Annotated in this window: 99 protein-coding genes and 2 tRNA genes (2 of these 101 running past the window's edge); 52 read left to right on the top strand and 49 right to left on the bottom strand. The window is 63.9% G+C overall.

Annotation, left to right across the window (positions count from 1 at the left end):
* Positions 1–133, top strand: partial view of a phosphoserine phosphatase SerB gene (gene serB / locus AC1RMG_RS25670; RefSeq protein ID WP_011058924.1) — the 3' end only. 1,082 nt of this gene lie to the left of the window's left edge; only the last 133 of its 1,215 coding nucleotides appear in the window; its start codon lies off the left edge, out of view; the stop codon is at positions 131–133.
* Between the two features lie 71 nt (positions 134–204).
* On the opposite strand, the gene asd is transcribed toward serB, so the two are convergent.
* From asd to AC1RMG_RS25685, 3 genes are read right to left on the bottom strand one after another with little or no spacing between them, the layout of a single operon-like run.
* The gene (asd, locus tag AC1RMG_RS25675; RefSeq protein ID WP_015633932.1) at positions 205–1,065 is read right to left on the bottom strand and encodes an archaetidylserine decarboxylase; all 861 of its coding nucleotides are present in this window, start codon (positions 1,063–1,065) and stop codon (positions 205–207) included.
* Between the two features lie 18 nt (positions 1,066–1,083).
* Positions 1,084–1,899, bottom strand: coding sequence for a thiosulfate sulfurtransferase (rhdA, locus tag AC1RMG_RS25680; RefSeq protein WP_015633933.1), 816 nt, complete (start codon positions 1,897–1,899; stop codon positions 1,084–1,086).
* Positions 1,900–1,942: 43 nt separating this feature from the next.
* A complete protein-coding gene (locus AC1RMG_RS25685; protein WP_053156088.1) occupies positions 1,943–3,481 on the bottom strand; it encodes an HDOD domain-containing protein in 1,539 nt (512 codons plus the stop codon).
* 166 nt (positions 3,482–3,647) lie between these two features.
* Here AC1RMG_RS25685 and motA point away from each other — a divergent pair, with 166 nt between their 5' ends.
* Positions 3,648–4,499, top strand: coding sequence for a flagellar motor stator protein MotA (gene motA / locus AC1RMG_RS25690; RefSeq protein ID WP_011058928.1), 852 nt, complete (start codon positions 3,648–3,650; stop codon positions 4,497–4,499).
* Positions 4,500–4,502: 3 nt separating this feature from the next.
* Positions 4,503–5,603, top strand: a complete 1,101-nt coding sequence (motB, locus tag AC1RMG_RS25695; protein WP_077933263.1) for a flagellar motor protein MotB — start codon at positions 4,503–4,505, stop codon at positions 5,601–5,603.
* Between the two features lie 52 nt (positions 5,604–5,655).
* On the opposite strand, the gene rsgA is transcribed toward motB, so the two are convergent.
* Entirely contained in the window at positions 5,656–6,687 is a 1,032-nt protein-coding gene (gene rsgA / locus AC1RMG_RS25700) for a small ribosomal subunit biogenesis GTPase RsgA (RefSeq protein WP_011058930.1), read from the bottom strand.
* 108 nt (positions 6,688–6,795) lie between these two features.
* Here rsgA and orn point away from each other — a divergent pair, with 108 nt between their 5' ends.
* Together orn and AC1RMG_RS25710 are read left to right on the top strand one after the other, a co-directional pair.
* The gene (gene orn / locus AC1RMG_RS25705) at positions 6,796–7,338 is read left to right on the top strand and encodes an oligoribonuclease (RefSeq protein WP_011058931.1); all 543 of its coding nucleotides are present in this window, start codon (positions 6,796–6,798) and stop codon (positions 7,336–7,338) included.
* A 117-nt stretch (positions 7,339–7,455) separates the two neighbouring features.
* Positions 7,456–8,070, top strand: coding sequence for a trimeric intracellular cation channel family protein (locus AC1RMG_RS25710; protein WP_169893104.1), 615 nt, complete (start codon positions 7,456–7,458; stop codon positions 8,068–8,070).
* Here the strand turns inward: AC1RMG_RS25710 and queG are convergent.
* The gene (queG, locus tag AC1RMG_RS25715; protein WP_011058933.1) at positions 8,052–9,131 is read right to left on the bottom strand and encodes a tRNA epoxyqueuosine(34) reductase QueG; all 1,080 of its coding nucleotides are present in this window, start codon (positions 9,129–9,131) and stop codon (positions 8,052–8,054) included. The genes AC1RMG_RS25710 and queG overlap by 19 nt on opposite strands.
* Before the next feature lie 63 nt (positions 9,132–9,194).
* On the opposite strand from queG, the gene AC1RMG_RS25720 reads away from it, so the two are divergent.
* The 12 genes from AC1RMG_RS25720 to AC1RMG_RS25775 all read left to right on the top strand — a co-directional run bounded on the left by AC1RMG_RS25720 (position 9,195) and on the right by AC1RMG_RS25775 (position 23,534).
* Positions 9,195–10,055 (top strand): NAD(P)H-hydrate dehydratase, encoded by an 861-nt coding sequence (locus AC1RMG_RS25720; protein WP_401021128.1) that lies wholly within the window; start codon positions 9,195–9,197, stop codon positions 10,053–10,055.
* A complete protein-coding gene (gene tsaE / locus AC1RMG_RS25725; protein ID WP_015633937.1) occupies positions 10,043–10,513 on the top strand; it encodes a tRNA (adenosine(37)-N6)-threonylcarbamoyltransferase complex ATPase subunit type 1 TsaE in 471 nt (156 codons plus the stop codon). The genes AC1RMG_RS25720 and tsaE overlap by 13 nt, the downstream gene beginning before the upstream one ends.
* 3 nt (positions 10,514–10,516) lie before the next feature.
* Positions 10,517–11,944, top strand: a complete 1,428-nt coding sequence (locus tag AC1RMG_RS25730; protein ID WP_198409248.1) for an N-acetylmuramoyl-L-alanine amidase — start codon at positions 10,517–10,519, stop codon at positions 11,942–11,944.
* Complete coding sequence (mutL, locus tag AC1RMG_RS25735; protein ID WP_011058937.1) at positions 11,941–13,851, top strand: DNA mismatch repair endonuclease MutL; 1,911 nt, start codon at positions 11,941–11,943, stop codon at positions 13,849–13,851. Before AC1RMG_RS25730 ends, mutL begins: the two co-directional genes overlap by 4 nt.
* Positions 13,851–14,822: a tRNA (adenosine(37)-N6)-dimethylallyltransferase MiaA gene (gene miaA / locus AC1RMG_RS25740; RefSeq protein ID WP_053148774.1), complete on the top strand. Its 972-nt coding sequence runs from the start codon at positions 13,851–13,853 to the stop codon at positions 14,820–14,822. Before mutL ends, miaA begins: the two co-directional genes overlap by 1 nt.
* Positions 14,823–14,914: 92 nt before the next feature.
* A complete protein-coding gene (hfq, locus tag AC1RMG_RS25745) occupies positions 14,915–15,175 on the top strand; it encodes an RNA chaperone Hfq (protein WP_007921378.1) in 261 nt (86 codons plus the stop codon).
* A gap of 12 nt (positions 15,176–15,187) precedes the next feature.
* Complete coding sequence (gene hflX / locus AC1RMG_RS25750; RefSeq protein ID WP_011058939.1) at positions 15,188–16,489, top strand: ribosome rescue GTPase HflX; 1,302 nt, start codon at positions 15,188–15,190, stop codon at positions 16,487–16,489.
* Positions 16,490–16,585: 96 nt separating this feature from the next.
* Positions 16,586–17,764, top strand: coding sequence for an FtsH protease activity modulator HflK (gene hflK, locus AC1RMG_RS25755; RefSeq protein WP_011058940.1), 1,179 nt, complete (start codon positions 16,586–16,588; stop codon positions 17,762–17,764).
* Positions 17,764–18,633, top strand: coding sequence for a protease modulator HflC (hflC, locus tag AC1RMG_RS25760; RefSeq protein WP_011058941.1), 870 nt, complete (start codon positions 17,764–17,766; stop codon positions 18,631–18,633). Before hflK ends, hflC begins: the two co-directional genes overlap by 1 nt.
* A 292-nt stretch (positions 18,634–18,925) precedes the next feature.
* A complete protein-coding gene (locus tag AC1RMG_RS25765) occupies positions 18,926–20,113 on the top strand; it encodes an ATP phosphoribosyltransferase regulatory subunit (protein ID WP_011058942.1) in 1,188 nt (395 codons plus the stop codon).
* Between the two features lie 54 nt (positions 20,114–20,167).
* Complete coding sequence (locus AC1RMG_RS25770; RefSeq protein WP_011058943.1) at positions 20,168–21,460, top strand: adenylosuccinate synthase; 1,293 nt, start codon at positions 20,168–20,170, stop codon at positions 21,458–21,460.
* 139 nt (positions 21,461–21,599) lie between these two features.
* Positions 21,600–23,534 (top strand): methyl-accepting chemotaxis protein, encoded by a 1,935-nt coding sequence (locus AC1RMG_RS25775; RefSeq protein ID WP_093406886.1) that lies wholly within the window; start codon positions 21,600–21,602, stop codon positions 23,532–23,534.
* A gap of 66 nt (positions 23,535–23,600) precedes the next feature.
* On the opposite strand, the gene AC1RMG_RS25780 is transcribed toward AC1RMG_RS25775, so the two are convergent.
* The 4 genes from AC1RMG_RS25780 to AC1RMG_RS25795 form a co-directional block, all read right to left on the bottom strand.
* Positions 23,601–25,166 carry an ABC transporter permease gene (locus AC1RMG_RS25780; RefSeq protein ID WP_493170541.1) on the bottom strand — a complete coding sequence of 522 codons (1,566 nt, stop codon included), beginning with the start codon at positions 25,164–25,166 and terminating at the stop codon, positions 23,601–23,603.
* Positions 25,166–26,191, bottom strand: coding sequence for an extracellular solute-binding protein (locus AC1RMG_RS25785; protein ID WP_493170543.1), 1,026 nt, complete (start codon positions 26,189–26,191; stop codon positions 25,166–25,168). Before AC1RMG_RS25785 ends, AC1RMG_RS25780 begins: the two co-directional genes overlap by 1 nt.
* A gap of 185 nt (positions 26,192–26,376) precedes the next feature.
* Positions 26,377–26,463: transfer RNA gene (locus AC1RMG_RS25790), tRNA-Leu, on the bottom strand.
* 165 nt (positions 26,464–26,628) lie between these two features.
* Positions 26,629–26,715: transfer RNA gene (locus AC1RMG_RS25795), tRNA-Leu, on the bottom strand.
* Between the two features lie 226 nt (positions 26,716–26,941).
* Between AC1RMG_RS25795 and rnr the strand changes: the two genes are divergently transcribed.
* The 13 genes from rnr (at position 26,942) to AC1RMG_RS25860 (ending at position 45,143) form a co-directional block, all read left to right on the top strand.
* Positions 26,942–29,569: a ribonuclease R gene (gene rnr, locus AC1RMG_RS25800; RefSeq protein ID WP_065364886.1), complete on the top strand. Its 2,628-nt coding sequence runs from the start codon at positions 26,942–26,944 to the stop codon at positions 29,567–29,569.
* Entirely contained in the window at positions 29,566–30,333 is a 768-nt protein-coding gene (gene rlmB / locus AC1RMG_RS25805) for a 23S rRNA (guanosine(2251)-2'-O)-methyltransferase RlmB (protein WP_015633942.1), read from the top strand. Before rnr ends, rlmB begins: the two co-directional genes overlap by 4 nt.
* Before the next feature lie 250 nt (positions 30,334–30,583).
* Positions 30,584–31,009 carry a 30S ribosomal protein S6 gene (gene rpsF, locus AC1RMG_RS25810; protein ID WP_011058949.1) on the top strand — a complete coding sequence of 142 codons (426 nt, stop codon included), beginning with the start codon at positions 30,584–30,586 and terminating at the stop codon, positions 31,007–31,009.
* A gap of 28 nt (positions 31,010–31,037) precedes the next feature.
* Positions 31,038–31,268, top strand: a complete 231-nt coding sequence (rpsR, locus tag AC1RMG_RS25815; protein WP_002551829.1) for a 30S ribosomal protein S18 — start codon at positions 31,038–31,040, stop codon at positions 31,266–31,268.
* 36 nt (positions 31,269–31,304) lie between these two features.
* Complete coding sequence (locus tag AC1RMG_RS25820; protein ID WP_011058950.1) at positions 31,305–32,204, top strand: hypothetical protein; 900 nt, start codon at positions 31,305–31,307, stop codon at positions 32,202–32,204.
* 21 nt (positions 32,205–32,225) lie between these two features.
* Complete coding sequence (gene rplI, locus AC1RMG_RS25825; protein WP_007921484.1) at positions 32,226–32,672, top strand: 50S ribosomal protein L9; 447 nt, start codon at positions 32,226–32,228, stop codon at positions 32,670–32,672.
* 124 nt (positions 32,673–32,796) lie between these two features.
* Positions 32,797–34,194, top strand: a complete 1,398-nt coding sequence (gene dnaB / locus AC1RMG_RS25830) for a replicative DNA helicase (RefSeq protein ID WP_011058951.1) — start codon at positions 32,797–32,799, stop codon at positions 34,192–34,194.
* 180 nt (positions 34,195–34,374) lie between these two features.
* Positions 34,375–36,672, top strand: coding sequence for a YgiQ family radical SAM protein (locus AC1RMG_RS25835; protein WP_161466576.1), 2,298 nt, complete (start codon positions 34,375–34,377; stop codon positions 36,670–36,672).
* 172 nt (positions 36,673–36,844) lie between these two features.
* Positions 36,845–37,786 carry an Ssp4 family T6SS effector gene (gene ssp4, locus AC1RMG_RS25840; protein ID WP_186355319.1) on the top strand — a complete coding sequence of 314 codons (942 nt, stop codon included), beginning with the start codon at positions 36,845–36,847 and terminating at the stop codon, positions 37,784–37,786.
* The gene (locus AC1RMG_RS25845; RefSeq protein WP_011058954.1) at positions 37,783–38,232 is read left to right on the top strand and encodes a hypothetical protein; all 450 of its coding nucleotides are present in this window, start codon (positions 37,783–37,785) and stop codon (positions 38,230–38,232) included. Before ssp4 ends, AC1RMG_RS25845 begins: the two co-directional genes overlap by 4 nt.
* 171 nt (positions 38,233–38,403) lie before the next feature.
* Entirely contained in the window at positions 38,404–41,679 is a 3,276-nt protein-coding gene (locus AC1RMG_RS25850; RefSeq protein WP_493170546.1) for a transglutaminase family protein, read from the top strand.
* Between the two features lie 87 nt (positions 41,680–41,766).
* Positions 41,767–44,253: a circularly permuted type 2 ATP-grasp protein gene (locus AC1RMG_RS25855; protein WP_493170549.1), complete on the top strand. Its 2,487-nt coding sequence runs from the start codon at positions 41,767–41,769 to the stop codon at positions 44,251–44,253.
* The gene (locus AC1RMG_RS25860; protein ID WP_011058957.1) at positions 44,253–45,143 is read left to right on the top strand and encodes a transglutaminase family protein; all 891 of its coding nucleotides are present in this window, start codon (positions 44,253–44,255) and stop codon (positions 45,141–45,143) included. Before AC1RMG_RS25855 ends, AC1RMG_RS25860 begins: the two co-directional genes overlap by 1 nt.
* 109 nt (positions 45,144–45,252) lie before the next feature.
* On the opposite strand, the gene AC1RMG_RS25865 is transcribed toward AC1RMG_RS25860, so the two are convergent.
* Positions 45,253–45,429: a hypothetical protein gene (locus tag AC1RMG_RS25865; RefSeq protein WP_011058958.1), complete on the bottom strand. Its 177-nt coding sequence runs from the start codon at positions 45,427–45,429 to the stop codon at positions 45,253–45,255.
* A gap of 68 nt (positions 45,430–45,497) precedes the next feature.
* Positions 45,498–46,085: a cytokinin riboside 5'-monophosphate phosphoribohydrolase gene (locus tag AC1RMG_RS25870; protein ID WP_019096143.1), complete on the bottom strand. Its 588-nt coding sequence runs from the start codon at positions 46,083–46,085 to the stop codon at positions 45,498–45,500.
* 351 nt (positions 46,086–46,436) lie between these two features.
* Between AC1RMG_RS25870 and azu the strand changes: the two genes are divergently transcribed.
* Positions 46,437–46,883 (top strand): azurin, encoded by a 447-nt coding sequence (azu, locus tag AC1RMG_RS25875; RefSeq protein WP_011058960.1) that lies wholly within the window; start codon positions 46,437–46,439, stop codon positions 46,881–46,883.
* A gap of 153 nt (positions 46,884–47,036) precedes the next feature.
* Here the strand turns inward: azu and nadE are convergent, their stop codons facing one another.
* From nadE to AC1RMG_RS25890, 3 genes are all read right to left on the bottom strand, one after another.
* Positions 47,037–47,864: an NAD(+) synthase gene (nadE, locus tag AC1RMG_RS25880; protein WP_053148788.1), complete on the bottom strand. Its 828-nt coding sequence runs from the start codon at positions 47,862–47,864 to the stop codon at positions 47,037–47,039.
* A gap of 3 nt (positions 47,865–47,867) precedes the next feature.
* Positions 47,868–49,082, bottom strand: coding sequence for a nicotinate phosphoribosyltransferase (gene pncB / locus AC1RMG_RS25885; protein WP_011058962.1), 1,215 nt, complete (start codon positions 49,080–49,082; stop codon positions 47,868–47,870).
* Positions 49,083–49,284: 202 nt separating this feature from the next.
* Positions 49,285–50,187, bottom strand: a complete 903-nt coding sequence (locus tag AC1RMG_RS25890) for a LysR family transcriptional regulator (RefSeq protein WP_145713742.1) — start codon at positions 50,185–50,187, stop codon at positions 49,285–49,287.
* 170 nt (positions 50,188–50,357) lie between these two features.
* On the opposite strand from AC1RMG_RS25890, the gene amaB reads away from it, so the two are divergent.
* The 9 genes from amaB (at position 50,358) to AC1RMG_RS25935 (ending at position 61,495) form a co-directional block, all read left to right on the top strand.
* On the top strand, positions 50,358–51,848 hold the full coding sequence (gene amaB / locus AC1RMG_RS25895; RefSeq protein WP_011058964.1) for an L-piperidine-6-carboxylate dehydrogenase: 1,491 nt from the start codon (positions 50,358–50,360) through the stop codon (positions 51,846–51,848).
* A gap of 113 nt (positions 51,849–51,961) precedes the next feature.
* Positions 51,962–53,245 carry an L-pipecolate oxidase gene (gene amaA / locus AC1RMG_RS25900; protein WP_368994092.1) on the top strand — a complete coding sequence of 428 codons (1,284 nt, stop codon included), beginning with the start codon at positions 51,962–51,964 and terminating at the stop codon, positions 53,243–53,245.
* Between the two features lie 364 nt (positions 53,246–53,609).
* Positions 53,610–54,746, top strand: coding sequence for a branched-chain amino acid ABC transporter substrate-binding protein (locus tag AC1RMG_RS25905; RefSeq protein WP_011058966.1), 1,137 nt, complete (start codon positions 53,610–53,612; stop codon positions 54,744–54,746).
* Positions 54,747–54,907: 161 nt separating this feature from the next.
* Positions 54,908–55,822, top strand: a complete 915-nt coding sequence (locus tag AC1RMG_RS25910) for an ABC transporter permease subunit (RefSeq protein WP_011058967.1) — start codon at positions 54,908–54,910, stop codon at positions 55,820–55,822.
* A gap of 2 nt (positions 55,823–55,824) precedes the next feature.
* Positions 55,825–57,120 (top strand): high-affinity branched-chain amino acid ABC transporter permease LivM, encoded by a 1,296-nt coding sequence (gene livM / locus AC1RMG_RS25915; protein WP_065364890.1) that lies wholly within the window; start codon positions 55,825–55,827, stop codon positions 57,118–57,120.
* Positions 57,117–57,989 (top strand): ATP-binding cassette domain-containing protein, encoded by an 873-nt coding sequence (locus tag AC1RMG_RS25920; protein ID WP_493170554.1) that lies wholly within the window; start codon positions 57,117–57,119, stop codon positions 57,987–57,989. Before livM ends, AC1RMG_RS25920 begins: the two co-directional genes overlap by 4 nt.
* Positions 57,986–58,702, top strand: a complete 717-nt coding sequence (locus tag AC1RMG_RS25925; RefSeq protein ID WP_011058970.1) for an ABC transporter ATP-binding protein — start codon at positions 57,986–57,988, stop codon at positions 58,700–58,702. Before AC1RMG_RS25920 ends, AC1RMG_RS25925 begins: the two co-directional genes overlap by 4 nt.
* A gap of 872 nt (positions 58,703–59,574) precedes the next feature.
* The gene (locus tag AC1RMG_RS25930) at positions 59,575–60,342 is read left to right on the top strand and encodes an SDR family oxidoreductase (protein WP_041115482.1); all 768 of its coding nucleotides are present in this window, start codon (positions 59,575–59,577) and stop codon (positions 60,340–60,342) included.
* 247 nt (positions 60,343–60,589) lie between these two features.
* Complete coding sequence (locus tag AC1RMG_RS25935) at positions 60,590–61,495, top strand: cation diffusion facilitator family transporter (protein ID WP_011058972.1); 906 nt, start codon at positions 60,590–60,592, stop codon at positions 61,493–61,495.
* 73 nt (positions 61,496–61,568) lie between these two features.
* On the opposite strand, the gene AC1RMG_RS25940 is transcribed toward AC1RMG_RS25935, so the two are convergent.
* The 7 genes from AC1RMG_RS25940 to AC1RMG_RS25970 form a co-directional block, all read right to left on the bottom strand.
* Complete coding sequence (locus AC1RMG_RS25940; RefSeq protein WP_493170556.1) at positions 61,569–62,708, bottom strand: AGE family epimerase/isomerase; 1,140 nt, start codon at positions 62,706–62,708, stop codon at positions 61,569–61,571.
* Between the two features lie 217 nt (positions 62,709–62,925).
* Positions 62,926–63,498 carry a HupE/UreJ family protein gene (locus tag AC1RMG_RS25945; protein WP_015633953.1) on the bottom strand — a complete coding sequence of 191 codons (573 nt, stop codon included), beginning with the start codon at positions 63,496–63,498 and terminating at the stop codon, positions 62,926–62,928.
* Positions 63,499–63,536: 38 nt separating this feature from the next.
* Positions 63,537–64,151, bottom strand: coding sequence for an urease accessory protein UreG (ureG, locus tag AC1RMG_RS25950; protein WP_011058975.1), 615 nt, complete (start codon positions 64,149–64,151; stop codon positions 63,537–63,539).
* 9 nt (positions 64,152–64,160) lie between these two features.
* Positions 64,161–64,835, bottom strand: coding sequence for an urease accessory protein UreF (locus AC1RMG_RS25955; protein WP_236203988.1), 675 nt, complete (start codon positions 64,833–64,835; stop codon positions 64,161–64,163).
* The gene (gene ureE / locus AC1RMG_RS25960; protein WP_015633955.1) at positions 64,832–65,332 is read right to left on the bottom strand and encodes an urease accessory protein UreE; all 501 of its coding nucleotides are present in this window, start codon (positions 65,330–65,332) and stop codon (positions 64,832–64,834) included. Before ureE ends, AC1RMG_RS25955 begins: the two co-directional genes overlap by 4 nt.
* 280 nt (positions 65,333–65,612) lie before the next feature.
* Positions 65,613–66,245, bottom strand: coding sequence for a TetR family transcriptional regulator (locus AC1RMG_RS25965; RefSeq protein WP_011058978.1), 633 nt, complete (start codon positions 66,243–66,245; stop codon positions 65,613–65,615).
* Between the two features lie 168 nt (positions 66,246–66,413).
* Positions 66,414–66,839 carry a hypothetical protein gene (locus tag AC1RMG_RS25970; RefSeq protein ID WP_103290441.1) on the bottom strand — a complete coding sequence of 142 codons (426 nt, stop codon included), beginning with the start codon at positions 66,837–66,839 and terminating at the stop codon, positions 66,414–66,416.
* Positions 66,840–67,224: 385 nt separating this feature from the next.
* On the opposite strand from AC1RMG_RS25970, the gene AC1RMG_RS25975 reads away from it, so the two are divergent.
* Complete coding sequence (locus tag AC1RMG_RS25975) at positions 67,225–69,300, top strand: AsmA family protein (RefSeq protein ID WP_015633956.1); 2,076 nt, start codon at positions 67,225–67,227, stop codon at positions 69,298–69,300.
* A 66-nt stretch (positions 69,301–69,366) separates the two neighbouring features.
* Here the strand turns inward: AC1RMG_RS25975 and AC1RMG_RS25980 are convergent, their stop codons facing one another.
* A complete protein-coding gene (locus AC1RMG_RS25980; RefSeq protein WP_015633957.1) occupies positions 69,367–69,897 on the bottom strand; it encodes a ferritin-like domain-containing protein in 531 nt (176 codons plus the stop codon).
* Between the two features lie 110 nt (positions 69,898–70,007).
* Positions 70,008–70,931: a LysR substrate-binding domain-containing protein gene (locus tag AC1RMG_RS25985; protein WP_493170559.1), complete on the bottom strand. Its 924-nt coding sequence runs from the start codon at positions 70,929–70,931 to the stop codon at positions 70,008–70,010.
* Positions 70,932–71,056: 125 nt separating this feature from the next.
* Between AC1RMG_RS25985 and AC1RMG_RS25990 the strand changes: the two genes are divergently transcribed.
* The 3 genes from AC1RMG_RS25990 to AC1RMG_RS26000 all read left to right on the top strand — a co-directional run bounded on the left by AC1RMG_RS25990 (position 71,057) and on the right by AC1RMG_RS26000 (position 73,024).
* Positions 71,057–71,695 carry an FMN-dependent NADH-azoreductase gene (locus AC1RMG_RS25990; protein WP_053148805.1) on the top strand — a complete coding sequence of 213 codons (639 nt, stop codon included), beginning with the start codon at positions 71,057–71,059 and terminating at the stop codon, positions 71,693–71,695.
* A 12-nt stretch (positions 71,696–71,707) separates the two neighbouring features.
* On the top strand, positions 71,708–72,013 hold the full coding sequence (locus tag AC1RMG_RS25995; RefSeq protein ID WP_011058984.1) for a DMT family transporter: 306 nt from the start codon (positions 71,708–71,710) through the stop codon (positions 72,011–72,013).
* A 120-nt stretch (positions 72,014–72,133) separates the two neighbouring features.
* Entirely contained in the window at positions 72,134–73,024 is an 891-nt protein-coding gene (locus AC1RMG_RS26000) for an esterase/lipase family protein (protein WP_368994792.1), read from the top strand.
* 2 nt (positions 73,025–73,026) lie between these two features.
* Here the strand turns inward: AC1RMG_RS26000 and AC1RMG_RS26005 are convergent, their stop codons facing one another.
* A complete protein-coding gene (locus AC1RMG_RS26005; RefSeq protein ID WP_368994793.1) occupies positions 73,027–73,932 on the bottom strand; it encodes a DMT family transporter in 906 nt (301 codons plus the stop codon).
* Between the two features lie 96 nt (positions 73,933–74,028).
* On the opposite strand from AC1RMG_RS26005, the gene AC1RMG_RS26010 reads away from it, so the two are divergent.
* The 6 genes from AC1RMG_RS26010 to AC1RMG_RS26035 all read left to right on the top strand — a co-directional run bounded on the left by AC1RMG_RS26010 (position 74,029) and on the right by AC1RMG_RS26035 (position 88,780).
* A complete protein-coding gene (locus AC1RMG_RS26010; protein WP_053156114.1) occupies positions 74,029–74,817 on the top strand; it encodes an AraC family transcriptional regulator in 789 nt (262 codons plus the stop codon).
* Positions 74,818–74,888: 71 nt separating this feature from the next.
* The gene (locus AC1RMG_RS26015; RefSeq protein ID WP_011058988.1) at positions 74,889–75,188 is read left to right on the top strand and encodes a PsiF family protein; all 300 of its coding nucleotides are present in this window, start codon (positions 74,889–74,891) and stop codon (positions 75,186–75,188) included.
* 245 nt (positions 75,189–75,433) lie between these two features.
* The gene (locus tag AC1RMG_RS26020; protein ID WP_053156233.1) at positions 75,434–77,137 is read left to right on the top strand and encodes a ShlB/FhaC/HecB family hemolysin secretion/activation protein; all 1,704 of its coding nucleotides are present in this window, start codon (positions 75,434–75,436) and stop codon (positions 77,135–77,137) included.
* 35 nt (positions 77,138–77,172) lie between these two features.
* Positions 77,173–86,796, top strand: coding sequence for a hemagglutinin repeat-containing protein (locus tag AC1RMG_RS26025; protein WP_493170609.1), 9,624 nt, complete (start codon positions 77,173–77,175; stop codon positions 86,794–86,796).
* A complete protein-coding gene (locus AC1RMG_RS26030; RefSeq protein ID WP_185070170.1) occupies positions 86,793–87,644 on the top strand; it encodes a hypothetical protein in 852 nt (283 codons plus the stop codon). Before AC1RMG_RS26025 ends, AC1RMG_RS26030 begins: the two co-directional genes overlap by 4 nt.
* A gap of 125 nt (positions 87,645–87,769) precedes the next feature.
* Entirely contained in the window at positions 87,770–88,780 is a 1,011-nt protein-coding gene (locus tag AC1RMG_RS26035; protein ID WP_011058994.1) for an AI-2E family transporter, read from the top strand.
* Between the two features lie 66 nt (positions 88,781–88,846).
* On the opposite strand, the gene AC1RMG_RS26040 is transcribed toward AC1RMG_RS26035, so the two are convergent.
* Positions 88,847–90,112: an Hsp70 family protein gene (locus AC1RMG_RS26040; protein WP_493170563.1), complete on the bottom strand. Its 1,266-nt coding sequence runs from the start codon at positions 90,110–90,112 to the stop codon at positions 88,847–88,849.
* 297 nt (positions 90,113–90,409) lie between these two features.
* Here AC1RMG_RS26040 and AC1RMG_RS26045 point away from each other — a divergent pair, with 297 nt between their 5' ends.
* Complete coding sequence (locus AC1RMG_RS26045; RefSeq protein WP_011058996.1) at positions 90,410–91,351, top strand: DnaJ C-terminal domain-containing protein; 942 nt, start codon at positions 90,410–90,412, stop codon at positions 91,349–91,351.
* Positions 91,352–91,374: 23 nt separating this feature from the next.
* A complete protein-coding gene (locus AC1RMG_RS26050) occupies positions 91,375–91,677 on the top strand; it encodes a chaperone modulator CbpM (protein WP_011058997.1) in 303 nt (100 codons plus the stop codon).
* Positions 91,678–91,868: 191 nt separating this feature from the next.
* On the opposite strand, the gene AC1RMG_RS26055 is transcribed toward AC1RMG_RS26050, so the two are convergent.
* From AC1RMG_RS26055 to AC1RMG_RS26170, 24 genes are all read right to left on the bottom strand, one after another.
* Positions 91,869–93,002 carry a sensor histidine kinase gene (locus tag AC1RMG_RS26055; protein ID WP_011058998.1) on the bottom strand — a complete coding sequence of 378 codons (1,134 nt, stop codon included), beginning with the start codon at positions 93,000–93,002 and terminating at the stop codon, positions 91,869–91,871.
* Positions 93,003–93,100: 98 nt separating this feature from the next.
* Positions 93,101–94,801 carry an urease subunit alpha gene (gene ureC / locus AC1RMG_RS26060; protein WP_262213938.1) on the bottom strand — a complete coding sequence of 567 codons (1,701 nt, stop codon included), beginning with the start codon at positions 94,799–94,801 and terminating at the stop codon, positions 93,101–93,103.
* A gap of 108 nt (positions 94,802–94,909) precedes the next feature.
* A complete protein-coding gene (locus AC1RMG_RS26065; RefSeq protein ID WP_011059000.1) occupies positions 94,910–95,215 on the bottom strand; it encodes an urease subunit beta in 306 nt (101 codons plus the stop codon).
* The gene (locus AC1RMG_RS26070) at positions 95,212–95,745 is read right to left on the bottom strand and encodes a GNAT family N-acetyltransferase (protein ID WP_011059001.1); all 534 of its coding nucleotides are present in this window, start codon (positions 95,743–95,745) and stop codon (positions 95,212–95,214) included. Before AC1RMG_RS26070 ends, AC1RMG_RS26065 begins: the two co-directional genes overlap by 4 nt.
* 7 nt (positions 95,746–95,752) lie before the next feature.
* A complete protein-coding gene (locus AC1RMG_RS26075; protein ID WP_011059002.1) occupies positions 95,753–96,286 on the bottom strand; it encodes a GNAT family N-acetyltransferase in 534 nt (177 codons plus the stop codon).
* Between the two features lie 9 nt (positions 96,287–96,295).
* Positions 96,296–96,598 (bottom strand): urease subunit gamma, encoded by a 303-nt coding sequence (gene ureA, locus AC1RMG_RS26080; protein WP_011059003.1) that lies wholly within the window; start codon positions 96,596–96,598, stop codon positions 96,296–96,298.
* Positions 96,599–96,655: 57 nt separating this feature from the next.
* Positions 96,656–97,495 (bottom strand): urease accessory protein UreD, encoded by an 840-nt coding sequence (locus AC1RMG_RS26085; protein WP_015633968.1) that lies wholly within the window; start codon positions 97,493–97,495, stop codon positions 96,656–96,658.
* 30 nt (positions 97,496–97,525) lie between these two features.
* Positions 97,526–98,224: an urea ABC transporter ATP-binding subunit UrtE gene (gene urtE, locus AC1RMG_RS26090; protein WP_123397731.1), complete on the bottom strand. Its 699-nt coding sequence runs from the start codon at positions 98,222–98,224 to the stop codon at positions 97,526–97,528.
* Between the two features lie 103 nt (positions 98,225–98,327).
* Complete coding sequence (gene urtD / locus AC1RMG_RS26095; RefSeq protein ID WP_011059006.1) at positions 98,328–99,188, bottom strand: urea ABC transporter ATP-binding protein UrtD; 861 nt, start codon at positions 99,186–99,188, stop codon at positions 98,328–98,330.
* A complete protein-coding gene (gene urtC / locus AC1RMG_RS26100) occupies positions 99,185–100,264 on the bottom strand; it encodes an urea ABC transporter permease subunit UrtC (RefSeq protein ID WP_011059007.1) in 1,080 nt (359 codons plus the stop codon). The genes urtD and urtC overlap by 4 nt, the downstream gene beginning before the upstream one ends.
* Positions 100,264–101,766, bottom strand: coding sequence for an urea ABC transporter permease subunit UrtB (gene urtB / locus AC1RMG_RS26105; RefSeq protein ID WP_011059008.1), 1,503 nt, complete (start codon positions 101,764–101,766; stop codon positions 100,264–100,266). Before urtB ends, urtC begins: the two co-directional genes overlap by 1 nt.
* A 147-nt stretch (positions 101,767–101,913) precedes the next feature.
* Positions 101,914–103,179, bottom strand: coding sequence for an urea ABC transporter substrate-binding protein (gene urtA, locus AC1RMG_RS26110; protein ID WP_019094029.1), 1,266 nt, complete (start codon positions 103,177–103,179; stop codon positions 101,914–101,916).
* 225 nt (positions 103,180–103,404) lie between these two features.
* Positions 103,405–103,704 (bottom strand): 7(1) septoil knot domain-containing protein, encoded by a 300-nt coding sequence (locus tag AC1RMG_RS26115; protein WP_015633974.1) that lies wholly within the window; start codon positions 103,702–103,704, stop codon positions 103,405–103,407.
* 149 nt (positions 103,705–103,853) lie between these two features.
* Positions 103,854–104,864 carry a FecCD family ABC transporter permease gene (locus AC1RMG_RS26120; protein WP_011059011.1) on the bottom strand — a complete coding sequence of 337 codons (1,011 nt, stop codon included), beginning with the start codon at positions 104,862–104,864 and terminating at the stop codon, positions 103,854–103,856.
* Positions 104,861–105,820: an ABC transporter substrate-binding protein gene (locus tag AC1RMG_RS26125; RefSeq protein ID WP_015633976.1), complete on the bottom strand. Its 960-nt coding sequence runs from the start codon at positions 105,818–105,820 to the stop codon at positions 104,861–104,863. Before AC1RMG_RS26125 ends, AC1RMG_RS26120 begins: the two co-directional genes overlap by 4 nt.
* Entirely contained in the window at positions 105,817–106,605 is a 789-nt protein-coding gene (locus AC1RMG_RS26130; protein ID WP_053156130.1) for an ABC transporter ATP-binding protein, read from the bottom strand. The genes AC1RMG_RS26125 and AC1RMG_RS26130 overlap by 4 nt, the downstream gene beginning before the upstream one ends.
* 41 nt (positions 106,606–106,646) lie before the next feature.
* Positions 106,647–108,776 (bottom strand): TonB-dependent receptor, encoded by a 2,130-nt coding sequence (locus AC1RMG_RS26135; RefSeq protein ID WP_125062436.1) that lies wholly within the window; start codon positions 108,774–108,776, stop codon positions 106,647–106,649.
* A 155-nt stretch (positions 108,777–108,931) separates the two neighbouring features.
* Positions 108,932–110,314, bottom strand: coding sequence for a PepSY-associated TM helix domain-containing protein (locus AC1RMG_RS26140; protein WP_065364902.1), 1,383 nt, complete (start codon positions 110,312–110,314; stop codon positions 108,932–108,934).
* 99 nt (positions 110,315–110,413) lie between these two features.
* Complete coding sequence (locus AC1RMG_RS26145) at positions 110,414–112,546, bottom strand: TonB-dependent copper receptor (RefSeq protein WP_493170568.1); 2,133 nt, start codon at positions 112,544–112,546, stop codon at positions 110,414–110,416.
* An 88-nt stretch (positions 112,547–112,634) separates the two neighbouring features.
* The gene (locus tag AC1RMG_RS26150; RefSeq protein ID WP_065364904.1) at positions 112,635–113,045 is read right to left on the bottom strand and encodes a DUF2946 domain-containing protein; all 411 of its coding nucleotides are present in this window, start codon (positions 113,043–113,045) and stop codon (positions 112,635–112,637) included.
* A 55-nt stretch (positions 113,046–113,100) separates the two neighbouring features.
* Complete coding sequence (locus AC1RMG_RS26155; RefSeq protein ID WP_065364905.1) at positions 113,101–113,595, bottom strand: copper chaperone PCu(A)C; 495 nt, start codon at positions 113,593–113,595, stop codon at positions 113,101–113,103.
* Between the two features lie 49 nt (positions 113,596–113,644).
* Positions 113,645–114,043: a DUF2946 domain-containing protein gene (locus tag AC1RMG_RS26160; protein ID WP_161466589.1), complete on the bottom strand. Its 399-nt coding sequence runs from the start codon at positions 114,041–114,043 to the stop codon at positions 113,645–113,647.
* A 100-nt stretch (positions 114,044–114,143) separates the two neighbouring features.
* Positions 114,144–114,434, bottom strand: a complete 291-nt coding sequence (locus AC1RMG_RS26165) for an addiction module antidote protein (RefSeq protein WP_011059020.1) — start codon at positions 114,432–114,434, stop codon at positions 114,144–114,146.
* Between the two features lie 3 nt (positions 114,435–114,437).
* Positions 114,438–114,732 carry the 3' portion of a type II toxin-antitoxin system RelE/ParE family toxin gene (locus AC1RMG_RS26170; protein ID WP_011059021.1) on the bottom strand. 8 nt of this gene lie beyond the right edge of the window, so 295 of the gene's 303 nt are visible here — the last part of the coding sequence; the start codon falls outside the window, past its right edge; its stop codon occupies positions 114,438–114,440.

A 114,732-nucleotide genomic window follows, 5' to 3' on the forward strand; every position in this document is an offset into this window, starting at 1 on the left:
CATTGCCGGCCTGGGCGTGGCATTCCGCGCCAAGCCGCTGGTCAAGCAGTCGGCCAAGCAGGCGATCTCGACCCTGGGCCTGGATGGCGTGCTGTACCTGCTGGGGTTCCGTGACCGCGACGGGCAGCTCTGAGCCGCCGGAAAATCCCCGCCCATAAAAAACGCCGCTGATCAGCGGCGTTTTTTATGTCCGGCATTCAGGCCTCAAGCCTTGGGCAGGCCCAGGCCCTGGCCCATCCGCACGGGCGAGCCGGCAGCCAGCTCTTGGGCCCACTGCACCTGGTCCGGGCCAAACAGCACGATGGCCGTGGAGCCCAGCTTGAAGCGGCCCATTTCGGCGCCTTTCTCCAGGTGGATCGGAGCGCGGGCGGCTTCGTCGTAGCGCACGGTCTTGAGTTCGCGCTTGGGCGGCGTTACCAGGCCGGCCCAGACGGTTTCGATCGAAGCGACGATCATCGCGCCCACCAGCACCAGCGCCATCGGGCCGCGCTCGGTATCGAAGATGCACACCACGCGCTCGTTGCGTGCGAACAGCTCGGGTACGTTTTCAGCGGTAGTCTGGTTGACCGAGAAGATCCGGCCCGGCACATAGACCATTTCCCGCAGGGTGCCGGCCAGGGGCATGTGCACCCGGTGGTAGTCCTTGGGGGAGAGGTAGATGGTGGCAAAGTCGCCGCCCATGAACGGCTGTGCCAGGGCCGGGTCACCGCCCAGCAGTTCCAGCACGCTGTAGCTGTGGCCCTTGGCCTGGAACACTCGGCCGTGTTCGATCGGGCCCAGTTGGCTGACCGCGCCGTCGGCAGGGCTGAGCACCGCGCCCGGGGTCGGGTCCAGCGGCCGCGCGCCGTCTTTGAGGGCGCGGGTGAAGAAGGCGTTGAAATGCTCGTAGGCGGTCACGTCCTCGACCTGGGCCTCGGACATATCCACTTGATACTGCTTGGCGAACCAGCGGGTGAAGGCATTCTTGAACCAGCGCACGCGGCACTCGGCAATGCAGCCGGCCAGGCGCGACAGCAGGTGATGAGGCAGCAGGTACTGGCTGATGATGAACAAACGCTTTTTCATTGGGTGTCCTTAAAAACCTTAAATCTCTACGGGCGTATCGGGATGATTGCCCCATTCGCCCCAGGAGCCGGCGTAGCCCTTGACCCGTGGGTAGCCCAGCGCCTTGGCCACCAGATAGGTGAAGCCGGAGCGATGGTGGGTCTGGCAGTGGGTGATCACTTCTTTGTCTTTGCTGATGCCCAGGTCCGCAAGGATCTGTGGCATGTCGCGGCGGATGCGCAGGTGGCGTGCCTGATCCATGCCGGCGGTCCATTCGAAATTCACCGCGCCGGGGATATGCCCGCCCTTGGCTGCCAGGACTTTTTCGCCGGAGTACTCCAGCGGTCCGCGGGCGTCCCAGATCACCAGGTCCGCCGCGCCGAGACGGCTTTGCAGGTATTCGCGGGTGGCGGTGGGCTCGTCATGCAGGGCCAGCGCCACGGGGCCGCCGACCGCGGCCGGCACTTCGGTAGACACGGGCAGGCCTTCCGCCAGCCAGGCCGGCAGGCCGCCGTCGAGGTAGTGGTAGCGGTGGTGGCCGATCACGTCCAGCAGCCAGATGAAGCGCCCGGCCCAGCCACCGCCTTCATCGTCGTAGACCACATAGACCGCGTCCGGGTTGTGCCCGAGTTCGCCGAACAGCGTTTCAAGCGCCGCTTGCGGCGGCAGCAGCCCGGGAGCCGGCGCCTGGCCCAGCTGAGTGCGCTTGGGGTCGACGAAGCGCGCCCCGGGAATATGCCCGGTTGCATAGCGGGCAGCGCTGGTCAGGTCGACCAGGATCAGTTCGCGGGCGTTCAGGCGGGCGAGCAGGTCGCTCGGTTCAATGACCAGCGGCAAGCCAGAGAAGTCAGACATGTCAGGTCCCCAGGGCGCAAAGGGAAGGATTGTAGCGCAAGCGTCATTGGCTGCGGTTGGTAAAGCTGTGCAAGGCTTTTTCGATGCACTGGGCGGTCTTGCCGAAGGCCTGGACGCTGATTTCCGAGAACGGCACGCCGCCCTGGTCGGCGATCGCCAGCATCAGTACCCGGCCATTGCACGACAGTGAGCGGATCAGCAGGTGTTCGCCGCGAAACAGCTGGCGCAGCGAGCTTGGCAGGTGAGGGGCGAACTGGGCCCGGTTGGCCGGGGTCAGGCGGATCTGCGCGGATTTTTCCAGCAGGCGTTGCAACAGCGGGCTCTGCTTGGCCTGCAGGGTCAGGCTGGCCGCTTCCCTGGGCATGCCGTAAAGCTGTTGCACTCGCAGGTGGCTCAGGCTGCGATCGACCATCAGCAGCATGACCCGATGCATGCCGCACGCCGCCAGGGCATCCCGGGCAAAGCCGGTAAGGTGCACGGCGTTGGTAAAGGGGCTGGGGTCCAGCAACAGTTCGCCGCAGAGCTTGCGCCACTTGGCCAGTTCCAGTGCGGTGGGCGCCGGGGCTGGTTGTTCGCCGTGATGCAGGCGTCGGGCATCCCAGGGCCAGAGCAGGGCCTGGGCCGGGTGCCAGAGATCGGGCTGGGTGTCGTTGCGGGCGCTTTGTACGGCCTGTTGGTGCAACTGTTGCTGGACCTGGTCCAGGGGGATCTGCAGATAAAGAGCGGTAAGGTTCTGCCAGCGCCGGCCATGGGGGCTGTTCCAGGACTGTTGCGCCGCCAGCGCCAGGCCGTTGGCCAGCAACACAGTGTTGGCCGGCTGGTTCAGCCAGCGCCGCAGGTCCGGTTCAGCGTCCAGGCGTTGTTGCTGGCGCAGCGGGTTGTCGCTGTCGCGGGCAATCAGCATGACCTTGGCCAGCAGGTGCTGCTCCTGGGTCAGCAGGCGATAGCCCTGCTGGACCCAGATCGGCAGGTGCCAGGCCAGGACCAGGGCCTGGCACATTTCCATCAGTCGCACTCCGAACAGTTGCAGTTCAACGTCGTGTGCGGATTCGTGCTTGTAGATGACCCGCAGTTCCCACTCTTCCAGCAGCTTGGGATAGACCAGGGCCATGGCCCAGAGCGGCGAGAGAAACAGCAGGCTGCCCCAGTGGATGTCCTGCCAGAGTCGCGCCAGGCGTCCGGCAAAGAAGCCATTGGCTTGCTGGCTGGCGTGCTGGCTGATCAGCTGGAACTGGCGCAATGCCTGGGGGATCTGCTCTTCAGGCAGCGTCGGCAGTTGCTCGAGCAACTCCTCGGTACGCTTGAGGCCCAGGCGGTTGACCGCGATCTCCAGGTTTTCCGCCGGTTCGCTCATGCTGCCGTGGGAATGCCGGTTGGCTTCGCGGATCACGCTCAAGGCCAGTGCCGGGCTGTTTTGCATCAGATCGACAATCTCCCGCAGCGAGCTGCGGTTGTTGGCAATGGCGCGGCAGACCCGGTCATGGCTGGCCTGGGGCACCGGCAGGCGCACGCCATTGAGGAGCTTTACCCAGGCGTCGAGAGAGGCGGGCGGAGAATGTGGGACGCTGGTTTCATTAGACATGGTCGGGCGCAATCATCGTCTGCTGTGAACACGCCCAGAGCGGGCCAAACTGGCTTTTCGCCTTAACTGGCTATAGTCTGGCGCAGTTTTGCCGATAAGTAGAAGAAGAGTTTTAAGAACTTCCGAATATGACCTTGAACCCGACTCAATAAGTACTCCCCTACCTATGGCTAAAATTATCGGCATCATCGTCGTATTCGCGAGCGTGCTCGGCGGATACGTGCTTTCCCACGGCAAAATCGCGGCACTGATCCAGCCTTTCGAAGTGCTGATCATCGGCGGCGCAGCCTTTGGCGCATTCCTCCAGGCCAACCCGGGCTATATGACGATGCACGTCGTCAAGAAATCCCTGGGCATGTTCAGCTCGCGCTTCACCCACACCTTCTACCTGGAAGTGCTGGGCCTGATCTACGAGATCCTCAACAAGAGTCGTCGCGAAGGCATGATGGCCATCGAAGGCGATATCGAGGACGCCGCGGCCAGCCCGATTTTCGCCAAGTACCCGGCGGTGCTCAAAGATGAACGCATGACCGCCTTCGTCTGTGACTATCTGCGCATCATGTCCTCCGGCAACATGGCTCCCCACGAGCTGGAAGGCCTGTTCGACATGGAGCTGTTCAGCCTCAAGGAAGACCTCGAGCATCCATCCCATGCGGTCAACGGGATTGCCGACGGCATGCCCGGTTTCGGTATCGTCGCGGCGGTATTGGGGATCGTGGTGACCATGGCCTCCCTGGGCGATGGCGACCAGAAGTCCATCGGCCTGCACGTAGGCGCGGCGCTGGTGGGTACCTTCTTCGGTATTCTCGCGGCCTATGGTTTCTTCGGCCCGCTGGCCCACTCCCTGGCCCACGACGCCAAGGAAGAACTGAACGTCTACGAAGCCATCAAGGCGTCGCTGGTGGCCTCGGCTTCCGGCATGCCGCCGTCCCTGGCCGTGGAGTTCGGGCGCAAGGTTCTGTACCCGGCGCACCGTCCTAGCTTCGCCGAGCTGGAACAAGCGGTTCGCGGTCGCTAAGTCATGGAAAATAATCAGCCGATTATCATCAAGCGCGTCAAGCGCTTCGCTGGCGGACATCACGGGGGCGCCTGGAAAATCGCCTTCGCCGACTTCGCCACGGCGATGATGGCGTTCTTCCTGGTGTTGTGGCTGCTGTCCACGGCCACCCCGGAACAGAAGATCGCCATCGCCGGTTACTTCAAGGATCCGATCGGCTTCTCGGAAAGCGGTACGCCCTACATCATCGACCTGGGCGGCTCTCCTGAGCTGGCGCCGGACAACACCCTCAACCCCGAGATCAAGTCCCAGCCACAACCGGACAAGGTCACGGTGGATGCCGACCAGGTGGAGGGCATGGCCGAGCAGGTCGAGCGCGAGCGTCTCGAGTTGCTGTTGCAAGAGTTGCAGAACAAGGTTGAAGAAAACCCGCAACTGCAGAAGTTCAAGGACCAGATCCTCTTCGAGATCACCCCGGACGGCCTGCGGATCCAGATCATGGACGCCGAGAACCGGCCGATGTTCGACTCTGGCAGTGCACGTCTGAAGCCGTATTTCGAAGACATCCTGCTGGCCATGGCTGACACCATCAAGACCGTGCCGAACAAGATCAGCATCAGCGGTCACACCGACGCCAAGCCCTATTCGGGCACTGGCGACTTCGGCAACTGGGAACTGTCGGCCAACCGGGCCAACGCTGCGCGTCGGGCGCTGGTGGCGGGTGGTTATCCTGATCCGCAAGTTGCGCGTGTGGTGGGCTTTGCTTCGTCGGCTCTATTCGATCGCAAGGACCCTTTCAACCCGGTCAACCGGCGCATCGATATCGTCGTGCTGACCAAGAAGGCCCAGCGTGCCATCGAGGGTGAGCAGACCGATCCCAATGCTCCGGTACCGACCCAGGGTAGCGGTGCTCCCGGTGAAGTACCGGGGGCGGCAGCCGACCCGAATGCCTTGCCGCCCGGTAGCGAACCGCTGCCGGCGCACGAGGTGCGTCAACGTATGAATATCTTCGAGGACGGTGTGCTGAAGATGGACGAGCAGGGTGCGGCGGGCCAGTCTTCCGCTCCGGCTCCGGCTCCCACTGCTCCGGTGGCGCCGCCCGCTACGCCGGGCACGGCGAAGTGACAAACGACAAGGCCGCGAAGATCGCGGCCTTGTCGTATCTGGGTCAGGTCAATCAGTAACTGTTGTCTGGCAGGCTGGCGAGGATCGAGCGGTAGCTGTTCATCCGTTGCTGCTGGATCCGCCCGTCTTCCAGGGCCTTGAGCAAGGCACAGCCCGGCTCGCGATCGTGCTTGCAATCGCGGAAGCGGCAGGTGCCCAGCAAGTCATTGAACTCGATGAACCCGGCCTCGACATCGGCGCGGCTGACATGGCCGAGGCCGAACTCACGGATACCGGGGGAGTCGATCAGCTCACCGCCACCGGGGAAGTGGAACAGGCGCGCGGTCGTGGTGGTGTGAGTGCCCTGGCCGGAGAACTCCGACAGCGGGCCGACGCGGGTTTCGACTTCCGGCAGCAGGCTGTTGACCAGGGACGACTTGCCCACCCCCGACTGGCCGACGAATACACTGATGCGCCCGTCCAGCAGGGCTTGCAACTGCTCCATGCCGTCGCCGTGATGAGCCGAGACCTCCAGCAGCGGGTAGCCCAGCTGGCGGTAGACCGCGAGCAGGGCGTTGAGCGCAGGGGCGTTCTGCTCATCGATCAGGTCGGCCTTGTTCAGCAGCAGCAACGGCCGGATTCCAGCATGCTCGGCGGCTACCAGGTAGCGGTCGATCAGGTTGGCGTGGGGCTCTGGCATGGGCGCAAACACGATCACGATCATGTCGACGTTGGCGGCCACCGGCTTGAGTTGGCCGCGGCTGTCCGGGCGGCACAGCTCGGTGCTGCGCGGCAGTTGCGCGACGATCACCCCGATGCCCTGGTTGCCGGCGCGCCAGACCACCTGGTCGCCGGTCACCAGGGCCGGCAGGTTGGCCCGCAGGTAGCAGCGGAACACCTGGCCGGCCGTTTCGCCTTCGCGAGCCTCGACTTCGACCTGGACGCCGAAGTGGGCGATGACCAGGCCGGTCTGTTCCGGGCCCAGGTCGCCACCTTCCAGCGCCTCGACGGCAGAGGACTCGCGTTTGGCGGCGCGGGCGGCGCGCTCACCCTGGATCTTTTCGATGCGCCAGTTTTGGCGGCGATTGAGCTGGCGTTTGGCCATTGGTGTTCCGTGTCGATAATTACGGCGGATAGGTAAAACGGCGGCGAGTTTAGCACGCCGGGCAGGCCCTCTAGGCTAAACTGCGCAACTACGCCGAGGAGCCCACCCATGCAAAACCCGCAGAACCTGATTTGGATCGACCTGGAAATGACCGGTCTGAACCCTGACACCGACGTCATCATCGAGATGGCCACCATTGTCACTGACAGCAACCTCAACACCTTGGCTGAAGGACCGGTCATCGCCATCCACCAGAGCGACGAGATCCTCGCCGGCATGGATGAATGGAACACCCGCCAGCACGGCGGTTCCGGTCTGACCCAGCGGGTTCGCGAAAGCCGCATCAGCATGGCCGAAGCCGAAGCCCAGACCATTGCCTTCCTGGAACAGTGGGTGCCCAAGGGCAAATCGCCGATCTGCGGCAACAGCATCTGCCAGGACCGGCGCTTCCTGTACCGCCACATGAAGGCTCTGGAAAGCTACTTCCACTACCGCAATCTGGACGTCTCGACCCTCAAGGAACTGGCCGCCCGCTGGGCGCCGGACGTGCGCGACAGCTTCAAGAAAGGCAGCACCCACCTGGCCCTGGACGATATTCGCGAGTCCATTGCCGAGCTCCAGCACTACCGCAAGCACTTCATCAAGTTCTGACCCACAGGCGCCGACTTGCCGGCGAACGGGCGCCCGCTGCGACTCGGCGCCCGTACCCGCCCCCTTTTGGTGCCCGCTTCAACTGAGTAGACTGCGCGCCTTCCTGCAAGGACCGCCATCATGCTGTTGATGCTTTATCTGATTGCCATTACCGCCGAGGCCATGACCGGCGCCCTGTCTGCCGGCCGGCGCGGCATGGACTGGTTCGGTGTGGTGCTGATTGCCTGCGTCACCGCACTCGGCGGCGGTTCGGTGCGTGATGTGCTGCTGGGCCACTACCCGCTGACCTGGGTCAAGCACCCGGAATACCTGGTGCTGACCTCGGTGGCGGCGTTGGTGACGATCTTCATCGCGCCCTTGATGCGTCACCTGCGCTCGCTGTTTCTGGTGCTCGACGCCGTGGGCCTGGTGGCCTTTACCCTGATCGGCTGCATGACTGCCCTGGAAATGGGCCACGGCATGCTGGTGGCTTCAGTCAGTGGGGTGATCACCGGGGTCTTTGGCGGCATCCTCAGGGACATCTTCTGCAACGATATCCCGCTGATCTTTCGCCGCGAGCTGTACGCCAGCGTGTCCTTCGCCGCGGCCTGGTGCTACATGCTGTGCATCTACCTGCAACTGCCCAGCGAGCAGTCGATCCTGGTCACCCTGTTCGGCGGCTTTCTATTGCGCCTGCTGGCGATCCGTTTTCACTGGGAAATGCCCAAGTTCGTCTACAACGACGAACACTGACGGTTGGCGTGCTGGTCCAGGGCCCATTGCACATGTTCGCGAACCAGTTCCGAGGGGTAGTCCTGGCGGGCCTTGAGGGCTTCCAGCACCGGAATGCTAGAGGGTGCGTTGCCCAGGCCCACCGCCAGGTTGCGTAGCCAGCGCTCGTAGCCGGCGCGGCGCAAGGGTGAACCTTCGGTATTGCTGAGGAATTTGTCCTCGTCCCACATGAACAGCTCTGCCAGTTCGGCATTGTCCAGGTTGTGCCGGGGCTTGAAGTCGCCCTCGGCCGTTGAGCGGGCGAAGCGATTCCAGGGGCAGACGATCTGGCAGTCATCGCAGCCGAATACCCGGTTGCCGATCAGCGGGCGCAGGTCTTCGGGGATGGCGCTTTTGAGCTCGATGGTCAGGTAGGAAATGCAACGTCGGGCATCCAGCACATAGGGGCCGACGAAGGCGTTGGTCGGGCAGATGTCCAGGCAGGCGGTGCAGCGGCCGCAGTGCTCCGTGGCGTGGGGCGCGTCCACCGGCAGGGGCAGGTCGACGAACAGTTCGCTGAGGAAGAAGTAGCTGCCGGCTTTGCGATTCAGCACCAGGGTGTTCTTGCCGATCCAGCCGAGCCCGGCCTGTTCGGCGATGGCTTTTTCCAGCACCGGAGCGCTATCGACGAAGGCGCGGTAGCCAAAGGGGCCGATGGCTTGCTGGATGCGCTCGGCCAGTTGCTGTACGCGCTTGCGGATCAGCTTGTGATAATCGCGCCCCAGGGCATAGCGCGAAACGTAGGCCTTGGAAGGCTGGGCCAGGCGCTGGGCCATCTGGGTGTCGCCGGGCAGGTAGTCCATGCGCAGCGAAACCACCCGCAGGGTGCCAGGCACCAACTGGTCGGGATGGGAGCGTTTGCTGCCGTGGGCGCCCATGTATTCCATCTCGCCGTGGTAGCCGGCGGCGAGCCAGCGTTCCAGGTGCTGCTCATGCTCGGCCAGGTCCAGGCCGCTGATGCCGACTTGTTGAAAGCCCAGTTCGCGGCCCCAGTCCTTGATCGATTGGGCGAGAGCGGGAAGATCCTGGGTAATAGCGGGCATGAGGCGAGAGAAACCGGGGCTGAGGTGCGTATAATTCTGCCAGACATCGGAGCTCGAAGACGCATGCCGCAGACAAAACACCCGCTACCTGACGTTCAGTTGCTGACTTCTGGCTATTTGCCACATCTGAATGGACGACTTCGCGATGCCCACAAGGGCCAGTTCGGCCACCTGTTGCTGATTGGGGGCGATCGAGGTTTTGCCGGCGCCGCCTTGCTGAGTGCGGAAAGTGCCTTGCGCAGTGGCGCGGGGCTGGTGTCCCTGGCGACCCGCAGTGAGCATGTGGCTGCCGCTGCGGCGCGCTTACCGGAGGTCATGACCCAGGGCACTCATTCGGCCAACCAGTTGATGGGGTTGCTGGCTCGGGCCACGGTGCTGGTGGTCGGGCCGGGGTTGGGGCAGGGCGCCTGGGGGCGCAGTCTGCTGTCGGCGGCGGCCAATGCGCCGTTGCCCCAGGTGTGGGATGCCGATGCCTTGAACCTGCTGGCCGAGGGCGGGCTGCAACTGCCTGCCGCGAGTGTCATCACTCCCCATCCGGGAGAGGCGGCGCGGCTGCTGGGTATCTCCAGCGCCGAGGTGCAGGCGGATCGCCCTGCAGCGGCCCTGGCGTTGAGCAAAAAATACGCAGCGGTTGCGGTACTCAAGGGGGCCGGTAGCCTGATCGCCACTGCCGATGGGCGGCTGGCCCGCTGTGACGCCGGGCATCCGGCGATGGCCACGGCAGGCTTGGGTGATGTGCTGGCTGGCCTGATCGGCGCCTTGCTGGCGCAAGGCTTGTCGGCATTCGATGCCGCCTGCCTGGCGGTCTGGCTGCATGCCAGCGCGGGCGAGCAGCAAGGCAAATTGGGCCGAGGGCTGGCGGCCAGTGATCTGATTCCAGCCATTCGTCAGTTGTTGGAGGAACAATCACCGTGTCTGAGTTAACCCTTTTTCTGGCCGACGAACAGGCCATGGTGGAATTTGGTGCACGTATTGCCCAGGTGACCCAAGGCGTGGGGGTGATCTTCCTCGAGGGTGACCTGGGAGCGGGCAAAACCACCTTGTCGCGAGGGATCATCCGTGGCCTGGGGCACGCGGGGGCAGTGAAGAGCCCGACCTTTACCCTGGTCGAACCGTACGAGATCGGCTCGGTGCGGGCTTTCCACTTCGACCTGTACCGCCTGGTGGATCCTGAGGAGCTGGAGTTCCTGGGGATTCGCGACTACTTCGAGGGCGATGCTCTGTGCCTGCTGGAGTGGCCCCAGCGTGGTGCAGGCTTTTTGCCAAAGCCTGACCTGACCATTACCATTACCCCGCATAACAATGGGCGTTCTGTGCATCTGTTGTCTCAAGGCTCGCGTGGCGAGTCCTGGTGTGCCGCTTTGGCGTTGGAATTCAAATAATTGATGGGGTTAGGTATGCGCATTCGCGCGTTGGTTGCTGTCGTAGGACTGTTGCTTACGGCATTGGCCGTCGATGCTGTGGCCGCTACACAGGTTCGCAGCGTCCGCCTGTGGCGGGCACCGGATAACACGCGACTGGTATTCGACCTGTCCGGCCCGGTTCAGCACAGCGTCTTTACCCTGACGGCCCCGGATCGTCTGGTGATCGATATCAATGGCGCGACCCTTGGCGGTCCGCTGAACGTCGCCACGGCCAATACACCGATTACCGCCATGCGCTCGGCACAGCGCACGCCCAGTGACCTGCGGGTGGTCATCGACCTGAAAAAGGCCGTTACGCCGAAGAGTTTCACCCTGGCGCCCAACGCTCAGTACGGCAATCGCCTGGTGGTCGATCTGTTCGACAACCCGGCTGACGCCGCGCCACCTGCTGCGCCGCCACCTACTGTGGCCACTGTCCCAGCAGTGCCCGTCACTCCGGCGGAGCCGGCGATCAAGCTGCCGCCAGCCCCGGCGGGCAAGCGCGACATCATTGTGGTGATCGATGCCGGCCACGGCGGCGAAGACCCGGGTGCCTCCGGCTCCCGCGGGCAGCATGAAAAAGACGTGGTGCTGGCCATTGCTCGCGAATTGCAACGTCAGGTCAATGGCCTCAAGGGTTTCCGCGCCGAGCTGACCCGTACTGGCGACTACTTCATTCCATTGCGCGGTCGTACCGAGATCGCCCGCAAGAAGGGCGCCGACCTGTTCGTCTCGATCCATGCCGACGCTGCGCCTTCGGCCGCGGCCTTTGGCGCGTCGGTGTTTGCCTTGTCTGAACGTGGTGCCACGTCGGAAACCGCGCGCTGGCTGGCGGACAGCGAGAACCGTTCCGACCTGATCGGCGGGGCTGGCAACGTCAGCCTGGATGACAAGGACCGGATGCTGGCCGGGGTGCTGCTGGACCTGTCGATGACAGCGTCCCTGACCTCCAGTCTGAATGTCGGGCAGAAAGTCCTGAACAACATCGGCCGGGTGACTCCGTTGCACAAGCAGCGGGTGGAACAGGCCGGGTTCATGGTGCTCAAATCCCCGGATATTCCGTCGATCCTGGTGGAAACCGGCTTTATCTCCAACTCCAACGAGGCCTCGAAGCTGGCCACCGCCAGCCATCAGCAGGCCCTGGCGCGCTCCATCAGCAGCGGCGTGCGGCAGTTCTTCCAGCAGAACCCGCCACCGGGCACCTATATTGCCTGGCTGCGCGATTCCGGGAAGATCGCCCAGGGGCCGCGTGATCACCGGGTCAATCCGGGGGAAACCCTGGCCATGATCGCCGTGCGCTATCAGGTCTCCGCGGCCACGCTACGCAGTGCCAACAACCTGAAAAGCGATGAATTGAAAGTGGGGCAGGTGTTGACCATCCCCGGTACAGAACTGGCGGCCAAGGAATGAGTGAATCGGTAATCAGTAGCGCGCGCATCGAGCTGCTCAGCCCGCGCCTGGCCAACCAGATTGCCGCGGGCGAGGTGGTCGAGCGCCCGGCTTCGGTGATCAAGGAACTGTTGGAAAACAGCCTGGACTCCGGCGCCAAGCGCATCGATGTGGATGTGGAGCAGGCCGGGGTCAAACTGCTGCGGGTTCGTGACGACGGTAGCGGCATTTCCTCCGACGACTTGCCGCTGGCCCTGGCCCGGCACGCCACCAGCAAGATCCGTGACCTGGAAGACCTGGAGCGGGTGATGAGCCTGGGGTTTCGCGGCGAGGCCCTGGCTTCCATCAGCTCCGTGGCGCGCCTGACCCTCACGTCCCGTACCCGGGATGCCGAGCAGGCCTGGCAGGTGGAAACCGAAGGCCGGGACATGGCACCAAGGGTGCAGCCGGCGGCGCACCCGGTAGGCACTTCGGTGGAAGTCCGCGACCTGTTCTTCAATACGCCGGCACGACGCAAGTTCCTCAAGGCGGAAAAGACCGAGTTCGATCACCTGCAGGAAGTGATCAAGCGCCTGGCCCTGGCGCGTTTCGACGTGGCCTTCCACTTGCGGCACAACGGCAAGAGCATCCTCAGCCTGCACGAGGCCAAGGACGACGCCGCTCGTGCCCGTCGTGTGGCGGCGGTGTGCGGTTCGGGCTTCCTGGAGCAGGCGTTGCCCATCGAGGTCGAGCGCAACGGCTTGCATCTGTGGGGCTGGGTGGGCTTGCCGACCTTCTCCCGCAGCCAGGCGGACCTGCAGTACTTCTACGTCAACGGTCGCGCAGTACGGGACAAGCTGGTGGCTCACGCGGTACGCCAGGCTTATCGCGATGTTCTGTTCAACGGTCGACACCCGACCTTTGTTCTGTTTTTCGAAGTCGACCCGTCGGTGGTCGACGTCAACGTGCACCCGACCAAGCACGAAGTGCGTTTCCGTGACGGGCGCATGGTGCACGACTTCCTTTATGGCACCTTGCACCGGGCCCTGGGTGATGTGCGGCCCGAGGATCAGTTGGCGGCGCCGGCGGCGGTCGCCGGCATCGTGCGCCCGACAGGTATCGAGGCCGGTGAGTTCGGGCCTCAGGGTGAGATGCGCCTGGCCGCGAACCTGGCTCTGGAGCAGCCCCAATCCCAGCCGAGCTTCAATGCGCCGGGCGCGGGAGCCGGCAGTGGCTATCAATATCAGTACACGCCACGGCCACAGCCAGTGTTGCCGGCCGCCGAGAGCCAGGGCGTGTACCGCGAGTTCTTTGCCCCGTTGCCGGGGGCGCCGGCGGCGGCCTTGCCGGACGGCCAGGAGGACATTCCGCCCCTGGGCTATGCCCTGGCCCAGCTCAAGGGGATCTACATCCTGGCGGAAAACGCCCTGGGTCTGGTGCTGGTGGACATGCACGCGGCTCACGAGCGGATCATGTACGAGCGCTTGAAGGTGGCCATGGCCAGCGAAGGCCTGAGCGGCCAGCCGCTGCTGGTGCCGGAGTCGATTGCCGTCAGCCAGCGTGAGGCCGATTGCGCTGAAGAACACATGAGCTGGTTCCAGCGCCTGGGCTTCGAGCTGCAGCGCCTGGGCCCGGAATCCCTGGCGATCCGCCAGATCCCGGCATTGTTGAAGCAGGCGGAAGCCAATCGCCTGGTGCACGACGTACTGGCGGACCTGATGGAGTACGGCACCAGTGACCGGATTCAGGCTCACCTCAATGAGCTGCTCGGTACCATGGCCTGCCACGGCGCGATCCGTGCCAATCGACGCCTGGCCCTGCCGGAAATGAACGCCTTGCTGCGGGACATGGAAAACACCGAGCGTAGTGGCCAATGCAACCACGGTCGACCGACCTGGACCCAAATGGGCCTGGACGATCTGGACAAACTCTTTCTGCGCGGCCGTTGATGACCCAGCTTCCTCCAGCGATTTTCCTGATGGGCCCGACCGCTGCGGGCAAGACCGATCTGGCCATCGAGCTGACCAAGGTGCTGCCTTGCGAGCTGATCAGTGTCGACTCGGCGCTGGTCTACCGCGGCATGGACATTGGCACCGCGAAGCCTTCCAGGGAACTGCTGGCGCAGTTTCCCCATCGCCTGATCGATATTCTCGACCCTGCCGAGAGCTACTCGGCGGCGGATTTCCGTACCGATGCGCTGGCGGCCATGGCCGATATCACCGCCCGGGGCAAGATCCCGCTGTTGGTGGGCGGCACCATGCTGTATTACAAGGCGCTGCTTGAAGGCCTGGCGGACATGCCCGCGGCGGATCCGCAGGTACGTGCCGAGCTGGAGGACGAGGCTGCACGCCTTGGCTGGCAGGCCCTGCACGACCAGCTGGCGGCGGTGGACCCCGAGTCGGCGGCGCGGATCCACCCCAACGACCCCCAGCGTCTGACCCGGGCGCTTGAGGTCTATCGGGTCAGTGGCCTGACAATGACCGCCCATCGCCAGCGTCAATTGGCGCAAAGTACTGAAGCAGGCGCATCGGGACGCAGTCAATTGCCCTATACTGTCGCCAATCTGGCCATCGCTCCGGCGAATCGCCAGGTACTGCACCAGCGTATTGCACAAAGATTCACACAAATGTTGGAACAGGGATTCATTGACGAGGTCGTAGCTCTGCGTTCCAGAAGTGACCTGCATGCCGGGTTGCCGTCTATACGTGCAGTGGGCTACCGCCAAGTCTGGGATCATCTGGATGGCAAGCTGACGTCAGCCGAAATGCAGGAGCGGGGCATCATTGCCACGCGCCAATTGGCGAAACGCCAGTTCACCTGGTTACGTAGTTGGGCTGACCTGCAATGGTTGGACAGCCTGGATTGCGACAATCTGCCACGCGCCTTGAAATACTTGGGGACGATCTCCATATTGAGCTGAGTCCTTGCAATTGCCGTCTATCCTTGGGGGTGTGACGGCTTTGGCCATCTGTTTTCTGATTTTTATTATTGATCCTTAAAGGAGTGCGGCACATGTCAAAAGGGCATTCGCTACAAGACCCTTACTTGAATACATTGCGTAAAGAGAAGGTTGGGGTTTCCATCTATCTGGTCAACGGGATCAAGCTGCAAGGTACGATCGAGTCTTTCGACCAGTTCGTCATCCTGCTGAAGAACACCGTCAGCCAAATGGTTTACAAGCACGCTATCTCGACAGTGGTTCCAGTTCGCCCGATTCGCCTGCCTAGCGCTTCCGAATCCGAACAGGGTGACGCTGAGCCAGGTAACGCCTGATAGGAGTCTCCTTTGTTCTTTGAGCGCCACGGTGGTGGTGAACGGGCCATTCTCGTTCACTTGGATGGTCAGGACCCTGAGGCGCGCGAAGATCCGCAGGAGTTTCAGGAGCTGGCATTATCGGCCGGCGCCGAGACCGTCGCGTTTGTTAGCGTGCCGCGTCATCGGCCAACCGCCAAATACCTGGTTGGCAGCGGCAAGGTCGAGGAGTTACGCGACCTGGTCAAAGCCGAACAGGTAGACCTGGTGATTTTCAATCACATCCTCACACCCAGTCAGGAACGTAACCTCGAACGTGTATTCGAGTGTCGCGTGATCGACCGCACGGGTCTGATTCTCGATATCTTCGCTCAGCGCGCGCGCACCCATGAAGGCAAGCTCCAGGTTGAACTGGCCCAGCTTGAGCACATGAGCACCCGTCTGGTTCGTGGCTGGACTCACCTTGAACGGCAGAAAGGCGGTATCGGTCTGCGCGGGCCCGGTGAAACCCAGTTGGAAACCGACCGGCGCCTGTTGCGAGTGCGTCTGCGGCAGATCAAGGCGCGCCTGGAGAAGGTTCGCAGCCAGCGTGAGCAGGCCCGTCGTGGCCGCAAGCGTGCGGATATCCCTTCAGTGTCCCTGGTGGGCTACACCAACGCCGGCAAGTCCACGCTGTTCAATGCGGTCACTGCGTCCGATGTTTTCGCTGCCGACCAATTGTTCGCAACCCTCGACCCCACCCTGCGCCGGCTTGAGCTGGATGACCTGGGGCCGATTGTGCTGGCCGATACCGTGGGGTTCATCCGCCACCTGCCGCACAAGTTGGTCGAGGCGTTTCGGGCTACCCTCGAAGAATCGAGCAACTCCGATTTGCTGCTGCATGTGATCGATGCCCATGAGCCCGAGCGCATGGCGCAGATCGAGCAGGTGATGGTGGTGCTGGGGGAGATCGGGGCTCAAGACTTGCCGATCCTGGAGGTCTATAACAAACTCGATTTGCTTGAGGGTGTGGAGCCGCAGATCCAGCGCGACCCCGACGGCAAGCCGCAGCGGGTCTGGCTGTCGGCCCGTGATGGCCAGGGGCTGGATCTGCTCAAGCAGGCCATCGCCGAGCTGCTGGGTGAAGATTTGTTTGTAGGCACCTTGCGCTTGCCTCAGCGTTTTGCTCGACTGCGAGCACAGTTTTTCCAGTTGAACGCTGTGCAGAAAGAAGATCACGACGACGAAGGTGTCAGCCTGCTTGCTGTTCGCCTGCCACGGGCCGAGTTGAACCGGCTGGTCAGTCGCGAAGGCATGCAGCCGTCGGAATTCATCGAGCAACACACTTTGCAATAAAAGCCTGGGCAAGCGGTTGTGCCGCTGTAGCAGGCATTCTGTAGCATTGGTCGGCGCGCCGTGGGTGCGTCTTTGCTTTATCAGATGGAGAGCGCTATGGCTTGGAATGAGCCGGGTGGCAACTCGAATAATCAGGACCCTTGGGGTGGTAAGCGCCGCAATAATGGCGATCGCAAGGGGCCACCAGATCTCGACGAGGCCTTCCGTAAGCTGCAGGAAAGCCTGAATGGGTTGTTCGGTGGTGGTAAGAAACGTGGTGATGACGGCGGTAGTTCCGGCAAGGGCGGTGGTTTCGGCCTGCTGGGTATCGGTCTTGTCGTGCTGGCTGCCGTGTGGCTGTACAGCGCGGTGTATGTAGTAGACGAGCAGGAGCAGGCCGTAGTGCTGCGCTTCGGCAAATACTACGAAACCGTCGGCCCGGGTCTGAACATCTACTTCCCGCCGATCGATCGCAAGTACATGGAAAACGTCACGCGCGAGCGTGCCTACACCAAGCAGGGCCAGATGCTCACCGAGGACGAGAACATCGTCGAAGTGCCGCTGACCGTGCAGTACAAGATCAGCAACCTGCAGGATTTCGTGCTGAACGTCGATCAGCCGGAAATCAGCCTGCAGCATGCGACCGACAGCGCCCTGCGTCACGTGGTGGGTTCCACCGCCATGGACCAGGTGCTGACCGAAGGTCGTGAATTGATGGCCAGTGAGATCAAGGAGCGTCTGCAACGCTTCCTGGACAACTATCGCACCGGTATCACCGTGACCCAGGTGAACGTACAGAGCGCAGCGGCACCGCGTGAAGTACAGGAAGCCTTCGATGACGTGATCCGTGCCCGTGAAGATGAACAGCGTTCGCGCAACCAGGCTGAAACCTATGCCAACGGCGTCGTGCCGGAAGCCCGTGGTCAGGCCCAGCGCATCCTCGAGGATGCCAACGGTTACCGTGACGAAGTGGTATCCCGGGCCAAGGGTGAGGCAGATCGCTTCACCAAACTGGTTGCCGAGTACCGCAAGGCTCCTGAAGTCACCCGTCAGCGCCTGTACCTGGACACCATGCAGGAAGTCTTCAGCAACACCAGCAAGGTGTTGGTGACTGGCAGCAAGGGCGGGCAGAACAATCTGCTCTATCTGCCGCTGGACAAGATGATCGACAGTGGTCGTAGCGGCAGTGCTCCGGTAACGGGCGCAGCGTCGGCGGCCAGCAATGAAGCGAATGCGCGCGCCGCGGCTGACCATATGCAGCAACAGCAGCAGACGCGTTCTAGGGAGACTCGCTGATGAGCAATAAATCGCTGATCGCCCTGATCGTGGGCGTTGTCGTGGCGGTGGTTGCCTGGAACAGCTTCTACATCGTCGCTCAGACCGAGCGTGCGGTGTTGCTGCAGTTCGGTCGTGTGGTTCAGGCGGATGTCCAGCCTGGCCTGCATGTGAAAGTGCCCTACGTGAACCAGGTGCGTAAGTTCGACGCACGCCTGATGACCCTGGATGCACCGACGCAGCGCTTCCTGACCCTGGAAAAGAAAGCCGTGATGGTGGATGCCTACGCCAAGTGGCGGGTGAAGGATGCCGAGCGTTTCTACACCGCGACTTCCGGCCTCAAGCAGATTGCCGACGAGCGTCTTTCCCGTCGCCTGGAGTCGGGCCTGCGTGACCAGTTCGGTAAGCGCACCCTGCACGAAGTGGTTTCCGGTGAGCGTGACGCGCTGATGGCGGATATCACGGCGTCGCTGAACAAGATGGCGGAAAAGGAGCTGGGTATCGAAGTGGTCGATGTCCGGGTCAAGGCCATCGACCTGCCCAAGGAAGTGAACCGCAGCGTGTTCGAGCGCATGAGCACCGAGCGTGAGCGTGAGGCTCGCGAGCACCGGGCCAAGGGTAACGAACTGGCGGAAGGCATCCGTGCCGATGCCGATCGTCAGCGTCGCGTGCTGTTGGCTGAAGCCTATCGGGAGTCTGAAGAGGCTCGCGGTGACGGTGATGCCCAGGCAGCGGCGATCTATGCCAAGGCCTACGGCCAGGACCAGGAGTTCTACGCGTTCTACCGTAGCCTGCGTGCCTACCGTGAAAGCTTCGCGAACAAATCCGACGTCATGGTTCTGGACCCAAGCAGCGACTTCTTCCACTACCTGGAAAAGTCCAAGCCTTGATCAGGCCCTGACCCTGGAGCACCCCGCCGGGCGGCTAAAACGCCTCGCGGGGTGATCCTTTGGGAAAACGGGTGTATGATGCGGCAGCCGGGAAATTCCCGGCTTTTTTGCGTCTGCATCTTTGATTGGCCGTGGCTCGTTCAAGAGTCCGGCAAGATTTTTCGAGGAAAATGGTCTGTACAGCTGATTTCTGGCTGCCTGTCCGGCTGAGCTCGCGTCGGATGCGACTGTTTTCTGCTTCACTCTAAGGCTGGCCCCAGGCTTGCCGCCCGGACCATAGGGGAATGGCGTAATGGCAACGGTAGACCGCTGGCTGCTGCCAGATGGCATCGAAGAAGTATTGCCGCCGGAAGCGGCGCGCATCGAAGTGGCGCGTCGTCAGGTGTTGGATCTGTTTCAGAGTTGGGGTTACGAGTTCGTCGTCACTCCCCATATCGAATACCTGGAATCCCTGTTGACAGGTGCAGGCCAGGATCTGGATCTGCGTACCTTCAAGGTCATCGACCCGCAGTCGGGCCGGCAGATGGGGTTTCGGGCCGACATCACGCCGCAGGTGGCGCGTATTGATGCCCACACCCTGCGCCGCGAAGGGCCGAGCCGCCTGTGCTACGCCGGCAGTGTGCTGCATGCGCAGCCGCGTGCCTTGTCGTCCTCGCGCAGCCCGATCCAGCTGGGGGCCGAGTTGTATGGCGATGCCAGCCCGAGCAGCGACGTTGAAGTCATCAGCCTGATGCTGGCCATGCTGCAACTGGCCGACGTGCCCGATGTGCACATGGATCTGGGACATGTTGGCATCTACCGTGGCCTGGCACAGGCCGCCGGCTTGTCCGGTGCTGTTGAACAGCAACTGTTCGATGCCCTGCAACGCAAGGCGATCGACGAGGTCATCAGCCTGACGGAAGGCCTGCCGGCCGACTTGGCGGACATGCTGCGCTCCCTGGTGGACCTGTGCGGCAGCCGCGAAGTGCTGGGCGATGCCCGCCGTCGCCTGGCCGGTGCGCCGACGTCTGTGCTGCTGGCGCTGGATGAATTGCTGACCATTGCCGAGCGCCTGTCCGTGCGGTTCCCGGACTTGCCGCTGTATTTCGACCTTGGCGAGTTGCGCGGCTATCACTACCACACCGGTGTGGTGTTCGCGGTATTTGTTCCAGGCGTGGGCCAATCCATCGCCCAGGGCGGGCGCTACGATGACATCGGCGCGGATTTCGGGCGTGCCCGTCCCGCGACTGGTTTCTCCACCGATTTGAAAACCCTGGTGACCCTGGGGCGTGCTGAAGTCGAGCTACCGTCTGGCGGTATCTGGATGCCAGACAACACTGACGCGGCACTCTGGCAGACCGTCTGCCGCTTGCGCAGTGAGGGTCAGCGTGTGGTTCAGGCCTTGCCTGGGCAGCCTTTGGCCGCCGCCCGTGAAGCGGACTGCGACCGGCAATTGATTCAGCAGAATGGGCTTTGGCAAGTATTGCCGCTGGCTTCTTGAGTTTTCCTGCCGGCGGCTGCCGGCACCAAGTTTGCGCGAATGAGGACAAGTGTTATGGGTAAGAATGTCGTAGTCCTGGGCACCCAATGGGGTGATGAGGGCAAAGGCAAGATCGTTGATCTGCTGACCGAACATGCCGCCGCCGTAGTGCGCTACCAAGGTGGCCACAACGCTGGCCACACCCTGGTGATCGACGGTGAGAAGACCGTCCTGCACCTGATTCCGTCCGGTGTGCTGCGCGAAGGCGTGCAGTGCCTGATCGGTAACGGTGTGGTGGTAGCTCCGGATGCCTTGATGCGTGAAATCGTCAAGCTGGAAGAGAAGGGTGTACCGGTGCGCGAGCGCCTGCGTATCAGCCCGTCCTGCCCGCTGATCCTGTCCTATCACGTGGCCCTGGACCAGGCCCGCGAGAAAGCCCGTGGCGAGCAGAAGATCGGTACCACCGGCCGCGGCATAGGCCCGGCTTACGAAGACAAGGTTGCACGTCGTGGCCTGCGCATCGGCGATCTGTTCCACCGCGAGCGTTTCGCCGCCAAGCTGGGCGAGCTGCTGGACTACCACAACTTCGTTCTGGTGAATTACTACAAAGAGCCGGCCATCGACTTCCAGAAGACCCTGGACGAGTGCATGGAATACGCCGAACTGCTCAAGCCGATGATGCTCGACGTGACTGCCGAGCTGCACCAGTTGCGCCGCGCCGGCAAGGACATCATGTTCGAAGGCGCCCAGGGTTCGTTGCTGGACATCGACCACGGCACCTACCCGTACGTCACCAGCTCCAACACCACTGCTGGTGGTATCGCCACCGGTTCGGGCGTGGGGCCGATGTACCTGGACTACATCCTGGGCATCACCAAGGCCTATACCACTCGCGTAGGCTCGGGCCCGTTCCCGACCGAGCTGTTCGACGACATCGGCGCTTTCCTGGCCAAGCGTGGTCATGAGTTCGGCGCCACCACCGGCCGCGCTCGTCGCTGCGGCTGGTTCGATGCCGTGATCCTGCGTCGCGCCATCGACGTCAACAGCATCTCGGGCCTGTGCCTGACCAAGCTGGACGTTCTGGACGGCCTGGAAACCATCAATATCTGTGTCGGCTACAAGAACCAGGATGGTGCAGTCATCGACGCGCCAACCGACGCCGACAGCTACATCGGCCTGGAGCCGGTGTACGAGCAGATGCCGGGCTGGAGCGAGTCGACCCTGGGTGCCAAGACCCTGGAAGAGCTGCCTGCCGCCGCCCAGGCCTACATCAAGCGCATCGAAGAGTTGGTCGGCGCGCCGATCGACATTATTTCGACAGGCCCGGACCGCAACGAGACCATCGTTCTGCGTCATCCGTTCGCTTGATAAGTCGTTGATGTAAAAAACAAAGGGCCCTTAATCGGGCCCTTTGTCGTTTCTGCCTGCCACGCGGCACGACCCTTGCTGTGAAATCCACTTCTAGAGTGCCATCAGAATAATGGCGTCAAAAGTAGAGGGATTTCCTGTGTCGGCCGTTCTCTCACTGTTACAAAGCCGTTTACTACGGCCTGTGTTCGTTACTCTCGGTATCGCCCTTTTGGTGCAAGTGCTGGTAGCGGTTGCCCTGACTCGGAGCACAGTGACCGCACTCGAGGCGGATCTGGCTTCGCGCCTGGGCGGCGACAGCCAGAAATTGGCTGGCGAGCTCGAGCAGGCGGGCAAAGAAGTCACCTCCAGTCTGGAGAGTCTTTCAAGCAGTACCCGCCAACGCCTCACGGCCGGCCTGTCTTCGCGTCTCAAGGAAGAACAGGTACAGCTGCGTGCGGCGCTGGAGAAGGACCTGAAGGACTCTGCCAATGACATGGCTCAATTGCTGGCCTCCGTGGCGCCTCGCGCCATGTGGGACAGTGATGTGCCGACCTTGTCCGAGTTCGCCCGACGGGCTCAGCGCAACCCCAATGTGTTGTTCGTGGTTTATGACGATGCGGCGGGAGAGCACCTGACCCGTTACCTGAATCGTGAAAACCCGATCAACAAGGCGCTGCTGGAAAAGGGCAAGGGCGACCGGGCGCTGGACAAGGTCCTGGATGCAGCGAAGAACGATCCTTCGGTGTACTACCTTGAAGCCTCGATCAATCCCAATGGCGTGGAAATCGGCAAGGTGCTGATGGGAGTCTCCACTGCGTCGGTGGAGGCCGATATCGCCGCCCTGGATCAGCGCTTCAGTGCCTTGATTGCCAGCAGCGATCAGTTGGTTGGCGACAGCCTCAAGGGAGCTTCTGCCGACAGCTCGGCGGCCATGCGCTCGCGCTTGCAGTCGGCCCAGGGTACGGCGGCACAGATGCAGGCCAATACCGCGAGCACGGTGCAGGAGGCGGCGACTACCTTGCGCTGGCAGATCGGCGTCGGCCTGGCGCTGGTTGGCCTGGCCCTGCTGCTGTTGCTGGCAGTGGTGCTGGGGCGTCGCGTGGTGAGCAAGCTGCATTTGCTGATCGCTGCGCTCAATGACCTGGCAGCGGGCGAAGGTGATCTGACCAAGCGTGTGCCGCTCAACAGCAATGATGAGATTGGCGACATGGCCTCGGCGGTGAATCGCTTTGTGGATAAGTTGCAGCCCATCGTGCGGGAAGCGGGGGATGTGGCCCAGCGCACAGGTGTCGAGATCGGCGCCATGAGCCAGCGTAATGCTGGGGCTGATGCCGCAGCCGAAGCGCAGCGTGATGAAGTGGCAGAGAGCCTGCGGGCGTTGTCGCAGATGGCCGATGAAGCCCAGGCGGAAAGCCAGGCGATGCAGGCCGCACTGCAGCAGGTGGTGGAGATTCGTCAGGCGACGGACGAGACTACCCGCACCTCCGAGCAGGTCGGCAGCCTGATCGAGGCGCTGGCGGGGCAAGTGGATACCGGGGCCAAGGTGATCGAGCGCCTGGCCCAGCAGAGCGAGCAGATCGAGGTGGTGCTGACGGTGATCCATGGCATTGCCGAGCAAACCAACCTGCTGGCATTGAACGCTGCGATTGAGGCCGCGCGCGCCGGCGAGACCGGGCGCGGATTTGCCGTGGTGGCGGATGAGGTGCGGGCCCTGGCCAGCAAGACGCAAAGCTCCACTGGCGATATCCAGGCCCATATCGGTGCCCTGCAGCAGGGCGCGCGGGAGGCCGTAGCGGCTATCGGTCAGGCCGGGCGTCAGGCCAGCGAGGGCTTGCTGGTGCTGCGCGACAGTGCTCGCCTGCAACAATCGGTGCAGTCTTCGGTAGAGCAGGTGCACGCCGCGATTGGCCTGGCCACCCAGGCTGCGGCCCATCAGGCGCAGGGCGCGCAGGCGGTGCGTGGGCGGGTGGAAACCATCCATGCCCAGGCCGAGCGGGCGGCTCAGGCCGTGGTAGAAACCACCGCCAGCGGCAAGGTACTGGACAGCCTGGCGGCGCAGCTCAAGGCCAGCCTCGGTCAGTTCCGCGCCTGATGCCTGGCCGGCCCCTGCAGTAAGCTGGCTCCTGCCACCTTACTGCAGGGGCCGGCTTGCCACCTCTCAGCGACTCAAATACATCCGCGTTGTCAGCAGATAGACCGGTAGCCCTGACACCAGTATCAACAGCGCCGCATAAGGCGCCGCCGCTGCAAACTCCACATTCGCCGTATGCGCCCACACTTCTGTGGCCAGGGTGTTGAGCCCGGTTGGGCTGAGCAGCAGGGTCGCTGTCAGTTCCTTCATCGCATCCAGAAAGACCAGGGCGAAAGCCGCGCCCAGCGCCGGGAAGATGATCGGCAGGGTCACTCGGCAAAAGGCGCTGAACGACGATGCGCCGAGGGTTCTTGCTGCTTCTTCCAGCTGTGGCGCGGCCTTGTTCAGCGCGGTGCGGATCGGCGCCTGGGCCAGGGGCAGGAACAGCAGGGCATAGGCAATCAGCAGCAGCGCCGAGGTCTGGTACAGCACCGGCACATAGTGCAGCGCGAAATACACCAGGGTCAGGGCGATCACCAGCCCTGGCAGGGCATGCAGCAGATAGGGCAGGCGCTCTGCCCAGATGGCCAGGCGCCCCTTGTAGCGCACCACCAGCAGGCCCACCGGCACTGCCAGCACCAGGCACAGGCCGGCGCCGCCCAGGGACAGGGCCAGTGAAGACAGCAATGCTTCGCTGATTGCCGCGACGGGGAAGGCTGCCGATGAACCGACGGCCAGCCAATAGGCAAGCATGCCCAGGGGGACACCGCTGCCGATCAGCGCCAGCATCAGGCAGTAAAGCTGTCCGCCGATGCTCCAGCGCCCCAGGCGTACCTGTTCGGCGTGCCTGGCTGCGCCTTGGCCGGTGCGTACATGGCGGCCCTTGCCACGGACGCGCAGTTCCAGCCCCAGCAGCAGCAGGCACAGCGCCAGCAACACGGCCGACAGCATGGCGGCGTTGGCATTGCTGAACTCCAGCTCGAATTGCTGGTAGATGGCGGTGGTGAAGGTCTGCAGGCCGATGATCGACAGGGCGCCGAACTCCACCAGCATATGCAGGGCAATCAGCAGCGAGCCGGCCAGCAATGAAGGCCAGAGCAAGGGCAGGGTTATCTTGAAGAACACGCCCCAGCGATTTTGCCCCAGGGTCCGCGCCGACTCCTCCAGGGAGGGGTCGAGATTGCGCAGGGTGGCCGCCACCGGCAGGAACACCAGCGGGTATTTGGACAGGGTCATCACCAGGATCGCGCCGCCCAGTCCTTCGAACCCGGCGCTCAGGGATACCCAAGTGAAGCTGCTGACAAAGGCCGGTACGGCGAAGGGCAAGCACAGCACCACGCCCCAGATCCGCCTTCCCGGCAAATCGCTGCGTTCCAGCAGCCAGGCCAGGGACAGGCCGAGCACGGCGCAGGCAAGGGTCACACCGAGCATCAGCAGCAGGGTATTGCTCAGCAGGCGCAACACATAGGGGCGCCACAGCAGGTGCAGGGCTTCAGCCCAGCCGGCCTGCCAGGCCTTGAGGCCGACATATAACAGTGGCAACAGGCTCAGGCAGACCAGTAGCAGGACTGGCAGCAGTAGCCAGATCGAAGGCCGCTTGCGCCTCGGCACGAAGCTGGTGCGCAAGGCGGAAGCGGATGGCGATGGATTCATCAGTTCAGGCCGACGTCACGTTCCAGGTCCAGGGCTTCCTCGGCATTGCCGAGATCGGCCGGGGTCACCTTCGGGGCTTCCAGTTCATTGAAGGGCTTGAGTCCACGATCGGACTGCATGCCTTTATGCAGCGGGTACTCGGCCGTGGTCTGGGTAATCACCCGCTGGCCTTCTTCGCTGGCCATGTAGGCCAGAAGCTGCTGGGCCTCTTTCGGATGCTTGCTGGACTTGAGTACGGCTGCGCTGGACACGGTGATCAGGCCGCCGACGTCGCCGCCCGTGAAGTAGTGCAGTTTCGAGTCGAGCTGGCCTTTTTCCCGTTGCAGGGCAAACCAGTAGTAGTTGTTCACCAGGACCGTGGCCACTTCGCCGTTTTCCACGGCTTTGAGGGCCACCATGTTGTTGCTGTAGACCTTGCCGAAAGCCCGCAGGCCGGTCAGCCATTCTTCGGCAGCATCCCTGCCGTGCATCTTGATGATGGCCACGGCCTGTTCCTGGAAGGCGCCACTGGTGGGCACGAAGCCAACCTTGCCTTGCCACTGCGGCTGGGAGAATTCCATCACCGACTTGGGCAGGTCTTTTTCGTCGATCAGTTTCGGGTTGAAGGCGACGACTCGTACGCGCGCGGTGACACCGATCCAGGTGCCGTTGCCCGCAACATATTCCTTGGGCAGCACGGCCAGGGTCGTGGCGTCGGTCTGGGCCAGCAGGCCCTGCTCGCCGAGTTTGTTCAGGGGAGGGGATTCTTCGGTGTAGATCACATCAGCGGGGGAGCGGTCGCCTTCTTCGACAACCTGGCTGGCCAGTTGATTGCTGCTGCCCTTGCGGACATTCACATGGATGCCGGTCTTGGCTTCGAAAGCCTTGGCTAACGCGTCGCCGACTTCCTTGTGCTGACCGTTGTACAGGGTCAGGGAAACCGGATCGGCTGCCTGGGTGAAGGGGGATGCCAGGGTCAGCCCCAGCAAAGTGATGGTCAAGCCACGCAGAAGGGATGTTGGAAGGAGGGTATTTCTGAACATCATTCGCAGGTTTCCTCACTGTAGTGCCGCAAAAACTTGTAACAATCATAAACGATATCGTTTCTCATGTGCGCTTTGCGGATGCGGAGGAAGGCGATGGCGCGGGGAAATATCAGGGGGCAGAAACGCAAAAACCCGCTTTCGCGGGTTTTTGTGAGACTTGAAAGCGATGCTCTCAAGTTTTGAATTGGTGCCCAGAAGAAGACTCGAACTTCCACGACCTTGCGGTCACCAGCACCTGAAGCTGGCGTGTCTACCAATTTCACCATCTGGGCAGTATCGACGTCGTCGCCGTGTCGATGGAGCGCACTATACGGACAGCGTTTTGATCTGTAAACCCCTGTTTTGGTTTTATTAAATCAAATACTTAGAATGCAAAAACCCGCTTTCGCGGGTTTTTGTTCGAGCCTTGAAACTGATCTAATCTCAAGCTCTTGAATTGGTGCCCAGAAGAAGACTCGAACTTCCACGGCCTTGCGGCCACCAGCACCTGAAGCTGGCGTGTCTACCAATTTCACCATCTGGGCAGTATCGCTGACGTCTCCGTCGTCGATGGCGCGCACTATACGGAGGCTCTTTTGAGCTGTAAACCCCAGATTTCAAAAAAGATTGAAAAAAGTCTCCGGCGGTATGCGTGACGATGTTTCTGAGGCGATGGCGAGGATTAATCCCAGGTTGTCTGAGCCTGAAATTTCCCGTTTCAATACGCGTATGCCAAACTAACCCGCATATAGACAAGGTGAAATTTATCTAATGGCCGATTGGCAGTCCCTCGATCCCGAGGCCGCTCGTGAAGCGGAAAAATACGAAAACCCTATTCCTAGCCGCGAACTCATCCTTCAGCATCTTGCTGACCGGGGTTCGCCTGCTAGTCGCGAGCAGTTGGTAGAAGAGTTCGGTCTGACCACGGAAGACCAGCTGGAAGCCCTGCGCCGCCGCCTGCGCGCCATGGAGCGCGACGCTCAACTGATCTATACCCGCCGCGGCACCTATGCGCCGGTGGACAAGCTCGACCTGATTCTCGGCCGTATCAGCGGTCACCGCGACGGCTTCGGCTTCCTGGTGCCGGATGACGGCAGCGACGACCTGTTCATGAGCCCGGCGCAAATGCGTCTGGTATTCGATGGCGACCGCGCCCTGGCCCGGGTTTCCGGCCTGGATCGTCGCGGCCGTCGCGAAGGCGTGATCGTCGAAGTGGTGTCCCGTGCCCACGAAAGCATCGTCGGTCGCTACTTCGAAGAAGGTGGCATCGGTTTCGTGGTGGCAGACAACCCGAAGATCCAGCAGGAAGTGCTGGTAACGCCGGGGCGCAATGCCAATGCCAAGATCGGTCAGTTCGTCGAAGTGAAGATCACTCACTGGCCGACGCCGCGCTTCCAGCCGCAAGGCGATGTGGTGGAGGTGGTGGGCAACTACATGGCACCGGGCATGGAAATCGACGTTGCCCTGCGCACCTACGATATTCCTCATGTCTGGCCAGAGGCGGTGCTCAAGGAAGCCGGCAAGCTCAAGCCCGAAGTGGAAGAGAAGGACAAAGAGAAGCGCATCGATCTGCGTGATCTGCCTTTCGTCACCATCGACGGCGAAGACGCCCGCGACTTCGACGACGCTGTTTTCTGCGAAGCCAAGCCCGGCAAGCTGCGCCTGTTTGGTGGTGGCTGGAAGCTGTATGTGGCGATTGCCGACGTCTCCAGTTACGTGAAGATCGGTTCGGCTCTGGATGCCGAAGCCCAGGTGCGCGGCAACTCGGTGTACTTCCCCGAGCGGGTGATCCCGATGCTGCCCGAGCAACTGTCCAACGGCCTGTGCTCGCTGAACCCGAAAGTCGATCGCCTGGCCATGGTTTGCGAGATGACCATCTCCAAGTCCGGCGAGATGACCGATTACCAGTTCTACGAAGCGGTGATCCACTCCAAGGCGCGTCTGACCTACAACAAGGTCAGCACCATGCTCGAGCAGCCGAAAACCAGCGAAGCCAAGCAGTTGCGCGGTGAATACGGCGATGTCCTGCCGCACCTGAAGCAGCTGTATGCGCTGTACAAGGTCTTGCTGGGGGCTCGTCATACCCGGGGCGCCATCGACTTCGAGACCCAGGAAACCCGGATCATCTTCGGTTCCGAGCGCAAGATCGCCGAAATTCGTCCGACTACACGCAATGATGCGCACAAGCTGATCGAGGAATGCATGCTGGCGGCCAACGTGGCCACCGCCGAGTTCCTCAAGAAGCACGAGATTCCGGCCCTGTACCGGGTGCACGATGGTCCGCCGCCGGAACGTCTGGAAAAACTGCGCGCCTTCCTCGGCGAACTGGGCCTGTCCCTGCATAAAGGCAAGGATGGCCCGACGCCGAAGGACTACCAGGCATTGCTGGAAACCATCAAGGACCGTCCGGATTACCACCTGATCCAGACCGTGATGCTGCGCTCCCTGAGCCAGGCGGTGTACAGCGCTGATAACCAGGGCCACTTCGGCCTGAATTACGAAGCCTATACCCACTTCACTTCGCCGATCCGTCGCTACCCGGACCTGTTGACCCATCGGGCCATCCGCAGCGTCATCCACTCCAAGCAGGACACGCCGCACGTGCGCCGCGCCGGGGCGATGACCATTCCGAAGGCGCGTATCTATCCGTACGACGAAGCGACCCTGGAGCAGCTCGGCGAGCAGTGCTCGATGAGCGAGCGCCGTGCCGATGAGGCTACGCGGGACGTAGTGAACTGGCTCAAGTGCGAGTTCATGAAGGATCGTGTGGGCGAGTCCTTCCCGGGTGTGATCACCGCGGTGACCGGTTTCGGCCTGTTCGTCGAGTTGACCGACATCTACGTCGAGGGCCTGGTGCACGTCACCGCCTTGCCGGGGGACTACTACCACTTCGACCCTGTGCATCACCGCCTGGCGGGCGAGCGCACCGGTCGCAGCTTCCGCCTGGGCGATACTGTGGAAGTGCGTGTCATGCGCGTCGACCTGGACGAGCGCAAGATCGATTTCGAAATGGCCGAGAAGACCATCAACGCACCGATCGGCCGCAAGAAGCGTGGCGCCGCGGACGCACCTGCCAGCAAGGTCGTGGAAGAGCCGGCTCCAGCCAAGGCGGGGCGTCGCAGCTCCGCCAAGGAAAAGGCGGTCGAGGCTTATCGTCCAAGCGACGCTGCCGCGAAAAACGCCGAAGTGCGCAAAAGCCGCGAAATGAAGCGGGCGCTGCTGGCCGAAGCCAAGGGCGGTGGTAAAGCGGCGTCTGCGGGAAAGTCCGGTAAGCCGGCGCCTTCGCGCGCTGGCGAAAAGCCCGCCAAGCCGAGCAAACATCGTAAAGGTCCGCCCAAGGCGGGCTCCGCTTCCGGCGCTAAAAGCGGCGGGGCGCGCAAACCTAAGGCCAAGTCATGAGTCAGTTGGAAAAGATCTACGGCGTGCATGCCGTAGAAGCGTTGCTGCGTCACCATCCCAAGCGGGTCAAGCAGATCTGGTTGGCTGAAGGGCGCAGTGATCCACGGGTTCAGGTGCTGGTGGACCTGGCTGCGCAGAACCGTGTTTCGGTTGGCCAGGCCGAGCGTCGTGAGATGGACGCATGGGTTGAAGGCGTGCACCAGGGCGTAGTGGCGGAAGTCAGCCCGAGCCAGGTGTGGGGCGAGGCCATGCTCGACGAGCTGCTGGACCGTACCGAAGGCGCGCCGTTGCTGCTGGTGCTGGACGGTGTGACCGACCCGCATAACCTCGGGGCCTGCCTGCGTACTGCCGATGCGGCCGGTGCCCTGGCAGTGCTGGTGCCCAAGGACAAGTCGGCGACCCTGACTCCGACCGTGCGCAAAGTGGCCTGCGGCGCCGCCGAAGTGATTCCGCTGGTAGCCGTGACCAACCTGGCCCGCACCCTGGAGAAGCTCCAGCAGCGTGGGCTGTGGATCGTCGGCACCGCCGGCGAGGCCGAACAGGAACTGTACGACCAGGACCTGACCGGCCCGACCATCATCATCATGGGGGCCGAAGGCAAGGGCATGCGTCGCCTGACCCGCGAGCACTGCGACTACCTGGTACGCCTGCCGATGGCCGGCAGCGTCAGCAGCCTCAACGTCTCCGTGGCCACTGGCGTGTGCCTGTTCGAAGCCATGCGCCAGCGCGGTGCCAAGGCCAAGGCCGGCGCCAAGAAAGCCTGACCCGCAGTTGCAGGAGCCGGCTTGCCGGCGAGGCGCGTGCTGCCGTCCATCGTCGGCACGCCGGCTCCCGCAGGTGGTTGTTCAAATAATCACCAATTGCCTTGCGCCGCTGTTCCCCCTTCTCTACAATTGCGCCCCTTGCCGTGACGGCAGGCGCATATGTGCCTACTACCAGGCAAGACACACCAGTGTCATTCACTCCTTGTCTGACCGCTTATAGGCGGCAGGCTACAACCCGTAAGGAGCATTCATGCGTCATTACGAAATCATCTTTTTGGTCCACCCGGATCAAAGCGAGCAAGTCGGCGGCATGGTTGAGCGTTACACCAAGCTGATCGAAGAAGACGGCGGCAAAATCCACCGTCTGGAAGACTGGGGCCGTCGTCAACTGGCCTACGCAATCAACAATGTTCACAAGGCTCACTACGTGATGCTGAACGTTGAGTGCACCGGTAAAGCCCTGGCTGAGCTGGAAGACAACTTCCGTTACAACGATGCTGTGATCCGTAACCTGGTCATCCGTCGCGAAGAAGCCATCACTGGCCAATCCGAGATGCTCAAGGCTGAAGAAAACCGCAGTGAGCGCCGTGAGCGTCGTGACCGTCCTGAGCATGCTGACAGCGCCGATGGCGATGACAGCGACAACAGCGACGCCAGCGATAACGCTGACGAGTAATCCACGGACCTTTTGAGGAGCCAATTACATGGCACGTTTCTTCCGTCGTCGTAAATTCTGCCGCTTCACCGCTGAAGACGTGAAAGAGATCGATTACAAAGATCTCAACACTCTGAAAGCCTACGTATCCGAGACCGGCAAAATCGTTCCAAGCCGCATCACCGGTACCAAAGCTCGTTATCAGCGTCAGCTGGCCACCGCTATCAAGCGCGCCCGCTTCCTGGCCCTGCTGGCCTACACCGACAGCCACGGCCGCTGAGATCGGGCAGTCGACAAGTAGTAAGGGATTGAATGCATGCGCGCCTTAGCTGAGTTCATCATGCGCGGTCGTATGCAGGCCACTCTGGTAGTGGCTGGCTGTTCGGCATTGCCGTTGTTGTATTGGTTGGGTGCTGCCGCCGGGAGCCTGGTGCTTCTGCGGCGCGGATTGAAGGATGCCCTTGGCGTCCTCGCTCTGGGAGTGCTGCCAGCTTTGCTCTGGTGGCTGACGTTCGATGACCCGCGGGCACTTCTGGTGCTGCTGGGTTCTTCGAGTCTTGCGTTGGTTTTGCGCGCAAGCGAGTCCTGGAGCCGCGTGCTGCTGGTCAGCATAGCGATGGGGTTGGTGTTTGCTGGAGTCCTGGGTGCGGCTTTCCGCCCTCAGATCGAAGCGCTGTCACAGGAATTGATAAAAATCCTGCCGATGGCCTTGGGTGAGGTCTACCAGCAGCTATCGGTTGAAGAGCGAGCTCGTCTTGCCACACTGATTGCACCGATCCTGACCGGCCTGATAGCGGCCCTGTTGCAAGCCATCAGCGTGCTGAGCCTGATTCTTGGGCGTTACTGGCAGGCTGTGTTGTATAACCCGGGTGGTTTTGGTCGCGAGTTTCGCGCCATCAGAATCCCTCTTGGGCCAGCGATGTTGCTGCTGGCGTGCATGCTGGTGGGGCCGAACTTCGGACCCCAACTGGCCATGCTGACGCCGATGTGCAGTGTCCCGCTGGCTTTTGCCGGGCTGGCCCTGATTCACGGGCTGGTGGCACAAGGGCGACTGGCCAGGTTCTGGCTGGTGGGGTTGTACGTCACGCTGTTGCCGTTCATGCAGCTGATCTATCCGTTGCTCGTGGTCCTGGCCATTGTCGACAGTCTGGTTGATTTTCGCGGTCGTTTGGCGCCGAAAGACGCTGATAACGGCTCTGCGAACGGTGAAGGTTAAAAGTTAAGAGGTTATTACCAAATGGAACTGATCCTGCTGGAAAAAATCGCCAACCTGGGCAACCTGGGCGATAAGGTAAACGTTAAGGCTGGTTACGGCCGTAACTACCTGCTGCCTTTCGGCAAAGCCACCGCTGCTACCGCTGCCAACCTGGCTGCGTTCGAAGCGCGTCGTGCTGAGCTGGAAAAACTGGCTGCAGAGAAGAAGGCTTCTGCCGAAACTCGCGCTGCGCAACTGGCTGAGCTGGAAGTGACCATCACTGCCACCGCCGGTGACGAAGGCAAGCTGTTCGGTTCGATCGGCACCCACGACATCGCTGATGCACTGACCGCCTCGGGCGTTGAAGTGGCAAAAAGCGAAGTTCGTCTGCCGAACGGCACCATCCGCAACGTAGGTGAATTCGACGTAGCCGTGCACCTGCACGCTGAAGTTGAAGCAACCGTACGCGTTGTCGTGGTGGCTGCTTAAGCAGTACCAAATCGTCTGGCACCTTGTGTGGCTGACGGTTAACATCGGGCACGATCCTGTTTACAGGTCGTGCCCTTTGTCTTTCTGCTGATCCTGATTTTCATCCCCCGAATTCCAAGTGGCCATGAACGATATCTCCGCTCCCGAGCAATACGATCTGCAAACCGCTGCCCTGAAGGTGCCGCCGCACTCCATCGAGGCCGAACAGGCCGTGCTCGGTGGTCTGATGCTGGACAACAACGCCTGGGAACGCGTGTTGGATCAAGTGTCCGACGGCGATTTCTACCGGCATGACCACCGTTTGATCTTCCGCGCCATCGCCAAGCTGGCCGACCAGAACATGCCCATCGACGTGGTCACCCTGTCCGAGCAACTGGACAAGGAAGGCCAGACTTCGCAGGTCGGCGGCCTGGGCTACCTGGGTGAACTGGCGAAGAACACTCCGTCGGTGGCCAACATCAAGGCCTATGCGCAGATCGTTCGCCAGCGGGCAACCCTGCGCCAGCTGATCGGCATCAGCACCGAGATCGCCGACAGTGCCTTCAACCCGGAAGGGCGCACCGCCGAAGAGATTCTCGACGAGGCCGAGCGGCAGATCTTCCAGATCGCCGAAGCGCGGCCCAAGACCGGCGGCCCGGTGGGGGTCAACGAACTGCTGACCAAGGCCATCGACCGCATCGATACCCTGTTCAACACGGACAACGCCATCACCGGCCTGTCCACCGGCTATACCGATCTCGACGAGAAGACCAGCGGCCTGCAGCCGGCCGACTTGATCATCGTCGCCGGCCGTCCGTCCATGGGTAAGACCACCTTCGCCATGAACCTGGTGGAGAACGCGGTACTGCGCAGCGACAAGGCGGTGCTGGTGTACTCCCTGGAGATGCCAGGTGAATCGCTGATCATGCGTATGCTCTCCTCCCTGGGCCGCATCGACCAGACCAAGGTCCGTTCCGGCCAGCTGGAAGACGACGACTGGCCACGCCTGACCTCGGCGGTCAACCTGCTCAACGACCGCAAGCTGTTCATTGACGACACCGCGGGCATCAGCCCCTCGGAGATGCGTGCGCGGACCCGGCGCCTGGTGCGTGAGCACGGCGATATCGCCATGATCATGATCGACTACCTGCAGCTCATGCAGATTCCAGGCTCCAGCGGCGACAACCGGACCAACGAGATTTCCGAGATTTCCCGGTCCCTGAAGGCCCTGGCCAAGGAGTTCAACTGCCCGGTAGTGGCCCTGTCCCAGCTCAACCGCTCCCTGGAACAACGTCCCAACAAGCGCCCGGTGAACTCCGACTTGCGGGAATCCGGAGCGATCGAGCAGGACGCCGACGTGATCATGTTCGTCTACCGGGACGAGGTGTATCACCCGGAAACCGAGCACAAGGGCATTGCCGAGATCATCATCGGCAAGCAGCGGAACGGCCCCATCGGCTTTATCCGCCTGGCGTTCATCGGCAAGTACACCCGCTTCGAGAACCTCGCCCCGGGCAGCTACAACTTCGACGACGACGAATAACCCGCCCGTTCGCCGGCCATCCGCCTGCCGGCGCCTGTAGGAGCCGGCTCGCCGGCGAATCGGCTGCACCGAATTCCGACCATAACGGTCGGAATTGGTTATTTTTTGTGCTATATTCCGCGCCCGCGAATTTCCCTGTGAATCAACGCGTCCCTATCCAAGCCAACACCGGTCATCGACATGCAAGCAGCCAAGCCGTTATTTGACTATCCCAAGTACTGGGCCGAATGTTTCGGGCCAGCACCATTCCTGCCCATGAGCAGGGAGGAGATGGATCAGCTCGGCTGGGATTCCTGCGACATCATCATCGTCACCGGTGATGCCTACGTCGATCACCCGTCGTTCGGCATGGCGATCATCGGCCGGCTGCTGGAGTCCCAGGGCTTTCGCGTCGGGATCATCGCCCAGCCCAACTGGCAGTCCAAAGACGACTTCATGAAGCTCGGCGAGCCGAACCTGTTCTTCGGTGTCGCTGCCGGCAACATGGACTCGATGATCAACCGCTACACCGCCGACAAGAAAATCCGCTCCGACGACGCCTACACCCCCGGTGGCCTGGCGGGCAAACGCCCGGATCGTGCGAGCCTGGTCTACAGCCAGCGCTGCAAGGAAGCCTACAAGCACGTGCCCATCGTTCTCGGCGGCATTGAAGCGTCCCTGCGCCGCATCGCCCACTACGACTACTGGCAGGACCGGGTGCGCAACTCGATCCTGATCGACGCCAGCGCCGACATCCTGCTGTACGGCAACGCCGAGCGAGCCATTGTCGAAGTGGCCCAGCGCCTGTCCTACGGTCACAAGATCGAAGACATCACCGACGTGCGCGGCACCGCCTTCATCCGCCGCGACACGCCCAAGGACTGGTACGAAGTGGACTCCACTCGTATCGACCGCCCGGGCAAGATCGACAAGATCATCAACCCCTACGTCAATACCCAGGACACCCAGGCCTGCGCCATCGAGCAGGAAAAGGGTCCGGTGGACGATCCCCAGGAAGCCAAGGTGGTGCAGATCCTTGCCAGCCCGCGCATGACCCGGGACAAGACCGTGATCCGCCTGCCGTCCATGGAGAAGGTGCGCAACGACCCGGTCCTTTACGCTCACGCCAACCGCGTGCTGCACCTGGAAACCAACCCGGGCAACGCCCGCGCCCTGGTGCAGAAACATGGCGACGTGGACGTGTGGTTCAACCCGCCGCCCATTCCCATGACCACCGAGGAAATGGACTACGTGTTCGGCATGCCTTATCAGCGCATTCCGCACCCGGCCTATGGCAAGGAAAAGATCCCGGCCTACGACATGATCCGCTTCTCGGTGAACATCATGCGCGGCTGCTTCGGCGGTTGTACTTTCTGCTCCATCACCGAGCACGAAGGGCGGATCATCCAGAACCGTTCCGAAGAGTCGATCATTCGCGAGATCGAAGAAATTCGCGACAAGGTTCCCGGCTTTACCGGGGTGATCTCCGACCTCGGCGGCCCGACCGCGAACATGTACCGCATCGCCTGCAAGAGCCCGGAAATCGAATCCGCGTGCCGCAAGCCGTCCTGCGTGTTCCCGGGCATCTGTCCGAACCTGAACACCGACCATTCGTCGCTGATCCAGCTGTATCGCAGCGCCCGTGCCTTGCCCGGGGTGAAGAAGATCCTCATCGCCTCCGGCCTGCGCTATGACCTGGCGGTGGAATCGCCGGAGTACGTCAAGGAGCTGGTGACCCACCACGTGGGCGGCTACTTGAAGATCGCCCCGGAACACACCGAGGAAGGTCCGCTCAATCAGATGATGAAGCCGGGCATTGGCACCTACGACCGCTTCAAGCGGATGTTCGAGAAATACTCCAAGGAAGCGGGCAAGGAGCAGTACCTGATTCCGTACTTCATCGCCGCCCACCCGGGCACCACCGATGAAGACATGATGAACCTGGCCCTGTGGCTCAAGGGCAATGGCTTTCGCGCGGACCAGGTACAGGCGTTCTACCCGTCGCCGATGGCCACCGCCACGGCCATGTACCACTCGGGCAAGAACCCGCTGCGCAAGGTCACCTACAAGAGCGACGGCGTGACCATCGTCAAGAGCGAGGAGCAGCGCCGCCTGCACAAGGCGTTCCTGCGCTACCACGATCCGAAAGGCTGGCCGATGCTGCGCGAGGCTCTGCTGCGCATGGGCCGTGGCGACCTGATCGGTCCGGGCAAGAACCAGCTGATTCCGACCCACCAGCCGGCTACCGACAGCTACCAGAGTGCCCGTCGCAAGAACTCGACACCGGCCGGCAGCCACAAGGTGGCCAAGGAAACCAAGATCCTTACCCAGCACACCGGGCTGCCTCCTCGCGGCAGCGACGGCGGCAATGCCTGGGACAAGCGCGAACAGGCCAAGGCCGCAGCGTTTGCCCGCAACAAGCAGGCGGCCAAGGAGCGCGCCGATGCGGCCAAGGGCAAAGGCAAGAAGCCGACCCGCAAGCCGGTAGTGCCGCGCTAAACCCCACAAAACGCCAGCCACCGAGCTGGCGTTTTGCTTTTATGGAGATCGATTTTTTTACCGGCGGGCGAGCAACAAACGGTCAGGGCTTTGTTAAGGTTGCCGGGCTTGCATTGCCGCGATGCCTGGCTGGCTCATGGCTATCAGGCAGATTCACATCGTCAGACCAAGGATGAACCGCGTGACCAGCCCACTAGACGGAGTGATCAGGGACCTCAGCCTGACCCAGGTTCTTGCCCGCCAACGGATCGAAAGCCAGATAAACCTGCCGCGTCTGTTTGCCGCCATCGACACCGATCCCTCGATTGCCGGTGCCGGGGTGGTGTACATCGATGCCGACTTCAATGTCGTGACCCTGCGCGAATTCAGGCCAATCTGCAGCATCGTGCCCAAGCGGGTGATCTTGCGCGAGGCCAAGCGCTACATCGCGCCCCAGCAGTTCGTCGACCAGGTGAAGAACAACCCGCGCGAATCGCGGCTGGCCACTGAATCCTTCAACACCACCCTGGCCTGCACGGCCGCAGTGATCGGCTGGCTGGTGGTGTTCAGCGGCAGCATCGCCGTGCCCTTCACCGCCGGTGCCAGTGTCTGGGTGGTAGCGCTTGGGGCCTCGGCGGCGATGGCCGGCACCGCTCAGTGCGTGATTGGCGGCGCGCGGGTGATCAACGAGATCCAGGACCCGGCGGCCAACGACCGCATGGACGATGCCGAGTGGTACAACATAGTCACGCCGATTCTCGATGGCATTTCCCTGGTGGGTGTCGGCGGTTCGGCGCTGACCACGCTCAGGCTGCTCAAGGCCAGCAAGGCGGCGAACACCGGCAAAAGCTGGATGCAGTTGCTCAAGGGGCTCAACCGCCAGGAACGGGCCAAGCTGACCAAGGAACTGTTGACCCTGCGGGACCCGAGCCTGACCTCCAAGCTGCTGAAGCTGCAACAGCGTGCCGGTGCGTTGCCCAGGCGCTATTCGTCGACGCAGATCCGCCACGCCACCCTGACCCAGATGCAGGATGCTCTGGGCGCTGCCCTGAGTACCAGCGGGAGTATCAGCTCCGGCAATCTTGGCCAGGTGAAAACCCTTGCGGTGGGGCTCTACGAGGAGTTCGACGAGTGATAGATGGCGGCCGCATGAGAGACTTCCTGGTACGTTATTTCCCGACCTTCATGCTCACCGTGCTGCTGGGCTGCTTCAGTGCCTCGCTCCTGCTGTCCCTGGCCGGCACCACTTATTGGCGCGCCATGGCACCGCCCCAGCGCGACGAATACCTGCTGTTTGGCCTGTTGGTACTGATCCCGCTGCTGGTGCTGGGCAACCTGCTGATAGTGCGTGGCATTTCCCGCGCGGTATGGTTGGTGGCCGGCTACTTTGTCGCCTGCCTGCTTGGGGTGGTGCCGATGTTTCAGTATCACCCGCACCAGGGGGTGTACCTGTTCGGCGTGTTGCTGCCGCTGCTCGGGCTGTTGCTGCTCAACAGCAAGCGGCACCGGGAAATGCGCGAACGGCTGCTGCAGATCCGCCAGCAGCGCCAGCGCTTCAAGCAGCAGCGCAAGCGCGGCTGATTCGTCGCCTGCCTTCTGGCGCATTTATGTGCAATTGCCTGCACCGGGATGCATCGATTGCGCGGTTTTGGTGCTGTACTGCCCAGGGTCGCTGAACAACCCCATGGACTTGCGCGCTGGCATAAGTCTTGCGCAGGTTCTCCCACCGTTCAGGCTCGCAGGAGGCACGCCGTGTCGATTCATGTCGCATTGCACCATGTCACGCACTATCGCTACGACCGCGCCGTCGAACTGGGCCCGCAGATCGTTCGCCTGCGCCCGGCGGCCCACAGCCGCACGCGAATTCTCTCCTATGCGCTGAAGGTCCAGCCCGAGCAGCATTTCATCAATTGGCAGCAGGACCCGCAGGGCAATTACCTGGCGCGCCTGGTGTTCCCGGAAAAAACCAGCGAGCTGCGGATCGAAGTCGACCTGCTGGCGGAAATGGCGGTGTTCAACCCGTTCGATTTCTTCCTCGAGCCCTACGCCGAGCAGATTCCCTTCGCTTATGCCGCCGATGAACAGCGCGAGCTGGCGCCCTACCTGGAAACCCTGCCCCTGACGCCGAGGTTCCAGGCTTACCTGGACGCCATTTCGCGTACTCCGCTGCCGGCGGTGGATTTCCTGGTGGGCCTGAACCAGCGGTTGAGTGCCGACATCGCCTACCTGATCCGCATGGAGCCCGGGGTGCAGACTCCGGAGCAGACCCTGCTCAACGCCTCCGGCTCCTGCCGGGACTCGGCCTGGCTGCTGGTGCAATTGCTGCGCAACCTGGGGTTGGCGGCGCGCTTTGTCTCCGGCTACCTGATCCAGCTGACGGCGGACGTCAAATCCCTGGATGGCCCCTCCGGCACCGAGGTGGACTTCACCGACCTGCATGCCTGGTGCGAGGTGTACCTGCCGGGCGCCGGCTGGATCGGCCTGGATGCCACGTCCGGGCTGTTCGCCGGGGAAGGGCATATTCCCCTGGCCTGCAGCCCCGACCCCTCTTCAGCGGCGCCCATCACCGGGCTGGTGGAGCCCTGCGAATGCGAATTCAGCCATGAGATGAGTGTGGAGCGCATCTGGGAAGCGCCCCGGGTGACCAAGCCCTACACCGACGAGCAATGGCTGGCGATCCAGGCCCTGGGCCGGCAGATCGATGTCGACCTGCTGGAGGCGGATGTGCGCCTGACCATGGGTGGCGAACCGACTTTCGTCGCCATCGACGATCCCGATGGCCCGGAGTGGAACACGGCAGCCCTGGGGGCGAACAAGCGCCGCCTGGCCGGCGAGCTGTTCCAGCGCCTGCGCCAGCACTATGCACCCCAGGGCCTGGTGCACTTCGGCCAGGGCAAGTGGTACCCGGGAGAGCAACTGCCGCGCTGGTCGCTGAATTGCCACTGGCGTCGCGACGGTGTACCGGTGTGGCGCAACAACGCGCTGATTGCCGACGAGCATGAAGATTACGCCGCCGATGCGCTGTTGGCCGGACGTTTTCTGGCCAGTGTCGCCGAGCGTCTGAAGCTGCCTGCGCGTTTTGTGTTTCCCGCCTACGAGGACAATTTCTACTACCTGTGGCGCGAAGGCAGCCTGCCGCTGAATGTCAGCGCCGAGGATTCGCGGCTGGAGGATGCCCTGGAGCGGCAGCGCCTGCGCAAGGTTTTCAGCCAGGGGCTGGACAAGGTCATCGGCCAGGTCCTGCCCTTGGCCCGTACCGCCAAGGGCGACCAGTGGCAGAGCGGGCGCTGGTACCTGCGCGATAACCATTGCCGGCTGGTACCGGGTGATTCGCCCCTGGGCTATCGCTTGCCCCTGGCGTCCCAGCCATGGGTGACGGCGGCGGAGTATCCGTTCATTCACGCCACCGATCCGAACCAGGATTTTCCCGAACTGGCGGGCGCGGCTCAGCTGGCAGCGATTGATGAGCCGGCAGTGGCGGACGAGCGGGTGCCCCAGGTGGACGAGTCCGCCGGCTGGCTGACCCGTACCGCGCTCTGCGCCGAGGCGCGCGAGGGGCGGTTGTACCTGTTCATGCCGCCCCTGGAGCGTCTGGAGGATTACCTGCAACTGGTCAGCGTGATCGAGGCCACGGCCGAGGAGCTGCGCTGCCCGGTCTTGCTGGAGGGCTACGAGCCGCCGGCGGACCCTCGCTTGTGCAACTTCCGGGTGACCCCGGACCCGGGGGTGATTGAAGTCAACGTGCAGCCCTCGGTCAGTTGGGACGAGTTGGTGGAGCGCACCGAGTTTCTCTATGAGCAGGCCCGGCAGACGCGCCTGACCAGCGAAAAGTTCATGATCGATGGGCGCCACACCGGCACCGGTGGCGGCAACCATTTTGTCCTTGGCGGAGCCACCCCGGCCGACTCGCCGTTCCTGCGGCGCCCCGACCTGCTGCGCAGCCTGATCAGTTACTGGCACAACCACCCGTCGCTGTCCTACCTGTTTTCCGGGTTGTTCATCGGCCCCACGTCCCAGGCACCGAGGGTCGACGAGGCACGCAATGACGCGCTGTACGAGCTGGAGATTGCCTTCGCGCAGATGCCGGCTCCCGGCCAGGAGTGCGCGCCCTGGTTGGTGGACCGCCTGCTGCGCAACCTGTTGATCGATGTCACCGGCAACACCCATCGCGCCGAGTTCTGCATCGATAAGCTGTATTCGCCGGATGGCGCCACCGGGCGCCTTGGCCTGCTGGAGCTGCGGGCCTTTGAAATGCCGCCCCATGCGCGCATGAGCCTGGCCCAGCAGTTGCTGCTGCGGGCGCTGGTGGCGCGCTTCTGGCGCGAGCCTTACGCGCCGGCCCGGTTGGCGCGCTGGGGCACCGAACTGCACGATCGTTTTCTGTTGCCGCACTTTATCGAACAGGATTTCGCTGATGTATTGGTGGAGCTGAATGCCGCCGGCTACCCGCTGCGGGCCGAATGGTTTGCCGCGCACCTGGAGTTCCGCTTTCCCAAGGTCGGCGATTACGCCGTCAGTGGCATCGAGCTGGAACTGCGCCAGGCCCTGGAGCCCTGGCATGTGCTGGGAGAGGAGGGCGCGGCGGGTGGCACGGTGCGTTATGTCGACTCTTCCCTGGAGCGCCTGCAGGTCAAGGTCGGCGGCCTGGTACCCGAGCGCCATGTGTTGACCTGCAATGGCGTGGCGCTGCCCCTGCATCCCACCGGGCGGGTCGGCGAGTTTGTCGCCGGGGTACGTTACCGCGCCTGGCAGCCGGCCAATTGCCTGCAACCCACTATCCCGGTGCATGCACCGCTGGTGTTCGACCTGCTCGATACCTGGATGCAGCGCTCCCTGGGCGGCTGCCAATACCATGTGGCCCACCCCGGCGGGCGTAATTACGACAGCCTGCCGGTGAATGCCAACGAGGCGGAAAGCCGGCGCATGGCGCGCTTCTTCCGCCTTGGCCATAGCCCGGGAAGCCTGGAGGTGCCGCCAGTGGTGATCAATGCCGAGTTGCCGCTGACCCTGGATTTGCGACGCTTCTAATCCACCTGCGACGCCTGTGAGATAGCCATATCCGGGCGTCATGGCGGTGCGTTAATCTGACTTTCCCTGCCGTCTGCCGAGTGTTCCATGCCTGACTTGCTAGACCGTTACCCGCTGACGGCGGGTACCTACCACGAGTTGCTGGATGACCAGGGCCAGGTCCGGGCGCACTGGCAGCGGCTGCTGGAACAGTTGCAGCGCAGCAGCCCCGGTCAACTGGCCCAGCGCCAGGCGCTGCTGACCCGGCAGATCCACGAGAACGGCGTCACCTACAACGTCTATGCCGACCCCAAGGGCGCCGACCGGCCCTGGGAACTGGACCTGTTGCCCCATGTGATCGCGGCGGATGAATGGCAGTTGCTGTCCACCGGAATCGCCCAGCGCGCTCGCCTGCTCAATGCCGTGCTGGCGGACCTGTATGGCCCGCAGCGGTTGATCCGCGAAGGGCTGTTGCCGGTGGAACTGGTGTTCGGCCACAACAATTTCCTCTGGCCATGCCAGGGCATCTGCCCGCCGGAACAGACCTTCCTGCACCTTTACGCCGTGGACCTGGCACGCAGCCCGGACGGGCGCTGGTGGGTCACCGCCGACCGTACCCAGGCGCCCTCCGGGGCCGGTTATGCCCTGGAGAACCGCATGAGCGTGTCCCGGGCGTTCCCCGACCTGTACCGCGACCTGCAAGTGCAGCACCTGGCCGGGTTCTTCCGCACCCTGCAGGAAACCCTGGCCCGCCAGGCACCTCGGGACAGCGAAGCGCCGCTGGTGGTGCTGCTGACGCCAGGGCGGTTCAACGAGAGTTATTTCGAGCACCTGTACCTGGCGCGACAGCTTGGCTACCCGCTGGTGGAGGGCGGCGACCTGACCGTGCGTGATGCCACGGTGTACCTCAAGACTCTCAGCGGCCTGCGCCGGGTGCACGCCATCATGCGTCGCCTGGACGACGATTTCTGCGATCCGCTGGAGTTGCGCACCGACTCGGCCCTGGGGGTTCCCGGGCTGCTGGACGCGGTGCGCCAGGGCCGGGTGCTGGTGGCCAACGCCCTGGGCAGCGGGGTGCTGGAGTCCCCCGGCCTGCTGGGCTTCCTGCCGAAGATCAGCCAGTTTCTGCTGGGCGAGGAACTGCTTCTGCCGTCCATCGCTACCTGGTGGTGCGGCGAGGCCCCGGTGCTGCAGCAGGCCCTGGAAAAACTCCCGGATCTGCTGGTCAAGCCGGCCTTCGCTTCCCAGAGCTTCACCCCGGTGCTGGGCCGCGACCTGGACCCCGAGCAACGCCGGCAATTGGCTGAGCGCATGCGGGCGCGGCCCTATGCCTATGTCGCCCAGGAATTGCCGCAACTGTCCCAGGCGCCGGTCTGGCAGGCCGAGAACGGGCAGTTGCAGCCCCGTGCCATCGGCATGCGGGTGTATGCGGTGGCCAGCGAGGACGGCTACCGGGTGCTGCCCGGAGGCCTGACCCGGGTCGCTGCCCAGGCCGGTGCCGAAGTGGTGTCGATGCAGCGCGGTGGCGCCAGCAAGGACACCTGGGTGCTCGGGGAGCGGGCGCCCAGCGGCGAGCAGTGGAAGGCCCAGCGCACCATCGGCGTGTATGACCTGGTGCGCCGCGATCCCTACCTGCCGTCGCGGGTGGTGGAAAACCTGTTCTGGTTCGGCCGTTATTGCGAGCGCTGTGACGACAGTGCGCGGCTGCTGCGGATCATGCTGGCGCGCTATGTCGATGGCGATGATCCGCAAGCCTTGCTGGCCGCGGTGGACCTGGGAGAAAGCCTGATGCTGCTGCCGGATGAGGGCGAGCTGCCCGAACGCCTGCTGGCGGCCCTGTTGGGTGAGGACTGGTCCTTCAGCCTGCGCTCCAACCTGCAACGCTTGCAGTGGGCGGCTTCCCAGGTACGCGGCAAGCTGTCCCGGGAAAACTGGCAGGCCCTGGTGGAGCTGCAGCGCGAGGCCCAGGAGCTGGACACTCCGGAGCCGGATTTCGCCGAACTGCTGGATTTTCTCAACCGCCTGGTGATGTCCCTGGCGGCGCTCTCCGGGTTCGCCCTGGACGACATGACCCGCGACGAAGGCTGGCGCTTCCTGATGATTGGCCGGCGCATCGAGCGCCTGCAGTTCCTCAGCAGCAGCCTCGCGGCCTTCCTGCGGGGCACCGCGGCCTTCGACCAGGCCGGCTTGGACTGGCTGCTGGAGCTGGGTAACAGCAGCATCACCTACCGGTCGCGCTACCTGGCGGTGGCGCAGTTGATTCCGGTCCTCGACCTGTTGCTGCTGGATGAACAGAACCCCCACGCCGTGTTGTTCCAGCTCAAGCTGGTGACCCGCACCCTCAAGCGCCTCAACGATGATTTCGGCGTGCCCCGCGAGCTGGCGCTGCCGCGGCTGGTGGAGCGCCTGGCGCATTTCGACCTGGGCTGCCTGGAGAACTCGCTGTTCGGCGAGGCCAGTGTGCGCGCCGCAGTGGAGGGCCTGGCGGACCTGCTGCAGGAGATCGCCGAGGTCAGCGGGCAGGTTTCGGACCGCCTGGCGCTGCGGCATTTCGCCCATGTGGATGATGTCAGCCAGCAAACGGTGTCGGTCTGATGAGCGCGCGCTACCAGGTGTTCCACGACACCCACTACCGCTACGACAGCCCGGTGTCCCTGGCCCAGCAACTGGCGCACCTGTGGCCCCGGGCCTGTGCCTGGCAACTGTGCAGCGAGCGGCAATTGCTGATCAGCCCCGACCCTACCAGCCGTCGTGACGAGCAGGATGTATTCGGCAACCCGCTGACCCGCCTGGCCTTCGAGCGGCCCCATGACGAATTGCTGGTCAATGCCCAGCTCAGTGTCGAGGTGCTGGAGCGGCCGGCGCTGGATTTTGCCGCGTCACTGCCCTGGGATGCCGCCCGCGGCGCCCTGACCTACAGCGGCCAGCCCTTGTCCGAGGCGTTGCTGGAAGCCTGTCGCTACCGTTTCGAATCGCCTTATGTGCATCTGAAGCAGAGTTTTGTCGAGTTCTGCGCCAGTTGCTTCGTACCGGGGCGGCCGCTGTTGCAGGGCGCCCAGGCGTTGATGGAGAAGATCTTCAGTGAGTTCACTTTCGACGCCGAAGCCACGCAGGTGGCGACGCCGCTGGTGGAAGTGCTGGAACGTCGGCGCGGGGTGTGCCAGGACTTCGCCCACCTGATGCTGGCCTGCCTGCGCTCGCGAGGGCTGGCGGCGCGCTATGTCAGTGGCTACCTGCTGACCCAGCCACCGCCGGGGCAGCCGCGGCTGATCGGCGCCGATGCTTCCCATGCCTGGGTTTCAGTGTTTTGCCCGGTGCTGGGCTGGGTGGATTTCGACCCGACCAACAACGTGCAGCCGGCGCTGGAGCACATCACCCTGGCCTGGGGCCGGGATTTTTCCGATGTGTCGCCGTTGCGTGGGGTGATTCTGGGAGGGGGCAGCCATGACCCGGATGTTCGGGTCACCGTCATGCCCCTGGCATGACACTGCCATCTCCGACCTTGCAGGAGCCGGCTTGCCAGCGATGGGGCCTGCGGATATTGCGTAGGGCTGGAGAGCGCTTTCGCTGGCCAGCCAGCTCCTACGGGGCAGGTCAGGCCTGGGGGGCCTCGGGCTCGGCGTCGTCGACGCTCACTTCACCTTCTGCATCCGGGTTCAGTGCGCTGGTTTCTTCAGCGGCGGCTTTCTTGCGTTGCAGCTTTTCCTCTTTCTTCTGTTCCTTGGCCAAGTCACGTTGACGTTTGGCGAAGGAGTAGTTGGGTTTGGCCATGGGCGATCCTCTGGGGTCGAAGGTGAGGTTGAGCGGCGCGTATTCTGCCTGTTATCGGGGCCGGGTGGTTAGCTGGGTTTGCCTTCGGCCCATTTGTCCGGGACCGTCGGTTGCCAGGCGTCCAGCGCATCCAGCAGGCCGGCCGGCGACTCGCTCATTTGCAGCATGTCACGGTGCGGGGCACGGACGAAGCCTTCGCCGACGATATGATCGAGAAAACCGCTGAGTTTTTCGTAGAAGCCATTCACTTCCAGCAGGCCGAGCGGCTTGTGGTGGTAGCCCAACTGGCCCCAGGTCCAGACTTCGAACAGTTCTTCCAGGGTTCCCAGGCCGCCGGGCAGGGCGATGAAGGCATCGCTGAGCTCGGCCATGCGCGCCTTGCGGGCGTGCATGCCGTCCACCACTTCCAGGCGGGTCAGGCCGCGATGGCCGATTTCCTTGTCCTTCAGGCTTTGCGGAATGATCCCGATGACTTCGCCCCCGGCCGCCAGGGCCGCGTCGGCGACGATGCCCATCAGCCCTACCGCGCCGCCGCCATACACCAGGGTCAGCTTGCGCTCGGCGATGGCCCGGCCCAGGGCCTGGGCGGCTTCACGATAGAGAGGGTTGGCGCCGGTGCTGGCGCCACAGAATACACAGACAGAAGTTAACGACATGCCTTACTCCGAGGTCATTGATGGCCTCAGAGTAAAGGCTCGCCGGCCTCGCTCCAAGTATTAAACCTCCCGTTGCGGGGTTTCATGGGTACCGCTGGCGCCACAGGCGTAGGCGGCGAGCAAGCTGCGAAACAGGCTGTTCAACGGCATGAGGGTGACTCCGATCAGGGACGATGGCGTGATTCTAGAAGCGTGCCATGCCGCTGGCCGGTTGATTGTCTTGATCAGGTCGATAGCAGAGAGTTGTATACAATTTTTTGATGCAAATCATAGGAACTTGCGAGAAATTCAGGCAGTCTTCCGTCCCATGGATTCAGATGGATTTTGTTAACCCTGCCTTGGAGATTCACCATGTTTGCCAAACTCGTTGCGGTATCCCTGTTGACACTGGCCAGCAGCCAACTGATGGCCGCCGAATGCAAGGTCGATGTCGACTCTACCGACCAGATGTCCTTCAACACTAAGGAAATCACCATCGACAAGAGCTGCAAGACCTTCACCGTGAACCTGACCCACTCCGGCAGCCTGCCGAAGAACGTCATGGGCCACAACTGGGTACTGAGCAAGACCGCAGACATGGCTGGCATCGCCACCGACGGCATGGCCGCCGGCATCGACAAGAGCTACCTGAAGGAAGGCGACACCCGCGTTATCGCCCACACCAAGATCATCGGTGCCGGCGAGAAAGATTCGGTGACCTTCGACGTATCGAAGCTGACCGCTGGCGAAAGCTACCAGTTCTTCTGCTCGTTCCCAGGCCACAACTCGATGATGAAAGGCGCTGTGGTCCTGAAGTAAGCATCAGGCCCGGCTGCAACAAGAAAGCGCCCCCAGGGGCGCTTTTTTTGTGTGCATCCGTAGGAGCGGGCTTGCCCGCGAAGAGGCCCTCGAGCCTCGTGCAGCACAAGCGGCCCATTCGCCGGCAAGCCGGCTCCTACAGAGCGAGGCGGGTCATGGGGCGAAGGGCATGACGCGTTTGTGATGGGTCTTGCGGTAGGTGTCGCAGATGATCTTGAAGGCTTCCTCACGTACCGGCTGGCCATGCAGGAAGGCGTCGATCTCGGCGTAGGTGACGCCGTGGGACGCTTCGTCCGGCTTGCCCGGCGACAGGTCTTCGAGGTCGGCGGTAGGGACTTTTTCCACCAGGGACTCCGGGGCGCCGAAATAGCGGGCAATGGAGCGCACCTGGTTTTTCACCAGGCCGCTCAGGGGCGCCAGGTCGCAGGCGCCGTCACCGAACTTGGTAAAGAAACCCATCACCGCTTCGGCGGCGTGGTCGGTACCTATCACCAGGCCATGGGCGGCGCCGGCGATGGTGTACTGGGCCACCATGCGCATCCGCGCCTTGGTGTTGCCGAGGACGAAATCCCGGGACACCGCGTGCTGCCCCTCGAAGGCCGCCACTTCGTTGGCCAGGGCCCTGACCGCCGGGCCGATGTTCACGGTGTGGCGTTCGTCAGGGTTGATGAAGTCCACCGAGGCCTGGGCATCGTGCTCGTCGAACTGGGTCTCATAGGGCAGGCGCACGGCAATGAAGCGGTAGCCATCGTCCCCGCTGCGTTCGCGCAATTCACGCATCGCCCGTTGGGCCAGCAGGCCGGCGGTCAGGGAGTCGACGCCGCCGCTGATACCCAGCACCAGGGACTTGAGCCCGGAATTGACCAGGCAGTCCTGGATGAAGCGGATGCGCCGGGCGATTTCTGCCTCAAGGGCGGCGTGGTCGGGAAAAGGTGCTTGGACCTTGAGCTGCTGCGCAATCTCACGCTGTACGGCTTGCATGATTCACTCCTTGCCAGGTTGGGCAGGTACTTGGAAAACGTGGCGCAAGTAAGCGACGAAGTTCGGATCCTTGCAATGGGTCTTGCCCGCTTCATCGGAGATCTTGGCGACGGGCTGGCCATTGCAGGCAGCCATTTTAAGCACGATGCTCATCGGCTCGACACCGGGAATGTCACAGGTCAGGTTGGTGCCGATGCCGAAGCTGACATTGATCCGCCCCCGCAGCGCACGGAATATTTCCAGGGCGCGCGGCAGGCTCAGGCTGTCGGAGAACACCAGGGTCTTGCTCATCGGATCGATGCCCAGCTTGTGGTAGTGGGCGATGGCCTTTTCCGCCCAGAGGATCGGGTCGCCGGAGTCGTGGCGCAGGCCGTCGAACAGCTTGGCGAAGAACAGGTCGAAATCGCCGAGGAAGGCATCGGTGGTGATGCAATCCGTCAGAGCGATGCCCAGCAAGCCACGGTATTCGCGGACCCAGCAGTCGAGGGCGGCGATCTGGCTGTCGATCAGCCGCGGCCCCAGTTGCTGGTGGGCCATGATCCATTCGTGGGCCATGGTGCCCAGGGGTTTCATGTTCAGTTCCCGGGACAGGTGCACGTTGCTGGTGCCGACAAAACGTCCGGGGAAATCGTGCTTGAGCACGTTCACTACTTCTTCCTGGACCCGGTAGGAAAAGCGTCGGCGGGTGCCGAAATCCGCCACTTGCAGCTCGGAAAGTTCTTCGCTGCTGGCGTTGGCGGTCAGCCAGTCGAACTTGCGGTACAGCTGCTCGCGGGCCTGGACCAGCTGGATCTCGCGATAGCGGTAGCGGTTGCGCACCTCGCTGATGATGGCCAGCATCGGCACTTCGAACAGGATCACGTGCAGCCAGGGGCCGCGCAGGCGGATAAACAGCTCGCCGTCCTCGATGCCGGTATGCACGTAGCGCAGGTTGAAGCGAAACAGCCCGAGAAAGCGCAGGAAATCCGGCTTGAGGAAGCTGATCCGTTCGAGAAAGCCCAACTGGTCGGCGCTCAGGCTCAGATCCGCCAGGCGCTCGAACTGGTAGCGGATCTCTGCCAGATAGGGCCGCAGGTCCTCGCTGTTACGGCAACGAAACTCCCATTCCACCTCGACGTTGGGGTAGTTGTGCAGCACCGCCTGCATCATGGTCAGTTTGTAGAAGTCGGTGTCGAGCAGGTTCTGCACGATGCGATCGGCAAACACACTCTCGCTCATAACGGGAATCTCCATGCTGGCCGCGACGGACAAGTGCGGCATTCAGCTCTTTCAATGAAGGCGCTAGTGGCGCATAGACGCGCAGCGCTTTGCCAGTGTTTTTTGTGGCGGGCCATTCTCCGGCCGTAGGAGCTGGCTTGCCAGCGAACGGATCTTCTGTCTTGAGCAGGGCTCAAGGGCCCCATCGCCGGCAAGCCGGCTCCTACGGGAGGGGCGAGTCGTTGTGTTCGAGCATCCAGCGCACGAAGTCCCGGACCTTGGGCACTTCCGCCGAGTGTTCGGGGTAGGCCAGGTAATAGGCGTCCTGGCTGGGCATGGCGTATTCCCAGGCGATCACCAGCTTGCCTTCAGCCAGTTCTTCTTCCACCAGAAAACGTGGCAGCAGGGCGACCCCGCAGCCGACCTGGGCCGCACGGATGCACATATAGAAGGTTTCGAAGCGTGGGCCGTGGTAACTGTGCTCGGTCTGGTAGCCCTGTTGGTCGAACCATTCGTGCCAGCCCTGGGGCCGTGAAGCGTTCTGCAACAGCACCAGTTCAGTGAGTTGCCTGGGGTCGGTCAAGGGCTCGGCGGGCAGGCTGTCAGGGGCGCAGACCGCCACCAGCTCTTCGCTGAACAGCTTCAGGCTCTCGGTGCCGGGGCGTGAGCTCTGGCCAAAGTAGAAGGCCAGGTCGGCATGGCCCTGGAGCAGTTCGTCAGGCTCTTGCTCATTGCACAGGTCCAGGTGGATGTGCGGGTGGCGCAGTCGCCAGCCCTTGAGGCGCGGCACCAGCCAGCGGGCGCCAAAAGTGTAGGGCGTGGAGACTCGTAGGACTTCGGTCTCGCCGCCGTAGGAACGCAGGTAATGGGTAGACATCTCCACCTGGGTGAGGATCTTGCGCACCTCCACCAGGTACAGGTCGCCGGCCGGAGTCAGTTGCAGGCGCCGCCGTACCCGACGAAACAGCAGGTGTTGCAGCAGCTCTTCCAGTTGCGCCACTTGCTTGCTCACCGCGCTCTGGGTCAGGTTGAGCTCTTCGGCCGCACGGGTGAAGCTCAGGTGCCGGGTCACGGCCTCGAAGCACTGCAGGGCGGTGATCGACGGCAAGTAGCGTTTGTTGAGCATGGGTGTTCCTTGTTCTTATGGGTGCCAGCGAGCGGCTCAGCATGAATAAACGGAATGATATCTCGCTTAAAGGTCGTTTGTTGGCAAGTCTCGGGCCAGCTACAACTACTAGCCTTGATGGCCGTCGCAGCGGCCTGGTTCTTTCGCTTTCATCTGTAAGGAGTAACCCCATGGTTGCCGCATTGCTTGATCGTCTGGGTGTCAACCCGGCCCTGTACCAGTCGGGCACCCAGCCTGTGCATTCGCCCATCGACGGCAGCCGGATCGCCGCGGTGAACTGGCAGGGCGCCGCCGAGGTGGAGCAGCAGGTCAGTCGCGCAGAGCATGCATTCGCCCTGTGGCGCAAGGTGCCGGCACCCCGTCGCGGCGAGCTGGTGCGGCAATTCGGCGAGGTGCTGCGCGAGTACAAGGCCGACCTGGGGGAGCTGGTGTCCTGGGAAGCCGGCAAGATCACCCAGGAAGGCCTGGGGGAAGTGCAGGAAATGATCGACATCTGCGACTTCGCCGTCGGCCTGTCGCGCCAGCTCTACGGCCTGACCATCGCCTCCGAGCGCCCGGGCCATCACATGCGTGAAACCTGGCATCCCCTGGGGGTTGTCGGGGTGATCAGCGCCTTCAACTTCCCGGTAGCGGTCTGGGCCTGGAACACCACCCTGGCGCTGGTCTGCGGCAACCCGGTGATCTGGAAACCCTCGGAAAAGACCCCGCTCACCGCCCTGGCCTGCCAGGCGCTGCTGGAGCGCGTGTTGAAGAACTTCCAGGATGCTCCCGAATACCTGAGCCAGGTGATCATCGGCGGCCGTGATGCCGGTGCCGCCCTGGTGGACGATCCGCGGGTGGCCCTGATCAGCGCTACCGGCAGCACCCGTATGGGCCGCGAAGTGGCGCCGAAAGTGGCCGCACGTTTTGCCCGCAGCATCCTCGAACTGGGGGGCAACAATGCCATGATCCTCGGCCCCAGCGCCGATCTGGACATGGCGGTGCGCGCCATCCTGTTCAGCGCCGTGGGTACCGCCGGCCAGCGTTGCACCACCCTGCGTCGCCTGATTGCCCACGAGTCGGTGAAAGAGGAAATCATCAGCCGCCTCAAGACGGCCTATTCCAAGGTGCGCATCGGCCACCCGCTGGAAGGCAACCTGATCGGCCCGCTGATCGACAAGCACAGTTTCGAGGCCATGCAGGATGCCCTGGAGCAGGCCCTGAGCGAGGGCGGCCGGGTCTTCGGCGGCCAGCGCCAGTTGCAGGACCAGTTCCCCAACGCCTACTACGTGTCGCCGGCCATCGTCGAAATGCCCGAGCAGAGCGAGGTGGTGTGCAGCGAAACCTTCGCGCCGATCCTCTATGTGATCGGCTACAACGACTTCGAAGAAGCGCTGCGCCTGAACAACGCCGTGCCTCAGGGCCTGTCGTCCTGCATCTTCACCACCGACGTGCGTGAAGCCGAGCAGTTCATGTCGGCGGTGGGCAGCGACTGCGGCATCGCCAACGTCAACATCGGGCCCAGCGGCGCAGAGATCGGCGGCGCCTTCGGCGGCGAGAAGGAAACCGGCGGCGGTCGCGAATCCGGCTCCGATGCCTGGCGCGGCTACATGCGGCGCCAGACCAACACCGTCAACTACTCCCGGGAACTGCCGCTGGCCCAGGGCATCACCTTCGATTGAGTCTTTTCGCGAGCACGCTCGCTCCTACGGGGAGGTTTGTAGGAGCCAGCTTGCTGGCGAACAGCGGCAAGTGCGTTTCAGCGTCTGTGGTTCGTTGATTTCGGAGTCTGGCAATGGCGCTACAAGAACAATGTCTGTGGGAAACACTCACCCCGCAACGGCCTGACAGGGCGCCGCTCAAGGGCGAGCTGACGGCGGATGTGTGCATCATCGGCGCCGGCTTCACCGGGCTGTCGGCCGCCGTGCATTTGCTGGAGCAGGGCAAGCGGGTCTGTGTGGTCGAAGCCCACCGCGCGGGGCATGGCGGTTCAGGGCGCAACGTCGGGCTGGTGAACGCCGGCATGTGGATCCCGCCGGACGAGATCGAGGCCGGTTTCGGCGAGCAGGTGGGCAGCCAGCTCAACCGCATGCTCGGCGCGGCGCCGTCATTGGTGTTCAGCCTGGTGGACAAGTACCACATCGATTGCCAGCTGCGCCGCGAAGGCACTTTGCACATGGCCCACAACGCCCGGGGCGAGGCTGATCTGCGCAGCCGTGAAGAACAGTGGAAACGTCGCGGGGCCCCCGTGGAGCTGCTGACCGGCGCGGCCTGCGAGGCGGCCACCGGCACTCGCAAGATTGCCGCGGCCCTGCTCGACCGGCGGGCGGGAACCCTCAACCCCATGGCTTACGCCAGCGGCCTGGCCAGGGCGGCGACGGAATTGGGCGGGCGTCTGTTCGACCATTCCCCGGTCACCCGCCTGGAGCGCCAGGGCCAGCGCTGGTCGGTGCAGACCGAACAGGGCTCGGTGCTGGCCGAGCAGGTGGTGATCGCCTCCAACGCCTACACCGAAGGCGACTGGACCGAGCTGCGGCGCAACTTCTTCCCCGGCTACTACTACCAGGTGGCTTCCGCGCCCCTGACCGAAGAAGCGGCCCGGCAGATCCTGCCCGGGGGCCAGGGCTCCTGGGATACCCGACAGGTGCTCAGCAGCATCCGCCGGGATGCCGAGGGCCGCCTGTTGCTGGGCAGCCTGGGCAATGGCAGCCAGAAGCCCTTGTGGTTCCTCAAGGCCTGGGCCGACCGCGTACAGCAGCATTACTTCCCGTACCTCAAGCCGGTGGAGTGGGAATGCACCTGGACCGGCTGCATCGCCTTCACCCCCGACCACCTGATGCGCCTGTTCGAGCCGGCCCCGGGCCTGGTGGCTGTCACCGGTTACAACGGCCGGGGCGTGACCACCGGAACCGTGGTGGGCAAGGCCTTCGCCGACTACCTGTGCAACGGCGACCCCCAGGCCCTGCCGATCCCCTTCGCAGCCATGCAGCCCCTGGCCGGCGTGGGCTTGCGCAGTTGCCTGTACGAAGCCGGCTTCTCCCTCTACCACGCGGGCCAGTGCCTGCGAATTGTGATCTGAACAAGGAAATAGCGGGCGGCCGACGACGCTTTTCGATGCAGCGACTAGCCTGTAATGGTGCGGCTCGTAGCAGTCTCGCACCAGCAGTGTGCAGTTCGGTGACGCGAGCTGTTACAGCAGGGTTGCACGTTGAATTGTGTCGCGGTTGCAATGATGGCACGCATGGGTTGCGCCCATTAAAAAGCAGGGTTTTACCTTCCGCGGTTTAGACGGTTGCACGCCCAATAAAAAAGGGCTCGAAACAGTCGAAATAACAATAAGACAGCGACTTTTTTCAGAATAAAAAACCACTGGCACGGCGCTTGCTCTGAGCAACCTTAGTGAAGTCGCAGTGCCAACTAAAAAAACCTTGGAGCACCACCTCATGTCCCAGACGTTTTACAAGAAAGGCTTTCTGGCCCTCGCAGTGGCAACTGCGCTGGGTGTTTCTGCGTTTGCTCAAGCTGACCTGAAGATCGGTGTAGCGGGTCCCATGACAGGCGCCAACGCGGCATTTGGCGAGCAGTACATGAAGGGTGCACAGGCAGCGGCTGACGAGATCAACGCCAAGGGCGGGGTCAACGGCGAGAAGATCGTCCTGGTCAAGGGCGATGACGCCTGTGAACCCAAGCAGGCGGTGGCAGTGGCCAACCGCCTGGTGGACCAGGACAAGGTGGCCGGCGTGGTCGGGCACTTCTGCTCCTCGTCGACCATTCCGGCTTCCGAGGTGTACAGCGACGCCGGTGTGATTGCCATCACCCCGGGCTCCACCAACCCCCAGGTCACCGAGCGTGGCCTCTCCGCGATGTTCCGCATGTGCGGGCGTGACGACCAGCAGGGCATCGTCGCCGGTGACTACATCATCGATGTGCTCAAGGGCAAGAAAGTCGTGGTGCTGCACGACAAGGACACCTACGGCCAGGGCCTGGCGGATGCCACCAAGGCACAGTTGACCAAGCGCGGCGTGACCCCGGTGCTGTACGAGGGCCTGACCCGTGGCGAGAAAGACTTCAGCGCCGTGGTGACCAAGATCCGCGCCGCCGGCGCCGACGTGGTGTACTTCGGCGGCCTGCATCCGGAAGCCGGTCCGCTGGTACGCCAACTGCGCGAGCAGGGCCTGAAGGACGTCAAGTTCATGTCCGACGACGGCATCGTTACCGACGAATTGGTGACCACCGCCGGTGGCCCGCAATACGTTGACGGCGTGTACATGACCTTCGGCGCCGACCCGCGCCTGCTGCCGGACAGCAAGGCTGTGGTGGATGCCTTCCGCAAGGCCGGCACCGAGCCCGAGGGCTATACCCTGTACGCTTATGCCTCGATCCAGGCCCTGGCGGCCGGCTTCGGCGGCGCCAAGTCCAACAAGGGCGAAGATGCGGCCAAATGGCTCAAGGCCAATCCGGTGAAAACCGTGATGGGCGAGAAGTCCTGGGACGCCAAGGGTGACCTCAAGGTTTCCGACTACGTGGTCTATCAGTGGGACAAGGACGGCAAGTACCACCAGCTGGAAAAACAGAAGTGACATGAGTCCGAACGGGCCGGTACCACCCCCTGGTACCGGTCCCTGCTCGTGCAGTACTTGCCTTTTCTCGTAGAGCTGCACAACGGACGTGTTGCGCAGACGGGTGATCCCTGTCCGGCGTCGACGGCCTGTGCAGTCTCTCAAGTCCGTGAGATTGCGTTATGGATGGTATTTTCCTGCAGCAACTGATCAATGGGCTGACCCTCGGGTCCGTCTACGGTCTGATCGCCATCGGCTACACAATGGTCTATGGCATCATCGGCATGATCAACTTCGCCCACGGCGAGGTTTACATGATTTCCGCCTACCTCGCGGCAATCAGTCTGGCTCTGCTGGCCTATTTCGGCATTGAATCCTTCCCGCTACTCATTCTCGGCACGCTGATCTTCACCGTCGTGGTGACGGGGATCTATGGCTGGGTCATCGAGCGTGTGGCCTACAAACCCCTGCGCAACTCCACCCGACTGGCACCGCTGATCAGCGCCATCGGTATCTCGCTGATCCTGCAGAACTACGCGCAGATCAGCCAAGGCGCCAAGCAGCAAGGAGTTCCGACCCTGCTGGCCGGAGCCTGGAAAGTCGATATCGGCACAGGCTTCGTGCAGCTCACCTACACCAAGATCTTCATCCTGGTGGCGGCGTTCGCCGGCATGGCACTGCTGACCTACATCATCAAGTACACCAAGCTCGGGCGCATGTGCCGGGCCACTCAGCAAGACCGCAAGATGGCCTCGATCCTCGGCATCAACACTGACCGGGTGATCTCCTACGTGTTCGTCATCGGCGCGGCCATGGCGGCCCTGGCCGGTGTGCTGATCACCATGAACTACGGCACGTTCGACTTCTATGCCGGCTTCGTCATCGGCATCAAGGCGTTCACCGCGGCGGTACTCGGCGGCATCGGCTCGCTGCCTGGGGCGATGCTCGGCGGGATCATCCTCGGCATCTCCGAGTCGCTGTTCTCCGGCTTGATCAACTCCGACTACAAAGACGTGTTCAGTTTCTCGCTGCTGGTGCTGATCCTGATCTTCCGTCCCCAAGGCCTGCTGGGTCGCCCACTCGTGGCGAAGGTGTAAGTATGTCTGCTGCCAATAAACCGATTGATATCAAAAAGAGCGTCATCGACGCCGTGCTGGCCGGGCTGATCTCGCTGATCGTGTTTGGCCCCATCGTGGGTGTGGTGCTCGATGGCTACAGTTTCAACCTGCAGCCGACTCGCGTGGCCTGGCTGGTAGCCATTGTCATGGCCGGCCGGCTGGCCCTGAGCCTGTTCCTGCAAACCCCCAGGGGCCTGAAGATTCTCCAGGGCTTTGAAAGCACCGGCTCCGGCGTGCATGTGCTGGCGCCGGACTACAAGTCGCGGCTGCGCTGGATCATCCCGGCCCTGATCGTGATCGCCATCGTGTTTCCGTTCTTCGCCAACAAGTACCTGCTGACCGTGGTCATTCTCGGGTTGATCTACGTACTGCTGGGCCTGGGGCTGAACATCGTGGTGGGGCTGGCGGGCCTGCTGGACCTGGGGTACGTGGCGTTCTACGCCATCGGCGCCTACGGCTTGGCCCTGGGCTACCAGTACCTGGGCCTGGGCTTCTGGACCGTGCTGCCCCTGGCGGCGATTGCCGCGGCCCTGGCGGGGTGCATATTGGGCTTCCCGGTGCTGAGGATGCACGGCGACTACCTGGCCATCGTGACCCTGGGCTTCGGCGAGATCATCCGCCTGGTGCTCAATAACTGGTTGTCCTTCACCGGTGGCCCCAACGGCATGCCGGTGCCGTCGCCGACTTTCCTGGGCCTGGAGTTCGGCCGCAAGGCCAAGGACGGCGGGGTGCCGTTTCATGAGTTCTTCGGCCTGGAATACAACCCCAACCTGAAATTCCTGTTCATCTACATCGTGCTGTTCCTGGTGGTGCTGCTGGTGCTCTACATCAAGCACCGGCTGACCCGCATGCCCGTGGGGCGGGCCTGGGAAGCCCTGCGTGAAGACGAGATCGCCTGCCGCGCCATGGGCCTGAACCATGTGCTGGTCAAACTCTCGGCCTTCACCATCGGTGCTTCCACCGCGGGCCTGGCCGGGGTGTTCTTCGCCAGCTACCAGGGCTTCGTCAACCCGTCGTCGTTCACCTTCTTCGAATCGGCGCTGATCCTGGCCATCGTGGTGCTGGGGGGCATGGGCTCGACGGTGGGCGTGGTGATCGCGGCCTTCGTGCTGACTGTGGCGCCGGAGTTGCTGCGCAGCTTCTCCGAGTACCGGGTGCTGCTGTTCGGCATTCTCATGGTGTTGATGATGATCTGGCGACCGCGAGGGCTGATCCGCATCAGCCGCACCGGCGTCACTCCACGCAAAGGTGCTCTGACTGAGGGGAACGCGCCATGAGCGAATACATTCTTTCGGTCGAAAACCTGATGATGCACTTCGGTGGCATCAAGGCCCTCAGCGACGTCAGCCTGAAGGTCAAGCGCAACTCGATCTTCGCCCTGATCGGCCCCAACGGCGCCGGCAAGACCACGGTGTTCAACTGCCTGACCGGCTTCTACAAGGCTTCCGGCGGGCGCATCGAGCTCAATACCCGGGGCCGGCAGACCAACGTCATCAAGCTCCTGGGCGAGCCCTTTCGCGCCACCGACTTCGTCTCGCCGAAAAGCTTCGTCAGCCGCCTGTACTACAAGATGTTCGGCGGCACCCACCTGGTGAACCGCGCCGGGCTGGCGCGGACCTTCCAGAACATTCGCCTGTTCAAGGAAATGTCCGTGGTGGAAAACCTGCTGGTGGCCCAGCACATGTGGGTCAACCGCAACCTGCTGGCGGGCATCCTCAACACCAAGGGCTACCGCAAGGCGGAAAGCGCCGCCCTGGACCATGCCTTCTACTGGCTGGAGGTGGTGGACCTGGTGGACTGCGCCAACCGCCTGGCCGGCGAGCTGTCCTACGGCCAGCAACGGCGCCTGGAGATCGCACGGGCCATGTGCACCCGGCCGCAGATCATCTGCCTCGACGAGCCGGCCGCCGGCCTCAACCCCCAGGAAACCGAGGCGCTGAGCGCAATGATCCGGCTGCTGCGCGACGAGCACGACCTGACCGTGGTGCTGATCGAACACGACATGGGCATGGTGATGAGTATTTCCGACCACATCGTGGTGCTCGACCACGGCAACGTGATCGCCGAGGGCGGCCCGGAGGCGATCCGCAATGATCCGAAAGTGATTGCCGCCTACCTGGGTGCCGACGAAGAGGAACTGGCATGACTCAACCTATCCTCGAACTCAAGGACCTGGACGTGTACTACGGCCCGATCCAGGCCCTGAAGAAAGTCTCGCTGCACATCAACGAAGGGGAAACCGTGAGCCTGATCGGCTCCAACGGCGCCGGCAAGTCGACCCTGCTGATGTCGATCTTCGGCCAGCCCCGGGCGGAGTCCGGGCAGATTCTCTATCGCGGTGTGGACATCACCCATAAGTCGTCCCACTACATCGCCTCCAACGGTATCGCCCAGTCCCCGGAAGGGCGTCGGGTGTTCCCCGACATGACCGTGGAGGAAAACCTGCTGATGGGCACCATCCCCATTGGCGACAAGTACGCCAATGAGGACATGCAGCGCATGTTCGAGCTGTTTCCCCGCCTCAAGGAACGGCGTACCCAGCGGGCCATGACCATGTCTGGCGGCGAGCAGCAGATGCTGGCCATTGCCCGGGCATTGATGAGCCGGCCCAAGTTGCTGCTGCTGGATGAGCCGAGCCTGGGCCTGGCGCCCATCGTGGTGAAGCAGATCTTCGCCACCTTGAGGGAGTTGGCGGCCACCGGCATGACCATCTTCCTGGTGGAGCAGAACGCCAACCACGCGCTGAAGCTCTCGGACCGCGCCTACGTGATGGTCAACGGCGAGATCCGCTTGAGCGGCACCGGCAAGGAACTGCTGGTCAACGAGGAGGTGCGCAACGCTTACCTGGGCGGCCACTGACCGTCCGCTCTGTGGATAAAGCATGCCCCGCCGGCCCGCGCCGCCGGGGCATTGTTATGCCCACCCCATCCCGTCCTCCCCTGTAGGCGCTGGCTTGCCAGCGAAGGGGGCCGCCTGACCGCCTTTCTGATTTCACCGAGCGCCGACTGGCGCTTTGCGCCTGCACCAAGCCTGTGTCCGGTAATTGTGGAAAACATTCCTGGCAAGCTGCTTTAACGCGGCATAAAGACGCTGCAAACAGTTGTTTTTCCACTGTTTTGACTTGTCCCCGTTTGCTGTGGAGCGTGCTGTGGGTAACGTGGGTGTAGCTGGCTGCAAGCCTTTAACCACGTGGCTTGCAGGCGATTGGTTGTTTTTTGATCGATGCTTTTTGTGGGAGCTGAAGGTGCGCTTGTCAACCTTTTTATTGTCGCAGCTGTACCTGGAAAAGGGTTGGGATAAGCCTGTGGATAAGTCTGTGATTAAACTCTGGAAAGACGGCTCTGAGCGGCGTAGTTACTGGCCTCTGGCCTTGTCAACCTTGACCGTGCGGTCATCTTTGCCCGGGCCGGCTGCATGGACCCGCGGTCCGGGTCAAGCAAAAAACTTCTGCTGGACCCGCGCAGGCCCTGTGGATAGCGGCTTTCAGCCCTTTGCACTTGCCCCCAAAGACTGTGGACCGGCCTGTGGATAAGGTGCGTGCACATGGCTGCAGGCCATGTAACCCGTGGCTTGGCGCCTGGTGAGTGTTTTTTGTACAGCGAGCATCGGGCGCGCTCACCGCTTGCGGCTCTTTACGGCCAACGGCGCGGTTGCCGGTAGGAGCCGGCCCGGGCATGCTGCGAAGCGTTTTTTATCGAAACGGCGGCTCGCCACCCAGCAAGGAGAACACCATGACTTCCACACTGTTCATTACGGGCGCGACTTCCGGTTTTGGCGAAGCCTGCGCCCGGCGCTTTGCCGCAGCCGGCTGGTCCCTGGTACTGACCGGCCGCCGCGAGGAGCGCCTCAGCGCCCTGTGCGCGGAGCTGTCCAAACAGACCGAGGTGCATGGCCTGGTGCTCGATGTGCGCGACCGCAAGGCCATGGAAGAGGCCATCGCCCAGTTGCCGCCTTCGTTCAGCAAGCTGCGCGGGCTGATCAACAACGCCGGCCTGGCCCTGGGCGTGGACCCGGCGCCCAAGTGCGACCTGGATGACTGGGACACCATGGTCGACACCAACATCAAGGGCCTGATGTACAGCACCCGCCTGCTGCTGCCACGGTTGATCGCCCATGGCCGCGGCGCAGGCATCGTCAACCTGGGCTCCATCGCCGGCAACTACCCGTACCCGGGCAGCCACGTCTATGGCGCGAGCAAGGCCTTCGTCAAACAGTTCTCCCTGAACCTGCGCTGCGACCTGCAGGGCACCGGCGTGCGCGTCACCAACATCGAGCCGGGGCTGTGCGAAAGCGAGTTCTCCCTGGTGCGCTTCGCCGGTGACCAGGCACGCTACGACGCCACCTACGCCGGGGCCGAGCCAATCCAGCCCGAGGACATCGCCGACACCATTTTCTGGGTGCTCAATACCCCGGCACACGTCAACATCAACAGCCTGGAGCTGATGCCTGTGAGCCAGACCTGGGCCGGTTTCGCCATCGAACGCAACGCCAAGTCATGAGCCCCCTGTAGCCGCTGCCGCAGGCTGCGACAGGGCCGCAGGGCCCTCCAGCGCCCGCAAGATCTTGCGCCTCCTGCGGAGGCGGTCGCAGCCTCGCCATCGCTCGGCAGCGGCTACAGTTGTACTCGGATACACATAAGCTGATTCGTTTCAGCTTGTGGTCAGCCCTGACAGGTTAGAATTCCCGCCAGAAATTTCGCCGCTGCCTCACACGAGGCGGCGTTTTTGAAGTTCGATAGGAGGAATCGTGAGTAACCGAGGTGAGCAGGCTCTGCTCAAACAATCGACCGTACTGATGTTCGCCGTGGCGATCGCCGGTATCGTCACGGGTTTTGTTTCTGGCGCCCAATCCATCCTGTTCGATGGATTTTTTTCGCTGATCGCCACCTTCATCAAGGTCCTGATGCTGATCACCGCCAAGCTGATCGCCAAGGAAAGCAACCACCGTTTCCAGTTCGGCTTCTGGCACCTGGAACCCATGGTGCTGCTGATCGAAGGCAGCTTCCTGATGCTGATCGCCATCTACGCCTTCCTCAATGGGGTGTTCGGCATCATCAACGGTGGCCGCGAGGTCGAGCTGGGGCTGGTGATTTTCTATGCAGCGTTTTTCGCCGTGGCGGAGTTCGCCTACTTCTTCTACGTGCGCCGGCGTAACCGCAAGCTCAAGTCGTCGCTGATCCAGTTCGACAACATCAGCTGGCTGGTGGACGCGATGCTCTCGGTGGGGCTGCTGGTGAGCTTCATCATCGCCTTGCTGCTCAAGCAGTACGGGCACGGCCAGTGGGCGGTGTATGTCGACCCGGCGATCCTGATCCTGCTGGCCCTGAGCATGTTGCCGCCGGCGCTGAAGATCTTGCGCCCGGCCCTGCGTGATGTGCTGGGGATCGCCCCGGACCAGTTGGACGAAAAGGTCCGCAACGTGATGGAGCAGGCCAAGGCCGCCCATGGTTTCGACGACTACATCAGCTACGTGCAGAAGCACGGTCGGGCGCGGTTCATCGAGATCCATATCGTCTTGCCGGCGCACTATCCGCTGCAGGATGTAGCGACTCTGGACCGCTTGCGCGAGGAGATTTCCAGCCAGTTGGGAGAGGCCGACGCAGCGCGCTGGCTGACCATCAGCTTTACCGGGGATCGCAAGTGGATCGCTTGATGGGCGGCGCCTGTTTCGCCGGCAAGCCGGCTCCTACAACACCGCGTAGGAGCCGGCTTGCAGGCGAAGGGCTTCAGGCAAAATATTCCGCCAGCCCGCGATAGCAGGTCGCCAGGTGATAAGGCGTGGTCGAGGGCATATCCCGCCGGCTGACCGCGCCGCTGGCATCCAGGCATTCATTCCAGCCCCCGGCATGCAGGAAATGCGCTTGCAGCGCCTTTAGCTGACGCAGCAAGGGCGCCTGGCCAGCCGGGCGCAAGGTCAGGGCACGCAGGTATTCGGCCTGGGCCCAGATGCGCTGGGTGGCGTCCTTGACGCCGGCTCGGGGCGGCAGTTCGAGCATGGCGCACACGGCGCCGCTCTCGGGCTCGACTCCCAGTTGCTCGGTAAAGGCGAAGGCTCGTTCCACGCAAGCGTGCAGGGCGCTGCCGCGCAGTAACTGTGACGAGGCCAGCAGGAAGTACCACTCGAACTGGTGCCCCGGTTCGAACCAGTTATCCACAGCTCCCAGGGGCTTCTCCATCATCACCCCGTGCTGGGGGTCGATGAACTGCTGCTCCATGGCCTGGCACAGGTCCAGCAACGCGGCTTGCACCGCAGCGTCCTCGCGTACGGCCAGGATCGCGAGAAAGGCTTCGGCCAGGTGCATCAGTGGATTTTGCAGCGGCCCCGAACCCAATATGGACCAGTCCTCGGCGAGGCTGGCTTCGTAGAGCCCGTCGCCGCGGGCGAAGCGCTGGGCTACCACTTCCAGGGCGGCGTTGAGCACCGACTCCACCAGCGGCTCGCGGACCTTGGCCCAGTAATGAGCGCAGGCGAAGAGGATGAAGGCGTGGGTATAGAGGTCCTTGCGGCGATCCAGCGGCGCGCCTTCAGGGTCGATGCTGTAGAACCAGCCACCGTGCTCGGCGTCGTGGAAGTGCCGCTGCAGCGAGCGAAACAGCGCGGCGGCACGCTCCTGGGCAAAGGGCGCGGCGGCATCGCCGATCAATTGGGAAAACAGATACAACTGTCGGGCACAGGCCATGGCTCGATAGCGCTGCGGCGGCAGCGGCCGATGCTCGGCGTCCAGCGCCTCATAGGGCAGCGCCAACTGCGGATTCCAGCCCGGGCCTTGCCACAGCGGCACTATCACCTTGTGGAAATGCTGCTGCATGGCGTTGAACAGAGCGCTCGATTCAGGCGAGGTGGCGGAGCGGGATACATCGGGCATTGGCTGGCGTCGTCACGGCAGTTTTGAATGCGCGACATGTTACCAGAGAAGCCCCACAAGGCGGCTTGCCCGCCGAGCACGACATACTGGCAGGAGCTGGCTTGCCAGCGAAGGCGGCCGAAAGATCACCTCAGTCTTGCAGGAGCTGGCTTGCCAGCGAAGGCGGCCCGCAGGACCGCCTTCGCCGGCACGCCGGCTCCTGCAGATGAAGCAGGGATCAGCCTGCCAGCAACCACACGCCCGTAGCGGCCGAGGCCGCACCGGCCAGGCGCACCAGCGGCGCTGCCGCCTGAGGCAGTACCCGTACCACGGCATAGCCGGCGGCATGCAGGGCCGCAGTGGCCGCCACAAAACCGGCGGCATAGGCCCAAGGGCTGGACATGTCCGGCAGTTCCAGGCCGTGGGCCACGCCATGGAACAGGGCAAACAGCGCGGTGGCGGCAATCGCCAGGCTCAGGGGCGGGCGCACGGCCAGGGCCACGGCCAGGCCCAGGGCCAATACCGAAGCGGCGATGCCGCTTTCCAGGGCCGGCAACTCCAGGCCCTCGAAGCCCAGCACACCACCGATCAGCATGGTGCCGACGAAGGTGCAGGGCAGCGCCCAGCGCGCGGCGCCTTGCTGCTGGGCGGCCCACAGGCCGACAGCGAGCATGGCCAGCAGGTGGTCGAGGCCGCTGATGGGGTGGCTGATACCGGCCATCAGGCCGTTGTCGCCATGGCCCGGGTGGGCGAAGGCCAGGGCCGGGGTCAGCAGCAGGGCCAGGGCCCCGAGGATGCGTTTTAGGGTCATGGAGTGGCTTTCCTTGTTGAGCGGATTGGGTTCGGGGATCAGGCAGCGGTGAGCAGGCCCTGGCGTTCGATGAAGGCGATGATGTCCGCCAGGCCCTGGCCGGTTTTCTGGTTGCTGAAGACGAACGGCTTGCCGCCGCGCATGCGCTGGGTATCGCTGTTCATCATCTCCAGGGAGGCCCCCACCAGCGGCGCCAGGTCGATCTTGTTGATCACCAGCAGGTCGGATTTGCAGATGCCCGGACCGCCCTTGCGCGGCAGCTTGTCACCGGCGGAAACGTCGATCACATAGATGGTCAGATCGGAGAGTTCGGGGCTGAAGGTGGCCGAGAGGTTGTCGCCGCCGGACTCCACCAGGATCAGGTCGAGCCCGGGAAAGCGCCGGTTCAACTGGTCTACCGCTTCCAGATTGATCGAGGCGTCTTCGCGGATCGCGGTGTGCGGGCAACCGCCGGTTTCCACGCCGATGATCCGTTCCGGCGCCAGGGCCTCATTGCGTACCAGGAAGTCGGCGTCTTCGCGGGTGTAGATATCGTTGGTCACCACCGCCAGGTTGTAGCGCTCGCGCAGGGCCAGGCACAGGGCCAGGGTCAGGGCGGTTTTACCGGAGCCCACCGGGCCGCCGATGCCGACGCGCAGAGGTTGTGCGTTCATGAGTTTCTCCTAGGAACGGAACAGGCGGCTGTACTGGCGCTCATGGGCCATGCTCGCCAGGGACAGGCCGAAAGCGGCGCTGCCATGATGGTTGGGGTCAAGGTTCGCGGCGTTGTGCTGGGCTTGCTGCAACAGTGGCAGCAGCTCGCTGGTCAGGCGCTGGGCGGCCTGCTGGCCCAGGGGCAGGGTCTTCATCAGCACCGCCAGCTGGTTCTCCAGCCAGCTCCACAGCCAGGCGGCCAGGGCGTCCGCCGGGCTTATGCTCCAGGCCCGTGCCGCCAGGGCCCAGCCCAGGGCCAGGTGTGGTTCGTCCTGGTGTGTCAGCAGTTCTCTGGCATCGCTGTCCAGTTCCGGCAAACCCTCCAGCAGTTGCTTGAGGGAATAACCCATCTGCCGGCTTTCCTGGTAAAGCTCGCGGGTTTCGCGGCTGGCCCGATGTTCCTCGCTCAACTGCTGCAAGCGGGCCCAGTCCTGGTCGGCTGCGGCCTGGCAGTGGGCGAGCAGCAGCGGTGCTTCGAAGCGTGCCAGGTTCAGCAGCAGTTGATCGCTGATCCAGCGGCGGGCGCTGGCCTGATCATTTACCCGCTGCTGCTCCACGGCCATTTCCAGGCCCTGGGAATAGCTGTAGCCGCCAATCGGCAACTGCGGGCTGGCCAGGCGCAGCAGGGCCCAGGCCGGGTTCATGGGCGGACGCCGAACTGGTGCAGGCGCGGCGGATAGTTGAAGTCTTCATCGCCGTGGCGCGAATGATGGTGGCCGCCGCCATAGGCGCCATGCTCGGGCTGGAACGGTGCCTCAAGGGGCGCGGTGCTGGCCCCCAGCTGTTCGAGCATGGCCTTGAGCACATAGTCGTCCAGCAGGCGCAGCCAGCCGTCACCCACCTGCAGGGCCACGTGGCGGTTGCCCAGGTGATAGGCGGCGCGGGTCAGTTCGAAGGCGTTGCGGCAGGTGACGTGCAGCAGGGCTTCCGGGCGGGCGCAGACCTTGACGATGCGCCCGTCCTCGGCCTCCAGGAACTCACCATCGTGCAGCGGTGGCTGGCCCCGCTCCAGAAACAGGCCGACGTCTTCACCGGCGGCACTGAAACAGCGCAGGCGGCTTTTGCTGCGGGCCTCGTAAGTCAGGTGCAGTTCGGCGGACCAGGTGGCTTGGGGGGCGGTTCTGCGGTGGATCACCAGCATCGGAAAGCTTCCAGCTATGAGCGATGCACAAGCCAGAGCAAGGGCCTTGCCAATCACTCGGTGGAGAGGAAAAACCCTTTCTCGATGCCGGAACTGCGCCTGAAAAAGGGGCAAAACCTTGTTTCATCTTGTTACAAATTGATGCGCTGAGCTGATTTATAGCACTGAGTTGGTGCGCGGGAAATGTTTTTGCTGCAATCCGGTGCCCGGCGGGCAGGCAGGCGCAAACGCGCAGCCCAGAGCGGGGCGCATAGTGTGAAGGGGGGGCGGTGCGGGCGAGTTACTCGGTGCTGCCCAGGCCTTGCCAGTGCTTGAGGCCGATGAAGATGAAGCGCAGTTGCTGGGTGATCTTGGCCTGGGGCGTGAGGTGTTCGGGCAGGGCCTGGGCCGGGGGATCGATGATGTCGGGCAGGGTGGCGAACACGCTTTTGACGATCAGGTCGGCCATGACGCTGAGATCGGCGGCGTCCAGGTGCTGGAGCTTGGGCATCAGGGTGAGGTCGGCGGCGAGGTCCGAACTGATGTTCTCGCGCAAGGTGGCGATGGCCTGGCGAACCGGCAGCGAGCCGCCGTACTGCTCTCGGGCCAGAAACAGGAACTGCGAGCGCTTGGCTTCCACCACATCGAGGAAGATGCGTACCGAGGCATCGATGATGCCGCCCATGACGAATTCATTGTGGCGCACCAGGCGGATGGTTTCGCGAAAGGTCTGGCCGACTTCGCTGACCAGTTCCAGGCCCAGTTGGTCCATGTCGCTGAAGTGCCGGTAGAAACCGGTGGGCACGATACCCGCGGCTTTCGCCACTTCCCGCAGGCTCAGGCTGCCAAACCCACGGCCACACTCCATCAGGTGCCGGGCGGCATCCATCAGGGCGTTGCGGGTCTGTTGCTTCTGTTCGGCGCGGGGCAGCATCGGCGGGGCGTTCTTTGCTCAATGGGAGCGGCGCACTCTAGCAAATCAACTTTGCCGGAGTCGAACTGCTGTCAGAGACAGGCGGGAGAGGCAGGGGGAAAAATGCAGCTGCTATAAAAGTCAAAGCCCGATCCAGGGATCGGGCTTTTTTCCAGGGCCAGCATGGCCTCAGCTCGCAGCTTGATGACGTTCGGCCAGGCGATCAGCACCGCCTTCGGCAACGGTCTGACCTTGAGGTGTACGGCTGTAGCCATCTTCCACCAGGCCTTTCTCTTCCAGGCGATCACGGCCGCCTTCAGCTACGTTTTGACCTTGTGGGGTGCGGTCGTAGCCATCTTCGGCAACGTTCTGGCCTTGAGGGGTGCGATCATAGCCGTCTTCGGCAACGCTCTGGCCTTGTGGAGTACGGTCATAACCGTCGGCAGCGACTTTGTTGCGTTCGATCAGGCGATCCGAACCGCCTTCGGCCAGGGTCTGGGTGAACACGCTGTGGCTGGCCTTGACCTGTGGGGTGGCTTGTTCAGCGGCTGGCAGGGCGAAGGCGTTGGCAGCCAGAACAGATAAGGCGAGGCTCAGTAAAAGTTGGCGTTTCATGATGGGTTGCTCCTTGGTAGGGCGATAAATTGGGTACGGAGCTAATGTTACCGCCGCTAAATCGATATAAAAGTTCATAAACACAATGGTAATAATCAACGGAATTGATTGTTTGCCGCGAAGGCTCTAGCTCGGGCGTTAACGCCGATTGCTTTTGCACCAGGGTGGGTATTTTCGACTCACTGCCGCTTCAGGGAGGGGCGGCTCGAGGTAACACAAAGCTGTCCGAGTGATCAGGAAAGCAGGTTTTTTCAGCGGATCGGGTAGCCGGATTAAACCTGCGCGGGCTTTGTCAGTCGTAGTTTTCATGGCCGGTGATTTTTCCATCGGCAGTTCATCGATGCGTCGTGGTTGGGCGCTCAGTTGTCTTCAGGAGCCTCGTGCAATGACGCGCACTCGTAAAATTCTCGCCTGGTCCATCACTGGCCTGATCCTGCTACTGGCGGTGCTGGTACTGGTGATCGCGTTCTTCGATTGGAACCGGATCAAACCCACGCTCAATGCCAAGGTCTCCGAGGAGTTGCACCGGCCCTTCGCGATCAATGGCGATTTGTCGGTGGTCTGGCAACGCGAACCTGACGAAGGTGGCTGGCGGGCCTGGGTGCCCTGGCCTCACGTGGTGGCCCAGGACCTGACCCTGGGCAACCCGGACTGGTCCAAGGCGCCGCAGATGGTCAGCCTCAAGCGGGTTGAGCTGCGCATTTCGCCTCTGGCCCTGCTGGCGCAACGGGTGAGCATTCCGCGCATCGACCTCACCGAGCCCGACGCCGCGTTGCAGCGCCTGGCCGACGGGCGCGCCAACTGGACTTTCAAGTTCGACCCCAAGGACCCGAACGCCGAACCGTCCAACTGGACGGTGGACATCGGTGCCATCGGTTTCGACAAGGGCCACGTGACCCTCGACGACCAGAGCCTGAAGACCCAGCTGGACCTGCAGGTGGAACTGCTCGGCAAGCCGATCCCGTTCAGCGATATCGTCGGTGAAAGTGAAGCGAAGAAGGTGGCCGAGAAAGGCGCCGAGGCCCAGGCCTATGCCTTCGCCCTCAAGGTCAAGGGCCAGTATCACGGGCAGAAGCTCGCCGGCACCGGCAAGATCGGCGGCCTGCTGGCCTTGCAGGATTCCCGCAAGCCGTTTCCGCTGCAGGCCCAGGCGCAGATCGGCGACACCAAGGTGGAGCTGCGCGGCAGCCTGACCGACCCGCTGAACCTCGGCGCCCTGGACCTGCGCCTGAAGCTGGCGGGCACCAGCCTGGGCAACCTCTACCCGCTGACCGGGGTGACCCTGCCGGATTCGCCGCCCTATTCCACCGACGGCCACCTGACCGCCAAGCTGCACGATCCGGCGGGCGCGACCTTCAGTTACCAGGACTTCAACGGCAAGATCGGCGACAGCGACATCCACGGCAACCTGACCTACGTGGCCAGCCAGCCACGGCCCAAGCTCAGTGGCGCGCTGGTGTCCAACCAGTTGCTGATGAGCGACCTGGCGCCGCTGATCGGCGCCGACTCCAACGCCAAGCAGAAGGCCCGGGGCGGCGAGAGCAAGCAGCCGGCGGACAAGGTGCTGCCGGTGGAAGAGTTCCGCACCGAGCGCTGGCGGGACATGGACGCCGATGTGGAATTCACCGGCAAGCGCATCGTCCACAGCGCCGAGCTGCCGTTCACCGATCTGTACACCCACCTGGTGCTCAACGACGGCCAGCTCAGCCTGGAGCCCCTGCGCTTCGGCGTGGCCGGCGGCAAGCTCGACGCCCAGATCCGCCTCAACGGCCACACCACGCCGCTGGAGGGCCGGGCCAGGCTGACGGCGCGCAATTTCAAGCTCAAGCAACTGTTCCCCACCTTCGAACCGATGAAGACCAGCTTTGGCGAGCTCAATGGCGATGCCGACATCGCCGGTCGCGGCAACTCGGTGGCGGCCCTGCTGGGCAGCGCCAACGGTGACCTGAAGATGCTGATCAACGATGGCGCCATCAGCCGCAGCCTGATGGAAATCGCCGGGCTCAACGTCGGCAACTATGTGGTCGGCAAGATGTTTGGCGACAAGGAAGTGAAGATCAATTGCGCGGCGGCCGACTTCGGCATCAAGAGCGGCCTGGCGACTTCCCGGCTGTTCGTCTTCGACACCGAGAACGCCATCATCTACATCGATGGCACCGCCAATATGGCCAGCGAGCAACTGGACCTGACCATCACTCCGGAATCCAAGGGCCTGCGCCTGTTCTCCCTGCGCTCGCCGCTTTATGTACAGGGCAAGTTCATCCAGCCCAGTGCCGGGGTCAAGGCCGTGCCCCTGGTACTGCGCGGTGCCGGCATGGTGGCCCTGGGGGTGATCGCCGGGCCGGCGGCGGGGCTGCTGGCGCTGGTGGCGCCCAGCGGCGATGAGCCCAACCAGTGCGCGCCGCTGTTGCAGCAGATGCGCTCGGGCAAGGCACCGGTGACGGTGAAACCGACTCATTAAGGGCCTGGGCGCGCGGCCAGAAAAAAGCCCGCCGCTGCAGGCAGGGCGGGCTTGGGGGAGAGGGCGTTACAGGTCGTTGAGGATGTCTGCCATGTCGTCGGCGTGTTCTTCTTCCTGGGCCAGGATCTCTTCGAACAGGCGGCGGGTGGTGGGGTCCTTGTCACCGATGTACTGGATGATCTCGCGGTAGCTGTCGACCGCGATGCGCTCCGCCACCAGGTCCTCGTAGACCATTTCCTTCAAGGTGTTGCCGGCCACGTACTGGGCATGGGAGTGCTTGGACAGCAGGTCGGGGTTGAACTCCGGTTCGCCACCGAGCTGGACGATGCGCTCGGCCAGTTTGTCGGCGTGCTCGGCTTCCTGGGTGGCGTGCTCGAGGAACTCGCTGGCGGCGACGCTGGCCTTGATCCCGTTGGCCATGAAGTAGTGGCGCTTGTAGCGCAACACACAGACCAGCTCGGTGGCCAGCGACTCGTTGAGCAGGCGCAGTATCTCCTCGCGATCGGCGTTGTAGCCCTCGGTCACGGCTCCGTTTTCCACGTGTTGGCGGGCCCGTTCGCGCAGGGTGTTCACATCAGACAAATGCATGTCGCTCATCTCGATCTCCTGGAGGCTAATCCGATTTACGCCAGGCTCTGTTGGCCTGATCGCTACCTTGGTTGTGAGTCGCGGCGGCGGCAAAAAGTTTTATCGGATGTGCCCGGCGGTCAACTGCGTGCCAGTGGCGGGTGCCCGGCCAGCAATGATTCCTGCTGTAGCCATTGAAGGAAGGCGCGCACCGGCGGATGGCGCTCGCGGCCGGGCACGCACAGGGCGCTGTAGCCGGCGCCGTCCACCTGGACTTCGGGTCGGTAGGGCTGCAGCAGGCCGCTGGCCACGCTCTGGGACACCAGGATGTCGCTGGCCAGGACCAGGCCCTGGCCGGCAATGGCCGCTTGCAGGGCGTACTGTTCCTCGTCGTAGGAGCGGATCAGCGGCGCGTCATCGAACCAGCTTTCCCCGGCCTGGGCGCACCAGGCCTGCCAACCGTCGGCATACAGCCGGGAGTTGCGCCAGTGCACGCTGATCAGGGTCGGCGCCTGCTGGCGGGCCAGGGCCACCTGCTGGGGCGAGCCGTAGACTGCGAAACGTTCGTCGAACAGGCACAGGCCGTGCAGGTCCAGGTAGCCCTCCTGGCTGTAGCGGATCGCCACGTCGATGCTGGCGTCCTGTTGCAGGTCCACCACCTCGCACTGGGTATCCAGGCGCAGGCTGATGCCGGGGTGCCGGGCATAGAAGCGCCCCAGCCGCGGCACCAGCCACAGGGCGGCAAAGGCCGCGGTGGTGGAAACGGTCAGTTGGGCGTTGCTGGGCGTGGGCCGCAGCGTATCGACACTCTGGGTCACTTCCAAAAGAGCACCGTGCAAGCTGTGAAACAAGCGCTGGCCGGGCTCGGTCAGGCGCACCTGGCGCGGCAGTCGTTCGAACAGCGCCACCCCCAGCCAGTGCTCCAGGCTGCGGATCTGGTGCGACACCGCGGTGGGCGTCACCGACAGGTCCTCGGCGGCGGCCTTGAAACTCAGCAGGCGCGCGGCGGACTCGAAAGAGCGCAGGGCGGTGAGGGGCAGGTGGGCGAACATCGAGTGCTCCATGGCTGAGATAAATTCATCTGGAAGAAATTCTGTTCATTTGTTGCAGTGCGGCTGTGCTCTTAGCTTTAGCGCGGACCGGCCTTGGTTTCAAGGCCGCCATCAGCAACCCGTCTGAGGCAGATGAGATGAGTACAGTTCTTGCGATCCACGGTAGCCCACGGGGCGAGCGTTCCCACAGCCGGCGCCTGGCCGACGCCTTCCTCCAGGCCTGGCAAGCGGCCAATCCCCAGGGGCAGTTGACCCGGCGCGAGGTTGGCCGGGGTGCCTTGCCCCACGTCAGCGAAGCCTTTATCGCCGCCGCGTTTTATCCACAGCCCGAGGCGCGGCCTCTGTCGATGCAGGCCGACCTGGCCCTGAGCGACGAACTGGTGGCGGAGTTGCTTGACCATCAGCGCCTGGTGATCTCGGCGCCAATGCACAACTTCAGCGTGCCCAGCGGGATCAAGGCCTGGGTCGATCACATCGTGCGCCTGGGGCTGACCTTCAACACCCAGCAGGACAACGGCGTGGCCCAGTACCAGCCCCTGGTGCAGGGCAAGAAGGTGTTGATCGTTACCAGCCGCGGCGGGGGCGGCTTTGGCCCGGGGGGCGAGCATGAAGCGATGAACCACGCGGACCGCTGGTTGCGCACGGCCCTGGGTTTTATCGGTATCGAAGACGTCACCGTGGTTGCGGCGGAAGGCGAGGAGTCGGCGCCCGAGCGATTCGCGCAGTCCTGTGGCGAAGCCCAGCAGCGCCTGCTGGCCCTGGCGCAGAGTTTCTGAGGGGGCGGCGCCATGGCCTGGATGTTCCTGCTGCTGGCGGCGGCCTTCGAGGTCACGTTCGCCATGGGCATGAAGTACGCCGAGGGCTTTACCCGGCCCTGGCCGTCGCTGCTAACGGTGGTCGCGGCGGTGGGCGGGATCTATTTCCTGACCCTGGCCATGCGCGAGTTGCCGGTGAGCGTGGCCTACCCGATCTGGACCGCCATCGGTTCCCTGGGCACGGTGCTGCTGGGCTGCCTGCTGCTGGGAGAAAGCCTGACGGCGGTCAAGCTGGTGTCGGTGGGGCTGATCGTGGCGGGGGTGGCCGGGCTGAAGTAGCTGCCGGGAGAAACGGGCTGTCACCGGTTTGTCGCCAAAGCGTCATGGGGGCTGACGACGGCCCCGGTTATGGTCTAGCTTTCAGCCAGCCCCGCTGCCTTCGCACAAGGATGTCGCCGCATGTCCCAAGAGCTTGCCACCCGTTACCCCCTGGTCCTGGTGCCCGGCATGCTCGGCTTTGTCCGCCTGCTGCTGTACCCCTACTGGTACGGGATCATTCCGGCCTTGCGCCGGGGCGGGGCGCAGGTGATCGCGGTGCAGGTCTCGCCGCTCAATTCCAGCGAGGTGCGCGGTGAGCAGTTGCTGGCGCAGGTCCAGCGGATCATGGCCGAGACCGGCGCCGCCCGAGTCAACCTGATCGGCCACAGCCAGGGCGCGCTCACCGCGCGCTACGCCGCCGCCAGGCGCCCGGACTGGGTGGCCTCGGTAACGTCGGTGGCGGGGCCCAACCATGGCTCCGAGCTGGCGGATTATCTGCAACGGCATTCACCCGCCCATAGCCTGCGGGGGCGAGTGCTGAGCCTGCTGCTGAGGGGGATTTCAAGCCTGATGCGGTTGCTGGAAACCGGCTATCGCGGACCGAAGCAGCCGGTGGATATCCATGCTTCGCACCAGTCCCTGACCACCGAGGGCGTGGCCCTGTTCAACCGCCAGTACCCCCAGGGGTTGCCGCAGGAATGGGGCGGGCAAGGGCCGGCGCAGGTCGACGGCGTGCACTACTACTCCTGGTCCGGCATTTTGCAGCCGGGCAAGACCAACCGCGGGCGTAACCTGTTCGACGGCACCAACCGCAGTTGCCGGCTGTTCGCCCGCACCTTCGTCCGTGAAGCCGGCCAGTGCGACGGTATGGTGGGGCGCTACAGCTCGCACCTGGGGCAGGTCATTGGCGATGATTACCCGCTGGACCATTTCGATATCGTCAATCAGTCCCTGGGGCTGGTGGGCAAGGGCGCGGAGCCTATCCGCCTGTTCGTCGAACATGCCCGGCGCCTCAAGGCCGCCGGCCTCTGATCTCAGCGTTGCCCGGCAGAAGCCGGCTTGCCGGCGAGCGGTCCCAGCACGGTGGTCCAGCGTTCCGAGAGAATCACCCCGCCCAAGGTCAGCAAGCCACCCACCAAATGGAACCAGGCCAACTGCTCATGCAGCACCACTGCCGCAATCAGCGCCGTGATCAACGGCAGCAGATTGAAAAACAGCGTGGTCCGGCTTGGCCCCAGGCGCACCACCGCCTGCATCCAGGCCAAGGGCGCGAGCATCGAAGCCAGCAGGCAGGCATAGAGCACCAGCGGAATGTTCTGCAGAGTCGGGCCTACCTTCGGCGAAGCCAGGAACAACGGTAGCAGCACCACGACCGCCACCAGCACCTGCAGATACAACAGCACCAGCGGCGGCAGGCGCAGCTGCCATTTCTTCAGCAGGGTGCTGTAGACGGCGTAGGCCAGGGTGGCCACCAGCATCATCGCGTCCCCCAGGTTGACCCCGTGTTGCAGCAGCGCGGCCAGGCTGCCGGAGGACACCACCACCAGCACCCCGGCGAAGGACAGCACGGCGCCCACCAGGGCTCCGGCAGTCAGGCGCTGGCCCAGGGCCGCGATGGCCATGGCCAGGGACATCAGCGGCATCAGCGAAAGGATGATGCCCATGTTGGTGGCCGAGGTCAGGCTGGCGGCGAAGTAGGCCAGGCTCTGGTACACCGCCATGCCCAGCACGCCGAGAATGGCGATGCGCCAGAGGTTGGGGCGGACCTCCGGCCAGTGCTTGATCACCGGCTTGAGCATGAAGGGGGTGAACAGCAGGCCCGCCAGCAACCAGCGATAGAAGCCGATCTCCGCGGGAAAGATCGCGCCCACGGCGAGTTTGTTGATCACGGTATTGCCGGCCCAGATAAAGATGGCCAGCAGTGGATAAGCGTATTGCATGGAGACAACCAGGCAGTTGATGAAGGCTGATTATCCTCTTGTCCGGATCAATGCCTATACTGCGAACCGGACAACCCGCCCCGACATCCGGACAGCATGAGCAAAAAACACATCGATCTCCTGGATTTCCACGGGCTGCCCGCGCCGGTGTACTTCCGCTATGCCGACTTCGCCGCCCACAGCCATGCCCTGGAGCATCGCCACCCCTGGGGCTGCCTGGAGTATTCGGCCCACGGCGTGATGCACATGGAGATTGCCGGCCAGCGTTTCATGTCGCCGCCGCAATATGCGGTGTGGGTGCCGCCACAGACGCCCCACAGTTTCTACACCGCGCAGCCGATCAACTACCGCGCCGTACTGCTGGCCCCGGAGCTGTGTGCCGAGTTGCCGGCCGGGGGCAGTACCCTGGCCATCAGCGAGATCCTCAAGGCGATCCTCAAGGACTTCGCCGCCCGTGACGTGCAGATCCCCGAGGGTGAGGCCGACCAGCGCCTGGCCCAGGTGCTGCTGGACCAGTTGCGCCAGGCGCCGGTGCATACCTGTTACCTGCCCTACGCCAGCAGCCCCGACCTGCTGCGGGTGCTCCAGGCCCTGCAGGCCGAACCGGGCAACAACCAGCCTTTGGCCCACTGGGCGGGGCTGGCCCATGTCAGCGAGCGGACCCTGGCCCGGCAGTTCGTGCGCGAATTGGGCATGAGTTTTGGCGAATGGCGCCAGCGCCAGCGTTTCCTGGCCTCCATCGAGGCCCTGGAGAGCTCGAGCAGCATCCAGGAAATCGCCTTCGACATGGGCTACAGCAGCGCCTCGGCGTTTATCGCGATGTTCCAGCGCCAGGCTGGCAGCACGCCGGAGCAGTATCGCCGGGCCGGCCTGCAGAACAGGTGAAGGTGTAACAGGCTTTGTCTACACTGCGCTGGAGGCCGTGCCCGTCGGTGCGGTGACAAGGAGAAAACTCCATGAAGATGTTGCGTATTCCGTTGTTGATGGTGGGCCTGCTGCTGTGCTCCCAGGGGTTTGCCGCCACCGCCCAGCAGAACAAGATGACCACCTGCAATGCCGAGGCCACCGCCAAGACCCTGAAGGGCGATGAGCGCAAAGCCTTCATGAGCACTTGCCTCAAGGCGGCCCCGGCAGCTGCGGCTACCCCGTCCACGCCTCAGGAAAGAATGAAGACCTGCAACGCCACGGCCACCACCCAGGCGCTCAAGGGCGATGCGCGCAAGGCGTTCATGAGTGATTGCCTGAAGAAGAAATGAGCCTGAATCGATGGGGCCGAGGTATCGCGCGCGCTACAGAACCTTGGCCTGCATCGGTTTTTCAGAGTTTCGCAGCACATAAACCATTAGCTTTCAATGAGATAGGTCTGGCAGCTACCACTCGTCGCTTTTTTGTTATGTAAATTTTTTTACATTTACACTTTGTTCCCTTCGAAAACAGGTGCCGGGACGCACCACGCGGACGTTTGGCCAGCCAAAATCCGTGATTCTAGGGAATGGAAAGCATGTCGCGTTTTGGCTTGTTCAGGCCTGTAGTAGCGTTTTGTGCTTTGTCTGCTTCGCTCGCGCTCAGCGCCGCGCCGCTGCAGACGCCGGGTGATCGCGACCTGATTCGGGATCGCCAGCAGCAGTTGCTGCAAGAGCAGCAGAAGCGCCTCGACGAACTCCAGCAACTCCCCGGCAAGACCTTGCCCCCCGAGCCTGCCCCGCAACCGGGCGAGCAGCGCTGTTTCACCATCAAGACCGTGATTCTCAAGGGGGCCGATCATCTTTCCGCCGCCGACCGCGAGCGCCTGGTGGCGCCCTATCGCGACCAGTGCCTGTCGGTGACGCAGATCAACACCCTGCTCAAGGCCATCACCCATCACTACCTGCAGCAAGGCTATGTGACCACCCGGGCCTACCTGCCGGCCCAGGAGTTGGCCTCGGGGCAACTGACCATCGTGGTGGTCGAAGGCCGCCTGGAGAGCCTGGACAGTTCCGCCCTGGCCAGCTCGCGGGAACTGGCCATGGCCTTTCCCGGCACCACCGGCGAGGTGCTCAACCTGCGGGAGCTGGAGCAACTGGTGGACCAGCTGACTCGCCTGCCTTCGCGCCAGGTGGAACTGGAACTGGCCCCGGGAGAGAAACTGGGCGACAGCCGTGTCGGGCTCAAGGGCCAGCGTCTGAAACCCTGGCGGGTATCGGCCACCCGCAACAACAGCGGTGACAAGAGCACCGGCGAGCAGCAGGCCGGCCTCGGCCTGGACTGGGACAGCCCCCTGGGCCTGGCAGACCAGCTCAGCCTGCGGGCCAACCAGGACACGGTCAGTGACCGCTGGCGCCACTCCGACAACCAGAGCCTGTTCTACAGCCTGCCCTGGGGCTGGTGGACCCTCAGTTATTCCTACAGCCAGAGCTACTACCGCACCCGCAATGACAGCACCGGCTTCGACTTCACCATGGACGGCGAAAGCAAGAACCAGCAGTTGCGCGCCGAACGGGTGCTGCACCGCGACAACCTGAGCAAGACCGGCATGAGCCTGGGCCTGAGCCAGTTGCGCACGCGCAACTACATCGATGACAACCTGATCGACGTGTCCAGCAACCGCATCACCGAAAGCCAGCTGGGCTTCAACCATGGGCGGCGCATCGGCAATGCCCTGGTCAACGCCGACATTGGCTGGCAGCAGGGCATCGGCGCCCTGGATGCCCAGGCCAGCGGCAATCCCCATGGCAGCGAGCCGGTCGCCCGTTACAACAAATACAGCCTGACCCTGAGCTACCTGCAGCCCTTTCGCCTGTGGAACGAAAACTTCAGCTTCGACAGCCTGGCCACCGGGCAGCGCAGCGAGGACGTGCTCTTCAGCCCCCAGCGCATCAGCCTCGGCGGCCTCAACTCGGTGCGTGGCTTCCAGGACCAGACCCTGTCCGGCAACAGCGGCGGCTACTGGCGCAACCAACTGCGCTGGCGCCGTGCGGTGACCTGGCCGGCGTTGCAGCCTTTTGTCCAGGAATACGGCATGGCCTTTGCGTATGACGTGGGGGTGATCAAGGGCGATCGCTACAACCACGATGCCCGCGGCCGCATGAGCGGCAATGCCCTGGAACTCAATGCCCGCGGCCAGTACCTGGCTGCATCCGTCAGCTTCGCACGCTCCCTGGAGCGACCGGCAATTATCGAGAGGCGAGAGCACCCGGTGTACTTCCGGGTAGACCTGTTCTTCTGACTCGCCCGCAACGTTATTGAATGGATGATTCGCACATGGACGTACGCAAGCCTTTTGCCCAATGCATTGCCCTGTCGTTGTCGGGGATCCTGTTTCTCAACCCGATCGTCAGCGTGGCCGCAGGCCTGGCCCTGGACCCGGCCGCGGGGGGCAACGCCACCATCGGCGCGGCCGGCAATGGCGTACCCATCGTCAACATCAACGCCGCCAACGGCGCCGGCTTGTCCCACAACAAGTTCAGCGAATACAACGTCGGCAGCAACGGCCTGATCCTCAATAACGGTACCGGCTCGACCCAGAACACTCAGCTGGGCGGCTACATCATGGGCAACCCCAACCTCAAGGGGCAGGCGGCCCAGGTCATTCTCAACGAAGTCACCGGCAGCAATCGCAGCAAGCTGGCGGGCTATACCGAAGTGGCCGGGCAGTCGGCCCGGGTGATCGTCGCCAACCCCCATGGCATCACCTGCAACGGCTGCGGCTTCATCAACACCCCACGGGCCACCCTGACCACCGGCAAGCCGGTGATCGAAGGGCAGAAACTCGATCGCTTCCAGGTCGATGGCGGCGACATCAGCATCGAAGGCGCCGGCCTCAACGCCAGCAACATCGACCAGTTCGACCTGATCACCCGCAGTACCAAGCTCAATGCCGACCTGTACGCCAAGAAGCTCAACGTCATCACCGGGCGCAACGACGTCAAGGCCGATGACCTGAGTGTCACGGCCCGGGATGCCGACGCCAGCGCCAAGCCGGAACTGGCCATCGACAGCTCGGCCCTGGGCGGCATGTACGCCGGGGCGATCCGCCTGGTGGGCACGGAAAAGGGCGTGGGGGTGAACATGTCCGGGGAAATGGCGGCCAGCACCGGTGATATCCAGATCGACGCCAACGGCAAGGTCACGGTCGCCGGCATGGGCGCCAATCAGGCCATCGCCATCAAGGCCCAGAGCATCGAGCTCAAGGGCAAGGCCTACGCCGGCACCGAGGCGACCCTGCAGGCCGCCGAGCAGATCCAGGTGCAGACCAGCCTGGCGGCCCGGGACCGGGTCCAGGTGGTGGACGCCGCGCAGGTGGTCAACCACGGCATCATCGAAGCCGGAGTCAACACCGACAACAGCCGCAACGATCACGGCGAGGTCAAGCTGACCGCCGGCACCCTGGAGAACCGCGGCAACGTACTGGCCAGCCGCAACCTGGAGCTGACCGCGCGCCAGGCCCTGAACAACCAGAACGGGGTGATTCAGGGGCCCAAGGTCGAGGTCAAGACCGCGCGCCTGGTCAACCAGGGCGCACAGGCTCGGGTGCTGGCACAGCACGAGCTGGTGCTGACCACCCCGGCCATCGCCAACCTGGGCGGCCTGATCCGCTTTGGCGAGCAGCAGGCCGCGACGCTCACTCTGGATAGCCTGAACAACAACGGCGGGCGCCTGGAAGTGGCGGGCGCCGACCTGACCCTCAAGGCCCGCGAAGTGAGCAACCAGAAAGGCTCGATGATTGCCGACCGGGTAGAGATCAGCGCCGGGCGGCTGGACAACCAGCAGGGCCTGATCGGGGCCAGCCAGGGCAGCGCCACCTTCAAGGTCAGCGAGCAGTTGAACAACAACGGTGGCCAGCTCCAGGCCCAGACCCTGCTGGAAACCCAGGGCGCAGAGTTGCTCAACCAGGGCGGCAAGCTGCTGGCCGACCAGATCAAGATCACTGGCACTCGCCTGGACAACAGCCAGAAGGGCCTGGTCAGCGCCGAGAAGGGCGAGTTGCAGGTGAGCCTCGCCCAGGACCTGATCAATGCGGGTGGCAAGCTCCAGGCCACATCGCTGCTCAGCCTCAAGTCCGCCAGCGTGGATAACCGCGCTGGCACCCTGGTTGCTCCGCAGCTGTCCCTCACCAGCAGTGGCAAGCTCGACAACCAGGGCGGCACGGTGGATGCCACCGGGCTTGAGCTGCACACCGCGGACATCGACAACCAGGGCGGCCTGCTGCAAGGCAAGGACAACCTGCTGCTGGAAGCCCGGGACCTGGCCAACAACCAGGGCCAGGTGATCGGCAACGTACTGACTGCCAACCTCGACAGCCTCAGCCAGAACCAGGGCGGGGTACTCAGCGCCGAAGCCGGCCAGCTGACCCTGACGGTCAAGCAGCATCTGAACAACGCCCTGGGCCATTTGCAGGCCAAGAACGGCGATGTGCAGATCGGCTCCGGCAGCCTGAACAACCAGGGCGGCGTGGTGGTGGGCAATCAATTGCTGCTGACCAACAACGGCCTTTTGGACAACCGTGGCGGGCAACTGGTGGGCGACCGCCTGAGCCTGAGCACCCAGCGCCTGGACAACCAGGGCGCAGGCCTGCTGGCGGCGGGCAGCGACGGCTTGCTGCTGACCTTGACTGCCGACGGCGCCACCCCGGGGCAGTTGCTCAACAGCCAGGGGCGCCTGCAAAGCGACGGGCATCTGCAAGTCAACGGCGGCCAACTGGACAACAGTGGCGGCGTGATCCTCGGCGAGAGCGTCGGGATCAACGCCGCGGGCCTGGACAACAGCGCCAGGGGCGCAGTGGTGGCCAAGACCGGGGGGCTGCATGTGGCCCTCAACAACGGCGTATTGAACAACAGCGCCGGGGTCATCGACGCCGGTGACCAGGCACTCAAGGTCACCCAACTGGCCCGTCTCGACAACCAGGGCGGCACCCTCAAGGGCAAGCGCCTGGAGGTCGATGGCGGCGCGCTGGACAACCGCCAGGGGCAACTGCTCGCTGGCAGCGATGGCCTGAACCTGGTGGTCGGGGGCCTGAACAACGCCGAAGGGATGATCCTGGCCCAGGGCGGCCATGGTGAAGTCACCCTGGGCCAGGGCAGCCTGGACAACCGTGGCGGCACCCTGCAGGGCGCGACCCTGGCGGTGACGGCCGGGGCTGTGGATAACAGTGCCCTGAACGGCAAGGCCGGCTTGATCAGCAGCCAGGCCGGCAACCTGAAGCTGGTGGTGGATCGCCTCACCAACCAGGCAGGCAAGCTCTACGCCAACGGCCTGCTCAGCACTTCCGGACAGACCCTGGACAACCGCTGGGGTGGCGAAATCAGCGCCCAGCAGTTGGACCTGACCACCGCGGCCAACCTCTACAACCAGGGCGGCCTGGTGGAGTCGGCCGGCTCGCTGCTGCTGGTGGGCGGCAACCTGGACAACAGCGCCGGCGGGCGAATCCGCGCCGTAGGCGGGGAGCAAAGCCGGATCAGCCTGGGCGGCAGCCTGTACAACCAGGGCGGTAGCCTGGCCCTGGGCTCCAACGCCTTCAGCCTGAATGCGGGCAACCTGAACAACGTCGGCGGCAGCATCGAGCACGCTGGCAACGGCCTGTTCAAACTCGACCTGGGCGGGCTCTCGGGCCTCCAGGGGCGCATCACCGGCCTGGGCCGGGGCGACTGGGACATCGGCTGGGTGGACCGCAGCGGGCTGATGCAGCTCAACGGCGCCCTGGACCTGAGCACCGGCGGCGATCTCAACCTCAGTGCCGGCGACCGTATCGCCAGCGCCAGCGGCCTGCGGGTGGGCGCCGCCACCCTGAACAACGCCGGGGAACTGGCCAGTGACGGCTACCTGACCCTGGACCTGGGGGGCAACCTGAACAACAGCGGCCTGCTGTCGTCCCGGGGCAAGCTCACGGTGGGCGCCAGCGACCTCAACCAGAACGGCGGTCGTATCGCCAGCGGCGGCGACACCGAGCTGAACCTGCGCGGCACCCTGGACAACCTGGGCCGGCTGATCGCCAGCCAGAACCTCTACGTGTCGGCGGGGCAGATCAACAACCGCGGCACCCTGGGCGCCCTGGGGCAGATGCAGCTGCGCTCCAGCAACGGCATCACCACCTCGGCCGACACCCTGATCTACAGCGGCGGCGACATGCTCCTGCGGGGCAACGGCCTGGCCAACAGCTACGGCGACATCTACAGCGCCGGCAACCTCAGCTTCGCCGCCCTCGACGGGGGCCGCGCGGCCCTGCTGAGCAACCGCTCCGGAACCATCGAAAGCGAGGGCGACATGAACCTCAACGTGGCGTTGCTGCAAAACGCCATGGACCATTACCAGGTCGGCGAAACCATCACCCAGCGCAATATCGTGATCAACTGCACCGACTGTTCCGGCGATTACCACACCGCCACTTACATCGTTAACACCACCTACGAAGGCACCATGGGCGAGCACTCCGCTGGCGCCCGCCTGGTGTCCAACCGTGACCTGACCATCAATGCCGATACGGTGGAAAACGACCAGAGCCTGATCGCCGCCAACCGCGATGTCTCCATCACCGCCAACAACCTGTACAACCGGGGCCTGACCCTGAACAAACGGGTCGAGAGCATCAGCTATTTCCTGCACGGGGTTTCCAAGGGCGCGTTCCGCGCCGCCGAGCGCGCCACCATCGCCTGGAACGCCGCCAACGCCAATCGCGCGCCGGGCCAGCAGGACCCGCTGCCGACCGTGGTGACCCAGTACCCGATCTACGAACCCGCCAGCCACACGGTGATCACCCCGGGCTCCCAGACTGCCTACGCCTCCACCCTGCAGGCCGGCCAGCGCCTGCACCTGCAGGTCAGCGGCACCCTTGAAAACGGCGTGCAGAGCGAACAGAGCCGCGCCCAGCTCACCGGGCAGACGCTGCAGAACAACCTGGCCCAGGTGGGTGGCCAGGTGATCACGGTCAATGCCCAGAGCTCCGCGGCGGCCAACCAGGTGGCCAAGGATGTGCAACGCATCGAGAAGGTCGGCGCCGACGGCACCACCCAGGTCAGCTTCGTCCCGGTGGATTTCTCCGGCGTGCCGTTCGCCGCCGTGGACCCGACCTCGCTGTCGAGCTTCCGCGTGCCTCAGGGCGAGTACGGCCTGTTCGTCAAGAGCCAGAACCCCCAGGGCCGCTACCTGATCGAGACCAATCCGACCTTCACCGACCTGTCGCGCTTCATGAGCTCGGACTACATGCTCGGCAACCTCAACTACAACACCGACCAGACCTGGCGCCGCCTGGGCGACGGCCTGTACGAGACCCGGCTGATTCGCGACGCGGTGCTGGCCCAGACCGGCCAGCGCTTCCTGGCGGCCGGGCTGACCAGCGACTACGACCAGTACCGCTACCTGATGGACAACGCCATCGCTTCCAAGGACCAGTTGAACCTGAGCATCGGCGTGTCCCTGACCCCGGCCCAGGTGGCCTCGCTGACCCATGACATCGTGTGGATGGAAACCCGCGAAGTGCAGGGTGAGAAAGTGCTGGTGCCGGTGCTCTACCTGGCCCAGGCGGAAACCCGCAACCTGCGCGGCGGCAGCCTGATACAGGGGCGCGACATGACCCTGATCGCCGGCGGCGACCTGACCAACGTCGGTACCCTGCGGGCCAGCAACGACCTGAGCGTGAATGCTGGCGGCAGCCTCTACCAGGGCGGCCTGATCGAGGCCAACGAGCGGGTCAGCCTGATGGCCCAGGACAGCGTGCGCAACGCCCTGGCCGGGGAAATCCGCGGCAACCAGGTCAGCGTCACCTCGATCAAGGGCGACATCATCAACGACCGCACCGCAGTGGCCGTCGGCTACGGCTCGGGCAATCGCACCATCCTCGACCAGGGCAGCCAGATCACCGCGCGCCAGCAGCTGGACCTCAGCGCCGGTCGCGACCTGACCAACCTCGGCCAGCTCGCCAGTGCCGGCGATGCCAAGCTCAGCGCCGGTCGCGACATCGACCTGCTGGCGGTGCAGGACCACACCTTCACCCAGAGCGCGATCCGTCGCGGCCTGGTGACCAACGACACGGTGCAGACCCTGGGCTCCAGCGTGACCACCGGCGGCAACCTGGAACTCAATGCCGGGCGCGACCTGGCGGTGGTAGCGAGCCAGGTCAGCGCCGGCAACGACCTGTCCCTCAATGCCAAGCGCGACATCGTCATCGCTTCGGCCCAGGACGAGCAGTCCTCGACCTTCTACCAGAAGAAGAAGGGTTCCTGGGGCAAGAGCAAGACCACCCGCAGCGCCGATTCCTCCACCACCAACGTGGCCTCCGAGATCAGCGCCGGGCACGACCTGATGGTCAACGTCAGCCAGGACAAGGACGGCCGTATCAGCCTCAACGGCGGACGCGACGTCACCGTGGTCGGCAGCCAGCTCAAGGCCGGCAACGACCTGCTGGTGGGCGCTACCCGGGACGTCAGCCTGGTCTCGGCCCAGGAGCAGCAGGACAGCGCCTACAGCCAGAAGAAGAAAGGCAGCTTCGGCCTGAGCAAGAGCGGCAACAGCCGCACCTCCAGCAGCACCACCCAGGTGGGCAGCGAGCTGAGTGCCGGCAATGACGCGGTGGTGATATCCGGGACCAACGTCAACCTTTCGGCCAGTTCCATCGAAGCCAAGCGCGATGCCGAAGTGCGCGCCGGGCTGATCGACAAGAACGGCGACATCAACCTGATGGACGCGGCCAACACCTCCAGCAGCCAGAGCGACAAGTACAAGAGCAAGGTGGGGTTCTCCAGTTCCGGCAGTTTCACTTCGATTGCCTCCTCGAAGAAATCCGGCCAGGAAAACATTCAATCCCAGAGTGTCGGCAGCGTGGTCAGTGGCGGGCGTGACACCACCCTGCAGGCATCTCGTGACGTCAACATGATCGGCAGCACGGCCGCGGCCGAGCGCAACCTGAATGTGGGGGCGGGACGCGACATCAACGTCCTGGCCGGCAGCAACAGTTCGGACCAGAGCAACTGGAAATCCGAGAAGCATGTGGGGCTGTCCCTGGAGAGCGATCGCAATGGCGTCACCGCGTTCCTGGGCAGCGAAGGCCTCAAGCAGAAATCGCGCAATGCCGAGCAGACCGTGGCGCCGAGCCAGTTGCTGGCCGGGCAGGATGCAACCATCAAGGCCGGACGTGACCTGACCCTGGAAGGCTCGCGAGTGGATGCCGGGCGTGATATCAACCTGCAGGCCGGGCGCGATATCAGCATCGACGCGGGCAAGGAAACCTCGATCGAGGAGCGCAGCAAGAGCCGTGACCGCAATGGCCTGACGGTCAATGTCAGCCACAACTACGGCAACACCATGGACGCCCTCAAGGGCACCGGCAAAGGCGAGGACAACACCAGCAAGGCCTCCAGCGTGCTGAGCACCGTGGATGCGATCAACCAGTTCACCTCGGGCCCGACCGCCGCGACCCATTTCGGTACGGCCAGCCAGTCCAGCAGCTCGCGCCAGGAAGTGCACAGCAACAGCCCTGCCAGCCTGGGGGCCGGGCGGGATATCAGCGCCGTGGCCGGCAATGACATCAACATTCGCGGTGGTCAGTTCGACGCCGGGCGCGACATCACCCTGGTGGGCCGTGACATCAATGTGGATGTGGCCCACGGTTCGGTCTCCGAAGAGAGCAAGACCGCCCGCAGCCAGGGCGGCATCAATGGCCAGAGCGGCGGTGGCAGCGCCCGTGCCGGTATCGGCGGCAGCAACGGTGTGGCCAGCGAGCAGATGAACCAGGGCACCAACACCCCGTCGGTATTCCTCGCCGGGCGTGATGTCAGCCTTGAGGCGCGCAACAACCTGACCCTGATCGGAACCCAGGTCCAGGCCGGGCGCGATATCGACCTGGGCGCCGGTAACGACCTGACCATCCGCGCCGCGCAGAACGATTCCAGCAGCGAGTCCAGCCGCCACAGCGGCGGTGGTGAAGTGGGCCTGGCCGTGGGCGGCAAGGACTTCATCTCGGTCTACGCCAGCGTCGACATGGGCAAGGGCCAGTTGGACCGGGACAACCAGCGGCAGCAGAACGCCAATCTGGTAGCCGGCGACCAGCTGCGCTTCAGCAGTGGCAAGGACACCACCATCGCCGGCGCCACCCTGCGCGGTGGTGAGGTCATCGGCCGGGTTGGCGGTGACCTGACCGTGTCCTCGGTGCCGGATACCGGCAAGGTCAGCGGCAAGGAAATGGATGCCAGTGTCACCGTGAGCATCGGCCTGGGCGGCGGTGGCAGCGTCAGCGGCTCCCTGGGCATGGGCAAGACCACCGGCAAGACCAACTGGGTCCAGGAGCAGACCAGCATCACCGGCAAGAACGGAGTGGACATCCGCACCGAGAACCACACCCAGCTCGACGGCGCGCTGGTCGCCGCCGACAACGGCAACCTCAAGCTGGACACCGGCACCCTGGGCTTCCGCGATATCTCCGGCCAGGACAAGGAGCACAGCTACTACGTCAATGCGGGCGGCACCTTTGGCTGGGGCGGCGGCGATGGCGCCAAGGCCACCGGCGGCAAGGACGTGGCCTTCACCACGGACAAGAGCCAGGAAGGCAAGGGCAAGACCGGGGCGTCCGGCTGGAGCGTCAGCGGCTATGACTACCGCAAGGAGCGTGAGCAGGAAGTGCGCGCCACAGTGGGCGCGGGCACCATCACCGTGCGCAACGACGCCAAGACTGGCGCCGACTCCACTGCGGGCCTGAACCGCGATGTGTCCCTGGCCTATGAAATCACCAAGGACAAGGAAAAGCGTACCGACCTGTATGTGTCCCAGTCGTCCCTGGAGTCGGTGAACCACCCGATTCAGACCCTGAACCAGTGGAAGGAGGGGATGAAGAACTATGGCAAGAATGCCTCGGGTATCTTCACCCAGTTTGGCGACCTGAGTAAGGCGGCGGACCAGGTGGTGGCCGACAACCCGTCGTTGCTGCCGCTGGCCTGGATTCCTGGGCTCCTGGAAACCGTGCTCGACAAGGCTGGCAAGTACACCGGTGGCATCATGCCCGGCGTCGAGAACCATGGTGGCCTGATCACCCAGGTGCCGGCCTTGATCACGGGTGACATGCGCTTCTACCGGGTTGAGACCAAGTACCAGTACGAGTCCGACGGCAAGACCATCAAGGTGGATCCGTTGTCCGGCAAACCGATGATCGAGAACGTGCAGAAGCTGATGGAGATCGAGCGTCCCGATGGTGATGGTGCAGTGTTCACCAACGGCATCCAGAACTCGCTGATGGCGGCATTGGTCAACGGTGCGATGCAGACCGGCTCCGATTCCTTCATGCAGGCCTACAACCCCGAGCACGGGATTCTCGGCGACTTGGTCGAGTCGCTGTGGGATGTGGCGCTGGGCGGGACGGTACGCTCTGGTAACGCCCAGCAGCTGCACGATTTCTTCCAGGCCGGGATCAAGGATGAGTACAAGCTGGACGTTGCCGGCCACAGCCAGGGCGGTCTGTTGACCTACCGGGCGATTTCCGGCCTGGATTTCAACCTCAATGGCCAGGTCGGGAGCATCCAGTTGTCGGGCGCCCCAGTGGGTTCCAAGAGCTTCTTTGAAGCCGCCGATGCCGCCGGATTCGATATCGGCAACGGCGCCTTCTTCCAGGTCAACCGTCCGGGGTCGAAGACCTTTTTCGGCATGTTGCCGGTCACCGATACCGTGTCGGATCTGCTGGGGCAGAACTTCACGCACTCGTCCGACCCGGTGGCTCGTTTCTTCGGTTCGCTGGCGACCAGCACCTCGTTGATGGGAGTGGATAGCCCGCACTCGAACTACCTGTGTGTTGCCAAGGGCATGTGCGGTGATGCGCCCAATGCGCTGCAGGACCAGTTCAAGAAGAATCCCCGGTACATTGAACCTACGTTCATCGATGCCAATGGCAAGGACACTATCCGCAGATGAGGGGGAGTCCAAGTGTGGTGGTGGGGCTGGCAGTGCTGCTCGGGGGATGCCTGAACCTCCCCGCCAAGCCGCAGGAGCGACGCACCGAGCAGCGCATGTTGTGTAGCGAAGGGGCCAAGCGGGTGACCTTGCCCCAGCGTTTCTCCTTCGACCTGCCTGAACCGTTCCGGCACACAGAATGCGGTACGCTCATGGGCGGTTTCTACTACGACAGAATCAGCGACAGCCTGTCTGTCGCTACGGAGGGGACCTTCGCCTATGGCGATGTCCAGGTATCGGCGTCTTCGCTGTACATGAAGGTCAGCAGCTTTCTCGACGGTGAGGGTTATGGGCTGATGTATCCCCGGGACGCCTTTCTCCAGGGCAAGCTGGCTGCATTGGCTTTGCCCGGCAGTGGTGCCAAACCCCGTGAAGTGGATTGGGTCACCCGGGGTGGCTACCAGTGCCTGCGCTTCTATGAGCACTGGCAGGGGGCCGCAGTGGGGCTCTGGGAGGATGAGGTCAGGTATTGGTGCTGGGAAGGGGAAAGCGGCCTGACTCAACCGTTCTACGTACATGCCGGGCAACGTCTGGCGCTGGGCGCCAAGGGTTACGATCTGGATCGGACCTTTATCCTGCCGTTCTTTGCCAGCTTGCAGATCAAGCGTCTGGCACCTTCGGCTCTGGCTCAGGCACAAAACCGGCTCCAGGCTGCTTGTGCCCGCGGCAAGGCTCGTTATGACCGGGGAAGCGCCTGGGGCAGCGACTACCCCGACAAGCGCCTGACCCTGACCCGCCTGCACTACTGCGGCTACGACGTGCCGCTGCCCGACCTTTCGGCCCCGGCGCCCGGGGCCAAAGCCGACTGAACCTTCGCCTGTCACAACACTCCAGTACCCTGTAAGCCCGCGTCCTCACGGCGCCTGCCACTATTCCTCAGGGGTGAAGGCTGGCAGACTGCCGGTCTTTTCCCCGCTGTCTGTCTTGAGGCTATATGCCAGCGTTTTCACAGCGTCATCTGTTGTTCATCAGTTGGATCATCATCTTCGGTGGCCTGTTGCTGGCCTTGCCCCTGCGTCTGCTGCCCAGCCTGCTGGCCGGGTTGCTGGTGTTCGAGCTGGTCAACATGCTCACCCCGCAACTGCAGCGGCTGATCGAAGGCCGGCGTGCGCGCTGGCTGGCGGTGGCCCTGCTGGGCACCCTGGTGGTCAGCCTGCTGACCCTGCTGTTCGCCGGGGCCATCAGCTTCCTGTTGCATGAGGCGGAGAACCCGGGTGCCTCGCTGGGCAAGTTCATGGTGGTGGTGGACAAGGCCCGGGGCCAGTTGCCGCCGTTCCTCGATTCCTACCTGCCGGCCAGCGCCGCCGAGTTCCAGGCCGCCATCGGCGCCTGGGCCAGCAAGCACCTGAGCGAGTTGCAACTGGTAGGCAAGGACGCGGCGCACATGTTCGTGACCCTGCTGATCGGCATGGTCCTGGGGGCGATCATTGCCCTGCAGCGGGTCCCCGACCTGACCAAGCGCAAGCCTCTGGCGGCGGCGCTGTTCGACCGTCTGCACCTGCTGGTCCAGGCGTTTCGCAACATCGTCTTCGCCCAGATCAAGATCTCCCTGCTCAACACCTTCTTCACCGGGATCTTCCTGGCGCTGATCCTGCCGCTGTTCGGGGTCAAGCTGCCGCTGACCAAGACCCTGATCGTGCTGACCTTCCTGCTGGGCCTGCTGCCGGTGATCGGCAACCTGATTTCCAACACACTGATCACCATCGTCGGCCTGTCGCTGTCGATCTGGGTGGCGGTGGCGGCGCTGGGCTACCTGATCTTTATCCACAAGCTGGAATACTTCCTCAACGCGCGGATCGTTGGCGGGCAGATCAGTGCCAAGTCCTGGGAGCTGCTGCTGGCGATGCTGGTGTTCGAGGCCGCCTTCGGCCTGCCCGGGGTGGTGGCGGGGCCGATCTATTACGCGTACCTGAAGAGCGAGTTGAAGCTGGCGGGATTGGTGTGAACCTTGTTCGCCGGCCCGCCGGCTCCTACAGAACCTTGTAGGAGCCGGCGGGCCGGCGAAGCTGTTTCAGCCGTAACGCTTCTTGGCCTCGATGGCCAGGCCGCTGCCGATGCTACCGAAGATATTGCCTTCCACATGCCGGGCATTGGGCAGCATCGCCGCCACGCTCTGGCGCAGCGCCGGAATGCCGCTGGAACCACCGGTGAAGAACACCGTATCGACCTGGCCCACACCGACATTGGCGTCGCTCAGCAACTGGGTGACGCTGGTGCGGATGCGCTCCAGCAAACCGTCGATGGAGGATTCGAACAGGGCCCGGGTCAGGTCCACGTTGAGGTCGCGCTCGATCCGGTCCAGGGCCACCAGGCGGTTCTCTGCGTGGGTCAGCTGGATCTTGGTCTCTTCCACTTCCATGGCCAGCCAGTGCCCGGCGCGCTGTTCGATCAGCTTGAACAGACGGTCGATGCCGCCGGTGTCCTCGATGTCATAGCGCATGCTGCCCAGGGCCAACTGGGATTTCTGCGAGTACACCGAGTTGATGGTGTGCCAGGTCGCCAGGTTCATGTGGTGGCTGGTGGGCATGTAGGCGCCGCTCTTCATCCGGCTGCCGTAGCCGAACAGCGGCATCACGCCCTGGAGGCTCAGTTGCTTGTCGAAGTCGGTACCGCCCACGTGCACGCCGCCGGTGGCGAGGATGTCGTCGTGGCGGTTATCGACGCCACGGCGCTCGGGGGACAGGCGCACCAGGGAGAAGTCCGAGGTACCACCGCCGATGTCGACGATCAGCACCAGTTCCTCGCGCTCGATGGTGGATTCGTAGTCGAAGGCCGCGGCGATGGGTTCGTACTGGAAGGACACTTCCTTGAAGCCGATCTTGCGGGCCACTTCCACCAGGGTGTCTTCGGCTTCCTGGTCGGCGGCGGCGTCGTCATCGACGAAGAACACCGGGCGCCCCAGCACCACTTCTTCGAATTCCCGACCGGCGGCGGCTTCGGCGCGGCTTTTCAGCTGGCCGATGAACAGCCCCAACAGGTCCTTGAACGGCATCGCAGTGCCCAACACGCTGGTGTCGTGCTTGATCAGCTTGGAACCCAGCAGGCTTTTCAGCGAGCGCATCAGCCGGCCTTCGTAGCCTTCCAGGTATTCGTGCAGCGCCAGGCGGCCGTACACCGGACGGCGTTCCTCGATATTGAAGAACACCACCGAAGGCAGGGTGATCTTGTCGTCCTCCAGGGTGATCAGCGTCTCCTCGCCGGGGCGCAGCCAGCCGACGGTGGAGTTGGAGGTACCGAAGTCAATGCCGCAGGCACGGGCCGGGGTGGCGTTGTTCATGTCTTTGGATCCGGTGAAAAAAACGGCCGCGCAGCGTACGCCAGTCCTCGCGCCTTGCAAAGGCCGACTATCTGCTAAATCACCCCCTGTCGTGCCTTGAAAGACTATCCTTTACCCCCAAACTTGCAGGCATGGGCCGCGCAGCCACCCGGGATCACAAGATCCGCCCGAGGCTGCCGATAAACTTCTGATGCGCCGTTCAGTCAGAGAATTGAGATTGATCAATTCTCATGCTGCCAGACCGAGCATGCTGTGCTGCACGCCGCGCGACTTTGATAACGGATGGTGATTCCCTCGATGGACTTCAAAGACTATTACAAGATTCTCGGCGTGGAGCCGACAGCGGACGACAAGGCGATCAAGGCCGCCTATCGCAAGCTGGCGCGCAAGTACCACCCCGACGTCAGTAAGGAAAAGGATGCCGAGGCCAAGTTCAAGGACGCCTCGGAAGCCTATGAAGCGCTGAAAAGCGCCGACAAGCGCGCCGAGTACGATGACCTGCGCAAGTACGGCCAGCATGGCCAGCCCTTCCAGGGCCCGCCGGGCTGGCAGAGCCGTGGCGGTTTTGGCGGCGGCGAGGACGGTGGCGATTTCTCGGACTTCTTCAGTTCGATCTTTGGTAACCGGGGGCCAGGATTCGGCGGCCCGGAGCAGCGCCGCAGCAGCGGTCGTCGTGGACAGGATGTGGAAATGGAACTGCCGATCTTTCTTGAAGAAACCCTGTCCACCGAGTCGAAGAAGATCAGCTTCCAGGTGCCGCAATACAACGCCAATGGACAACACGTCAGCAACACCAGCAAGAGCCTGAACGTGAAGATTCCGGCAGGTGTCACCGACGGCGAGCGCATCCGCCTCAAGGGCCAGGGCGCACCGGGCGTGGGCGGCGGCGCGAATGGCGACCTGTACCTGACTATTCGCTTCGCGCCGCATCCCAAGTTCGATGTCGAAGGCGAGAACCTGATCATCACCCTGCCACTGGCCCCCTGGGAGCTGGCGCTGGGGACCGAGGTCGCGGTACCGACCCTGACCGGCAAGATCAACCTCAAGGTTCCGGCCGGCAGCCAGAATGGCCAGCGCATGCGCGCCAAGGGCCATGGCCTGCTGAACAAGGCCGGCCAGCGCGGCTACCTGTTCGTGCAACTCAAGGCGGTCATGCCCAAGCAGGCGGGCGACGACGTCAAGGCCTTGTGGCAGGAGCTGGCGAAGAAGGCAGCGTTCGACCCCCGGGAAAATTTCTGATTCGACACTAGGAGGCGCTGATCATGAGCACCCTGATCGTTCAGCTGGACATGGAAGAGTTCTGTGAAGTGGCCGACCTGTCGGCGGCCTACGTGATCGAAATCGTCGAGCACGGCATCCTCGAACCTCAGGGCCGGGCGCCCAAGGACTGGCGCTTCAACGACTATGAGCTGTCCCTGGCCAAGCGCGCGGCGAAGTTGCGCCGCGACCTGGACCTGGAATGGGAAGGCGTGGCCCTGGCCCTGGACCTGCTGGACGAAGTGCGGCAACTGCGCGCCGAGAACCAGATGCTCAAACAGCGCCTGGGCCGCCTGCTGGTGGACTGAGGGTGTGTAGGCCTGTAGCCGCTGCCGAGCGCTAGCGAGGCTGCGACCGGGCGCGCAGCGCCCGTATAAACAGGCGACTGCGGTGTGTCAGGAAAAAGCGGGTTGCGAGGACTGCGTCCTCGTTCGCAGCTTCGCTGGCGCTCAGCAGCGGCTACAAAACGATACAAACGCGCTAGCGGTTACAAAGCGCCTCAGGCACTGGCGCGGGAGACGCGCGGCAGGACCACGGTGAAGGTGGTGCCATCGCTGGCGTTGGAGCTGACTTCGATGCTGCCCTGGTGGGCAACCACCACTTCCTTGACGATGAACAACCCCAGGCCAAGGCTGGTGCTGGGGTTGCCCAGTTCTTCGTCGACGCTGCGCACCAACGGGTCGAACAGAGTGCCCAGGGCCTCCGGGGGGATCGGCGTGCCGTAGTTGTGCACGGTCAACAGCACCTGTTCCGCGCCACCGGTGATGGTCACGGTCACGGTGCGGCGGTTGTTGCCGTGCTGCAGGGCGTTGCCGATCAGGTTCTGCAGCATCTGCTCGATGCGCCCGCGGTCCCAGATGCCATGGCTGTCGCCCTCGAAGCTCATCAGCGGGGTGCAATCGGGCTGCCCGGCGCAGGCTTCGTCCATGGCCGCCTTGGCTGCGCTGGCCAGGTCCATGGGCGCAGGCTCGATGGGCAGGCTGCTGCCCAGGCGGCTGCGCACGAACTCCAGCAGGTCGCTGACCATGGCGCCCATGTGCCGGGTGCCGCTCTTGATACGTGAAACGAAGGCCTGGGCGTCGCCGTCCAGGGCGACTTTGCGTGCCAGCATTTCAGTGGACATGCTCACTGCCTGCAACGGCGCCCGCAGGTCGTGGCCAAGAATTGCCAGGAAGATATCCCGCGAGCGGCTGACCTGTTCGGCATAGGCCGCGGTGGACTCGGCCAGGGCTTCATCAATGGCTTCGTTGAAACGGATCATGTCCTGCAGGTAGGCCAGGTCCGGTGTCTGCAGGCTGGCCACCCACAGGCGGATCACGCAGGCTCGCAGGTGGCGGAATTCCGAGGTCATCTGCACCAGGTCGAACCCCACGTGATGGCGCAGCTCGCCATGGCTGGCGGCCGCGGCATCCAGGCTGGGGGTTTTTTCCGGGCCTTCGCCCTTGGCCTTGGCCCGTTGTTCCCCGGGGCTCTGGGCGGTGCACATATCCCGGGCGGCGGCCAGCAGGATGGAGCGCGCGTGGTCACGCAGGTCCGTGCGGGTCAGGGAGTCCTGGGCGAGGCTCCTGGCAAATTGTTCCCATTCATCAACGATTCGATCAACGTGCTGCACGATAAAATCGGACAGGCGCATAGCCGGGCACCTTACTGGGCAGTGAGTGGAAAACCGAGACGCATCTTAGCGCCTAATCGAACATTTCAGCAGCCACTCTGCCCAGTGGTGGGCCGGCCCTAGAACAGGAAGTAGCGCTGGGCCATGGGCAGCACGTCCGCCGGTTCGCACCACAGCAGGACGCCATCAGCCTTGACCTGATAGGTCTGCGGGTCGACTTCGATATCCGGCAGGTAGTCGTTGTGGATCAGGTCGGTTTTCTGCACGTTGCGACAGCCCTTGACCACGGCGATGCGTTTTTTCAGCCCCAACTGCTCCGGCACCCCGGCCTCCAGTGCGGCCTGGCTGATGAAGGTCAGGCTGGTGGCATGACGGCTGCCGCCGAAGCTGGCGAACATCGGCCGGTAGTGCACCGGCTGCGGGGTCGGGATCGAGGCGTTGGCGTCGCCCATCAGGCTGGCGGCAATGGCCCCGCCCTTGAGGATCAGGGTCGGCTTGACCCCGAAGAACGCCGGGCGCCAGAGCACCAGGTCGGCCCACTTGCCCACTTCGACGGAGCCCACCTCATGGCTGATGCCGTGGGTGATCGCCGGGTTGATGGTGTACTTGGCGATGTAGCGCTTGACCCGGAAGTTGCTGTTGCCCGGGCCGTCTCCCGGCAGCGGGCCGCGCTGCTTGTGCATCTTGTCGGCGGTCTGCCAGGTGCGGGTCACCACTTCGCCGACCCGGCCCATGGCCTGGCTGTCGGAGCTGATCATGGAGAAGGCCCCGAGGTCGTGGAGGATGTCCTCGGCGGCAATGGTCTCCCGGCGGATGCGGCTTTCGGCGAAGGCCACGTCCTCGGCGATGCTCGGGTCCAGGTGATGGCAGACCATCAGCATGTCCAGGTGTTCGTCGATGGTGTTGCGGGTGAAGGGGCGGGTCGGGTTGGTGGAGCTGGGCAGCACGTTGGCCAGGCCGCAGGCCTTGATGATGTCCGGGGCATGGCCGCCGCCGGCGCCTTCGGTGTGGTAGGTATGGATGGTGCGGCCCTTGAAGGCGCCCAGGGTGGTTTCGACGAAGCCCGATTCATTGAGGGTGTCGGTGTGGATCGCCACCTGCACGTCGTACTCATCGGCCACGCTCAGGCAGTTGTCGATGCTGGCCGGGGTGCTGCCCCAGTCCTCGTGCAGCTTGAGGCCGATGGCCCCGGCCTTGACCTGTTCGATCAGCGGCTCGGGCAGGCTGGCGTTGCCCTTGCCGGTCAAGCCGATGTTCATGGCGAAGGCGTCCGCCGCCTGGAGCATGCGCGCCATGTGCCAGGGCCCGGAGGTGCAGGTGGTGGCGTTGGTCCCGGTGGCAGGTCCCGTGCCGCCACCGATCATGGTGGTGACGCCGCTCATCAGCGCCTCTTCGATCTGCTGCGGGCAGATGAAGTGGATATGGGTGTCGATGCCGCCGGCGGTGAGGATCATGCCCTCACCGGCGATGACCTCGGTGCTGGCGCCGATGGCGATGTTCACGTCGGGCTGGATGTCCGGATTGCCGGCCTTGCCGATGGCGGCGATGCGCCCGTCCTTGAGGCCGACGTCGGCCTTGACGATGCCCCAGTGGTCGATGATCAGGGCGTTGGTGATCAGGGTGTCCACCACCTCGGCGGCCAGCAACTGGCTCTGGCCCATACCGTCACGGATCACCTTGCCGCCGCCGAACTTCACTTCTTCACCGTAGGTGGTGAAATCCTTCTCCACTTCGATCCACAGCTCGGTGTCGGCCAGCCGCACCTTGTCGCCCACGGTGGGGCCGAACATGTCGGCGTAGGCTTCACGGGAAATCTTCATCGCAGCTCCTTACAAAAACAGGTCTTGCAGGAGCCGGCTTGCCGGCGAAGGGGCCCGAAAGACCGCATTCGCCGGCAAGCTGGCTCCTACGTGCGTAGGGTCGAGGGATCAGAGGTCGCCCATGATCCGCCCGGCGAAGCCGAATACCCGGCGCTTGCCGGCCAGTTCCACCAGTTCCACTTCCCGGGTCTGGCCCGGTTCGAAGCGCACCGCGGTGCCGGCGGCGATGTTCAGGCGCATGCCGCGGCTGGCGGCTCGGTCGAAGGTCAAGGCGTCGTTGGTTTCGAAGAAGTGGTAGTGGGAGCCGACCTGGATTGGCCGGTCGCCGCTGTTGGATACGTTCAGGCGCAGGGTGCGGCGCCCGGCGTTGAGTTCGATCTCGCCGGGCTGGATCTGGTATTGGCCAGGAATCATAGGGGTTGTCCCAGGGTCTTGAAGTAGATGGCGGTGGCGGTATAGGTGCCGTCCGGGCTCTGGCAGTAGTTGGGCAGTTCGCCGACCCGGGTATAGCCCAGGGCGCGGTAGAACTCTTCCGCCGCGGAGCCGGCCTCGGTGTCCAGGTACAGCAGCCCGCGCTTGTGCTGGCGGGCGGCCTGTTCCAGGGCATTCATCAACTGCTGGCCCAGGCCGCGGCGGCGGGCGCTGTGCAGGACCTGGAGCTTCTGCACCTCGGCGCGGTTGCGCCCGTTGGCCTTCATGCACAGGGCCAGTTGCACGCTGGCCAGGACTTTCTCGTCGCGTACCACCACCCACAACAGCAGGCTGCCGTCCTCGACCCCGGCCTGCACGCTGCTGAGGTAGCTGCGGGCCTGGCTGTCGTCGAGATCGGCCATGAAGCCGATGGACGCCCCGTGCTGCACCGAGTCCAGCAGCAACTCGATCAGTCCCTGACGGTAATGGGCAAAGCTTTCTCCATGGACAAGGCGCAGTTGGGCGGCGTTCATCGAGATTTCACTCCTTGTGCGGGGCGGGCGGTTGCGCCCCGGGGTTGAGAATCAGCTGCATGAAGGTCAGGTCCAGCCAGCGCCCGAACTTGGTGCCCACCTGAGGCATCTGCCCGGTGCTGATGAACCCCAGGCGCTCATGCAGACGGACCGAGGCGCTGTTGCCGCTCTCGATGGCGGCCACCATCACGTGCTTGCCACAGCCCCGGGCGCGCTCCAGCAGCACCGCCATCAACTGCGGGCCCAGGCCGTTGCCGCGCTGGTCGCTGCGCACATAGACCGAATGTTCCACGGTGTGACGGAAGCCGTCGAAAGGCCGCCAGTCGCCGAAGGAAGCGTAGCCGAGCACCTGCTCCTCGGCGTTGATGATCACCAGGATCGGATAGCCCTGGGCCTGGCGTGCACTGAACCAGGCCTGGCGGTTGCCCAGGTCTACCGGTTGCTCGTTCCAGATCGCCGTGGTGTTGAGCACGGCGTCGTTGTAGATGTCGCGGATCGCCGGCAGGTCGGCATGCAGGGCATCGCGGATGCGATAGGTCATGGCACGGCCTCAGGCGATGGGTTGGTGAACGGTGACCAGCTTGGTGCCGTCGGGAAAGGTGGCTTCCACCTGGATGTCCGGGATCATCTCCGGGATGCCTTCCATCACCTGCTCGCGGCTGAGCAGGGTGGTGCCGTAGTGCATCAGTTCGGCCACGGTCTGCCCGTCCCGGGCGCCTTCGAGCAGCGCCGCGGAGATATAGGCCATGGTTTCCGGGTAGTTGAGCTTGAGGCCGCGGGCCAGTCGCCGCTCGGCCACCAGGCCGGCGGTGAAGATCAGCAGCTTGTCTTTTTCGCGTGGGGTCAGATCCATCGTGGTCAATCCGTTGTCAGGCAGTAGAAAAAGGTGCAGTGGAAAAGGGCATGGGGGTCAGGTGTTCCAGATTCTGGGTGGCCTGGCTTCGCGGCCCAGCAGTGCCGGGCGCAGCAGGCGCCACAGCTCGATCAGCCAGGCCCGGGCCTGCAGAGCTTCGCTGGCCAGGCAGCGGGCCACCAGCAGGCCCGGCAGTTGGCTCAGGTCGCCGCGTACCGGGTGTGCCAGGGCGCGGCAGCGTTCCAGCAGTTCGCTGTCGATTTCACCGGTCACCAGCAAGGTGGCGAACACCGGCTGGCCATCCAGGCCGATGGGGGAATCCAGCAGGCCGTCGCCACCGCCGATGCGCTGGCGTTCATGCCACAGCGGGCGGCCGTCGCGGTACAGGTCCAGGTGGGCCTGGAAATGGCCCTGCTCGAACCGCTCGCCACTGGCCGGGCGACCCAGGGCAATGATGTCCCAGTAGAACAGCCGGGCATCGCCCTGCAATTCGATGCGGGTCGTGAGCTCGGCCTGGGCAGCGCTGAAGACGATGGTTTCCTGGGGCAGCCACTCCAGGGTCGCGCCCGGCGCTACCTGCAGGTTCAGGGCCTGGCTGGCCGGGCCGGTGGCGCGATACCACTTGGCCGCCCCGGGGCTGGTCAACTGGGCCCAGGCACCGCTGTCGACCCGGGCGCTGATGGCCAGCCGATCACCGCCGGCAATGCCGCCGGGCGGGTGGACGATGATGTGCTGGCAAACCTCGGGGCCTTCGGCATACAGGTGCTTCTGCACCCGCAGCGGGCCCAGGTGGCGGCGCAGCACCGGGCGCGTGGTGGCACCGCAACGGGCATAGGCCAGCTCCAGTTCGGCGTGCCAGCTGGGAGTGAACAGGGCGGTGGCGGCAGGTAGGTTCATGCTGGGTCGTTATCGTTAGGAGGCTACAGATTAGATCGTAACCAGGCCGCGTACACCCTCGGCCTGCATATTTTCGCCGCGGCCCTGCTGGATGATTTCCCCCCGGGACATCACCAGGTACTGGTCGGCCAGTTCGGCGGCAAAGTCGTAGAACTGCTCCACCAGCAGGATCGCCATGTCGCCCCGGGCCGCGAGCTTGCTGATCACCGCGCCGATCTCCTTGATCACCGAGGGCTGGATGCCTTCGGTGGGCTCATCGAGGATCAGCAGGCGCGGGCGGCTGGCCAGGGCCCGGCCGATGGCCAGTTGTTGCTGCTGGCCGCCGGAGAGGTCGCCGCCACGGCGCTGCTTCATCTGCAACAGCACCGGGAACAGTTCGTAGATGAAGGCCGGCACTTCCTTGGCCTGGGAGCCGGGGAAGCGGGACAGGCCCATCAGCAGGTTTTCCTCCACGGTCAGGCGGCCGAAGATTTCCCGGCCCTGGGGCACGTAGGCGATCCCGGCGTGGACGCGCTGATGGGGCTTGTAGCCGGTGATGCCCCGGCCCTCCCAGTTGACCGCGCCCTCCTTGGCCGGCAGCAGGCCCATCAGGCACTTGAGCAGGGTGGTCTTGCCCACGCCGTTGCGCCCCAGCAGGCAGGTGACTTCACCGATCCGGGCCTCGAAGCTCAGGCCGCGCAGGATGTGGCTACCGCCGTAGTATTGGTGCAACTGGTCGACTTGGAGCATGGTCGGGTACTCGAGTTTTGTGGGGATTGCGGGGCGGTCTTCGCTGGCCAGCCAGCTCCTGCGGGAGGGGTAGGAGCCGGCTTGCCGGCGAACGGCGGTTGCGCTAACGGCCGAGGTAAACCTCGATCACCCGTTCGTTTTCCTGCACCTGTTCCAGGGAGCCTTCAGCCAGCACGCTGCCTTGGTGCAGCACGGTGACGTGGTCGGCAATCGAGCCGACAAAGCCCATGTCGTGTTCCACCACCATCAGCGAGTGCTTGCCCGCCAGGGTCTTGAACAGCTCGGCGGTAAATTCGGTCTCGGCGTCGGTCATGCCCGCCACCGGTTCGTCCAGCAACAGCAGTTGCGGGTCCTGCATCAGCAGCATGCCGATCTCCAGGAACTGCTTCTGGCCGTGGGACAGCAGGCCCGCCTGGCGTTGAGCCGAAGGGCTCAGGCGAATGGTCTCCAGCACCTGGGCGATGCGGTCCTGCTGTTCTGTGCTCAAGCGTGCCCCGAGGCTGGCCCACACCGACTTGTCGGTCTTCTGCGCCAGCTCCAGGTTCTCGAACACGCTCAGGGCCTCGAACACCGTGGGTTTCTGGAACTTGCGGCCGATCCCGGCCTGGGCGATCTGCACTTCGCTCATCAGGGTCAGGTCCAGGGTTTCGCCGAACCAGGCCTTGCCCCGGGAGGGGCGGGTCTTGCCGGTGATCACGTCCATCAGGGTGGTCTTGCCGGCGCCGTTGGGGCCGATGATGCAGCGCAACTCGCCGACACCGATGTACAGGTTGAGGTCGTTGAGCGCCTTGAAACCATCGAAGCTGACGCTGATGTCTTCCAGGGTCAGGATGGTGCCGTGGCGGGTGTTGAGGCCCTTGCCGGCGGCGTGGCCGAGGCCGATGGCGTCGCGGCTGGTGCCGGCGTCCTTGTTGGTGTCGAGAATGGGTTCGAGCATGAAGTCCGCCGTTGCTGTGACTCTCATTGTTCACCTCGTTTGTTCAGCAGGCCGATCACGCCCTTGGGCAGGTACAGGGTCACGACGATGAACAGCGCACCGAGGAAGAACAGCCAGTATTCGGGAAAGGCCACGGTGAACCAGCTCTTCATGCCGTTGACCACACCGGCCCCCAGCAGCGGGCCGATCAGCGTGCCGCGCCCGCCCAGGGCGACCCACACGGCGGCCTCGATGGAGTTGGTGGGGGACATTTCGCTGGGGTTGATGATGCCCACCTGGGGCACGTACAGGGCCCCGGCCAGGCCGCACAGCACGGCGCTCAGGACCCAGACGAAAAGCTTGAAGCCGCGCGGGTCGTAGCCGCAGAACATCAGGCGGTTCTCGGCATCGCGCAGGGCCGTCAGCACCCGGCCGAACTTGCTCCGGGCCAGGCGCCAGCCCAGGTACAGGCTGCCCACCAGCAGCGCCACCGTGGCCAGGAACAGCACCGCCCGAGTGCCCGGTTCGGTGATGCCGAAGCCCAGGATGCTGCGGAAGTTGGTAAAGCCGTTGTTGCCGCCAAAGCCGGTCTCGTTGCGAAAGAACAGCAGCATCCCGGCGAAGGTCAGGGCCTGGGTCATGATCGAGAAGTACACGCCCTTGATCCGCGAGCGGAAGGCGAAGAAGCCGAACACCAGGGCCAGCAGACCCGGGGCCAGCACCACCAGGCACAGGGCCCAGAGGAAATGCTCGGTGCCGGCCCAGTACCAGGGCAGTTCGCTCCAGGAAAGGAAGGTCATGAAGGCCGGCAGGCCATCCCCGGCGGCCTGGCGCATCAGGTACATGCCCATGGCGTAGCCGCCCAGGGCGAAGAACAGGCCGTGGCCCAGGGACAGCAGCCCGGCGTAGCCCCAGACCAGGTCCAGGGCCAGGGCGACGATGGCGTAGCAGAGGATCTTGCCCACCAGGGTCAGGGTGTAGGCCGAGACCTGCAGCGGGTTGTCCGCCGGTAGCAGCGACAGCAGCGGCAGGGCCAGCAGCACCAGGAGCAGCAACGCCCCGACGGTGATCGTGACCCTGGGCCCGGCTTTCTGGGTGGCGGTAATGAGCAGTGGTTGATTCATCAGTCGATCACCCGTCCTTTCAGTGCGAAGAGTCCCTGCGGGCGTTTCTGGATAAACAGAATGATCAGCGCAAGGATCAGGATCTTGCCGAGCACGGCGCCGATCTGCGGTTCGAGGATCTTGTTCGCCACCCCCAGGCCGAAGGCCGCCAGCACGCTGCCGGCCAGTTGCCCGACCCCGCCGAGTACCACCACCAGGAACGAGTCGATGATGTAGCTCTGGCCCAGGTCCGGGCCGACGTTGCCGATCTGGCTCAGGGCCACGCCGCCCAGGCCCGCAATGCCCGAGCCGAGGCCGAAGGCGAGCATGTCCACGCGCCCGGTGGGCACGCCGCAGCAGGCGGCCATGTTGCGGTTCTGGGTCACCGCGCGCACGTTCAGGCCCAGGCGGGTCTTGTTCAGCAGCAGCCAGGTGAGCACCACGACAAACAGCGCGAAGGCGATGATCACGATGCGGTTGTAGGGCAGTACCAGGTTGGGCAGCACCTGGATGCCGCCGGAGAGCCAGGCCGGGTTCGCCACCTCGACGTTCTGCGCGCCGAACAGCAGGCGTACCAGTTGGATCAGCATCAGGCTGATGCCCCAGGTGGCCAGCAGGGTTTCCAGGGGCCGGCCGTAGAGGTGGCGGATCACCGTGCGCTCCAGGGCCATGCCGATCCCGGCGGTGACGAAGAACGCCACCGGCAGTGCCAGCAGCGGGTAGTACTCGATGGCCTGCGGGGCGTAGCGCTGGAACAACAACTGCACCACGTAGGTGGCGTAGGCGCCGAGCATCAGCATCTCGCCGTGGGCCATGTTGATCACCCCCAGCAGGCCGAAGGTGATGGCCAGCCCCAGGGCCGCCAGCAGCAGGATCGAACCCAGGGACAGGCCGCTGAAGGCCTGGCCCAGCACTTCGCCCACCAGCAGCTTGCGCTTGACCTGGGCCAGGCTGGTTTCGGCCGCGGTGCGTACCGCGGCATCGGCTTCGACCCCGGGTTCGAGCAGGCCTTCGAGGCGGGTGCGGGCCAGCGGGTCGCCGGTTTCCCCCAGCAGGCGCACGGCGGCCAGGCGCACCGCCGGGTCGCTGTCCACCAGTTGCAGGTTGGCCAGGGCCAGGCTCAGGGCATCGTGCACGTCGGGGGCTTGCTCGGCGGCCAGTCGGGCATCGAGGAATTTCAGTTGCGCCGGCTTGGCGCTTTTCTGCAGTTGGCGGGCGGCGGCCAGACGGCTGTTGGCGTCGCTGGCGAGCAACTGGTGGCTGGCCAGGGCGCTGTCGATCAGGCCCCGCAGGCGGTTGTTCAGGCGCAGGGTTCTGCTTTCGCCGGCGATGTTCAACTGGCCCTGCTGCAGGGCGTTGAGCAGTTCCAGGCGCGCCGGGTCGGGCTGCGCGGCCCAGGTTTCCAGGAGCCGGGCCTGCTCGCCGGAGTTGCCGGCGACGAAGTCTTCGGCATCCCCGGCCTGGGCCGTCCATGGCAGTAACAGCAGGCCGGCGAGGATCAAACGGTAGAGGGCAGTGGGCATATCGGTGTCCTTGAAAGCGCCCGGATAACCTGTAGGAGCGAGCTCGCTCGCGATCCGCGCAGCGGCCAGCCGGGCGGTTTTCGTTGGAGGTCCTGCGGACCTCGTCGCGAGCAAGCTCGCTCCTACGGGGAAGGCGTCAGGTTCGGATCAGTTGCTCTTGACCGCGTAGTCCGGCTTCTTGTCGTTGCCCGGGATGAACGGGCTCCAGGGCTGGGCACGGATCGGGCCTTCGGTCTGCCAGACCACGTTGAACTGACCGTCGGGCTGGATCTCGCCGATCATCACCGGCTTGTGCAGATGGTGATTGGTCTTGTCCATGGTCAGGGTGTAGCCCGAAGGGGCGGCGAAGGTCTGCCCGGCCAGGGCCTCGCGAACCTTGTCGACATCGGTGGACTTGGCTTTCTCCACCGCCTGGGCCCACATGTGGATGCCGACGTAGGTGGCTTCCATCGGGTCGTTGGTCACCGCCTTGTCCGCGCCCGGCAGGTTCTTTGCCTTGGCGTAGGCCTTCCAGGCGGCGACGAACTTCTGGTTCACCGGGTTATCCACCGACTCGAAGTAGTTCCAGGCCGCGAGGTTGCCCACCAGTGGCTTGGTGTCGATGCCGCGCAGTTCTTCCTCGCCCACCGAGAAGGCCACCACCGGCACGTCGGTGGCTTTCAGGCCCTGGTTGGCCAGTTCCTTGTAGAAGGGCACGTTGGAGTCACCGTTGACCGTGGAGATCACCGCAGTCTTGCCACCGGCGGAGAACTTCTTGATGTTGGCGACGATGGTTTGATAGTCGCTGTGGCCGAACGGGGTGTAGACCTCTTCGATGTCCTTGTCGGCCACGCCCTTGGAGTGCAGGAACGAACGCAGGATCTTGTTGGTGGTGCGCGGGTAGACGTAGTCGGTGCCCAGGAGGAAGAAGCGCTTGGCGCTGCCGCCGTCCTCGCTCATCAGGTATTCCACCGCCGGGATCGCCTGCTGGTTCGGCGCGGCGCCGGTGTAGAAGACGTTGGGCGACATCTCTTCGCCTTCGTACTGCACCGGGTAGAACAGCAGGCCGTTGAGCTCCTCGAACACCGGCAGCACCGACTTGCGCGACACCGAGGTCCAGCAGCCGAATACCACCGCCACCTTGTCCTGGGTCAGCAACTGGCGGCCCTTCTCGGCGAACAGCGGCCAGTTCGAGGCCGGGTCCACCACCACCGGTTCCAGCAGCTTGCCGTTGACCCCGCCCTTGGCGTTGATTTCGTCGATGGTCATCAGCGCCATGTCCTTGAGGGACGTTTCGGAGATCGCCATGGTGCCCGACAACGAGTGCAGGATCCCCACCTTGATGGTTTCGGCGGCCTGGACGGTCCAGGTCATGCCCATCGCGGCAATGCTTGCCGTGAGAGTGAAAGCCTTGAGCAAACTACGACGCTTCATTGTGCGATCTCCATGAACTCTTGATTTTTCAGGTGGTAGATGCGGACTGCTGAAGGGCTGTTTTGCAAGGGGTGTGCCGAGTCGGCGCAAGGCATGAAAACGTCGCTTTAACGGCGCGGGCGGGGGAGGTGATGCCCCAAGACGAGGCTTGGGCAAGGGGCTGGTGCGCCGGGGTGCGTCATTGTGGTGCTGCCGCTGGGCGGCAGCCGTGGCCTGGGCGTGGCTTCAGTTCACGCCCGGGAAGGAATCGACATATTTGATGGTGAAGTCGGGAAAGGAGTCGACGATCTGGATCTTGTAGTCGGGAAAACTGTTGACGATCTTCCACTTGCCCGGCGCGTCGGCGAAGGAGTTGACCTGCTTTACCTTCAGGTCGGGAAAGGAGTTCACCACCTTGACCTTGTAGTCGGGGAAGCTGTTGACGATCTGGATGTTGCCGTAGATTTTCGAGACGTCGACCGAGGTGTCGGCCACGGCGCCAAGGGAGGTGCCGAGCAGCAAGGCCAGGAGCGCGGTTCTGAACATGAGACTCATCCTGAGAGATCCAAGCGCGCGATCTTAAAGCAAGGGCGACGATTGTAGGAGCTGGCTGGCCAGCGAAGAGGCCCTTGAACCTGGCACAAGGCTCACGAGCGCCTTCGCCGGCAAGCCGGCTCCTACAGAGGCGGGCACAGTCAGCGGCGGCGCATCAGGCCGATGAAGAACACCCCGCCGATGGCCGCGGTGGCCACGCCGATGGGCAGGTCCTCGGGGGCAATCAGGGTGCGCGCAGCCACATCCACCCAGACCAGGAACACGCTGCCCAGCAGTACGCACACCGGCAGCAGCCGGCGGTGTTCGGCGCCCACCAGGCGCCGGGCAATGTGCGGCACCATCAGCCCGACAAAACCGATGGAGCCGCTGATGGACACCAGCACTCCGGTCATCAGCGAGGCAATCAGGAACACCTTCAGGCGCACATTGCGCGCGTTCAGCCCCAGGGTCACGGCGGTCTGCTCGCCGGCCATCAGGGCGTTCAGCGGGCGCGCCATGCCCAGCAGCAACACCAGCCCCAGCAGCACGCTGGCGGCGGGGATCGCCAGCAGTTCCCAGCGGGCCAGGCCCAGGCCGCCGAGCATCCAGAACATCACTGCGGAGCTGGCGCGGTGGTCGCCCATGAACAGCAGCAGGTTGGCCGCGGCCATCATCACGAACGACACCGCCACCCCGCACAGCAACAGCCGGTCGCTGTCGAGGCGGCCGTTGCGGGCGGCGATCCCCAGCACCAGCGCCATGCTCAGCAGGGCGCCGACAAAGGCCGCCAGGGGCAGGGTCAAAAGCCCGATGACCTGGCCCAGGTGCAGCACCACGATCACCGCGCCGAGGGTGGCGCCGGAGGTCACCCCCAGCAGGTGCGGGTCGGCCAGCGGGTTGCGGGTCACCGCCTGCAGCACCGCGCCGATCAGTGCCAGCCCGGCACCCACCAGGGCCCCCAGGAGCATGCGCGGCACGCGGATCAGCCAGACGATGTGCTCCTGGCCCGGGCTCCAGTCCACAACGCCCAGGCCCAGGGCCTTGTGCAACAGAATGCGCCCCACCACCTCCACCGGCACCCGCGCCGGGCCAAAGCCCAGGGACACCACGCAGGACGCCAGCAGCAGGGCGCCCAGGGCCATCAACAGTGCGGCATAGCGGGGACTGGTCATTCGCCGTGGAAACCCTTTGCCAGGGTTTCCACCGCCAGCACGTTGTCGATGCCCGGCGTGGCCTGCACATAGGGGATGACGATGAAGCGCTGGTTCTTGATCGCATCGACTCCTTGCAGGGCCTTGTTGTTCAGCAGGAACTGCTGCTTCTGCTCGGCGCTGACTTCGCTGTAGTCGACGATCACGATCACCTGCGGGTTGCGCTCGACCACGGTTTCCCAGTTGACCCGGGTCCAGCTGGCGTCGACGTCATCGAGGATATTGCGCCCGCCGGCCGCGTCGATCAGGGCCTGGGGCATGCCCAGGCGGCCCGAGGTCATGGCCCGGTCTTCGCCGCTGTCATAGAGGAATACCCGCGGCTTGTCCCTGGGCAGGTCCTTCTGTACCTGGGCCACCTGCTCCTGCATCCGGGCGATCAGGGCGTTGGCGCGATCCTGCACGTCGAAGATCCGCCCGAGGTTACGCAGGTCGGTGTAGGTGTCCTCGAGGCTGGCGGCCGGGCGCTTCATCACGAAGGCGCAGGACTCGGTCAGCTCGTAGACGTTGATCCCCAGCGGCGCCAGGGTCTGGGGCGTGAGGTCGCCGCCCACGCGCATGCCGTAGTCCCAGCCGGCGAAAAAGAAGTCGACGTTGGCATTGAGCAGGGTTTCCACCGACGGGTACTTGGCCGCCAGTTCCGGCAGGCCGTCGAGCAGGGCGCTCATCTGCGGGGTCACGGCCTTCCAGCCGCTGATCCCGCTGTAGCCCACCATGCGTGGCTTGAGCCCCAGGGCGAGCATCATCTGGGTCATGTTGATGTCATGGCTGAGGGCGTGTTTCGGCGCTTGCTTGAAGGTCACTTCGCGGTTGCAGCTGGTGATGGTCAGCGGGTAATGGGTGGCCTCGGCGAAGGCCTGGGCGGCCCCCAGAGACAGGGCCAGGAGCAGGCTGGAGCGAAGCAGGGAGCGCAAGGTCATGGTTGGGTGATCCAGGTGATTCGTGGGTAGCCGGACAGGGGATGGGCGTCGATCAGCGCCTCGACGCCGAAGACGTTGCGCAGCAACTCGACGGTGAGCACCTCGCCGGGCGTGCCGCTGGCGACGATGCGCCCGTGGTCGAGGACATACAGGCGGTCGCAGAAGGCCGCGGCCAGGTTCAGGTCGTGGATGCTCGCCAGAGTACCGATGCCCAGGCGCTTGACCCGCTGCAGCAACTCCAGCTGGTAGCGCGGGTCGAGGTGGTTGGTGGGCTCGTCGAGGATCAGCAACTGGGGTTGCTGGGCCAGGGCGCGGGCCAGGATCACCCGCTGTTTCTCACCGCCGGACAGGGTGGCGAAGGCGTGGTCCTCGAAGCCCAGCAGGCCCACCGATTCCAGGGCCTCGCGGGCGATGCGCCGGTCGTCCTGGGTGTCGCCGTCGAACAGGCCCTTGTGCGGGGTGCGGCCCATGGCGACCACCTCTTCCACGGTCAGGCCGAAGGCGTCGGGAAACTCCTGGAGGACCACGGCGATGCGTTGCGCGCACCAGCGCGGCGACTGCTTCCACACATTCTGATGCTCAAGCTGCACCTCGCCCTGCTGCGGCTTGCTGAAGCGATAGGCGCAGCGCAACAGGCTGGTCTTGCCGCTGCCGTTGGGCCCGATCAGGCCGACGAACTCGCCGGCCGCCACCTGCAGGCTGGCCTCACGCAGTTGGAACTGGTGGTGGCAGTGGCCCTGGCCCAGGGGTGTCCAGGCCAGGTTGGTGAGGTTAAGCGAGGTCATGCCGTATCCGTGTGGTCCCCGCGCGGTGGCCGCAGGTGAGGTTAAAAGGTGTAGTCAGCGGTGACGAAGAACGAGCGCGGCTCGCCGAGTATCCATTGCTGGCCGTCATTGTATTGGCTTTGCGCGTACTGGCGGTCAAACAGGTTGTTCAATTGCAGGCCCAGGGTGGTGCTGGGCAGAGCTTTCCACGACAGCGCGGCATCCACCACGGTGTAGCTGGGCAACTGATTCCGGTTGGCCATGTCGGCGTAGCGTGCGTCTACGTAGCGCACTCCGGCGCCGGCCCGCAGGTCATCGTCGAGGGCCTTGCTCAGCCACAGGTTGGCGGTGCGCCGGGGCACGTCCACCGGACGCTTGCCGTCGCGGGAGACCTGCACGCCGTCGACGTCCTGCTGGAAGTCGTCGTACCGGGCGCGAACGATGGCGGCGTTGGCCTGCAGTTGCCAGGCGCGGGGCAGTTGCAGGTCCAGGCTGGCTTCTAGGCCGTTGGAGGATTGCTGGCCCACCTGCTGTTTCAGGTCCGGGTCGCCCGGGACATCGGTCAGCAGCTTCTTCTTGACGATGTGATAGGCCGCCAGGGTCCATTCGCCGCGCTGGTCCCAGAACATCTGCTTGAGGCCGATCTCGGTCTGCCTGGCGCTGGAGAGGTCGAATTGCTGCTGGCTCTTGCTCAGGGAAATCAGCCCGCCGACACCGTCGGTGCTGGTGGAGTACTGGCCATAGAGGGAGGTGTCCGGGGTCACCGCAAACACCAGCCCGGCCTTCCAGTTGTTACCGGTCAGGGTCTTGTCGCTTCGGCTGTCGTCCTTCAAGTCATCGCGATCAATATGCACGTAGTCGCGGCGCACACCGCTCACCAGGGACCAGCGCTCGCTGAGCTGCAGGCGGTTTTCGGCGAACACCGACATTTGCCTGGTGGTGGTCTTGAACTGGTCGCGGTAGGGGCTGTCGCTGGCGAAGTCGTCCGGGGCCGGATGGTACAGGTCCACCGGCTGACCGTTGCTGAAGCTGTCGATGAAGGGCGAGTTGCTCTTCATGTGGAAGCGGATGCGGTTGTAGTCGACCCCGGTCAGGGTCTGGCTGTCGAGGCCCAGCAGCGAGTGCTTGAAGGTGAAGGTCTGGCGGTCGCCGACCTGTTCCTGCTGGTGACCGATGCCGAAGTTGCCGCTGCGGGTCAGTTGCCGGCCCAGGCTGTTGAAGTTGTAGTTCTCGGCGTTCTGCCAGCGGCGCTGGGCCTTGAGGTAGTACAGCTCGTTGCTGGCGCTGAGGTTGTCGGAAATCTGCCATTGGCTGGTCAGGCGGGTCCACTGGTCGTTGTAGTGCTGCTTGTCATTGCGCACGTTGTAGTTCTTGTCCCGCAGGCTCTTGTGCAAACGCCCGTCGATCAGTGGCGTGCCGAAGTAGTTCATCGGGTTCTGGTCGCCGTAGTCGTGGGCCAGGGTGAAGGCCAGGTCGTCACGGGCCTGCCAGCGCAGGGCAGCGCTGACGAAGTCACCGGAGGAATCGCCCCGGTCGATCCAGCCGTTGCTGCGCTCGCGGTTGAGGTTGAGCCGGTAGCTCAGGGTGTCGCTCAGGGAGCCGCCGCTGTCCAGGGCCTGCTGCTGGCGATCGAAGGAGCCGTAGCCCAGGCGCAGGTGGTTTTCGATTTCGCCGCTGAACGGCTTTTTCGGGACGGTGTTGATCACCGCTCCGGTGGCGCCTTCGCCGTACAGCACCGAGGCCGGGCCGCGCAGCACGTCGACCCGCTCCACCGCCCAGGTGTCCACCGGGAAGGTCACGGTGCCCATGCCGGTGTACATGCGGTTGCCGTCATACAGCTGCATCACCGAGCTCTGCCCGGTAAAGCCCCGTGCCGACAGCGAGGTGCCGCCGTCGCCCGGGGTGCCGGTGCGGCTGATGCCGGCGCTGCGCGATACCGCGTCCTGGATGCTCCGATCGCCCCGGGCGCGGATTCGATCGCCGCTCAGGCTGTCGGTGCTGGCCGGGGTTTCCAGGGCGCTCAGGCCCAGGCGCGAACCGGCGCTGGTGGGGGTGGCCAGGCGGATGCTGTCGTCGGCTTCGCTGGCAGCGGCGGAGATGGTGCCGGTGGGCAGGGTCAGGGCGGAGCCGTCGGCCTGGGCCGGGGAAGTCAGGGCCATCAGGCAGAGGCTGGGCAGCAGGTACTTGTTCATCGGGACGGTGAATCACTTCTTCCAGAGGGTTGCCCGCAGCGGATGAGGCTGCGGGCTGGGATCTTACACTAAGCGTTATAAAGTAACATTATAACTGTGCGCGACTGAAGCGCGCGGAGTGTACAGAGCCCTCTGGAATGCGCATCTCGGCTGATTCATGTTGAAGATGAGGCTGATTCAGGATCACGGTTCCAGCGCGATAGCAGCAGGCGGTCCAGCAGCCAGACCACGACCAGCGAAGCCCCCACCAGCGGGAAGGCCAGGGCCAGCAGGCCGATGACCAGCATTGCGGTCTTCCAGCGTGGCAGGTCGTGGCGCAGTGGTGGTACGCCGAGCCGGCCCTGGGGCCGTCGTTGCCACCACATGATGAGACCACTCACGGCGCCGAGCAGGATCATCAGGCACACCACCAGCACCAGGATCTGGTTGAAGCGCCCGAACATCTTGCCTTCGTGCAGCATCACTCCCAGCTCGGTGGCCCGGGCCACGTTGCTGTAGTCCTTCCAGCGCACATCGGCGAGCACCTGGCCGCTGTACTGGTCGACGTGCAGGGTGGCGTCGTGGCGCGGGTCGTCGGCGAATACGGCGATGGTGAATACCCCTGTCGCCGTGCTCGGCAGGGTGATGCTGTAGCCCGCTTCGACCTGGCGCTGACGGGCGATGTCCTGCACAGCCTGCAGGCTGATGGCGGGGACGGCCGCAGCGGTATTGCCGGCGTTGTGGGCCATGTGCTCGGCGTGGTCGCCGGACATCGGCATGGGGGTGTTTTCCAGGGCCCAGGGCACGGTCTGGCGGCTGGCGCTGTTGAGCTCTCCGGCCTGCTGGTCGGAGGTCGGCACGTCGTTCCACATGGCCGCCGGAAAGCGGTTCCACAGGTCGGCGTACTGCTTGCCCCAGAAGCCGGTCCAGGTCATGCCGCTGAGCAGCATCAGCAGCAGGAAGGCCGAGCCCCAGAAACCCAGCACACCGTGCAGGTCACGCCAGAACAGGCGGCCGCGGGCACTCCAGCGTGGCCAGAGTACCCCGGCCGAAGACTTGCCCCGCGGCCACCACAGGTACAGGCCCGAGACCACCAGGACAATGCCCCAGCTCGCGGCCAGTTCCACCAGCCGATCACCCGGGGTGCCGATCATCAGCTCGCCATGAATGGCCCGGGCCATGGCCTGCAGGTTGCCCTTGGCATCCTGCTCGCCGAGCACGTCGCCGTGGTAGGGGTCGATGAATACATTGAGTTCCTGGCCTTTGTGCTGCACCACGAACTGCGCGCTGCGCTCGGCATCCACAGGGGGCAGGTACTGCTTGATATGGCCCTGGGGGTAGGCGGCCTGAACCCGTTGCAACAGCTCATCGGCGCTGAGGCTGTGGTGGGCGGCAGGCACCTTGAGCAGGCTGGGGTACATCAGCGGGTCCAGCTGCGGTTTGAACAGGTAGACGATGCCGGTCAGGGCCAGCATCACCATGAAGGGGGCGACGAACAGTCCGGCGTAGAAATGCCAGCGCCAGGCCAGGTTGTAGAAAGACACTTTGGGTCGGTTCATCGGGGAAGGCTCCGCAGGGCTGTGGATCTTTTCTTATGGGGGCTGTTCGCCGGCAAGCCGGCTCCTGCGACGAGGAGACGGCGTGCCGGCGAAGGGGCATCAGAAACTCAGGTCAACCTTGGTCCAGAGCGTGCGCCCCGGTTCCTTGATGGCTTGCGGGTCCGTCGCCGGATAGCCGAAGCCGGCATTGCCCGCCAGGTTCAGGTGCTCGGCGTAGGCCTTGCCGAACAGGTTGTCGACCCCGGTGCTGAGCTTGAGGTTCTTGGTCACCCGGTAGGCGCCGTTGAGGGAGAACACGCCGAAGCCGCCGCTCTTGCCGAAGTCCTTGCCGACCACGTTGCCCTTGTTCAGGTCCACCCGGTTCTGCGCGGCGACCACGCGCCACAAGGCCCCGGCGCTCCAGTCGTCCTCGCTGTAGGTCAGGCCCAGGCGCGCGTCCAGCGGCGGCATCTGTGGCAGGGCCTTGCCGTCGCTGCTGTTCTTGCCCCAGGCGTAGGCCAGGGTCGCGTCGGCTTTCCAGTTGGAGGTCAGCTTGTAGGCCGCGCCCAGTTCGCCGCCCATGATCCGGGCGTCGATGTTCTCGGCCCGAGAGGTGCTCATGCCCATCATTTTCGAGTTGTAGTCGAAGAGGATGTAGTCGCGCACCTGGCCGATGTAGCCCGAGGCCCAGGCTTCCAGGTCTTCACCCTGGTATTGCAGGCCGAAGTCGAGCTGGGTGGTCTTTTCCGGCTTGATCGAATCGAAGGCGTTCACCGAGCCGGCCGGGCCCATTTTCGGCGAGAACAGCTCCCAGTAGTCGGGGAAGCGCTGGGTGTGGCCAAGGCCGACGTAGAGCGTGGTCGGGCTGTCGGCCAGGTCATGCTCGTAGCGCACGAAGCCGCTGGGCAGGGTATCGGCCCGGGTGTCGCCGGCGGTGGGGTTGGGGCGGGTCATCATTCCCGAGCCGATGCTTTGCCGGTAGTCCTTGGCCGAGGCGCGGTCCAGGCGCGCGCCGGTGATCATGCGGTCACGCTCGGCGGCGTACCAGGTCAGCTCGCCGAAGGCTCCGTAGTTGTGGAAGTCGGCGTCCTTGGTACGGGGCAACTCCTTGTAGGTGTCGATGCCGCTGCTGGCGCGGTTGCGGTGTTCGTTGGTCTGGGCGTCCAGGCCGCCGATCAGTTGCAGGTCGGCCCAGCGCCAGGTGGCCTTGATCCGCGCCCCGAGGGTGCGACGGTCGACGTTGGAGGCCATGGGGCCGGCCATCATTCCGGTGCCGGATGGGGTGCGCAGGCTGTAGTTGTCCATCACGTGGTCGGCGTAGTTGTAGTAGACCTGGGCCTCGACCTTGTCCAGCACATCGCCAAGGTTGGACTTTTCGAAACGCAGGCCCAGGCTTTCGCGCTTGAACTGCGAGCCGTCCATGCCGCGCCCGGCGTAGCGGGCTTCGCCATCGCCCTTGCCGGCGGTGAGTTCCAGCAGGGTGTCGGCGTCCGGGGTCCAGCCCAGGGCCACGTCACCGTTCCACTTGTCATAGCGCGAGGCCACGGTGTCATTGTTGCCGTCGCGGTAGTCGTCGGCGTGGGCGGTGTTGCCGATCACCCGCACATAACCCAGGGGGCCACCGGCAGCGGCATCCAGGGTCTTGTCGAAGCGCCCGTTGGAGCCGGCCAGCAGGCTGGCATTGACCCGGGTGCCGAGTTCGCCGAAATGTTCCGGTTCGCGCTCGAAAAGCACCGTGCCGGCCGAGGCGCCCGGGCCCCAGAGCACGGTCTGCGGGCCCTTGATCACGGTCAGCCGGTCGTAGGTTTCCGGAGAGATATAAGAGGTCGGCGCGTCCATGCGGCCCGGGCAGGCGCCGAGCATCATGCCGCCGTTGGTGAGGATGTTCAGCCGCGAGCCGAACATGCCTCGCAGCACCGGGTCGCCGTTGGTGCCGCCGTTGCGTACCAGGGCAAAGCCGGGAATGGTCTTGAGGTAGTCGCCGCCGTCACTGGCCGGCACCGGCTGGCGCGGGTCCTTGGGGTTGGTGACCACGGTCAGGGGCGAGCTGGGGGCGATGGCGGTGATCACCGTCGGGCTCAGTTCGGTGCTGTGCCGGGAGTGGTCCGTTGCGGCATCGTCGGCCAGCGCCAGGGGCGTCAGCAGAGCGCCGCAGAGGACCGCGAGGGCGCGGTTGAAGTGCTGGCGCGCAGGGTTCAGGGCGAAGGTCTTGAGTGGCTGGGCAACGCCCAGGCGAGAGTCGGCAGAAAACATAGATGTTCCATCGTTCGGTCTTGAATGACACGGCCGCGGGTACGCGTCTGTCGCGCTGACAGCCGGCCGTGTGAGATGAGCTGAAGACTCAGGCGAGGAACGGTGGGGCGCGGGTCAGGGCGCCGGGGAACACGGTCTGCCGGGCGTGGCCCAGGCGCGTGGCGGGGATCAGGAAATACGGTGTGGGCGGCGTGAACAGAGCGGCGAACGACAGCGCCGAAGGCAGTGCCGGGCAATTGAACAGCAGGCTGCAATAGCCGCATTTTTCCCAGAGCACATGCTCTTCGCCCTGGGATCTGCCCTTCTGTGCGTGGTGCGGGCTTTCACCGTGGCAGCCGGGCGCAGCGTCGCCCATGTCCATGGAAACGGACATGTTCATCGGCATCGCGTGATCCATCGGCATCGACTGGGAAATCAGCGGGCCGATAAAGATCATCAGCATGGCGAACAGGCTGATCCAGCTGCCGCGGCGGACTCCAGACGAGTCGCGGCGCGGCACGGACCGCCTGCGGCCAGGCGCGTGCGGGGCGTTCACGGTGAGGGCCGGTCAGTGCTTACTGGGCGTGCATATGCCCTTGCATGGCGTCCGGCGCCTGCTTCTGCACCGCCACTTCGACCGTGACGTCACCGGCTTTTTCAAAGTGCAGGGTCAGCGGGAAACGCTTGCCGTCGGTGAGCAGGCTGCGGTCCTTGAGCTCCAGCAACATCACGTGGTAGCCCATGGGGGCGAAGGTCGCCTCGCCACCGGCGGGCACCGCCACCTTGGCCACTTGTTGCATCTTCATCATGTCGCCTTGCTTGACGTGCTCGTGCAGCTCGGCCTTGCCGGCGATCGGCGAGTCGACGCTGAGCAGGGTGTCGGCGCTCTTGCCCGGGTTGTGCACCACGAAGTAGGCGGCCACGGTGGGCGCGTTCGGCGGCAGTTCCTGAGACCAGGGATGGGCGATCTGCAGGTCACCGGCCTTGTAGTCGTGGGCGGTGGCGAAACAGGCAGGCAGCAGCAGTGCGGCCAGCAGCAGGGATTGCTTGACCAGGGATGGTTTGGACATGTGAGTTCTCCAGAACGATTCAAAGACGCAGATCACTTGCGAAAGGGAATCATGCCAGAGGCGGGGCACCGGGGTTCAGGCTGGGCCATTGCTGGCGCAGGGTGAGCCGTTCTACCTGCGGTTGCGGTGCGCCCGGCTGGACTGCGAAGCGGGTGAAAGACAGCTGGGGAACGTGCCCGGGCAAGGCCACCAGCGGCGGCGAGCCGGAGCAGCACCAGCAGTGCTGCATGGTGGAATGGTCGTCGTTCTGTGGCGCTTGCTGGTCGAGCTTGCCCAGGGAAATGGCCACCAGCTTGGTGCCGGTGGAGGAGCAGAAGCTGCCCCACAGCAGTTGCTCCTCCAGCCCCGAATCGCTGCGCTGCATGGCCCCGGAAAGCGGCATGGCAAGCATGTTGAACAGCACTGCGAAGCAGGCGATCCAGGCAAATGCGAGCCGTTGTCGGGACATGGTGGGCGATCCGTCGGTTGAGCGATCAGGCGGGTATTTAGCCTGATCGCTGTGGATAAGTAAAAAAACACCGTGTGCGGTGTGGTGTCGCAGGAGCGGTTCAGGCGTTGCTGACGTTGATCTTCAGCCCCAGGGCCTTCATCACCTTGATGATAGTCGCGAACTCCGGGTTGCCCTGGCTGCCGAGGGCCTTGTACAGGCTTTCGCGGCCCAGGCCGGTGTCACGGGCGACCTGGGTCATGCCGCGGGCACGGGCGATGTCGTTGAGTGCGGCGCGGATCAGCACGCCGTCGCCGGTGTCTTCCTCGAAGCAGGCGTCGAGGTAGGCGACCATGTCTTCAGGGGTCTTGAGGTACTCCGCCGCGTCGAAGCGGGTCACTGGGGTGCGCATGTTTCAGCCCTCGCTCTTGAGGTCGCAGGCCAGTTGCCTGGCCCGTTGGATATCGCGTTTCTGGGTGGCCTTGTCGCCGCCGATCAACAGCAGGTAGATCATTTTGCCGTGGCGCGAGAAGTACACCCGGTAACCCGGGCCGCGGTGGATGCGTATCTCGTGGACGCCTTCGCCCACAGGTTCGCAGTCGCCAAAACGGCCCAGCTGTGCGGCGCGGATCCTGGCCAGTACACGGGTTTTCCCTTGCGGGTCCTTCAGGTTCAGCAGCCAGCGGCTGAACTCAGGAGTCTGCTCGAAA

This window comes from Pseudomonas sp. GW822-FHT04H02, from assembly GCF_058800645.1.

Bases quoted from the DNA above. Each gene is read 5' to 3' on its own strand.
- AC1RMG_RS25685 (WP_053156088.1), bottom strand. From the start codon at position 3,481: ATGTCTAATGAAACCAGCGTCCCACATTCTCCGCCCGCCTCTCTCGAC.
- AC1RMG_RS25865 (WP_011058958.1), bottom strand. From the start codon at position 45,429: ATGGCCAAACCCAACTACTCCTTCGCCAAACGTCAACGTGACTTGGCC.
- miaA (WP_053148774.1), top strand. From the start codon at position 13,851: ATGACCCAGCTTCCTCCAGCGATTTTCCTGATGGGCCCGACCGCTGCG.
- AC1RMG_RS25940 (WP_493170556.1), bottom strand. From the start codon at position 62,708: ATGCCCGATGTATCCCGCTCCGCCACCTCGCCTGAATCGAGCGCTCTG.
- AC1RMG_RS26025 (WP_493170609.1), top strand. From the start codon at position 77,173: ATGGACGTACGCAAGCCTTTTGCCCAATGCATTGCCCTGTCGTTGTCG.
- urtC (WP_011059007.1), bottom strand. From the start codon at position 100,264: ATGAATCAACCACTGCTCATTACCGCCACCCAGAAAGCCGGGCCCAGG.
- AC1RMG_RS26070 (WP_011059001.1), bottom strand. From the start codon at position 95,745: ATGAACGCCGCCCAACTGCGCCTTGTCCATGGAGAAAGCTTTGCCCAT.
- AC1RMG_RS26160 (WP_161466589.1), bottom strand. From the start codon at position 114,043: ATGTCCCGACAACGGCTCGCATTTGCCTGGATCGCCTGCTTCGCAGTG.
- AC1RMG_RS26045 (WP_011058996.1), top strand. From the start codon at position 90,410: ATGGACTTCAAAGACTATTACAAGATTCTCGGCGTGGAGCCGACAGCG.
- AC1RMG_RS25965 (WP_011058978.1), bottom strand. From the start codon at position 66,245: ATGCTGCCCCGCGCCGAACAGAAGCAACAGACCCGCAACGCCCTGATG.
- mutL (WP_011058937.1), top strand. From the start codon at position 11,941: ATGAGTGAATCGGTAATCAGTAGCGCGCGCATCGAGCTGCTCAGCCCG.
- AC1RMG_RS25970 (WP_103290441.1), bottom strand. From the start codon at position 66,839: ATGAAACGCCAACTTTTACTGAGCCTCGCCTTATCTGTTCTGGCTGCC.
- AC1RMG_RS25945 (WP_015633953.1), bottom strand. From the start codon at position 63,498: ATGACCCTAAAACGCATCCTCGGGGCCCTGGCCCTGCTGCTGACCCCG.
- rplI (WP_007921484.1), top strand. From the start codon at position 32,226: ATGGAACTGATCCTGCTGGAAAAAATCGCCAACCTGGGCAACCTGGGC.
- amaA (WP_368994092.1), top strand. From the start codon at position 51,962: ATGGCGCTACAAGAACAATGTCTGTGGGAAACACTCACCCCGCAACGG.
- AC1RMG_RS26085 (WP_015633968.1), bottom strand. From the start codon at position 97,495: ATGAACCTACCTGCCGCCACCGCCCTGTTCACTCCCAGCTGGCACGCC.
- motB (WP_077933263.1), top strand. From the start codon at position 4,503: ATGGAAAATAATCAGCCGATTATCATCAAGCGCGTCAAGCGCTTCGCT.
- AC1RMG_RS26065 (WP_011059000.1), bottom strand. From the start codon at position 95,215: ATGATTCCTGGCCAATACCAGATCCAGCCCGGCGAGATCGAACTCAAC.
- AC1RMG_RS26155 (WP_065364905.1), bottom strand. From the start codon at position 113,595: ATGTCCAAACCATCCCTGGTCAAGCAATCCCTGCTGCTGGCCGCACTG.
- queG (WP_011058933.1), bottom strand. From the start codon at position 9,131: ATGCCCGCTATTACCCAGGATCTTCCCGCTCTCGCCCAATCGATCAAG.
- ureE (WP_015633955.1), bottom strand. From the start codon at position 65,332: ATGCTGGTGATCCACCGCAGAACCGCCCCCCAAGCCACCTGGTCCGCC.
- nadE (WP_053148788.1), bottom strand. From the start codon at position 47,864: ATGCAAGCCGTACAGCGTGAGATTGCGCAGCAGCTCAAGGTCCAAGCA.
- AC1RMG_RS26050 (WP_011058997.1), top strand. From the start codon at position 91,375: ATGAGCACCCTGATCGTTCAGCTGGACATGGAAGAGTTCTGTGAAGTG.
- ureA (WP_011059003.1), bottom strand. From the start codon at position 96,598: ATGGATCTGACCCCACGCGAAAAAGACAAGCTGCTGATCTTCACCGCC.
- ureG (WP_011058975.1), bottom strand. From the start codon at position 64,151: ATGAACGCACAACCTCTGCGCGTCGGCATCGGCGGCCCGGTGGGCTCC.
- rpsF (WP_011058949.1), top strand. From the start codon at position 30,584: ATGCGTCATTACGAAATCATCTTTTTGGTCCACCCGGATCAAAGCGAG.
- AC1RMG_RS25770 (WP_011058943.1), top strand. From the start codon at position 20,168: ATGGGTAAGAATGTCGTAGTCCTGGGCACCCAATGGGGTGATGAGGGC.
- AC1RMG_RS26165 (WP_011059020.1), bottom strand. From the start codon at position 114,434: ATGCGCACCCCAGTGACCCGCTTCGACGCGGCGGAGTACCTCAAGACC.
- AC1RMG_RS25780 (WP_493170541.1), bottom strand. From the start codon at position 25,166: ATGAATCCATCGCCATCCGCTTCCGCCTTGCGCACCAGCTTCGTGCCG.
- urtD (WP_011059006.1), bottom strand. From the start codon at position 99,188: ATGAGAGTCACAGCAACGGCGGACTTCATGCTCGAACCCATTCTCGAC.
- rhdA (WP_015633933.1), bottom strand. From the start codon at position 1,899: ATGTCTGACTTCTCTGGCTTGCCGCTGGTCATTGAACCGAGCGACCTG.
- AC1RMG_RS25995 (WP_011058984.1), top strand. From the start codon at position 71,708: ATGGCCTGGATGTTCCTGCTGCTGGCGGCGGCCTTCGAGGTCACGTTC.
- urtA (WP_019094029.1), bottom strand. From the start codon at position 103,179: ATGAAGCGTCGTAGTTTGCTCAAGGCTTTCACTCTCACGGCAAGCATT.
- AC1RMG_RS26035 (WP_011058994.1), top strand. From the start codon at position 87,770: ATGCCAGCGTTTTCACAGCGTCATCTGTTGTTCATCAGTTGGATCATC.
- AC1RMG_RS26075 (WP_011059002.1), bottom strand. From the start codon at position 96,286: ATGACCTATCGCATCCGCGATGCCCTGCATGCCGACCTGCCGGCGATC.
- AC1RMG_RS26000 (WP_368994792.1), top strand. From the start codon at position 72,134: ATGTCCCAAGAGCTTGCCACCCGTTACCCCCTGGTCCTGGTGCCCGGC.
- AC1RMG_RS25820 (WP_011058950.1), top strand. From the start codon at position 31,305: ATGCGCGCCTTAGCTGAGTTCATCATGCGCGGTCGTATGCAGGCCACT.
- rnr (WP_065364886.1), top strand. From the start codon at position 26,942: ATGGCCGATTGGCAGTCCCTCGATCCCGAGGCCGCTCGTGAAGCGGAA.
- rpsR (WP_002551829.1), top strand. From the start codon at position 31,038: ATGGCACGTTTCTTCCGTCGTCGTAAATTCTGCCGCTTCACCGCTGAA.
- AC1RMG_RS26055 (WP_011058998.1), bottom strand. From the start codon at position 93,002: ATGCGCCTGTCCGATTTTATCGTGCAGCACGTTGATCGAATCGTTGAT.
- motA (WP_011058928.1), top strand. From the start codon at position 3,648: ATGGCTAAAATTATCGGCATCATCGTCGTATTCGCGAGCGTGCTCGGC.
- AC1RMG_RS25990 (WP_053148805.1), top strand. From the start codon at position 71,057: ATGAGTACAGTTCTTGCGATCCACGGTAGCCCACGGGGCGAGCGTTCC.
- AC1RMG_RS25730 (WP_198409248.1), top strand. From the start codon at position 10,517: ATGGGGTTAGGTATGCGCATTCGCGCGTTGGTTGCTGTCGTAGGACTG.
- AC1RMG_RS25955 (WP_236203988.1), bottom strand. From the start codon at position 64,835: ATGAACCCGGCCTGGGCCCTGCTGCGCCTGGCCAGCCCGCAGTTGCCG.
- AC1RMG_RS25925 (WP_011058970.1), top strand. From the start codon at position 57,986: ATGACTCAACCTATCCTCGAACTCAAGGACCTGGACGTGTACTACGGC.
- amaB (WP_011058964.1), top strand. From the start codon at position 50,358: ATGGTTGCCGCATTGCTTGATCGTCTGGGTGTCAACCCGGCCCTGTAC.
- AC1RMG_RS26020 (WP_053156233.1), top strand. From the start codon at position 75,434: ATGTCGCGTTTTGGCTTGTTCAGGCCTGTAGTAGCGTTTTGTGCTTTG.
- AC1RMG_RS25720 (WP_401021128.1), top strand. From the start codon at position 9,195: ATGCCGCAGACAAAACACCCGCTACCTGACGTTCAGTTGCTGACTTCT.
- AC1RMG_RS26145 (WP_493170568.1), bottom strand. From the start codon at position 112,546: ATGTTTTCTGCCGACTCTCGCCTGGGCGTTGCCCAGCCACTCAAGACC.
- AC1RMG_RS25930 (WP_041115482.1), top strand. From the start codon at position 59,575: ATGACTTCCACACTGTTCATTACGGGCGCGACTTCCGGTTTTGGCGAA.
- AC1RMG_RS26120 (WP_011059011.1), bottom strand. From the start codon at position 104,864: ATGACCAGTCCCCGCTATGCCGCACTGTTGATGGCCCTGGGCGCCCTG.
- urtB (WP_011059008.1), bottom strand. From the start codon at position 101,766: ATGCCCACTGCCCTCTACCGTTTGATCCTCGCCGGCCTGCTGTTACTG.
- AC1RMG_RS26015 (WP_011058988.1), top strand. From the start codon at position 74,889: ATGAAGATGTTGCGTATTCCGTTGTTGATGGTGGGCCTGCTGCTGTGC.
- AC1RMG_RS25860 (WP_011058957.1), top strand. From the start codon at position 44,253: ATGAGCGCGCGCTACCAGGTGTTCCACGACACCCACTACCGCTACGAC.
- AC1RMG_RS26030 (WP_185070170.1), top strand. From the start codon at position 86,793: ATGAGGGGGAGTCCAAGTGTGGTGGTGGGGCTGGCAGTGCTGCTCGGG.
- hflK (WP_011058940.1), top strand. From the start codon at position 16,586: ATGGCTTGGAATGAGCCGGGTGGCAACTCGAATAATCAGGACCCTTGG.
- dnaB (WP_011058951.1), top strand. From the start codon at position 32,797: ATGAACGATATCTCCGCTCCCGAGCAATACGATCTGCAAACCGCTGCC.
- hfq (WP_007921378.1), top strand. From the start codon at position 14,915: ATGTCAAAAGGGCATTCGCTACAAGACCCTTACTTGAATACATTGCGT.
- azu (WP_011058960.1), top strand. From the start codon at position 46,437: ATGTTTGCCAAACTCGTTGCGGTATCCCTGTTGACACTGGCCAGCAGC.
- AC1RMG_RS25910 (WP_011058967.1), top strand. From the start codon at position 54,908: ATGGATGGTATTTTCCTGCAGCAACTGATCAATGGGCTGACCCTCGGG.
- asd (WP_015633932.1), bottom strand. From the start codon at position 1,065: ATGAAAAAGCGTTTGTTCATCATCAGCCAGTACCTGCTGCCTCATCAC.
- AC1RMG_RS25975 (WP_015633956.1), top strand. From the start codon at position 67,225: ATGACGCGCACTCGTAAAATTCTCGCCTGGTCCATCACTGGCCTGATC.
- AC1RMG_RS25905 (WP_011058966.1), top strand. From the start codon at position 53,610: ATGTCCCAGACGTTTTACAAGAAAGGCTTTCTGGCCCTCGCAGTGGCA.
- AC1RMG_RS25785 (WP_493170543.1), bottom strand. From the start codon at position 26,191: ATGATGTTCAGAAATACCCTCCTTCCAACATCCCTTCTGCGTGGCTTG.
- AC1RMG_RS26010 (WP_053156114.1), top strand. From the start codon at position 74,029: ATGAGCAAAAAACACATCGATCTCCTGGATTTCCACGGGCTGCCCGCG.
- AC1RMG_RS25765 (WP_011058942.1), top strand. From the start codon at position 18,926: ATGGCAACGGTAGACCGCTGGCTGCTGCCAGATGGCATCGAAGAAGTA.
- AC1RMG_RS25835 (WP_161466576.1), top strand. From the start codon at position 34,375: ATGCAAGCAGCCAAGCCGTTATTTGACTATCCCAAGTACTGGGCCGAA.
- AC1RMG_RS26140 (WP_065364902.1), bottom strand. From the start codon at position 110,314: ATGAACCGACCCAAAGTGTCTTTCTACAACCTGGCCTGGCGCTGGCAT.
- AC1RMG_RS26135 (WP_125062436.1), bottom strand. From the start codon at position 108,776: ATGAACAAGTACCTGCTGCCCAGCCTCTGCCTGATGGCCCTGACTTCC.
- AC1RMG_RS26115 (WP_015633974.1), bottom strand. From the start codon at position 103,704: ATGTTCAGAACCGCGCTCCTGGCCTTGCTGCTCGGCACCTCCCTTGGC.
- rlmB (WP_015633942.1), top strand. From the start codon at position 29,566: ATGAGTCAGTTGGAAAAGATCTACGGCGTGCATGCCGTAGAAGCGTTG.
- AC1RMG_RS26005 (WP_368994793.1), bottom strand. From the start codon at position 73,932: ATGCAATACGCTTATCCACTGCTGGCCATCTTTATCTGGGCCGGCAAT.
- AC1RMG_RS25870 (WP_019096143.1), bottom strand. From the start codon at position 46,085: ATGTCGTTAACTTCTGTCTGTGTATTCTGTGGCGCCAGCACCGGCGCC.
- ureC (WP_262213938.1), bottom strand. From the start codon at position 94,801: ATGAAGATTTCCCGTGAAGCCTACGCCGACATGTTCGGCCCCACCGTG.
- urtE (WP_123397731.1), bottom strand. From the start codon at position 98,224: ATGCTCCAAGTCGACCAGTTGCACCAATACTACGGCGGTAGCCACATC.
- AC1RMG_RS25855 (WP_493170549.1), top strand. From the start codon at position 41,767: ATGCCTGACTTGCTAGACCGTTACCCGCTGACGGCGGGTACCTACCAC.
- AC1RMG_RS25985 (WP_493170559.1), bottom strand. From the start codon at position 70,931: ATGGAGCACTCGATGTTCGCCCACCTGCCCCTCACCGCCCTGCGCTCT.
- pncB (WP_011058962.1), bottom strand. From the start codon at position 49,082: ATGAGCGAGAGTGTGTTTGCCGATCGCATCGTGCAGAACCTGCTCGAC.
- ssp4 (WP_186355319.1), top strand. From the start codon at position 36,845: ATGAACCGCGTGACCAGCCCACTAGACGGAGTGATCAGGGACCTCAGC.
- AC1RMG_RS25920 (WP_493170554.1), top strand. From the start codon at position 57,117: ATGAGCGAATACATTCTTTCGGTCGAAAACCTGATGATGCACTTCGGT.
- hflC (WP_011058941.1), top strand. From the start codon at position 17,764: ATGAGCAATAAATCGCTGATCGCCCTGATCGTGGGCGTTGTCGTGGCG.
- AC1RMG_RS26130 (WP_053156130.1), bottom strand. From the start codon at position 106,605: ATGACCTCGCTTAACCTCACCAACCTGGCCTGGACACCCCTGGGCCAG.
- AC1RMG_RS25890 (WP_145713742.1), bottom strand. From the start codon at position 50,187: ATGCTCAACAAACGCTACTTGCCGTCGATCACCGCCCTGCAGTGCTTC.
- AC1RMG_RS26125 (WP_015633976.1), bottom strand. From the start codon at position 105,820: ATGACCTTGCGCTCCCTGCTTCGCTCCAGCCTGCTCCTGGCCCTGTCT.
- orn (WP_011058931.1), top strand. From the start codon at position 6,796: ATGCAAAACCCGCAGAACCTGATTTGGATCGACCTGGAAATGACCGGT.
- AC1RMG_RS25980 (WP_015633957.1), bottom strand. From the start codon at position 69,897: ATGAGCGACATGCATTTGTCTGATGTGAACACCCTGCGCGAACGGGCC.
- rsgA (WP_011058930.1), bottom strand. From the start codon at position 6,687: ATGGCCAAACGCCAGCTCAATCGCCGCCAAAACTGGCGCATCGAAAAG.
- AC1RMG_RS26040 (WP_493170563.1), bottom strand. From the start codon at position 90,112: ATGAACAACGCCACCCCGGCCCGTGCCTGCGGCATTGACTTCGGTACC.
- livM (WP_065364890.1), top strand. From the start codon at position 55,825: ATGTCTGCTGCCAATAAACCGATTGATATCAAAAAGAGCGTCATCGAC.